The sequence below is a fragment of the Vibrio metschnikovii CIP 69.14 genome (assembly GCF_000176155.1).
Classification (GTDB): Bacteria; Pseudomonadota; Gammaproteobacteria; order Enterobacterales; family Vibrionaceae; genus Vibrio; species Vibrio metschnikovii.
In genome coordinates, this window is record NZ_ACZO01000006.1 from 1,268,775 (window position 1) to 1,384,117 (window position 115,343).

At 44.5% G+C, this 115,343-nt stretch carries 98 protein-coding genes, 5 tRNA genes and 1 pseudogene (1 of these 104 only partly in view); 61 read left to right on the forward strand and 43 right to left on the reverse strand.

The features are described from left to right. The first annotated feature begins 460 nt into the window (after positions 1-460). Positions 461-536 (forward strand) — tRNA-Asn (locus VIB_RS09140). 101 nt (positions 537-637) lie between these two features. Here the strand turns inward: VIB_RS09140 and VIB_RS09145 are convergent. The 5 genes from VIB_RS09145 to VIB_RS09165 all read right to left on the reverse strand — a co-directional run bounded on the left by VIB_RS09145 (position 638) and on the right by VIB_RS09165 (position 6,028). Beyond that, positions 638-1,876: a dicarboxylate/amino acid:cation symporter gene (locus VIB_RS09145; RefSeq protein WP_004395664.1), complete on the reverse strand. Its 1,239-nt coding sequence runs from the start codon at positions 1,874-1,876 to the stop codon at positions 638-640. A 252-nt stretch (positions 1,877-2,128) separates the two neighbouring features. Beyond that, complete coding sequence (locus VIB_RS09150; RefSeq protein WP_004395665.1) at positions 2,129-2,845, reverse strand: DsbA family protein; 717 nt, start codon at positions 2,843-2,845, stop codon at positions 2,129-2,131. Positions 2,846-2,980: 135 nt separating this feature from the next. Continuing rightward, positions 2,981-3,499: a protein disulfide oxidoreductase gene (locus tag VIB_RS09155; protein WP_040904513.1), complete on the reverse strand. Its 519-nt coding sequence runs from the start codon at positions 3,497-3,499 to the stop codon at positions 2,981-2,983. Beyond that, a complete protein-coding gene (locus VIB_RS09160; RefSeq protein WP_004395666.1) occupies positions 3,496-5,607 on the reverse strand; it encodes a protein-disulfide reductase DsbD family protein in 2,112 nt (703 codons plus the stop codon). The genes VIB_RS09155 and VIB_RS09160 overlap by 4 nt, the downstream gene beginning before the upstream one ends. Before the next feature lie 61 nt (positions 5,608-5,668). After that, positions 5,669-6,028 (reverse strand): hypothetical protein, encoded by a 360-nt coding sequence (locus VIB_RS09165; protein WP_040904516.1) that lies wholly within the window; start codon positions 6,026-6,028, stop codon positions 5,669-5,671. A 262-nt stretch (positions 6,029-6,290) separates the two neighbouring features. Between VIB_RS09165 and rsxA the strand changes: the two genes are divergently transcribed. The 8 genes from rsxA to gloA are packed head-to-tail and all read left to right on the forward strand — an operon-like array spanning position 6,291 to position 13,137. Then, a complete protein-coding gene (gene rsxA, locus VIB_RS09170) occupies positions 6,291-6,869 on the forward strand; it encodes an electron transport complex subunit RsxA (protein WP_004395667.1) in 579 nt (192 codons plus the stop codon). Beyond that, positions 6,870-7,457 carry an electron transport complex subunit RsxB gene (gene rsxB, locus VIB_RS09175; RefSeq protein ID WP_004395668.1) on the forward strand — a complete coding sequence of 196 codons (588 nt, stop codon included), beginning with the start codon at positions 6,870-6,872 and terminating at the stop codon, positions 7,455-7,457. It abuts the gene before it with no gap. A gap of 8 nt (positions 7,458-7,465) precedes the next feature. Then, complete coding sequence (gene rsxC, locus VIB_RS09180; protein ID WP_004395669.1) at positions 7,466-9,670, forward strand: electron transport complex subunit RsxC; 2,205 nt, start codon at positions 7,466-7,468, stop codon at positions 9,668-9,670. Further along, positions 9,670-10,716, forward strand: coding sequence for an electron transport complex subunit RsxD (gene rsxD / locus VIB_RS09185; protein ID WP_004395670.1), 1,047 nt, complete (start codon positions 9,670-9,672; stop codon positions 10,714-10,716). Before rsxC ends, rsxD begins: the two co-directional genes overlap by 1 nt. An 8-nt stretch (positions 10,717-10,724) precedes the next feature. Beyond that, positions 10,725-11,354, forward strand: coding sequence for an electron transport complex subunit RsxG (gene rsxG / locus VIB_RS09190; protein WP_004395671.1), 630 nt, complete (start codon positions 10,725-10,727; stop codon positions 11,352-11,354). Beyond that, positions 11,355-12,047 (forward strand): electron transport complex subunit E, encoded by a 693-nt coding sequence (locus tag VIB_RS09195; RefSeq protein WP_004395672.1) that lies wholly within the window; start codon positions 11,355-11,357, stop codon positions 12,045-12,047. A gap of 23 nt (positions 12,048-12,070) precedes the next feature. After that, positions 12,071-12,712, forward strand: coding sequence for an endonuclease III (gene nth, locus VIB_RS09200; protein WP_004395673.1), 642 nt, complete (start codon positions 12,071-12,073; stop codon positions 12,710-12,712). A gap of 8 nt (positions 12,713-12,720) precedes the next feature. Further along, entirely contained in the window at positions 12,721-13,137 is a 417-nt protein-coding gene (gene gloA, locus VIB_RS09205; RefSeq protein ID WP_004395674.1) for a lactoylglutathione lyase, read from the forward strand. Between the two features lie 105 nt (positions 13,138-13,242). On the opposite strand, the gene motY is transcribed toward gloA, so the two are convergent. Beyond that, a complete protein-coding gene (gene motY, locus VIB_RS09210; protein ID WP_040904520.1) occupies positions 13,243-14,127 on the reverse strand; it encodes a flagellar protein MotY in 885 nt (294 codons plus the stop codon). A gap of 205 nt (positions 14,128-14,332) precedes the next feature. Here motY and rnt point away from each other — a divergent pair, with 205 nt between their 5' ends. After that, positions 14,333-14,989 (forward strand): ribonuclease T, encoded by a 657-nt coding sequence (rnt, locus tag VIB_RS09215; protein WP_004395676.1) that lies wholly within the window; start codon positions 14,333-14,335, stop codon positions 14,987-14,989. Positions 14,990-15,000: 11 nt separating this feature from the next. Then, a complete protein-coding gene (locus tag VIB_RS09220) occupies positions 15,001-16,329 on the forward strand; it encodes a Na+/H+ antiporter family protein (protein WP_040904523.1) in 1,329 nt (442 codons plus the stop codon). Between the two features lie 90 nt (positions 16,330-16,419). On the opposite strand, the gene purF is transcribed toward VIB_RS09220, so the two are convergent. The 9 genes from purF to nagE all read right to left on the reverse strand — a co-directional run bounded on the left by purF (position 16,420) and on the right by nagE (position 30,820). Then, entirely contained in the window at positions 16,420-17,934 is a 1,515-nt protein-coding gene (gene purF, locus VIB_RS09225; protein WP_004395678.1) for an amidophosphoribosyltransferase, read from the reverse strand. Positions 17,935-17,968: 34 nt separating this feature from the next. Next, positions 17,969-18,460, reverse strand: a complete 492-nt coding sequence (locus VIB_RS09230) for a CvpA family protein (RefSeq protein WP_004395679.1) — start codon at positions 18,458-18,460, stop codon at positions 17,969-17,971. A gap of 62 nt (positions 18,461-18,522) precedes the next feature. Further along, a complete protein-coding gene (locus VIB_RS09235; RefSeq protein ID WP_004395680.1) occupies positions 18,523-19,068 on the reverse strand; it encodes an SPOR domain-containing protein in 546 nt (181 codons plus the stop codon). Further along, a complete protein-coding gene (gene folC, locus VIB_RS09240; RefSeq protein WP_004395681.1) occupies positions 19,069-20,334 on the reverse strand; it encodes a bifunctional tetrahydrofolate synthase/dihydrofolate synthase in 1,266 nt (421 codons plus the stop codon). A 44-nt stretch (positions 20,335-20,378) separates the two neighbouring features. Continuing rightward, complete coding sequence (gene accD / locus VIB_RS09245) at positions 20,379-21,305, reverse strand: acetyl-CoA carboxylase, carboxyltransferase subunit beta (RefSeq protein WP_040904527.1); 927 nt, start codon at positions 21,303-21,305, stop codon at positions 20,379-20,381. A gap of 169 nt (positions 21,306-21,474) precedes the next feature. Further along, positions 21,475-22,269, reverse strand: coding sequence for a tRNA pseudouridine(38-40) synthase TruA (gene truA / locus VIB_RS09250; protein ID WP_004395683.1), 795 nt, complete (start codon positions 22,267-22,269; stop codon positions 21,475-21,477). 95 nt (positions 22,270-22,364) lie between these two features. Continuing rightward, entirely contained in the window at positions 22,365-26,930 is a 4,566-nt protein-coding gene (locus VIB_RS09255; RefSeq protein ID WP_040904530.1) for a FimV/HubP family polar landmark protein, read from the reverse strand. Positions 26,931-27,355: 425 nt separating this feature from the next. Then, positions 27,356-29,026 (reverse strand): glutamine--tRNA ligase, encoded by a 1,671-nt coding sequence (gene glnS / locus VIB_RS09260; RefSeq protein ID WP_004395685.1) that lies wholly within the window; start codon positions 29,024-29,026, stop codon positions 27,356-27,358. A 321-nt stretch (positions 29,027-29,347) separates the two neighbouring features. Next, a complete protein-coding gene (nagE, locus tag VIB_RS09265) occupies positions 29,348-30,820 on the reverse strand; it encodes an N-acetylglucosamine-specific PTS transporter subunit IIBC (RefSeq protein ID WP_040904532.1) in 1,473 nt (490 codons plus the stop codon). A 568-nt stretch (positions 30,821-31,388) separates the two neighbouring features. On the opposite strand from nagE, the gene nagA reads away from it, so the two are divergent. The 3 genes from nagA (at position 31,389) to asnB (ending at position 35,720) form a co-directional block, all read left to right on the forward strand. Further along, on the forward strand, positions 31,389-32,525 hold the full coding sequence (gene nagA / locus VIB_RS09270) for an N-acetylglucosamine-6-phosphate deacetylase (RefSeq protein ID WP_040904534.1): 1,137 nt from the start codon (positions 31,389-31,391) through the stop codon (positions 32,523-32,525). 2 nt (positions 32,526-32,527) lie between these two features. Further along, positions 32,528-33,742 (forward strand): DNA-binding transcriptional regulator NagC, encoded by a 1,215-nt coding sequence (gene nagC, locus VIB_RS09275; protein ID WP_004395688.1) that lies wholly within the window; start codon positions 32,528-32,530, stop codon positions 33,740-33,742. A 313-nt stretch (positions 33,743-34,055) separates the two neighbouring features. Next, a complete protein-coding gene (asnB, locus tag VIB_RS09280; protein ID WP_004395689.1) occupies positions 34,056-35,720 on the forward strand; it encodes an asparagine synthase B in 1,665 nt (554 codons plus the stop codon). A gap of 85 nt (positions 35,721-35,805) precedes the next feature. Here the strand turns inward: asnB and rfaH are convergent, their stop codons facing one another. Next, a complete protein-coding gene (gene rfaH / locus VIB_RS09285; RefSeq protein WP_040904536.1) occupies positions 35,806-36,315 on the reverse strand; it encodes a transcription/translation regulatory transformer protein RfaH in 510 nt (169 codons plus the stop codon). Between the two features lie 741 nt (positions 36,316-37,056). Between rfaH and dtpA the strand changes: the two genes are divergently transcribed. Beyond that, positions 37,057-38,544, forward strand: a complete 1,488-nt coding sequence (gene dtpA, locus VIB_RS09290; protein WP_004395692.1) for a dipeptide/tripeptide permease DtpA — start codon at positions 37,057-37,059, stop codon at positions 38,542-38,544. A 183-nt stretch (positions 38,545-38,727) separates the two neighbouring features. On the opposite strand, the gene hemH is transcribed toward dtpA, so the two are convergent. The 3 genes from hemH to htpG form a co-directional block, all read right to left on the reverse strand. Continuing rightward, positions 38,728-39,690 carry a ferrochelatase gene (gene hemH, locus VIB_RS09295; protein ID WP_004395693.1) on the reverse strand — a complete coding sequence of 321 codons (963 nt, stop codon included), beginning with the start codon at positions 39,688-39,690 and terminating at the stop codon, positions 38,728-38,730. 134 nt (positions 39,691-39,824) lie between these two features. Further along, positions 39,825-40,469, reverse strand: a complete 645-nt coding sequence (gene adk / locus VIB_RS09300) for an adenylate kinase (RefSeq protein WP_004395694.1) — start codon at positions 40,467-40,469, stop codon at positions 39,825-39,827. A gap of 312 nt (positions 40,470-40,781) precedes the next feature. Next, on the reverse strand, positions 40,782-42,686 hold the full coding sequence (gene htpG / locus VIB_RS09305) for a molecular chaperone HtpG (protein WP_004395695.1): 1,905 nt from the start codon (positions 42,684-42,686) through the stop codon (positions 40,782-40,784). A gap of 401 nt (positions 42,687-43,087) precedes the next feature. Here htpG and VIB_RS09310 point away from each other — a divergent pair, with 401 nt between their 5' ends. Genes VIB_RS09310 through VIB_RS09320 form a run of 3 tightly spaced genes read left to right on the forward strand, consistent with a single transcriptional unit; the run spans position 43,088 to position 44,799 of the window. Continuing rightward, a complete protein-coding gene (locus tag VIB_RS09310; protein WP_004395696.1) occupies positions 43,088-43,945 on the forward strand; it encodes a winged helix-turn-helix domain-containing protein in 858 nt (285 codons plus the stop codon). A gap of 9 nt (positions 43,946-43,954) precedes the next feature. Continuing rightward, the gene (locus tag VIB_RS09315) at positions 43,955-44,485 is read left to right on the forward strand and encodes a regulatory protein ToxS (RefSeq protein ID WP_040904539.1); all 531 of its coding nucleotides are present in this window, start codon (positions 43,955-43,957) and stop codon (positions 44,483-44,485) included. 38 nt (positions 44,486-44,523) lie between these two features. Beyond that, a complete protein-coding gene (locus VIB_RS09320) occupies positions 44,524-44,799 on the forward strand; it encodes an Rdx family protein (protein ID WP_040904541.1) in 276 nt (91 codons plus the stop codon). Between the two features lie 34 nt (positions 44,800-44,833). On the opposite strand, the gene yfcE is transcribed toward VIB_RS09320, so the two are convergent. Further along, complete coding sequence (gene yfcE, locus VIB_RS09325) at positions 44,834-45,385, reverse strand: phosphodiesterase (protein WP_040904544.1); 552 nt, start codon at positions 45,383-45,385, stop codon at positions 44,834-44,836. 277 nt (positions 45,386-45,662) lie between these two features. On the opposite strand from yfcE, the gene VIB_RS09330 reads away from it, so the two are divergent. The 5 genes from VIB_RS09330 (at position 45,663) to VIB_RS09350 (ending at position 50,441) form a co-directional block, all read left to right on the forward strand. Further along, positions 45,663-46,574, forward strand: a complete 912-nt coding sequence (locus tag VIB_RS09330; RefSeq protein ID WP_004395697.1) for a TIGR01777 family oxidoreductase — start codon at positions 45,663-45,665, stop codon at positions 46,572-46,574. A gap of 11 nt (positions 46,575-46,585) precedes the next feature. Next, entirely contained in the window at positions 46,586-47,413 is an 828-nt protein-coding gene (locus VIB_RS09335; RefSeq protein WP_004395698.1) for an SDR family oxidoreductase, read from the forward strand. Positions 47,414-47,934: 521 nt separating this feature from the next. After that, positions 47,935-48,789, forward strand: coding sequence for a co-chaperone YbbN (locus VIB_RS09340; RefSeq protein WP_040904547.1), 855 nt, complete (start codon positions 47,935-47,937; stop codon positions 48,787-48,789). A 257-nt stretch (positions 48,790-49,046) separates the two neighbouring features. Next, positions 49,047-49,970: an SPFH domain-containing protein gene (locus VIB_RS09345; RefSeq protein WP_004395700.1), complete on the forward strand. Its 924-nt coding sequence runs from the start codon at positions 49,047-49,049 to the stop codon at positions 49,968-49,970. A 3-nt stretch (positions 49,971-49,973) separates the two neighbouring features. Then, a complete protein-coding gene (locus tag VIB_RS09350; RefSeq protein ID WP_040904551.1) occupies positions 49,974-50,441 on the forward strand; it encodes an NfeD family protein in 468 nt (155 codons plus the stop codon). A 131-nt stretch (positions 50,442-50,572) separates the two neighbouring features. Here the strand turns inward: VIB_RS09350 and cueR are convergent, their stop codons facing one another. From cueR to zipA, 5 genes are all read right to left on the reverse strand, one after another. Further along, a complete protein-coding gene (cueR, locus tag VIB_RS09355) occupies positions 50,573-50,986 on the reverse strand; it encodes a Cu(I)-responsive transcriptional regulator (protein WP_040904886.1) in 414 nt (137 codons plus the stop codon). Between the two features lie 11 nt (positions 50,987-50,997). After that, the gene (locus VIB_RS09360; protein ID WP_004395703.1) at positions 50,998-51,630 is read right to left on the reverse strand and encodes a DUF2057 family protein; all 633 of its coding nucleotides are present in this window, start codon (positions 51,628-51,630) and stop codon (positions 50,998-51,000) included. A gap of 70 nt (positions 51,631-51,700) precedes the next feature. Next, positions 51,701-52,774 carry a porin gene (locus VIB_RS09365; protein WP_004395704.1) on the reverse strand — a complete coding sequence of 358 codons (1,074 nt, stop codon included), beginning with the start codon at positions 52,772-52,774 and terminating at the stop codon, positions 51,701-51,703. A gap of 470 nt (positions 52,775-53,244) precedes the next feature. Continuing rightward, positions 53,245-55,254 carry an NAD-dependent DNA ligase LigA gene (ligA, locus tag VIB_RS09370; protein ID WP_040904554.1) on the reverse strand — a complete coding sequence of 670 codons (2,010 nt, stop codon included), beginning with the start codon at positions 55,252-55,254 and terminating at the stop codon, positions 53,245-53,247. A gap of 56 nt (positions 55,255-55,310) precedes the next feature. Further along, the gene (gene zipA, locus VIB_RS09375) at positions 55,311-56,186 is read right to left on the reverse strand and encodes a cell division protein ZipA (protein WP_040904556.1); all 876 of its coding nucleotides are present in this window, start codon (positions 56,184-56,186) and stop codon (positions 55,311-55,313) included. Positions 56,187-56,408: 222 nt separating this feature from the next. Between zipA and cysZ the strand changes: the two genes are divergently transcribed. The 5 genes from cysZ (at position 56,409) to crr (ending at position 61,404) form a co-directional block, all read left to right on the forward strand. After that, positions 56,409-57,182 carry a sulfate transporter CysZ gene (gene cysZ, locus VIB_RS09380; RefSeq protein ID WP_004395707.1) on the forward strand — a complete coding sequence of 258 codons (774 nt, stop codon included), beginning with the start codon at positions 56,409-56,411 and terminating at the stop codon, positions 57,180-57,182. 188 nt (positions 57,183-57,370) lie between these two features. Further along, entirely contained in the window at positions 57,371-58,339 is a 969-nt protein-coding gene (cysK, locus tag VIB_RS09385; RefSeq protein ID WP_004395708.1) for a cysteine synthase A, read from the forward strand. A gap of 297 nt (positions 58,340-58,636) precedes the next feature. Further along, on the forward strand, positions 58,637-58,894 hold the full coding sequence (locus VIB_RS09390; RefSeq protein ID WP_004395710.1) for an HPr family phosphocarrier protein: 258 nt from the start codon (positions 58,637-58,639) through the stop codon (positions 58,892-58,894). A gap of 146 nt (positions 58,895-59,040) precedes the next feature. Next, complete coding sequence (gene ptsI, locus VIB_RS09395) at positions 59,041-60,765, forward strand: phosphoenolpyruvate-protein phosphotransferase PtsI (RefSeq protein ID WP_004395711.1); 1,725 nt, start codon at positions 59,041-59,043, stop codon at positions 60,763-60,765. Positions 60,766-60,894: 129 nt separating this feature from the next. Next, positions 60,895-61,404, forward strand: coding sequence for a PTS glucose transporter subunit IIA (gene crr / locus VIB_RS09400; RefSeq protein WP_004395712.1), 510 nt, complete (start codon positions 60,895-60,897; stop codon positions 61,402-61,404). 90 nt (positions 61,405-61,494) lie between these two features. Here crr and VIB_RS09405 read toward each other — a convergent pair whose 3' ends face one another. Next, positions 61,495-62,649 carry a 2-octaprenyl-3-methyl-6-methoxy-1,4-benzoquinol hydroxylase gene (locus VIB_RS09405; protein WP_004395713.1) on the reverse strand — a complete coding sequence of 385 codons (1,155 nt, stop codon included), beginning with the start codon at positions 62,647-62,649 and terminating at the stop codon, positions 61,495-61,497. A 232-nt stretch (positions 62,650-62,881) separates the two neighbouring features. Between VIB_RS09405 and miaB the strand changes: the two genes are divergently transcribed. The 5 genes from miaB (at position 62,882) to lnt (ending at position 68,701) form a co-directional block, all read left to right on the forward strand. Beyond that, complete coding sequence (gene miaB / locus VIB_RS09410; protein ID WP_004395714.1) at positions 62,882-64,306, forward strand: tRNA (N6-isopentenyl adenosine(37)-C2)-methylthiotransferase MiaB; 1,425 nt, start codon at positions 62,882-62,884, stop codon at positions 64,304-64,306. A gap of 117 nt (positions 64,307-64,423) precedes the next feature. Further along, the gene (locus VIB_RS09415; protein WP_004395715.1) at positions 64,424-65,509 is read left to right on the forward strand and encodes a PhoH family protein; all 1,086 of its coding nucleotides are present in this window, start codon (positions 64,424-64,426) and stop codon (positions 65,507-65,509) included. 2 nt (positions 65,510-65,511) lie between these two features. Further along, entirely contained in the window at positions 65,512-65,976 is a 465-nt protein-coding gene (gene ybeY, locus VIB_RS09420) for an rRNA maturation RNase YbeY (protein ID WP_004395716.1), read from the forward strand. A gap of 153 nt (positions 65,977-66,129) precedes the next feature. Further along, on the forward strand, positions 66,130-67,029 hold the full coding sequence (gene corC, locus VIB_RS09425; RefSeq protein ID WP_004395717.1) for a CNNM family magnesium/cobalt transport protein CorC: 900 nt from the start codon (positions 66,130-66,132) through the stop codon (positions 67,027-67,029). Positions 67,030-67,189: 160 nt separating this feature from the next. Next, a complete protein-coding gene (gene lnt / locus VIB_RS09430; RefSeq protein ID WP_004395718.1) occupies positions 67,190-68,701 on the forward strand; it encodes an apolipoprotein N-acyltransferase in 1,512 nt (503 codons plus the stop codon). Positions 68,702-68,770: 69 nt separating this feature from the next. On the opposite strand, the gene VIB_RS09435 is transcribed toward lnt, so the two are convergent. Further along, the gene (locus VIB_RS09435) at positions 68,771-69,241 is read right to left on the reverse strand and encodes a zinc ribbon-containing protein (RefSeq protein WP_004395719.1); all 471 of its coding nucleotides are present in this window, start codon (positions 69,239-69,241) and stop codon (positions 68,771-68,773) included. A 121-nt stretch (positions 69,242-69,362) separates the two neighbouring features. Here VIB_RS09435 and leuS point away from each other — a divergent pair, with 121 nt between their 5' ends. The 12 genes from leuS to lipA all read left to right on the forward strand — a co-directional run bounded on the left by leuS (position 69,363) and on the right by lipA (position 82,060). After that, positions 69,363-71,939 carry a leucine--tRNA ligase gene (gene leuS / locus VIB_RS09440; protein WP_004395720.1) on the forward strand — a complete coding sequence of 859 codons (2,577 nt, stop codon included), beginning with the start codon at positions 69,363-69,365 and terminating at the stop codon, positions 71,937-71,939. A gap of 223 nt (positions 71,940-72,162) precedes the next feature. After that, on the forward strand, positions 72,163-72,756 hold the full coding sequence (locus VIB_RS09445; protein WP_004395721.1) for an LPS-assembly lipoprotein LptE: 594 nt from the start codon (positions 72,163-72,165) through the stop codon (positions 72,754-72,756). Positions 72,757-72,764: 8 nt separating this feature from the next. Beyond that, positions 72,765-73,790, forward strand: a complete 1,026-nt coding sequence (gene holA, locus VIB_RS09450) for a DNA polymerase III subunit delta (RefSeq protein ID WP_004395722.1) — start codon at positions 72,765-72,767, stop codon at positions 73,788-73,790. 46 nt (positions 73,791-73,836) lie between these two features. Beyond that, positions 73,837-74,193 (forward strand): ribosome silencing factor, encoded by a 357-nt coding sequence (rsfS, locus tag VIB_RS09455; protein ID WP_372447417.1) that lies wholly within the window; start codon positions 73,837-73,839, stop codon positions 74,191-74,193. A gap of 2 nt (positions 74,194-74,195) precedes the next feature. Beyond that, complete coding sequence (gene rlmH, locus VIB_RS09460) at positions 74,196-74,666, forward strand: 23S rRNA (pseudouridine(1915)-N(3))-methyltransferase RlmH (protein WP_040904558.1); 471 nt, start codon at positions 74,196-74,198, stop codon at positions 74,664-74,666. A gap of 6 nt (positions 74,667-74,672) precedes the next feature. Beyond that, positions 74,673-76,556, forward strand: coding sequence for a penicillin-binding protein 2 (gene mrdA / locus VIB_RS09465; protein WP_004395724.1), 1,884 nt, complete (start codon positions 74,673-74,675; stop codon positions 76,554-76,556). Beyond that, positions 76,556-77,677 carry a rod shape-determining protein RodA gene (rodA, locus tag VIB_RS09470; protein WP_004395725.1) on the forward strand — a complete coding sequence of 374 codons (1,122 nt, stop codon included), beginning with the start codon at positions 76,556-76,558 and terminating at the stop codon, positions 77,675-77,677. Before mrdA ends, rodA begins: the two co-directional genes overlap by 1 nt. 5 nt (positions 77,678-77,682) lie before the next feature. Next, positions 77,683-78,480, forward strand: coding sequence for a septal ring lytic transglycosylase RlpA family protein (locus VIB_RS09475; RefSeq protein ID WP_004395726.1), 798 nt, complete (start codon positions 77,683-77,685; stop codon positions 78,478-78,480). Between the two features lie 127 nt (positions 78,481-78,607). Beyond that, positions 78,608-79,783, forward strand: coding sequence for a serine hydrolase (locus tag VIB_RS09480; protein ID WP_040904560.1), 1,176 nt, complete (start codon positions 78,608-78,610; stop codon positions 79,781-79,783). A gap of 169 nt (positions 79,784-79,952) precedes the next feature. Continuing rightward, complete coding sequence (gene ybeD / locus VIB_RS09485; protein ID WP_004395728.1) at positions 79,953-80,231, forward strand: DUF493 family protein YbeD; 279 nt, start codon at positions 79,953-79,955, stop codon at positions 80,229-80,231. Positions 80,232-80,435: 204 nt separating this feature from the next. Then, positions 80,436-81,098: a lipoyl(octanoyl) transferase LipB gene (lipB, locus tag VIB_RS09490; protein ID WP_004395729.1), complete on the forward strand. Its 663-nt coding sequence runs from the start codon at positions 80,436-80,438 to the stop codon at positions 81,096-81,098. Beyond that, positions 81,095-82,060 (forward strand): lipoyl synthase, encoded by a 966-nt coding sequence (gene lipA / locus VIB_RS09495; RefSeq protein ID WP_004395730.1) that lies wholly within the window; start codon positions 81,095-81,097, stop codon positions 82,058-82,060. Before lipB ends, lipA begins: the two co-directional genes overlap by 4 nt. Positions 82,061-82,216: 156 nt before the next feature. On the opposite strand, the gene glyA is transcribed toward lipA, so the two are convergent. Continuing rightward, positions 82,217-83,467 carry a serine hydroxymethyltransferase gene (gene glyA, locus VIB_RS09500; protein WP_004395731.1) on the reverse strand — a complete coding sequence of 417 codons (1,251 nt, stop codon included), beginning with the start codon at positions 83,465-83,467 and terminating at the stop codon, positions 82,217-82,219. Positions 83,468-83,844: 377 nt separating this feature from the next. On the opposite strand from glyA, the gene VIB_RS09505 reads away from it, so the two are divergent. Continuing rightward, positions 83,845-84,447: a YitT family protein gene (locus VIB_RS09505; protein WP_040904564.1), complete on the forward strand. Its 603-nt coding sequence runs from the start codon at positions 83,845-83,847 to the stop codon at positions 84,445-84,447. Positions 84,448-84,539: 92 nt separating this feature from the next. Here VIB_RS09505 and vexH read toward each other — a convergent pair whose 3' ends face one another. Both vexH and VIB_RS09515 read right to left on the reverse strand, forming a co-directional pair. Beyond that, a complete protein-coding gene (gene vexH / locus VIB_RS09510) occupies positions 84,540-87,650 on the reverse strand; it encodes a vibriobactin export RND transporter permease subunit VexH (protein WP_004395732.1) in 3,111 nt (1,036 codons plus the stop codon). After that, a complete protein-coding gene (locus VIB_RS09515) occupies positions 87,650-88,696 on the reverse strand; it encodes an efflux RND transporter periplasmic adaptor subunit (RefSeq protein ID WP_040904566.1) in 1,047 nt (348 codons plus the stop codon). The genes vexH and VIB_RS09515 overlap by 1 nt, the downstream gene beginning before the upstream one ends. 540 nt (positions 88,697-89,236) lie before the next feature. Between VIB_RS09515 and VIB_RS09520 the strand changes: the two genes are divergently transcribed. The 4 genes from VIB_RS09520 (at position 89,237) to VIB_RS09535 (ending at position 89,847) form a co-directional block, all read left to right on the forward strand. Beyond that, positions 89,237-89,321, forward strand: a tRNA-Tyr gene (locus VIB_RS09520). 90 nt (positions 89,322-89,411) lie between these two features. After that, positions 89,412-89,496: transfer RNA gene (locus VIB_RS09525), tRNA-Tyr, on the forward strand. A gap of 90 nt (positions 89,497-89,586) precedes the next feature. After that, positions 89,587-89,671, forward strand: a tRNA-Tyr gene (locus tag VIB_RS09530). A gap of 91 nt (positions 89,672-89,762) precedes the next feature. Next, a tRNA-Tyr gene (locus VIB_RS09535) sits at positions 89,763-89,847 on the forward strand. Between the two features lie 150 nt (positions 89,848-89,997). On the opposite strand, the gene treC is transcribed toward VIB_RS09535, so the two are convergent. The 4 genes from treC to gmhB form a co-directional block, all read right to left on the reverse strand. After that, complete coding sequence (gene treC / locus VIB_RS09540; protein WP_004395734.1) at positions 89,998-91,683, reverse strand: alpha,alpha-phosphotrehalase; 1,686 nt, start codon at positions 91,681-91,683, stop codon at positions 89,998-90,000. A 61-nt stretch (positions 91,684-91,744) separates the two neighbouring features. Beyond that, positions 91,745-93,169 carry a PTS trehalose transporter subunit IIBC gene (gene treB, locus VIB_RS09545; RefSeq protein WP_004395735.1) on the reverse strand — a complete coding sequence of 475 codons (1,425 nt, stop codon included), beginning with the start codon at positions 93,167-93,169 and terminating at the stop codon, positions 91,745-91,747. A gap of 343 nt (positions 93,170-93,512) precedes the next feature. Beyond that, positions 93,513-94,466 (reverse strand): trehalose operon repressor TreR, encoded by a 954-nt coding sequence (treR, locus tag VIB_RS09550; protein WP_004395736.1) that lies wholly within the window; start codon positions 94,464-94,466, stop codon positions 93,513-93,515. After that, positions 94,466-95,038: a D-glycero-beta-D-manno-heptose 1,7-bisphosphate 7-phosphatase gene (gmhB, locus tag VIB_RS09555; RefSeq protein WP_004395737.1), complete on the reverse strand. Its 573-nt coding sequence runs from the start codon at positions 95,036-95,038 to the stop codon at positions 94,466-94,468. Before gmhB ends, treR begins: the two co-directional genes overlap by 1 nt. A gap of 265 nt (positions 95,039-95,303) precedes the next feature. Between gmhB and metN the strand changes: the two genes are divergently transcribed. From metN to VIB_RS09570, 3 genes are read left to right on the forward strand one after another with little or no spacing between them, the layout of a single operon-like run. Then, on the forward strand, positions 95,304-96,338 hold the full coding sequence (metN, locus tag VIB_RS09560) for a methionine ABC transporter ATP-binding protein MetN (protein WP_040904568.1): 1,035 nt from the start codon (positions 95,304-95,306) through the stop codon (positions 96,336-96,338). Further along, positions 96,328-97,005: a methionine ABC transporter permease gene (locus VIB_RS09565; RefSeq protein WP_004395739.1), complete on the forward strand. Its 678-nt coding sequence runs from the start codon at positions 96,328-96,330 to the stop codon at positions 97,003-97,005. Before metN ends, VIB_RS09565 begins: the two co-directional genes overlap by 11 nt. 27 nt (positions 97,006-97,032) lie before the next feature. Continuing rightward, positions 97,033-97,836: a MetQ/NlpA family lipoprotein gene (locus tag VIB_RS09570; protein WP_004395740.1), complete on the forward strand. Its 804-nt coding sequence runs from the start codon at positions 97,033-97,035 to the stop codon at positions 97,834-97,836. 96 nt (positions 97,837-97,932) lie between these two features. Here the strand turns inward: VIB_RS09570 and VIB_RS09575 are convergent, their stop codons facing one another. Both VIB_RS09575 and syd read right to left on the reverse strand, forming a co-directional pair. After that, positions 97,933-98,724, reverse strand: coding sequence for a Zn-ribbon-containing protein (locus VIB_RS09575; protein ID WP_004395741.1), 792 nt, complete (start codon positions 98,722-98,724; stop codon positions 97,933-97,935). A 4-nt stretch (positions 98,725-98,728) separates the two neighbouring features. Further along, positions 98,729-99,274: a SecY-interacting protein gene (gene syd, locus VIB_RS09580; RefSeq protein ID WP_040904570.1), complete on the reverse strand. Its 546-nt coding sequence runs from the start codon at positions 99,272-99,274 to the stop codon at positions 98,729-98,731. Positions 99,275-99,370: 96 nt separating this feature from the next. Here syd and queF point away from each other — a divergent pair, with 96 nt between their 5' ends. From queF to xni, 5 genes and pseudogenes are all read left to right on the forward strand, one after another. Next, positions 99,371-100,216, forward strand: a complete 846-nt coding sequence (gene queF, locus VIB_RS09585; RefSeq protein ID WP_004395742.1) for an NADPH-dependent 7-cyano-7-deazaguanine reductase QueF — start codon at positions 99,371-99,373, stop codon at positions 100,214-100,216. Between the two features lie 16 nt (positions 100,217-100,232). Then, positions 100,233-102,500, forward strand: coding sequence for a tetratricopeptide repeat protein (locus VIB_RS09590; protein WP_004395743.1), 2,268 nt, complete (start codon positions 100,233-100,235; stop codon positions 102,498-102,500). A 125-nt stretch (positions 102,501-102,625) separates the two neighbouring features. Continuing rightward, positions 102,626-103,942 (forward strand): annotated as a pseudogene (locus tag VIB_RS09595) (GGDEF domain-containing protein); the annotation flags it as partial. A 282-nt stretch (positions 103,943-104,224) separates the two neighbouring features. Continuing rightward, positions 104,225-105,583: a nucleotide 5'-monophosphate nucleosidase PpnN gene (gene ppnN, locus VIB_RS09600; protein WP_004395745.1), complete on the forward strand. Its 1,359-nt coding sequence runs from the start codon at positions 104,225-104,227 to the stop codon at positions 105,581-105,583. 77 nt (positions 105,584-105,660) lie between these two features. Continuing rightward, on the forward strand, positions 105,661-106,434 hold the full coding sequence (xni, locus tag VIB_RS09605) for a flap endonuclease Xni (RefSeq protein WP_004395746.1): 774 nt from the start codon (positions 105,661-105,663) through the stop codon (positions 106,432-106,434). Between the two features lie 27 nt (positions 106,435-106,461). Here xni and rlmM read toward each other — a convergent pair whose 3' ends face one another. The 7 genes from rlmM to pomA form a co-directional block, all read right to left on the reverse strand. Then, positions 106,462-107,553: a 23S rRNA (cytidine(2498)-2'-O)-methyltransferase RlmM gene (rlmM, locus tag VIB_RS09610; RefSeq protein WP_004395747.1), complete on the reverse strand. Its 1,092-nt coding sequence runs from the start codon at positions 107,551-107,553 to the stop codon at positions 106,462-106,464. Beyond that, positions 107,550-107,954 (reverse strand): DUF423 domain-containing protein, encoded by a 405-nt coding sequence (locus VIB_RS09615; protein WP_040904888.1) that lies wholly within the window; start codon positions 107,952-107,954, stop codon positions 107,550-107,552. Before VIB_RS09615 ends, rlmM begins: the two co-directional genes overlap by 4 nt. Further along, positions 107,944-108,606: an alpha/beta fold hydrolase gene (locus VIB_RS09620; protein WP_004395748.1), complete on the reverse strand. Its 663-nt coding sequence runs from the start codon at positions 108,604-108,606 to the stop codon at positions 107,944-107,946. The genes VIB_RS09615 and VIB_RS09620 overlap by 11 nt, the downstream gene beginning before the upstream one ends. Then, positions 108,581-109,507, reverse strand: coding sequence for a transcriptional regulator GcvA (locus VIB_RS09625; protein ID WP_004395749.1), 927 nt, complete (start codon positions 109,505-109,507; stop codon positions 108,581-108,583). The genes VIB_RS09620 and VIB_RS09625 overlap by 26 nt, the downstream gene beginning before the upstream one ends. Before the next feature lie 421 nt (positions 109,508-109,928). Continuing rightward, a complete protein-coding gene (gene thiI / locus VIB_RS09630; RefSeq protein ID WP_004395750.1) occupies positions 109,929-111,377 on the reverse strand; it encodes a tRNA uracil 4-sulfurtransferase ThiI in 1,449 nt (482 codons plus the stop codon). A gap of 230 nt (positions 111,378-111,607) precedes the next feature. Continuing rightward, on the reverse strand, positions 111,608-112,552 hold the full coding sequence (locus VIB_RS09635; RefSeq protein WP_004395751.1) for a flagellar motor protein MotB: 945 nt from the start codon (positions 112,550-112,552) through the stop codon (positions 111,608-111,610). Between the two features lie 12 nt (positions 112,553-112,564). Then, a complete protein-coding gene (gene pomA / locus VIB_RS09640) occupies positions 112,565-113,329 on the reverse strand; it encodes a flagellar motor protein PomA (RefSeq protein WP_004395752.1) in 765 nt (254 codons plus the stop codon). A 415-nt stretch (positions 113,330-113,744) separates the two neighbouring features. Between pomA and xseB the strand changes: the two genes are divergently transcribed. The 3 genes in view from xseB to dxs are tightly spaced (at most 21 nt apart) and all read left to right on the forward strand, a layout consistent with a single transcriptional unit that may run on beyond the window. Further along, on the forward strand, positions 113,745-113,987 hold the full coding sequence (xseB, locus tag VIB_RS09645) for an exodeoxyribonuclease VII small subunit (RefSeq protein ID WP_004395753.1): 243 nt from the start codon (positions 113,745-113,747) through the stop codon (positions 113,985-113,987). Positions 113,988-114,008: 21 nt separating this feature from the next. Next, positions 114,009-114,893 carry a (2E,6E)-farnesyl diphosphate synthase gene (ispA, locus tag VIB_RS09650; protein WP_040904572.1) on the forward strand — a complete coding sequence of 295 codons (885 nt, stop codon included), beginning with the start codon at positions 114,009-114,011 and terminating at the stop codon, positions 114,891-114,893. A 20-nt stretch (positions 114,894-114,913) separates the two neighbouring features. After that, on the forward strand, positions 114,914-115,343 hold the 5' end (the start) of the coding sequence (gene dxs, locus VIB_RS09655; protein WP_004395755.1) for a 1-deoxy-D-xylulose-5-phosphate synthase. Its footprint extends 1,436 nt past the window's final position; the window shows 430 of its 1,866 coding nt (coding positions 1-430); its start codon is at positions 114,914-114,916; its stop codon lies beyond the right edge, outside the window.

Below are 115,343 nucleotides of genomic sequence, written 5' to 3' on the forward strand. Positions count from 1 at the left end.
ATTGCTTTGAATGACTATTGTCCGGTCAGCGCTGCAAACTCGCAAGTAGTTTAAGGCTTGTCACTAAAAACGTATAACGATTATCCCTTTGGTACAAAAACACCCCATCACTTATCCACAAAAAGACTCTCGACCTCGCATCACTGTAATAATCACGAACCTGACAACCACACCTGAATAATCTGTGGGTAAAACCCAAAAAACCTATAAAGTCAAAACACTAGCCATAATAAGCAATCGATTACACTGGCAAAAGCATGATAATGATTGGAACTGCGGTTAATTTTATAAGCTCCCTTATACACTTATCCACAAAATTGGTGGATAAGTAAATACAACGCATGCCTGATAAGGAGTACAGAAAAGTAAAGTCTCTACTATCAAAAATATCTATGATTTTTTAAGGGGTAGATATTGACAGAAAAGGAGCGGATAAGTAGCATCCTCATCGCAAAACCTTTCCCCCTTAGTTCAGTTGGTAGAACGGCGGACTGTTAATCCGTATGTCGCAGGTTCGAGTCCCGCAGGGGGAGCCAAATTCCAGAAAAAAGACGTCCTAGGACGTCTTTTTTGCTTTTAGTCTATTTATATTTCTCACAACTGAGAAGGCAACAACATAACTCGATTAACCTAGCTGTTAAGCCACATTTTCTTCAAGCGGGGTTTCATTACCCTCTTCACTTTTCGCCACGACACCAGCAGCAATCGCATTACCCAATACATTGGTCGCTGAACGTCCCATATCTAGGAAGTGATCAATGCCGAGCAGTAACAATATGCCCGCATCAGGGATGTGAAATTGATGAAGCGTGGCGGCAATCACCACCAATGACGCGCGGGGCACGCCTGCCATGCCTTTAGACGTGACCATTAAAATAAGTAACATGGTCACCTGTTGTGCCATGGTTAACTCAATCCCATAAGCTTGGGCGATAAACATGACGGCAAAGGTGCAGTACATCATCGAACCATCAAGATTAAATGAGTAGCCCATCGGTAATACAAAACTAGAAATTCGCTTAGGAGTACCAAAAGCACTTAAACTTTCTAGCGTTTTTGGATAGGCAGATTCTGAACTTGCCGTTGAAAATGCCAATAGTATTGGCTCACGTATCATGCGAAACAGAGTAAACACGCGTCGCCCAAGCACCAAGGCTCCCATCAACAATAATGCGCCCCACAATATACTAAGTGAGAGATAAAATTGCCCCATGAACGTACCATAGGTACTCAAAATCCCCATTCCCTCTTTAGCCACCATGGCACTGATTGCCGCAAAGACAGCAAATGGAGCAAAGTTCATCACATAAGCGGTTACCTTCAGCATGATCTCTGACACACTTTTTAGCATATCAATCACTGGATAGGCCGGAGCACCAATGGCCGCGGCAGCTAAGCCAAAGAATAGAGAAAACACCACAATTTGCAGAATTTGATTACTGGCCATGGCTTCAATCACACTTCTTGGTACGGCATGAATGACAAAGTCACGGAAGCTCAGTGCTTGTGCATCAACACCACTGGCTAGGGAACTGGAAGGAATATCTAAATGTAAACCAACACCTGGAGATAGAATGGTCACCATCACCAAGCCAAGAATTAATGACATCATTGACGCCATCATAAACCACATTAAGGTTTTAATTCCTATACGCCCAACCGTTGTCGTATCTCCCATTTTAGCAATGCCGACGGTTAACGTGGTAAACACTAAAGGGGCAATAATCATGTTGATCAGCCGTAAAAACACATCCGTGATTAGGGTTATGTTATTGGCAAACTCTTCTGGCTGAACAGGGGTATACCATCGAATACCTTGTCCGGTAGCAATACCCAGCAACATAGCAATAATAATAGCTCTCGTTAACCTATTCATCTCAATGATCACTCCATGTATACAGCTTCAATTAGCTGCGTGTCGTAGCAGATGTTATTCCTGCGGAAAGCGAGGTGAACAGCAGATTAGCAGAGAGGTATTGAGCTAAAGTCAATTTTTGTTCTGTCAACGTGAGCGCAACGTTAAGGAAATGTCATTTTTACTTACAAATTCTTGCATAATAACAACAAAAAATAGATCAGTACCTATTGCATTTCCTCAACAAATAGAAATCACTTGCTAAGTAAAAGATTATTTCGCGAGTTTTTCACGAATTAATGGCGCTAACTTATCTAGCGGTAGATAACCGGGGATGATTTGCTGACCAATTAACAGCGCTGGCGTACCGTTTAGCCCTAATTCACTAAATAGCTGATAGTTTTTCGCCAATTGTTGTTGGGTTTTTTCCTGTGCATTCAGCGCTTGGCTGGTATCGGTTTTTTGAGCGACTTGCAGTAACGACTGTGGATTATGCGCGCCCGGTTTTTTGACCAACAATTCATCCGCTTGAGTAAATTTTTGTTGATCCGTCTGCCATAGGTTTAATGCATAGCTGGCCGAATTAACTGGACTATCGAGTTCTTTCAGCGGCACCAGCACACTCACCACTTTGATCGTCGGGTAACGTTTGACCAACTCATGCAATACCGGATCGAGTTTTTTACACCACGGGCAGCTGTAATCGGTGAAAAAAACCAGCGTTAATTCAGGGTCTTGAGCACCAAAACTCGGGTGATCAGGGTTGTTGTATAAATAGGCTTGATTATCCTTTAATACCTGCTCAAAACGATTGGCTTGTTGCTCGTACATACGTAACGTGCTGTGCAGATTGTCAATCACTTGCGGATTACGTTGTAAAATTTGTTCAATATCCGCCAACTGTTTGGTTTGCTCTACCGTCAATGCAGCAGCACTACTCAGTGAAAAGGTGGCTAATAAGCCGGTCAACACCATTTTGTAGATTTTCATGTTTTATCCTTTATTTAATAATGACTATACCCAAACAACTTGGAGTTGCAGGTAGGCGGCAAGTGAGTAAGTCCCCATGAGCATAGATAGGCTATGCGATTGGGGTGAACGAACGTGGCCAACACCCCTGCAGCTTCAAGTAGGAAGGGGATAACTTGCTAGCCACAAACGAGCCAATAATCCCCATGGAGTGGTCAAACCGCTGGTAATAAATTCAATTTTCCCTTGATGCACAATCATGATTGTTGGCGTGTAACGTATATGCCAATCCTGTCCTATTTGACTGCGAGGATCGTTAAGCTGAGGAAATTCAATGTCATGATAAGCCAAATAACGTCGTATCTGCTCATCGCTACCAGAAGAGAGCGCAATACCTAACGTTGGGTAGTATTGACTGAGCCAATTGACTGTTGGGGTGACAAAGCGACATATATTGCACCAACTGGCCCAAAAATAGATCACCATGGGTTTCTCTGCACTCATGGCTTGAATATCGATTGACTGACCTTGGAGATCCACCGCCTGTAAACTGAATTGATTACGCTCTGGCATCTGTTGGCTACGCCATTGATCGATAGCCACAGAAACGACGATCAGTAGCAAGCCAATCATCAACCACTCACGTCCTAGGCGTAATAAACGCTTTTTCTTCATCGAGCCTCTCCTTTTGCCTCACGCAGCGCATCCATCACCGCACGATCGCTTAATAACACGGGCAGAGCAATGCCTTGTGGAGCTTGAGGGCCATACACTACATTAAACGGCACGCCAAATCGGCCATGGCTTTGTAAAAATGCAGTGACAGATTCACTGGGCAGCGTCCAATCGCCGCGTATCAAAACCACCTCTTCTTGCTGTAGAGCTTTATGCACCGGATTTTGTAATAACACGTTCATTTTATTGACCTTACAAGTAATGCACCAGTCAGCTGTAACATCAACAAACACCACTTTACCTTGCTCTACATGCTCAGCAATTTGCTCTCCTACCAGTGGCTGCCAGGGTAAATCGTCACTAAGCTGAGTGAGTCCATGAGTGGTACTGAGTTTGGCCAGCCATAGACCCGCGCCAAAAGACAATACGGTAATTAGAACGAAGAGAACGATACGCTGAGCGCCGTAGTGTTTCCATCCTTGCCAAACACACAGTGCTAGAGTAGATAACAGATAAAGCAGTATTGACCACATCGGCCAATGGGGAGCGAGTAGGGTTAATAACCACAATGAGGTGGCCAATAACATCAACCCAAAGAGGATTTTTATACGGTTCATCCACGCGCCCGGTTTCGGTAGCCGAAGAGCAAGCTGAGGAAACAGTGCCACCAGTAACCAAGGTAGCGCCATACCTATACCCAAGCCGGTAAAAATAAACCATAGGGTGAGCGTGTCTGCGCCCAATGCGAAAGCGACCGCCGTGCCTAAAAAAGGCGCCGAACAAGGCGTTGCTAATAAAGTTGCGAACATACCTTGTAAATAATGACCCAAATAACGCTGATCGGAGCCGCGCGTTGCCATCCATGTCGAAGCACTCACTGGCAAACGTAACTCGAATAAGCCGAGCATATTGGCGCCAAACAAGGTGGTGATCAGCAGCATTAGAACAATAAAGCTGGCACTTTGAAATTGAATACCCCAGCCGATTGCCTGACCACTCCATTTCAGTGCCAATAATCCTATGGCTATCAACCAAAAAGCACTGAGTATTCCTGCGGCCGAAGTGAGAAACTGCAAGCGGACACTACGACGCTGCGGTTTATCCAAGGTCAACACTGACGTTAACTTCATGCCTAATACCGGTAACACACACGGCATCACATTTAAAATCAACCCACCCAGTAAGGCACTAGCAAACATCAGTACCAGTCCCCAACCTGAGGTGGTGGATTGAATCAAACCAGATTCAATCGCCACGGTTTGTTCAACTAAGAGCGACTGATCAGCAAAAGTAACTTGCACAGATTCACCACTTAAATCCACTTTACCGAGCCAACTAGAAACGGCAAATGTCGCCGTCAAGTTTTGCCCATCAACCTGAATACGAGGTTGAGTAAAGCTACTTTCTACGACTTTATCACTTTGACCATCAAGTAAGAGATCCGGCTGCTGCCAACCTTGTGGGTTATAAGCGGTGATTTGTAAACGCTGCTGAGCCTCATCCCAGACAGCACCTAATGTCAATAATTGCTGCGTTTTTTGCGGTACTCGGATCATCGCCTGTGCATATTGCGCCACTTCATCGCTACTAGGTATCAACTGATCAGGAACAAAGCTCAGCTCAACAGGATAGTCAGTGATCACACAAACGGTCGAACAGGATGAGAGCCGTAAGCGCGCCTTAAACCGGACTGGCTGTTGCCAGTCTTGTATTTTAAGCGTGATCGGAAAGAGCGTATCACCTTGATAACCGATCGTTTCAATACCAAGCAGCGAAAAGCGGCTAGGAAACGGCCAATGCCACTGAAAGTCACTCACATTTTCAGATGCAGACCAGTCAATTTCTGGGGCAACACCGCCTTCTCCGGGAGAACGCCAATAGGTTTTCCATCCTCTATCTAATTTTACTTCCAGATAACCAGCAGCCTCTCCGCTTTGCGGATCGCTTTGGCCAGTTAACACCAAACGTACCGCAACAGGTGGATGATAAGCATCGGTCAACCAATCGGTAGCAACGACTCCAGCCTGCGCCAAGAACGAGCTAAATAAGCTTAATAACAAACAGACACGCACTAAACGTGTTAAGAAGATTCTAAATACCGGGAACATGGTTTTTCCTTATTAATAAACACCAACAGGTTTGTAGCTTTAATGCCAATACATGCTGGTTTTATTCATGGAAAACACACAGTTGAAGATGGGGTCGCCGCTTGGGAACTCTCGGTTCGCGAAAAATGGTAAAAGGTAAGCGACTCATCAGCCGTTGACTGACAATGATCGCAACCGTTAACCACAATAATGGACTAAATAGCTCCACTAATTGTTGTAAATGATGACTCAGCAGTTTTTCTGTTAAATGGCAGGGCTCACTCAAGGTATCCTTGTCCGCCGACACCAGATCAGCGAACACTGAGGACACCTCAGGGCAAAAACTTAACACGCCGCTATTTTTCGCCAGACAGAGCACCATCACCCAACTGATCAACAGTAAGGCTAATAATCGGTAACGAGGGCGACGTAAATAATCCAATCAACTATCCTGAGTAACGAAAATCGACAAACTAAAACCTATGGCGAATATGACCGAACTCAATCGATAAAGTTCAGCATAACCTTATCTTAATGGTGCAAATTCCTCTTCGCATCAGGTTGCCAATCAAAGGATTTACTCTCTAACCGCAATTATTGCGTATACTTTTTAGTCAACATACTAAAACCTTTGTTTTACTCGGTTGTTATTGACTGCGCAAAGCAGGATAATGCCCAGCTCGGAATTTAAGACAACGATCACTATGACCGACTATTTTTTGCTGTTAATCGGCACTGTTCTGGTTAACAACTTTGTACTGGTAAAATTCTTAGGCTTATGCCCTTTTATGGGCGTGTCGAAAAAGCTTGAAACCGCGATTGGTATGGGGTTAGCGACGACGTTCGTCCTTACCCTCGCCTCTGTATGTGCCTATCTTGTCGAAAGTTACATTCTCGCGCCACTTGGTATTGAGTATTTGCGCACCATGAGTTTCATTCTGGTGATTGCGGTGGTGGTGCAGTTTACGGAGATGGTCGTTCATAAAACCAGCCCCACTTTATACCGTTTATTGGGTATTTTCTTACCCTTGATCACCACCAACTGCGCAGTGCTTGGCGTAGCACTACTCAATATCAATGAAAATCATAATTTTATCCAATCGATTATTTATGGTTTTGGTGCGGCAGTTGGCTTTTCTCTGGTGCTAATTCTTTTTGCGGCGATGCGTGAGCGCATTCAGGTCGCCGATGTTCCCGCTCCGTTTAAAGGTGCTTCCATTGCCATGATCACCGCAGGTTTAATGTCTTTGGCCTTTATGGGCTTTACCGGTTTGGTGAAATAAATGAGTACGTTACTGATCGCCATTCTTGCGCTGGCGGCACTGGCTGCCGTGTTTGGGGCTATTTTGGGGTTTGCTTCTGTTCGCTTCAAAGTCGAAGGCGATCCGATTGTTGATCAAATCGATGCGATTTTACCGCAAACGCAATGTGGTCAGTGTGGCTATCCGGGCTGTCGACCTTATGCTGAAGCGATCGCCAATGGTGATACGATTAATAAATGCCCACCGGGTGGCCAAGCGACGATTGAAAAGTTAGCGGATTTAATGGGTGTTGAAGTCCAAGAATCGGCTCATGATCTCGATAATAAAGTGAAAACTGTCGCTTTTATTCACGAAGATATGTGCATTGGTTGTACCAAATGCATTCAAGCTTGCCCTGTCGATGCTATCGTCGGAGGCACCAAAGCCTTACATACCGTAATAAAAGACGAGTGTACTGGTTGTGATTTGTGTGTTGCCCCTTGCCCAACTGACTGTATCGAGATGATCCCATTAGAGACCACTCCCGAAACGTGGAAATGGCAAATGAATGCTATCCCAGTCGTGAATATCGTTGAACCTGCGTCTAATTCGCAAAAAAGTGCGCATTAAGGATAGGTATGTTGTCATTAATTGAACAAATCCAAGCTGGTCGTCTTTGGGATTTCCCCGGTGGCATTCATCCACCTGAAAATAAACAGCAATCAACACAAACCGCTATCGCTCATGCTCCCATTGCTCATGAACTTGTTCTGCCAATAAAGCAGCACATAGGTAAAGCGGGCGATCTACTGGTTGAGGTCGGGCAGCGGGTGCTCAAAGGTCAAGCGCTCACCAAATATACAACGACATTTATGCTGCCAGTGCATGCGCCGACGTCTGGAGAAATCATCGCAATAGAACCACGCACAACCGCTCATCCTTCTGGATTGCCAGAAATGTGCATTGTGCTACGCCCTGATGGTCAAGAATCGTGGATAGAGCGCCAATCAATCACCGATTTTACTCAGTATTCAGCCGAACAACTGATTGAAATCATCCGCAACGCCGGCATTTCAGGAATGGGCGGTGCGGGATTCCCAACCGCAAAAAAAATTCAAACTGGGCTATCACGTACTGAAATATTGATCATTAACGCGGCTGAATGTGAGCCTTACATTACAGCCGATGATGCACTGATGCGCTTCCATGCCGACGAGATCATCCAAGGGATCAGTATTGTCGAGCATATATTGCGCCCTAAGCTGACGATTATCGGCATTGAAGATAACAAACCAGAAGCCATCCAAGCATTAGAGCAAGCGGCAAAAGAAAAAGATTTGCTGATCCGAGTGATCCCGACTAAATATCCTTCTGGTGGTGAAAAACAGTTGATCAAAATTTTGACCAACCTTGAGGTGCCTAATAATGGCATTCCGGCGGATATTGGTTTGATGATGCAAAATATCGGCTCAATACATGCGATTAAACGTGCAGTCATCGATGGCGAACCCCTGATTCAACGTGTGGTTACCTTAACCGGTAATACCTTTAAACAACCAACCAATGTATGGACGCTGCTCGGCACGCCAGTTGCGCATCTGCTAGAGAAGTTTGCTTACCAAGCCGACAAAAAATTACCGCGTTTGATCATGGGCGGGCCGATGATGGGCTTTACCCTACCTCATGCTCAGGTGCCAATTACCAAAACCAGCAACTGCATCTTAGCGCCGACCAGCAAAGAAATTAGTGCACCGCAAGCAGAAATGGCCTGTATTCGCTGTGGTTTATGTGCCGACGCCTGCCCCGCGTCGCTACTCCCGCAGCAGTTACAATGGCACGCCAAAGCTGAAGAATATGATAAATGCGAAGAGCTGAATCTAAAAGATTGCATTGAGTGTGGCGCTTGCGCTTATGTTTGCCCAAGTGAAATTCCTTTGGTGCAATATTATCGTCAAGCGAAAGCGGAAATTCGCACCCGCAAACGTGAAGCCGAAGCGGCTGAGCGTGCGAAGCAGCGCTTTGAAGAGAAAAAAGCCCGCATGGAGCGTGATAAAGCCGAACGAGAACAGCGCTTTAAACAAGCTGCCGAAGATCGCCGCAAAGAGATGCAAAATAGTGGCAGTGATGATGCGATCGCCGCCGCTATTGCGAGAGTCAAAGCGCAAAAGCAGCAAGAGGATAGTAATGAGAAAGCAGTGAAACCAGCGGTTGCTGCTGCCATTGCCCGCGCGAAAGCCAAACAAGCTGAAGCGAGACAATCCGTAGAGTCGCCAGTCGAAGAAATCTCTTCAGCTACGAGTACAGTGCCTGAGCCTACAGCTGCTGCGCCTAACAATGATAAAAAAGACGCCGTTGCCGCAGCCATTGCTCGTGCTAAAGCGCGTAAAGCCGCCCAGCAAGAGGCTTCTACTGATGACTCGTCTCCAGCAACCAGCCCGGCGCCTAAACCGATAGCCTCTGCGCCCAATGATGACAAAAAAGACGCCGTTGCCGCAGCCATTGCTCGCGCTAAAGCGCGTAAAGCCGCCCTGCAAGAGGCTTCTACTGATGACTCGTCTCCAGCAACCAGCCCAGCGCCTAAATCGATAGCCTCTGCGCCCAATGATGACAAAAAAGACGCCGTCGCCGCGGCCATTGCTCGTGCTAAAGCGCGTAAAGCCGCCCAGCAAGAGGCTTCTACTGATGACTCGTCTCCAGCAACCAGCCCAGCGCCTAAACCGATAGCCTCTGCGCCCAATGATGACAAAAAAGACGCCGTTGCCGCAGCCATTGCTCGTGCTAAAGCACGCAAAGCCGCCCTGCAAACCAATCACCAAGCCAATAACGCTGAGGAGAAAAAATAGTGGCCTTTTTTATTGCTAGTTCGCCACACGCGCATAGCAAGCGCTGCACCGCTGAGTTGATGAAATGGGTCGCGATTTGTGCCCTGCCCGGATTGGTTGCACAAAGCTATTTTTTTGGTTGGGGAACATTAATCCAATTGATACTGGCGATAACCGTTGCCTTAGGTTTAGAAGCCATAGTGATGTTACTGCGCAAACGCTCACCACGTTTAGCTTTACGAGATTATAGTGCCCTTGTCACCGCTTGGTTGCTTGCTATTGCTATTCCCCCACTCTCACCTTGGTGGATAGTGATCATCGGTTTAGTTTTTGCCATTGTGGTCGGTAAACATTTGTATGGCGGACTCGGTCAAAATCCATTTAACCCAGCGATGGTGGCTTATGTTGTCCTGTTAATCTCATTTCCAGTACAAATGACCAGTTGGTTGGCACCACATCAATTAGCCCCAGAATCCGTGTCGTTTGTTGATTCTTTATCATTGATTTTTACTGGCTTTAATCAAGATGGGTTATCGCTACAGCAGATCCGCACAGGGATTGATGGCATGACCATGGCGACCCCATTGGATGCTTTAAAAACGGCGTTGCATGCTGGCAATACACTATCACAAGCGCTTTCCTTACCCCCATTCAGTGGTTTAGCGGGGATTGGTTGGGATTGGGTGAATCTCGCTTATCTAGCAGGCGGCTTATTACTGATTAAGCTACGGGTGATTAATTGGCATATACCGGTCGCTTTTCTCTCTGGGGTGATTGTCTCTAGTTTACTGTTGATGCTGCTGGCTCCGGGCACGACCGCTTCGCCGATTATTCATTTACTTTCTGGGGCGACGATGCTTGGGGCATTTTTTATTGCTACCGATCCCGTTACCGCTTCTACTACCAATAAAGGCCGGATTATCTATGGCCTGTTTATTGGGAGTTTAGTGGTGATGATTCGTAGTTGGGGAGGCTTTCCTGACGGTGTCGCCTTTGCGGTATTACTCGCCAACATGTGTGTACCCTTAATCGACTATTACACCAAACCTCGTACTTACGGGCATTAAGGAGCATTATGTTTACTGCCATCCGTAAAAATGGGTTAATTTTGGCTATCTTTGCTTGCGCTTCCACTGGTGTCGTCGCGTTAACCCAATATTTGACCGCCAGCCAAATCAAAGCTCAAGAAACCGCACAATTATTATCAGTGTTAAATCAGGTGATCCCACCTGAATGGCATGATAATCAACTGTCAGCCGCATGCACACTAGTAAGCGATCCCTTACTCGGTAGCTCAAAAGCCATGCCTGTTTATCTGGCCACTCTGAATGGAGAGCACACCGCATTGGCTATTGAGGCGATTGCACCTGATGGCTATAGCGGAGCGATCAAAATCATTGTTGGTATTGATCAACAAGGAAATATACTCGGCACACGTGTTTTATCTCATCAAGAAACCCCCGGCCTTGGCGATAAAATTGATTTACGGATCAGCGATTGGATACTCAGTTTTACTGGCCGTCAAGTCAATGATGACAATCAAAGACAGTGGCAAGTACGCAAAGATGGTGGGCAATTTGATCAATTTACCGGAGCGACTATCACACCGAGAGCGGTCGTAAAAGCAGTTAAACAAACGGTCGAGTACGTGAATTTACATCGCGAACAGATCGTTAATCAACCCTTGAACTGTGGAGGACAATAGATGAGTGACCATAAAACACTGATCAAAAACGGCTTATGGGATAACAACCCAGCTTTAGTACAGTTGCTAGGTCTGTGTCCGCTATTAGCCGTCTCGTCCACCGTCACTAACGCGCTTGGTTTAGGTCTAGCAACCTTATTGGTATTGGTCGGTTCGAATGTGACCGTCTCCTTAGTGCGCGATTATGTTCCCAAAGAAGTACGGATCCCGATTTTTGTGATGATCATTGCCGCTTTAGTGACTTGCGTGCAGTTACTAATGAAAGCCTATGCTTACGGACTTTACCTCTCTTTAGGAATATTTATTCCCTTGATTGTCACCAATTGCATCATTATTGGTCGCGCCGAAGCATTCGCCTCAAAAAATCAAGTGCTTCCTGCCGCTCAAGATGGCTTCTGGATGGGATTAGGTATGACTGCCGTTCTGGTCGTCTTAGGCGCTCTACGAGAAATTCTGGGTAATGGCACTTTATTCGACGGTGCTGATCTGCTGCTTGGTGATTGGGCATCAATACTGCGTATCGATCTTCTGCATTTAGACAATAGTTTCCTACTCGCACTACTACCACCAGGCGCTTTCATTGGTGTCGGTTTTCTGATTGCCGCCAAAAACGTGATTGATAAGCAGATTGCTCAGCGTCAACCTAAGCCTGAAAAGCAGGCCATCGAGCGCGCACGCGTCACCAATGTATAACTCGATTGACTGGGTATTTGATTATGAATAACGCAAAGCGGTTAGCGATCCTTGAGCGGTTAAGAGCTAACAACCCTAATCCACAAACTGAACTCAACTGGAATACGCCATTTGAGCTGCTGATTGCCGTTTTACTATCGGCTCAAGCTACCGATGTGAGCGTCAATAAAGCCACTGATAAACTTTACGCCGTTGCCAATACTCCGCAAGCCATATGGGATTTAGGTGTCGATGGCGTGAAGCAATACATAAAAACCATTGGACTATTCAATTCTAAAGCCGAAAATGTGATTAAGACCTGCCGAATACTGCTTGATCAGTACGGCGGAGAAATTCCAGAAGATCGAGCCGCTTTAGAGTCACTGCCCGGCGTGGGCCGAAAAACGGCCAACGTGGTTCTTAATACCGCCTTCGGTTGGCCAACGATTGCCGTTGACACGCATATTTTCCGCGTCTCAAATCGAACTAAGTTTGCTATCGGTAAGAATGTCGATGAAGTCGAGCAAAAACTGCTTAAAGTCGTCCCCAAAGCATTCAAAGTCGATGTTCACCATTGGTTAATCCTTCATGGTCGTTATACTTGTATCGCACGCAAACCCCGTTGCGGGAGTTGCATTATTGAAGACTTGTGTGAATACAAAGAGAAAGTCTACCCAGAAAGTTAGGAGTCATTATGTCAAATAGTCGTATTCTTCATACCATGCTACGTGTTGGAGATTTAGACCGTTCAATCGAATTTTATACCCAAGTCATGGGCATGAAACTACTGCGTAAAAATGAAAACACCGAGTACAAATATACCCTTGCCTTTTTAGGTTATGGCGATGAATCTGAAGGTGCCGTCATCGAGCTCACCTATAACTGGGGAGTCGCTGACTACGAGATGGGCAATGCTTATGGACACATTGCGATTGGTGTCGATGATATCTATACCACTTGTGACACCATCAAAGCAGCGGGTGGTAATGTGACTCGTGAACCAGGCCCTGTTAAAGGTGGCAGTACACATATCGCGTTTATTAAAGATCCGGATGGTTATATGGTTGAACTGATTCAAAACAAACAAGCCAGTACTGGGCTTGAAGGCTAATCAGCTTAACGTTTAATGCCGATATACAAAACCGCTCTAGTGAGCGGTTTTGTTGTCTCTGAGGGGATGAGATACGACAGCCAGTGCGTTTTTATCAGTGTTCCATCAAACCTGAGTTCGCCCTAACGAAATCACCACTCGACGGTTTTTATCCCGTCCAATCGGCGATGCATTATCAGCGATAGGACGACGTTGCCCATAACCTTGGACTTGAATACGATCCTCTGGCAGTCCTAAAGTACGGAAATAACGCTGTAACGATTCTGCTCGACGCTCTGATAAACTTTGACTTTCATTGCGACCTTCACTGGTATCGGTATAAGTCGCGACCAACACCAAATCAATATCTTGATTATATCGAATGTAATCAGCAATTTGTGCTAAACGCTTCTGCGATGCTTTATTAAGCTCGACGCTATTTCCTCGATCATAATGCAAAATAGTGAACGCAATATCTTCAAAGCTGTATGGTAAGAGATTAGCAACACAATCACTAAACACGTTGTACTGAGGCTGAAACAGTACCGATGAGAGCATCACTTCAATGCGCTGGTCACGGCTTTGCCAATCTTGATAACTAAAGGTCGGATAACGGCCTTGTTCTAATTCACTCAAGAGCGCCCAAGCCGTTTGGCCACCAATATAACCATCAAATTGTTTAAAAAACTGGATATTAGAGATGCGATCAGCACGCTCGCCCGGACGCCACCTCGGCGGCATAGAGACTAAGCTTACATTGCGCGTCTCGCCCATCGGTCTACGCATTTTTAGTTCAAAATCAAGATTAATCTGTTTGCTGGCATGAGAAGTGAAAACAGCATCACCATAATTAGGAATGGGATGCACTAACTGGCACTCTAATGGTGTATTGACCACCATTTGCCAAGTAGACTGCTGTGGCGAGGCAACGTATTGCTTACCAGAAGCGAATGCATTCACAGTGCCAAGACAACCTGCTACATAAAGACCTGTCATTAGCCATTTATTCATAATCTGTCTCTTACCACAATAATAAGCACTAAGGCGATAACTTGCCGCAACGAAGGCAAATAACGCAATCTGCGTGAAGGGTCCGTAAAACATGCAAAAAACTCGCCACAACAACAAGCTTTTGATGATTTTATTGCTGGGATTTGGTTTTTCTCAAGCAGATAATCTGTAATAATGTTGTTCTTGTCACTTAATTTAGGCTCACATGACTGTTATTAATGAAGCATTTGCGTTAAATAAACGCTTTAGAGGCTATTTCCCAGTAGTTATTGATGTTGAAACCGCTGGATTTAATCCACAAACGGATGCCTTACTTGAGATCTGCGCCATTACCTTATGCATGGATGAACAAGGAGATTTGCATCCTGCTTCAACCCTTCATTTTCATATTGAGCCATTTGAAGGGGCAAATATTGAAAAAGCCGCTTTAGAATTTAATGGGATTCATGATCCCTTCAGTGCATTGCGAGGCGCTGTCACCGAAGAATATGCCCTAAAAGAAATTTATAAACAGGTGCGTAAAGAACAAAAGGCGGCAGACTGTAGCCGAGCGATCATCGTTGCCCATAACGCATCATTTGATCACGGTTTTGTAATGGCAGCGAATGAACGTTGTAAATTAAAACGAGTCCCTTTTCACCCCTTCGCGACTTTCGATACAGCCGCACTCAGTGGGTTAGCTTATGGACAAACGGTGTTAGCTAAGGCTTGCAAAGCCGCAGGGATGGAATTTGATAATCGTGAAGCACACTCAGCACTTTACGATACTCAACAAACCGCAGCACTATTTTGCGGAATTATTAATAAATGGAAAGCACTGGGTGGCTGGCCGTTAGCTGCCCAAACAAACACAACTGATTAATTGAGATATTTATGAACCCTGTTGTTATATCTGTCTGCGTCATGCTGATTTTAGCGTTGATGCGCATAAATGTGGTCGTCGCCCTCACGTTCAGCGCGATGGTCGGTGGCCTTGTTGCCGGCATGAGTTTAAATGAGTCTGTCGCTGCGTTTGAAAGTGGTTTAGGTGGCGGCGCGACGATTGCTCTGAGCTATGCTATGTTAGGCACTTTCGCGGTGGCTATTTCTCGCTCTGGTATCACTGACGTCCTTGCCCAAAGCGTGATTAAACGTCTCCATGGTAAACAAAATCATGCAGCGACAACGGGATTAAAGTATGCCGTGCTCGTGGCTTTACTGCTGATGGCAATGTCGTCGCAAAACGTGATCCCGGTGCATATCGCTTTTATTCCAATCCTGATCCCGCCTTTATTGGCGGTATTTGCTCGTCTCAAGATCGACCGCCGAATGATAGCCTGTGTGCTGACTTTTGGTTTAATCACCCCTTATATGATCCTGCCGGTCGGTTTTGGGGGGATTTTCCTCAATAATATCTTACTCAAAAACCTGCATGATAATGGCCTACAAAACGTTACCGCCAGTCAAGTACCCATGGCAATGTTACTACCTGGCTTTGGTATGCTAGTCGGTTTATTGATTGCGGTCTTTTTTACTTACCGTAAACCACGTGAGTACCAAGCAACCGAACTGACCACCATTCAGCACCAAGAAAGCAGTCATATCAATCGTAAACACTTACTTACTGCAACACTGGGTATTGTGGCGGCATTAGCGGTACAACTCGCTACTGGGTCAATGATCATCGGTGCTTTAGCTGGCTTTATGATTTTTACCTTTGGCGGGGTGATTGCTTGGAAAGAAACCCATGATGTGTTTACCAAAGGAGTGCACATGATGGCGATGATTGGTTTTATCATGATCTCTGCTGCAGGCTTTGCTGCCGTGATGAAAGCCACTGGTGGTGTAGAGTCACTGGTTACCGCGCTGTCAACCAGTATTGGCGATAATAAACCACTCGCAGCTCTATTGATGTTGGTCGTCGGTCTCCTTGTCACCATGGGGATAGGATCGTCTTTCTCTACTATTCCGATTATTGCTACGATTTATGTACCACTCTGCTTGGCTTTTGGTTTTTCCCCCATGGCAACCATCGCTTTAGTCGGCACGGCCGCGGCATTAGGTGATGCAGGCTCTCCAGCCTCCGATGCAACCTTAGGTCCAACCTCTGGTCTTAATGCCGATGGACAACACGAGCATATTTGGGAAACGGTCGTACCGACCTTTATTCACTATAACCTGCCCCTCATTGCCTTCGGTTGGTTAGCGGCGATGGTGCTCTAGAGCAATATCAGGTTTGACCATAAAAAAGAGCGCTCAATTTAGGCGCTCTTTTTGTATTGGTGGTGTCACATCCCTCAATGAGGGTGTTGTTTAAGCACCTTCGTTGTGCAGCTCTAAGTTCGCTAAATCTTGCTGAATTTCCGCTAACGTTTTTGCATCATCTCCGCGCATCGATTCCAGAAAATCAAGGTACTGCTGATCAATATCGCCCGTCACATATTCACCGTTAAATACTGACGTTTCAAATTTAGCAATATCAGGATTACCGAGACGTACCGCTTCAATCAAATCGGGTAACGTTTGGAAAATTAAACCGTCAGCACCAATTTGTTTACAGATAGCTTCGTTATCGCGACCATGGGCAATCAGCTCATTGGCACTTGGCATATCAATGCCGTAAACATTAGGGAAACGAATTTCTGGTGCCGCTGACACTAAATAGACTTTTTTAGCACCAGAGTCACGGGCCATTTCAATGATTTGTTCAGAAGTCGTACCACGAACGATCGAGTCATCGACCAGTAATACATTTTTATCTTTAAACTCGGAGCGAATCGCGTTTAACTTACGACGTACCGATTTCTTACGCTGCTGCTGGCCAGGCATAATAAAAGTTCGACCGACATAACGGTTTTTCACAAATCCTTGTCGATAAGGAATATCAATCGCTTGAGCAATTTGTAGTGCAATATCACAAGACGTTTCAGGGATAGGGATCACTACATCTATTTCCAAATCACTAAAACTTTCTTTGATTCGCTCGCCTAATTTTTTACCCATTTCGACTCGTGCGCTGTAGACGGAGATTTTGTCGATAAAAGAGTCTGGACGGGCAAAGTAAACGTATTCAAAAATACATGGATTAAGTACTGGGTTTTGAGCACACTGCTGAGTAAAAAGCTGACCATCAAAAGTCGCGTAAATCGCTTCACCAGGAGCGATATCACGCATAAAGCTAAAGCCAACGGCATCTAAGGCAACGGATTCAGAAGCAACCATATATTCTGTACGATCAGCCACTTGACGCTTACCTAAACAAAGCGGGCGAATCCCATTCGGATCACGAAAAGCCACCATGCCATGACCAATGATCATTGCCGCGACAGCATAAGCGCCACGTATCGTACGATGTACATTGGCGACAGCACGAAAGACTTCTTCCGGCGTCACTTCACTTTCAACAGAGTCTATTTCATGAGCAAGGACATTCAGTAACACTTCTGAATCTGAGGTTGTGTTGATATGGCGGCGATCTTTTTCAAACAGCTTTTGGCGTACCTCTGTCGCATTGGTCAAATTACCGTTATGGGCCAGCGTGATACCAAAAGGCGAATTGACATAAAAAGGCTGTGCTTCCGATGCACTCGAACTGCCTGCTGTTGGGTAACGCACATGGCCGATCCCAACCGTTCCTTGCAAGCGTTGCATATGTTTAGCTTCAAAGACATCTTTAACTAAACCGTTTGCCTTTCTCAAACGAAAACGATTGCTTTCTATGGTACAAATACCCGCGGCATCTTGGCCACGATGCTGTAATACCGTTAACGCGTCATAAATTGACTGGTTCACCAGCGTTGTACCCACGATTCCAACAATACCACACATGTCTTAACCCTCGACTTTCAACAATAACTGGCGCCTAGTGAGCGCCAGAAAGAAAACTGGATGTTGCTTGTAAGTGTTCAAAGAAAGGAGCAATCAGGCGACTGAATTCTGGCACCAGTTGCGACCCTTTCCACCACTCTGCGTTTGGTGATGCGGTGAACGCATCCATAAAAAATAAAGCTGCTGCGACAATCAAAACACCTCGTAATGCACCAAAAACCACACCGAGGATCCTATCGGTTCCTGATAACCCTGTCTTATCAACTAATTGTGAAATGACGTAGTTAACAATCGCTCCCACAATCAAGGTGGCTATAAATAGCACCGCAATTGCCGAGCCATTACGAAACATCTCATCTTTAATGTTACTAAAGTACACGGCTAACTTTGCGTAGTATTCTGAAGCGATATAAAACGCGGCAAACCAAATAACCAGTGACAACGCTTCTTTCGCAAAGCCACGAACTAAGCTGATCAACGCTGACAGGCCGATCACACTTAAAATGACAATATCTAACCAATTCATGAGTTCTTACATTCTAAGTTGGCGCGCATTTTAACAGAAAAATGCGCAACGCAAACGTTTTCTTAAGGATTTAATGGCTTAAATTTGAGTAACTGACCTTTAGCGCCAGTTATTTTCTCTAATTCCACTAACTGATTTTCTAACTTACTTTTTGAAACATCAGGCCCAATAATGATACGAGTAAAATCGTTCTCTTGTTTTGTGTGTGCCTGATAACCACGTCGTTGTAAGTCAGCGACCACATTTTTAGCATTTTCTGCATTTCTCAGTGCCATTAATTGAATGATCCAAGCGCTATCTTGATAATCATTTTTTTCAATCACAGGACGTGTGGTCGTCGTTACGGTTTGATGAGTTGCCTCTTTCGATATTGCTGTAGACGACTCAGTGACAGTGACTGGAGAGTCGGGCAAAGCCACCTGATCTTCTATGGGATCAAGAATCTCAAACCGTTCAATATCACTATCGAGTTCAGGCCTTAGCGGAATGCTAGCGACGTCTTCTTGATAGTGCATTTTCTTGCCATCCAAGAGATCGGGTAATACGATCACACCAATCGCAACCAAAATGATCGTGCCGACTAAGCGACTTTGAAATTTACTGGCCATTTACTCTCCTTTACCTTGCCAATGCTCAAGGACTTCACCCACGGTATGGAAGGATCCAGCAACCACGATGACATCATTGCTTTGTGCCTTTGTCAGCGCGGCTTCAAAAGCATCCACTGGACACAAATATTCACTTTGCGTTGGGGGCAGATAACGGACTAACTCCTGTGAACTCGCTGCGCGAGGACCAGAAAGAGAGGCGGGATACCAAGCTTTCACGACTGGAGTCAGTGCTTCGATAGTGGATTTAATGTCTTTGTCATGCAACATTCCGAGTACCATATGCACTTTTTGCTGTGGATAACGCTGTTCTAATTGCGAGACAAGATAGTGAGCCGAATGTGGGTTGTGTGCCACATCCAACAAAATCGTCGGTTGAGTCTGTAATACTTGCATACGTCCGGCCAAATTGGCTTTACGTAATCCTTCGCTCACATCAATATCACTAATATCAAGGCCAGAGCAGCCTAATGCCATCAAGGCTGTGGCGGCATTGGCAAGAGGCAATGTCGGAATCGGTAAATCACTGAGTTCAAATGATCCACTGCGCCAACGCCATGATGAACTCGATAACGTCTCATAGTGATATTGAATACCCACCTGATAGAATGTCGCACTAATATCATCAGCATGAGCCGCCACCGTTGCAGGTGGAGAAGGTTGCCCGCAAATCGCTGGTTTCCCTGAACGGAAAATACCCGCTTTTTCAAAACCAATCACGTTGATGTCATCACCGAGCCAATCCACATGATCAATCGCTAAGCTCGTGATCACCGAGACATCATGCTCGACCACATTGGTTGCATCTAATCGTCCACCTAATCCAACCTCAAGCAAAATCACCTCGACCTGCTCAGTTTGAAAAAGACGCAGCGCGGCTAGAGTGCCAAACTCAAATAGGCTCAATGTAGTATTACCACGCTGAGTTTCTATGTAAGCAAAGGCCTCGGTATGTTTTGAATCCGGAAGTTCGTGACCGTTAATCCGTACACGCTCGTTGTAACGAATAAGATGAGGGGAACTGTACACGCCAACCGAGTAGCCAGCTTGGAGAAGAATACTTTCCATTAAGGCGCATGTTGAGCCTTTACCATTCGTGCCCGCTACCGTAATGACAGTAGCAGATGGTCTGGTGAGTTGCGCTTTCTCGGCAACCGTTTGAACACGTTCTAAGCCGAGATCAATGGCCGAGGTATGGATATGAGATAAATAATCAAGCCACACCGTAAGTGGCGATGTGGCTTGAGGAATAGAGTATTGAGTCATCTAACGTAGAACCATAGTTATGCTTGGCTTTGTTAGTGGTTACTTTACCCTTTTTTATCCGCTTCTGGTACAGAATATGTTTCTTCGTTTGGCGCTGCGTTCACAGAAACCACCAGAGGAGAAGCATGATTGGTCATTTTGGCTAACAATCCCGCCACACGTTGACGCATTTCACGACGATCGACGATCATATCTATTGCGCCATGTTCAAGCAAAAACTCACTGCGCTGAAAACCTTCAGGTAAATCTTCACGCACAGTTTGCTCGATCACGCGGCGCCCAGCAAAACCAATCAAGGCTTTCGGTTCACCAATATTAATATCACCTAACATCGCCAAACTCGCAGATACACCACCCATCGTTGGGTCAGTCATCACCGAAATATAAGGTAAGCCTTTTTCTGTTAAACGCTGCAGCGCCGCACTGGTCTTGGCCATTTGCATTAATGACATTAAGGCCTCTTGCATACGCGCTCCACCACTGGCGGAAAAGCAGACTAACCCGCAATTATTTTCAATCGCCGCATCCACTGCACGCACGAAACGTGCACCAACAACGGAACCCATTGATCCGCCCATAAAGGAGAATTCAAACGCACAAGCAACAACCGGAACACCGATCACCTGCCCTTTCATCACGATGAGTGCATCTTTCTCGCCACTGCTTTTTTGCGCAGCCGCTAAACGTTCTTTGTAACGCTTAGTATCTTTAAACTTAAGCTTATCTTGTGGCTCAAGCTCTTGAGCGATTTCCTCGCGGTTATCTTCGTCTAAAAAGGTCTCTAGACGACGACGCCCTTTCATGCGCATATGATGGTTACATTTAGGGCAAACCTCTAAATTGCGTTCCAACTCAGCGTAGTACAGCACTTCTTCACAAGAGGTACATTTAGTCCATACCCCTTCAGGAATAGACGCTCTACGTGAACTGACAATGTTGCTTTTTTCTAAAATCTTTTCAAGCCAACTCATGCAAGACCTTTTTACTTTCTCATCTCCCGCGCTAGTGCGAAAGATATAAATTAGACATAAACGCGTGGGATTAAAGCATACAAAACCGCAACTGTAGACAAAAAACTGGTTGTACCTATTTCTTTGCCCAATCAATATGCATCTGTGTATTGGAAGCTATTTGCTCCAGTTAGTTCAAATTCTCTGCTAAAAATAGCGGCCCCAGTGGCGCTTTGGGTAATTCAAACTGCGCAGGATAATCGACAGCAACGAGATACAAGCCTTCAGCCTTGGCCGTTGCGGCAGCTAATTTGCGATCTTTGGCTGCCAATAACCACTCTATCCATTGTGGTTCTTTCTCTCCACGTCCGACTTCAATCAAACTACCGACAATATTACGCACCATATGATGAACAAAAGCATTCGCTTTTATATCAACGACAACATAACGCTCATGGCGAGAAACATTCAGGTGCATAATATTACGCCAAGGACTACGAGACTGGCAATGTACCGCTCGAAAAGAAGTAAAATCATTTTCACCCAATAAATATTGACCTGCCAGCTGCATTCGCTGAACGTCTAATTCTGGATGATAATGACTTACTCCCGAAGATAGGATCCCCGGGCGATAAGCATGATTATAGATAACGTATCGATAACGACGCGCCGTCGCACTAAAACGAGCATGAAAATCGTCGGCAACCACTTTCGCCCATCGAACAGCGATATCCTTCGGTAAGTTAGCGTTAGCACCCATCGTCCATGCAGCCATGTTACGTTCAGCTGTCGTATCAAAGTGGACAACCTGCCCTGTACCATGCACTCCTGCATCGGTACGTCCAGCACATTGAACCTCTACCGGATGATTCGCGATAATCGACAGAGCTTTTTCAAGCTTTTCCTGTACGCTAATGACGTCTCGTTGCCGTTGCCAGCCAAAGTAATGGGTACCATCGTACTCAATACCCAGAGCAATTCTCATGTTCTGTTTCTCATTGAAAATGGGGCGGGCAGTATATACTGATCGCCAAACAACGTGAAGACACCTACGCCGCGAAAGTCATCCATCTTTACAGGCTATTGTCGACCATTGATCCTATCAATAAGGTATTTTGCCTGGCGACGAATTTCATCATCACCATCAACGATCGCTTCTTCCAGTAACTTGATTGCTCCTTTACTGTCATTCATTTCCAAGTAAATTTTCGCTAAATCAAGCTTACCGGCCGCTTCGGCATTATTGTCAACATCAAAATCAGTGATATCTCCAAGCACATCAGGAAATTCATCTAAACCGACATCCAGCTTAAGCGCTTCATCATCAGGATTTATCGAGCCTTCATCCCTTTCTACTTGAGCCATCAACTCATCAACGGTCATGAACTCACGCTTTTCAGGTGAAAAATCAACTACATCTTCCTGATTTTCCCAATTTTCCACTTCAACTTCAGGTTGCTGATTTTGTATTTCCTCTTGCCAGATCGCTTGATCTTCTTCCGGTATCTCATCAGGGATAACGGCTTTTTGATCCTCGGTTAAACTAAAACCATTCCAGTCTTCTCCACCCATTTGTAACATGGCATCAATATCCATGCCTGCACTGTCAATGGTTTTAGCATCTAACGGCGAATTAAACAGATCCATTGGACGAGCCATTGGGTCATTCAATAAATCCGTAAATTGTTGCTCATTGTACGCTTTACTGGATAACGTAGCGAAATCAATCGGCTCATCATTTTTATCCTCTGGCTCTGGCTCTGGCTCTGGCTCTGGCTCTGGCTCTGGCTCTGGCTCTGGCTCTGGCTCTGGCTCTGGCTCTGGCTCTGGCTCTGGCTCTGGCTCTGGCTCTGGCTCTGGCTCTGGCTCTGGCTCTGGCTCTGGCTCTGGCTCTGGCTCTGGCTCTGCAGGGATTGAAGCGGTGTCTTGCTGATCCGTCAAGTCTGAGTGTTCAGCAACCTGATGTGGTGTCTGTAACTCCTCTTGTTGATCAAAGTTAGCCATGATGTCATTAAGTTCAGCAGCATCTTCATCACCATCAAAAATAACCTCTGATTCGGTTTCAAATTCCGTATCGGCTAAGGCATCTTGCTCGGTATATTCAGCAAGCTCACTCTCATCAAAACTTAATGGACCGTCTTCCTGCTCTGAAGATGGCTCAAGGGCTGAGTCATCAGGTTGGCTATTATCGGGCTCGACAATGGCGTCATCGACATCATTGCCTATCGATTCTAAAGAAACATCACTGGATGGAGCTTTACTGTCCGGCTGAGCAAGTTCAGCCGGTTCGACGGATTCAGTTAACACTTTATCAACGTGGTCACTTTCTACCGCCACATCCGCATCTAACGATGACGCTTGCTCTTGTTGCGTGTCTGGTTGCTGTTCAAGCGTTTCTTGTTCAGCTACCTGATTGACAAGACTGCTTTCAGGCTCTGGTTCAGAGTCTAAATCATCACTCTCAGACTCATCTTCATTGAGGGATAATAATTCTTCTTCGCTTGGCATGGGCTGCTCTACTTGAACAGCCTCGTTACTCTCATCGGCACCTTGGCTATCAGTATCAGTAGCAACCGTCGAGGGCTCTGTCACCGAGTCCGCATCGACTTCCTCAACATCATCGTCTAAATCCGCCAAAGCGTCTTGTTCGGTATACTCGGCAAGCTGACTTTCATCAATATTTAATGGACCATCTTCCGACGGTTCAGCATGCTGACCATTCTCATCAATCGATTCAGGGTCTTGATCCTCAATGGTCTCTAGAGCGGCATCAAAGGCGATATCCTCACTATCAGAATCAGACTGCTGGGGTTCAAGCTGCTCAATATCACTCAGCCGATCATCGTCATCGACACTTTCTAACATCGAATCCAAATCAAATGACGGCGCTTGATCTACTTGCGTTTCTGGTTGCTCTTCAAGCGTATCTTGATCTGCTACCTGATTGACAAGACTGCTTTCCGGCTCTGGATCTGAGTCATCATTCTCTAACTCATCGCTATCAACGGATAATGACTCTTCTTCACTTGGTACGTGCTGTTCCGGTTGAACAGCATCATTCTCATCGGCGTCTTCAGTATCAGTAGTAACGCTCGATGGCTCTGTCACCGAGTCAGTATCGAGTTGCTCAATATCATCGTCTAAATCCGCCAAGGCGTCTTGCTCGGTATACTCGGCAAGCTCACTCTCATCAATGCTTAGCGGCCCTTCTGTTTCTGGTAAAACTGGCGCATCAGGCTCTTCATCGATTAAATGAGCAACATCGCTAACCTCGGTTTGCTCGATTAACGGTTCATTCTCTGACTCAGTAGGGTCACTTTGCGCAGCTTGTGGCTCACCATCGGTGGCAATAGAGGCTTGATCTTCACTTTCAAAGCTCGATTCAACATCTGTTTTCTCCCCTTCTTCAACCTCTAGTATTTCTTCAGGTGTATCTGTTTTGGTAGAAGGTTCGCTGACTTCACCATCAAGCGCAGAGACCTCTTGTTTGGCTTCATCGATACTCGGCGATGGTGCATCTAAAGGTTCTATCGGTTCGGGATCTTCATCATCAACCAACCAATCTTCATCTTGTGGAACACCAAATTCATTCGCTAGCGGTTCTGGATCACTCGCGCTAGCCGCTTCTCCCCCTTCAATCTGAGGATCAAAATCAAATTCCTCCTCCTCAACTGGCTGGTTAAGCGTTGATTCATCCTTATCCTCAAGATGAATATCATCAAGTAACGGATCTTGTGCTGGAGCATTACTGATCAGATCATCGATAAAGTTATTGCTATCGAACTCACTATCTTCAACTTCAGCCTGCTGCTCAATTTCGAGTAGTTCATCGAGAAACTCAGTTCCATCATCCAATGATACATTGATCGCTTCTTGTAGATCAGATTCGACGGACTCATTGCTCTCTACTTTTGGCTCTTGCTCATCAATCCATTCATCTAATAATGTCGGGCTGTCGTGATCAAATGACAGCGCTTCATCAACGTCAGATTCATCGAGTAGTTCATCAAGTAATTTATCAACAGCGGTATCTAAATCTTGTTCCGATAACTCATCACTCACCAATAATTCATCGAGTAATTCGGTACTATCATCGTCCAAGGAAAGATCCAGATCGTCCCCAACCAAACCATCTAATAAGTCGTCTAATACTTCATCTGCTTGATCTGGCTCTGTCGTTTGTGATTGAATGCTGTCTAAAAGCGAGTCCAACTCTTCATCTGAGGTAAGCTCTGGCCCACTATCAATACTGTCTGCTTTAAGCTCATCAAGTTGACTATCTAAGTCAAGCTCCGCATCATCGACCTCAGCTTCCATGAGTAACTCATCAAGTAACGCTTGATCAACTTCATTGCCTGATAAAAGCTCATCCTCGTCACCGGCTAATAAAGCATCCATCGCGTCTTGAGACAGTGGGTCTTCTTCTGCGAGATCAAAGTCTTCTTCATCAAGTTCATCACTTGATGGCTGATTTTCCGCTAAATCGGCAAAATTGGTATCCAAATCACCATCGTCATCAATACCAGCGAAAGGATCATCATCTTCGTCAAGATTTAAATCCATGTCGCCTTCATCAAGAGAAGCAAAGACATCCTCTTCTTCAGCCATATCATCGCCGTACAATATTTCGCTACTGTCAGATTCACCGAAGAGATCATCATCAAGTAAAAGATCATCGTCTCCTAGCTCTTCTCCCTCTTCAGGTAAAACTGGAGCAACTGGTGGCGGAGCGACTTTCTCTTCTGTTGATGATTGAACCGGCTCTGGCTGATCGGCTTTCGAGCGGCGACTCAATAGAAGCATGACTATACCCGCAATCAGTAAACCGGGTATCAGTGCTAATAGCGCGACAAACCAAGTACTGGATAATAATTGCTCCCACGTAGAAGGGCCTTGCTGAACTTGTTGATTATTGCGTCGGTCTTCATTTAATAAGCGTTCAACTTCAGCGCGGATTCGATTGTCATCACCCAATTCATGCTTTAACTCACTCACCTCAGATTGCATTTGTGCTAGTAGAAGTCGTAACTGATGATTTTTTTCTTCTAAAGCGAGAAGTTCGGCTTGCGCAACGTCAGTGAGTGGCGCAGGTGCAGGGATTGGATCAGGAGCAACGCTTGGCGCCGGTTGTTCAACCAGCGGTGATGCTTCCGTAACGGGTGGTGCGACTGGAGGACGTGCAGGCGTTGGGACAGCCGCGACCGCTGGTTCTGGTGCTCCCGTTAAACGCGCTTGATGAGCCGTCATAATCGTGATCGCTTCTTGCGTTGACGCACGATTAATCTGTTCTATCGATGGTATCCGCAGAGTGCTTCCGGGCAATAAACTATGAATATTTTGATTTTCAAACGCTTGAGGGTTTAAACGATAAATGGCTAATAACGTTTGCTGAACTGAAACATTGGCTGATGGCCTTAATTGCGTTGCAATAGACCACAATGTGTCTTGGGCCGATGTGGGGCCGAAAAAGCGTGAAGGCTCAGAATTGTTGGTGGTATTTTGTCCCATATCACGACTAAAACGCGGAGCAGATTGCACTTCACCGTTTGGGCCGATGAGACGAATGACTTCTGCACTAACGATAGAAGTCTGAGTCACGGCGACGATCGTTAATGGCAACAGCCATCGCTTAAAAAATTGACGCATAAAAGGCTCAGCTCTGTGCTTTAAAAATGAATATGACCTAAACAACTTAACAATGCAGGTAGACGGCAAGTGCGTGAATCTCCGTGAACATAAACAAACCAAACTAATACAGCCTAACACCGCTGCAACGTTAAGTAAGATGGGAATACAACGATCTGTTAAATATATCGGATTACCCCAGTAAAACTATAGGGACTAATACAAAAAATGTGCCTTACCTACAATAATCGCAGGAATCTCACACAAATATCTGGCAGACCCGCTCTTTTTCTTACCTTACCCCTGATTCTAAGCTACTTGAAGATTCCGATAGGAGCAAGCAGACATCCCCCTCGAAGCATCACATGAGAAAGAAAACCAATAAAAAAGCCAACCTAAAAGTCGGTTGGCTTGGTGTAAATCATCGTAGATAGACGTAAAGCGGCTTACTCTTGGTCTATTTTTGCCCAAGTATCACGCAAACCAACCGTACGGTTAAAAACTAGTGAATCAGGTCGCGAGTCTTTGATATCTGCGCAGAAATATCCCATACGTTCAAACTGATAACCAAATTCAGGCTGAGCATCCTTCAAGCTTGGTTCGACAAAACCATGCATGGTGATCAATGAGTCAGGGTTAATTGTTGCCGCAAAGTTATCTGCCGCGGCAGGATTTGCCACCGTAAATAAGCGATCGTATAAACGGAATTGAGCAGGCAAGGCTTTATCTGCTGAAACCCAATGAATAACCCCTTTGACTTTACGTCCATCGGCTGGATTTTTGCCCAGCGTGTCTGGATCATAAGTGCAGTAAATGGTTGTTATGTTACCTTGTTGATCTTTCTCAATACGCTCAGCTTTAATGATATAAGCACCACGTAGGCGCACTTCTTTACCTAAGACCAAACGCTTATATTTTTTGTTGCCTTCTTCACGAAAATCTTCACGTTCAATCCAAATTTCACGCGTGAAAGGCACTTCTCGCTCACCCATCTCTGGTTTATTAGGATGATTGGCGACCGTAAGCAGCTCAACACTATTTTCAGCAAAATTTTCAATGACAATTTTCACTGGATCAAGTACAGCCATAGCACGAGGTGCATTCTCATTGAGATCGTCACGGATACAAGACTCAAGAGAGCTAAACTCGATCATATTGTCTTGCTTAGTGACCCCAATACGCTTACAAAACTCACGAATAGAAGCAGGAGTAAAACCACGACGGCGCAGACCAGAGATGGTCGGCATGCGTGGGTCATCCCACCCTTCGACCAGCTTTTCAACCACCAACTGATTGAGCTTACGTTTTGACATCACCGTGTATTCTAGATTTAGACGGCTGAATTCATACTGTCTTGGATGACAATCGATGGTGATGTTGTCTAATACCCAGTCGTACAAACGGCGGTTGTCTTGAAATTCCAGAGTACACAATGAGTGAGTAATGCCTTCGAGCGCATCAGAGATACAGTGCGTAAAATCATACATCGGATAAATGCACCATTTATCGCCGGTTTGGTGATGCTCTGCAAAACGCACGCGGTATAACACCGGATCACGCATCACCATAAATGAAGACGCCATATCAATTTTTGCACGAAGACAAGCTTGGCCCTCTGCAAACTCACCAGCACGCATTTTTTCAAATAAAGCCAGGTTTTCTTCAATCGGACGATCACGATATGGGCTATTTTTACCCGCTTGAGTTAATGTTCCACGGTATTCACGAATTTGCTCAGGAGTCAGCTCTTCAACATAAGCCAACCCTTTATTAATCAGTTCTACTGCGTACAAATACAGTTGGTCGAAGTAATCGGATGAATAACGAACATTACCAGACCACTCAAAGCCTAGCCAATTAACGTCTTTCTTAATTGATTCAACGTATTCAAGATCTTCTTTTTCTGGGTTGGTGTCATCAAAACGCAGATTACACTGGCCTTGATAGTCTTGAGCAATACCAAAATTCAGACAAATCGACTTCGCATGCCCAATGTGTAGATAACCGTTCGGTTCTGGCGGAAAACGAGTCTGTACGCTAGTGTGTTTACCATCCGCTAAATCTTTATCAATAATTTGGCGAATGAAATTCGATGGACGAGCCTCAGCTTCACTCATCTATAGCACCTCAAAATTTATTAGTATTGTCAGAAATGATTTTCTACGTTATGAGTTGGCGATCTCCAACTCAACATAGGTATTACCACCAATCATCCACAATTCCGCCCTATTTCACAATAAAAACTGCGGTTTTCAGACGAATATTTACCAGAACTGGCGGTATAAGTGACCTAATCTATCGTTTTATACCCTAACGATGTCAATCAGGATCTTTTCGCAAGCAAAACAAAAGCCTTCACTAATGTGAAGGCTTCAGAATAATCACCAGCCATTGAGGCCGCTCACCGTAGTGATCAAGCTCGCTCTGCGATTGAGAGATTATTGTTGTGATTTGGAATCTATCGATTTCATTTCACCAGCAATGATTTCCGCTAAAGGACCAAGAATGACTTGTAAATTATTGGTCCCTAGTTTAACCACGCCCATTGCGCCTAATGCTTTTAACTGTTTCTCATCAATGATTGACATATCTTTTACGGTTAAACGTAAACGAGTAATACAAGCATCAATATTCGATAAGTTTTCATGGCCACCAAGTACTTCTAAGTACTGTTTTGCTAATTCAGAAGACTCTTGTGAACCTTTAACCGAGCTCACGGCTTCGTCATCATCTTCACGACCCGGAGTTTTTAAACCAAACTTCAAAATTACGGTACGGAAAACCACATAGTAGATAACAAAGAATACTAAACCTTGAACAATCAGCATGTACCACTGTACGGCTAGCGGGTTACGTGAAGATAATACCATATCGACCAAACCAGCGGAGAAACCAAAGCCAGCGATCCACTGCATTGAAGCAGCAATAAATACCGACAAACCAGTGAGTACCGCGTGCAAGAGGTACAGTAGAGGAGCAAGGAACATGAACGAAAACTCTAGCGGCTCTGTCACCCCAGTAAAGAAAGAGGCAAAACCTGCCGCAATCATAATGCCTGCTACTTTTTCTTTATTCTTAGCCGTAGATGTATGATAAATAGCCAGCGCTGCACCGGGTAAACCAAACATCATGATCGGGAAGAAACCCGCTTGGTACATACCTGTTACGCCAGGAATAGCCACGCCTTCAGCAATCGATTTTGCACCACCAAGGAAGTTCGGAATATCATTAATACCTGCAACATCAAACCAAAACACAGAGTTAAGAGCATGGTGTAAACCCACAGGGATCAATAGACGGTTGAAGAATGCGTAGATACCCGCACCCGTCGCACCTAAACCTTGGATAGATTCGCCAAAAGAAACCAAACCACCATAAACGGCAGGCCAAACGTACATTAGTACGAAGGCGATAAGAATACCGGCAAATGAGGTTAAAATGGGCACTAAACGCTTACCAGAGAAAAAGGCGAGCGCTTTATGTAACTCAACCGTTGAATAGCGATTATAAATTTCTGCCGAAACAATCCCGACCAGAATGCCGACAAATTGGTTATTAATTTTTCCAAAAGCTGCAGGAACAGCGGCTAAATCAATACCTTGAATCTGTGCTACCGATCCAGGCGACAGCAGGGTTGTCACCACCAAAAAGCCAACGAAGCCCGCCAAGGCTGCTGAGCCATCTTTATCTTTTGACATCCCGAATGCGACACCAATAGCAAACAGTACTGACATATTGTCAATAATCGCTGCACCCGCTTTAATTAGGAATGCCGCTAAGGCGGAGTTTGCACCCCAACCCGTTGGGTCAATCCAGTAGCCAACCCCCATCAAAATGGCTGCCGCAGGTAATGTCGCGACAGGCACCATCAGGGCCTTACCTACTTTTTGAAAATATCCAAGAATATTCACCTTAAGTTCCCCCTATAGGATTTTTGTATATGTTGAGCTACTTATTTTGATCGCCCAATTTAGTCACTGTCAGTTTATGCCATTAATTTTGCTCCGCAAATTAAAACCTTATCAATTGTGATCATAATCACCAGAAAGCAGCGAAATTGAGCAATTTTGCTAGCAGGATCATAAAACTTATTTTACCATATAAAAAAACAAACCTTTGCCGCTATCCTTAACCAAGAAGATAGCTTATAAAGCACCAGTCAAAGATAGATTATTGACTAAATCGATAACCTATTCAGCGATGATTTCTTTATATAACAAGGTGTTCAAAAACTTATTTTTGCTTACGATTTTGGTAAGCACACGATTGATAGATATTTCGCGAACTAATTGAAGTTGAGATGCCCGACTTACTGGGAGAAAAAGTAGGCCATACCACTATATTTACTTATTGGCTGGCCTCGATAACCTCCTGCTAAATCACCATGGCTCTCATCGTTTTGAGTAACAGTACGCAGACTTCAAGTCGCAAGGATATCAACACAATGAAGCTCCCCCGATAGATAAGGATTAACTGATTATGTATGCGCTCACAAACTGCAAAATCTACACTGGTAGTGATAAGTTAACTGATCATGCCGTTATCGTGGATAACGACATCATTCAAGCTATCTGTCCGATAAATCAACTTCCATCGGCGATCAATCATTTTGATCTCAATGGTGCCAATCTCTGTCCTGGATTTATTGATTTGCAACTCAATGGCTGTGGTGGCGTGATGTTTAATGATCAAATCTCAGCAGATACCATCCAAGTGATGCATCAGGCGAACTTAAAATCCGGTTGTACTAGTTTTCTCCCGACATTGATTACTTCGTCAGATCACGATATTCAACAAGCCATCAGCGCACAACGTGAGTACCAAAAAAAATACCCACATCAATCTCTCGGTCTGCATTTAGAAGGGCCTTACTTGAATGTAATGAAAAAAGGCATTCATAGTGTTGATTTCATTCGTCAGTCAGATCAAGCGATGATTGACTTCATTTGTCAAAATAACGATGTCGTAACTAAAGTCACCTTAGCACCAGAAAATAATGACTTGCGACATATTGAGCAACTCGTTGACGCGGGCATTATTGTTTCTATCGGCCACAGCAATGCCACTTATGCAGAAGCTCGTAAAAGCTTTGCTGCAGGAATCTCTTTCGCAACCCATCTTTTCAATGCAATGACACCGATGGCTGGTCGTGAACCCGGCGTTGTTGGTGCCATTTATGACACACCCGAAGTCTATACGGGAGTCATCGCTGATGGTTTTCATGTTGATTACGCTAACATCCGTATTGCTCACAAAATAAAAGGCGATAAGCTCGTATTAGTGACCGATGCCACAGCTCCTGCAGGCGCTGAAATGGATTACTTTATTTTTGTCGGTAAGAAAGTATATTACCGAGACGGCAAGTGTGTTGATGAACACGGTACACTTGGCGGCTCAGCCTTAACGATGATTGAAGCAGTCCAAAATACGGTTGAGCATGTCGGAATCGCTTTAGATGAAGCATTGCGGATGGCCAGCTTATATCCAGCGAAAGCCATCGGTGTTGATAAGACGTTAGGTCGCATTAAACCAGGCTATATTGCTAACCTGACCATTTTTGACCGTGACTTCAATGTAAAAGCGACAGTAGTGAATGGACAATACGAGCAAAAGTAATCATGAATGGCGGACAAATAGGTAATGTAGATCTCGTTAAGCAGCTCAATAGCGCAGCTGTTTATCGCTTAATCGACCAACAGGGGCCAATTTCGCGCATCCAAGTTGCCGATGTCAGTCAACTTGCACCAGCAAGTGTGACAAAAATAACCCGCCAACTCCTAGAAAGAGGGTTGATTAAAGAAGTCGCACAGCAAGCCTCGACCGGTGGACGACGTGCGATCTCTTTAACCACGGAAGTCGAACCATTTCATTCTATCGCCGTCAGATTAGGTCGCGATTATATTCAGCTGAGCCTGTATAATTTGGGAGGCCAAGAACTGGCTTGCTCTTCCTATGAGTTTCATTACGCTCATCAACCTCAGCTAATCGAAGGGTTAATTCATCATTTAAAAGCCTTTCTTGCCCAACAACAAAGTAATATTAAACAATTAATTGCGATTGGTATTGCTTTACCCGGTCTCGTTAACCCTGAGCTCGGCGTTGTTGAATATATGCCCAATATTGAAATTGATGCGCTTGGGCTTGGCGATATTATTCGAGACCACTTTCATGTTGAGTGTTTTGTCGGTAATGATGTGCGTGGCATGGCGCTGGCAGAACACTACTTTGGCGCGAGCCAAGACTGCCAAGATTCTATTTTAGTCAGCGTGCATCGTGGTACAGGAGCTGGAATCATTGTCAATGGACACGTTTTTCTAGGAACTAACCGCAACGTTGGCGAAATCGGCCATATCCAAATCGATCCTCTTGGTGAACAGTGTCAATGTGGAAATTTCGGTTGCTTAGAAACCGTCGCCAGCAATCCAGCCATCGTCGCTCGTGTCAAGAAACGGCTTGCTCAAGGTTACAAATCAAGTTTATCTGATCTGCCTAAAGTAACCATTGACGATATCTGTCAACACGCTTTGCAAGATGATGAGCTAGCGAAGCAAGCCCTAGTGCAAGTCGGTAATCAACTTGGTAAAGCAATAGCCATGACGATTAACTTATTTAACCCTCAGAAAGTCATCATCGCGGGTGATATTACTGCGGCTCAAGAGGTTATTTTTCCAGCTATTTTACGTAATGTTGAAAATCAGTCGTTACAGGCTTTTCATCGTCAGTTACCTATTGTGGCATCAACGATTGACAAGCGACCCACGATTGGGGCTTTTGCTATGATAAAACGAGCCATGCTTAATGGCGTTTTACTCCAGAAATTGCTCGAAGACTAAGGTCTATTGAGCCTCGTTGTTGTGCTCAACTCGCCACATTAATCCAGTCAGATCAGCGATTCCCTTTCTCTCCCCATGAACGTTGCCATTAACACGATTGGGGATATCGCCTTTCTAGTTATCCTTTCTCACACCTTCATTGCTGATTTATTAGACGCAAATTAGAACTCATTCACTGAAAAGCAATTTAAATTAGAAAAAATTCACCATAACAAGCAATGATTAATTATTTAAACAAAGAAGTGTTGCCTTTTTTAACCAAAATGGCAAATTAAAGCCATCTGATTAAACATCATCTAATTAAGGAAGCGGTATGTGTTCTATCTTTGGTATCTTAGACATCAAAAGCGACGCCAGTGCATTACGGACAATTGCCTTAGAAATGTCTAAAAAACTACGTCATCGTGGCCCCGACTGGTCTGGTATTTACACCTCTGAGCGCGCTATTCTTGCTCATGAGCGCTTAGCGATTGTCGGTCTAAACAGCGGTGCTCAGCCACTGTATAGCCCTGATAAAAAACTTATTCTTGCCGTTAATGGTGAAATTTATAACCACAAAGAAATTCGTGCCCGCTATCAAGATAAATACGACTTTCAAACCGATTCCGATTGTGAAGTCATTTTAGCCCTCTACCAAGATAAAGGCGCTGAATTACTCGAAGAACTCAATGGTATCTTTGCTTTTGCTCTTTATGACCAGGAAAAAGATCAATTCCTAATTGGCCGCGACCATATTGGCATCATCCCGCTCTATCAAGGTCACGATGAGCATGGCAACTACTATGTCGCCTCAGAAATGAAAGCATTAGTGCCGGTTTGTAAATCGATCAGTGAATTCCCTCCTGGCAGTTACTTTCGTTCAACCGATCCAGAACCTTACCGCTATTACCTACGCGATTGGACTGAATATGATGCTGTAAAAGGGAATATATCGAGTAAAGAAGAACTCACGGAAGCGTTAGAAGCGGCGGTCAAACGCCAGTTAATGACCGATGTACCTTATGGCGTATTATTATCTGGCGGGTTAGATTCTTCTATCACCTCAGCCATTGCCAAACGTTACGCCGCGATGCGTATTGAAGATGATGAACAATCGGCTGCGTGGTGGCCTCAACTGCACTCGTTTGCCATTGGTCTAGAAGGCGCACCTGATTTAAAAGCCGCTCGTGAAGTGGCTGAAAAAATCGGCACAATACATCATGAAATGACCTATACCATTCAAGAAGGGCTGGATGCGATTCGTGATGTGATTTATCACATTGAAACTTATGATGTGACGACCATTCGCGCTTCAACACCGATGTTTTTACTCGGACGAAAAATTAAAGCGATGGGCATAAAAATGGTGCTATCGGGTGAAGGCGCTGACGAAATATTTGGCGGGTATCTTTACTTTCATAAAGCGCCGAATGCGCAAGAGTTTCATGAAGAAACCGTCCGTAAGCTGCTCGCATTAAACCTATTTGATTGTGCTCGAGCGAATAAATCACTCGCGGCGTGGGGCGTTGAAGGACGAGTACCGTTCTTGGACAAAGAGTTTATTGATGTCGCGATGCGTCTCAACCCTGCCGACAAAATGTGTGGTAATGGTAAGATGGAAAAACACATCTTACGCGAATGCTTTCAAGACTATTTACCGGATTCCATTGCTTGGCGTCAAAAAGAGCAATTTTCCGATGGTGTCGGCTATAACTGGATAGACACCTTGAAATCAACCGCAGAAGCGAAAGTTAGCGATCAACAAATGGCAACGGCTAAATTCCGCTTTCCATACAATACGCCAACAACCAAAGAAGGCTATGTGTATCGAGAAATCTTTGAAGAGCTGTTCCCATTAGAGTCTGCAGCACGCTGTGTACCTGGTGGTCCATCCGTCGCCTGCTCCTCTGCCAAGGCCGTAGAATGGGATGAGTCTTTCAAAAACTGTATTGACCCTTCAGGTCGAGCAGTAAAAGCCGTACATAATGAAGCTTATTAATAACCTTCGATATAAATAATCAAGGCGCCTCTATGGCGCCTTGAGCTTTTCTACTTAATCATCAAACGCTCTCAACGACGCAAGCTCAATTGTCTAAGCGATGCTTAAGATCCAAATCTTTATTATCAATACTGATCACCACTGGCTGATTGATCATCTGCACCAACATCATAGAGCGTGCCTCACCGTCCGGCTCTTGATATAAAGCCCGAATACCACAAAACTGACCACCTTTAACTTCAATTTCTTGCCCTACTTCTGGTAATCCAAGTTGCTCGTGATCGGGTAGATATTCCAGTTTTTTTAGCTCGGTGATTAATGCTTCCGATAATTCTTTAGGTTCAGGGCCAAAACGAACAAAATCGACAACGCCACGTGTTGAACGTACAGTCGTAAACGTCGGTCCTTGCTTATAATCAAAACACACGAAAATATAAGACGGGAAAACGGGCTCTTGTACTTTTTTTCTTTTACCACGAAGAATTTTCTCAACTTCCATTTGCGGATAAAAACATTCAACCCCTTGATTTTCAAGATGGCTCTTTGCCCTTGCTTGTTCACCTCGCTTACAATAAAGCAGATACCAACCTTTCATAACCTTAGCCAACCTTCTTATTATGCTTTATTTACGCCACTTATGCATTTGGCAATAGAGAAAGTATACCTAAACTACTTGAAGTGGGAAGAGGATAAACACTCTGATCATCAATAGGGCTCGAAGCTAATATTCATTAGACGCCATCCCGTCACTTTATGCAGATGATCGTTTACTCAGCGCGGCTTAATAACAAACGACAACAATAATTAATCCAACAATCCATCCACGCCAAAAATGTAACCAAATGTGAAAACTTAGTTTTCACACAACATCAAGAGTAAAAAACGTTAGAAATATTTTATTTTTCAAAACACTACATTTTTAGCGATTTCTTTGTTTTCATTTTATGTCTTGCAGCACTATACGCTTAGCGGTATACGTATCGGTCAACGAAACAAATTATTACTAAATTTATAACCCAAACAACTGGATATTTAGCGTCAACAACTGAGGTTCGATAATGGCTTCCGTTGCTATAACCAAACGACTTGGAGTTGCAGGTAGGCGGCAAGTGAGTGACTCCCCATGAACATAGCCAAATGATGTGATTGGGATACACGAACGTAGCCAACACCGCTGCATCTTGAAGTAGGAAGGGTATACACGCTTCCGTTGCTATTCGGGAATAACAATAATTACATTAATAATCTCTGCGCTACCACCATCTCAGATAGGATTAACAATAACGATCTGCAAGAGTGGTAAGACAAACAGAGAGGCACTTACAGGAAGAGCGGTATGTCTGACTTGAATATATTCAAGCAACCTAAATCATTTTATTTGATTTTTTCAATTGAGTTTTGGGAACGATTTGGCTTCTACGGAATGCAAGCGATTTTGACGGTATATATGGTCAAAATCTTAGGTATGAGTGAGTCAACTTCATTTGTTCTATTTGGTGCATTCTCTGCTTTAGTTTATGGATTTGTTGCCGCTGGCGGCTGGATTGGCGATAAGATTATTGGTACAAAACGTGCCATCACGCTTGGTGCAATCATCTTAATGGTCGGTTATCTGTTATTAGGTTTATCCACAACGGATGGCCATTGGGGAGGGCCAACGCTAATTTACATTGCGATGGGATTCATCACTGTCGGTAATGGTTTATTTAAAGCCAATCCATCAAGTTTACTCTCCAAGGTTTATGCCGATAACGATCCTCGACTCGATGGTGCCTTTACGATGTACTATATGGCCATCAACCTTGGCTCCTTCTTTTCTATGATCATCACCCCGATAGTCGCTGAACGTGCGGGATATGGTATGGCATTTGGTGTGAGTGCGATTGGCCTAGCGATCACGGTAGTCAACTTTATGATGTGCTTAAAAATGCTCAAAAAAGTTGGTTCACCTGCCGATCTGAATCCTGTTAATCGTCGCTCATTAATGGTGGTTATCCTAGGCTCTGTACTCGCTAGCTTTATTTCTAGCTATCTATTACAAAACCTCTTCTTAGCCCATATGATTTTGGTCATAGCTGGCTTAACCATTCTGGGTTGCTATTTTAAAGAAACCTTTTCAATGACTGGCTTAGAACGTAGAAAGATGCTCGTCGCCTTTGCTCTTATGCTGCAAGGCGTGGTTTTTTTCGTACTCTACTTCCAGATGCCGACTTCATTAAACTTTTTTGCCATTCATAACGTTAGCCCAAGCCTGTTCGGTTTCCAAGTTGAACCAGAACAGTTCCAGGCACTTAACCCATTCTGGATCATGCTAGCAAGTCCGCTACTGGCGATGTTATACGGTAAGTTAGGTGAGCGTTTAGCGATGCCGTTTAAATTTGCCATTGGCATGGGATTATGCGCGCTTTCTTTCTTGGTACTTTCTTGGTCGACAAGTTTTGCGAACACTCAAGGGATCATCAGTTCAAACTGGTTAGTCATGAGCTATCTATTCCAGTCGATCGGTGAATTATTGGTATCAGGACTTGGCTTGGCGATGGTGGCACAACTAGTCCCACAACGTATGATGGGGTTTGCTATGGGTATGTGGTTTTTAACCTCGGCTGCAGCAGCTGTTGCCGCAGGATGGGTAGCTAGCTTAACCTCTGTCCCTGAACACATTACCACAGCGCAAGAATCACTGGCTATTTACGGTGACGTGTTTGGAAAAATTGGTTATGTCACAGCAGGAATCACTATCTTAACCTTTTTAATCGCGCCAATGCTGAGCAAAATTTGTCAAAGCACTACCGAGATTGAAACGCTAACTCCCGTTGAAGCATAAATCGCTTAATCGATACGGCCTCTCTTTGCTGTAGCGGTCACCTCCATTTAAAAAGCCAAACATCACCGTTTGGCTTTTTTATTATTTGCTGCAGCGTTAACGGTTTTTTGGAGTCAACAGCAGCACGGCTTTGGTTGCATTGCTAACCACCAGCGGAAACATTATCACAGCAAAACAACGGCCCTAATAACGAGCATGGATTAAATCAACCATCATCTCAATGTGCAGATCAGAATCATTAAGACAGGCAATATAGTTAAATGCTTCCCCTCCAGCCTCAAGAAAAAGATGTTTATTCTCTTCGCTAATTTCTTCCAACGTTTCTAAACAATCAACCGAAAATGCTGGGCAAATAATATCGATCTTTTTCATCCCCTGCGAAGGTAAAGCCTGCATAGTTTTATCGGTGTAGGGCTGTAACCACTCTTCTTTACCAAACTGCGATTGGTAAGTCATCATGACTTGTTGATCACTCAAACCTAATTCTTGTGCGAGTAAATGGGTCGTTTTCCGGCAGTGTTGAGGATAAATATCACCATTATCAGCGTAGCGTTTAGGTATGCCATGATAAGAGCAAATCAGTACATCACCTTGCCCTTTTTCACTCCACGAACTGCGAACTTTGTCCGCTAAAGCACGAATGTATAACGGATGGTCATGATAATCGGTAATAAAATCGATTTCCGGTATAACCCTTTGCGTTTTCATTGCTTTGGCTAAACCATCAAACACCGCTGCTGTCGTGGTTGCTGAATATTGTGGATAGAGCGGTAACACTATTATTTTTTCAACGCCTTGATCTCGTAACGCTTGCATACCACTCAGTAAACTTGGGTTTCCATAGGTCATTCCTAGTTCAACCGGATAATCAAGGCGCTGTTGAAGTTTCTCTTGTTGCCGCTTTGAATAAACCAATAACGGCGAGCCTTCATCCATCCAAACCGATTGATACAACTTAGCGACTCGAGGAGAGCGTAACGGTAAAATGACACCATGGAGTAATGGACACCATATCCAACGCGTCAAATCAACCACACGATGATCATGTAAAAACTGACTTAAAAATCGTTTGACGGCTTTAGGCGTCGGTTCATCTGGCGTGCCTAAATTAGCCAGCAATACACCAAGTTTTTTTTTCGTTTGCATAACTTCCATTGATTCAGTCCACAGAGAATAGTAAGTACGTCACAACAACCAAAAAGTTTAAAAAAAGCGACCGTCAAGGTCGCTTTTATGATCAATGCGTTAGTTAACCTAAACAAATTGAAAACTAGGTGACATTATGCCAACGCTTTTTCAATATCAGCACTAACTTCAGCAACCTGCTTGGTACCATCAAATTTTAAATATTGAGTATGTCCAGCCGCCGCTTCTTTGCCGTAGTATTCGATCAAAGGTGCCGTTTGGTCATGATAAACACTAAGACGAGCACGTACTGTCTCTTCTTTATCATCATCACGCACTACTAAATCTTCACCCGTAACATCATCTTTACCAGCGACTTTAGGTGGATTATAGATAGCATGATAAGTACGACCAGAAGGAAGATGTGCTCGACGACCCGCCATACGCTCAACAATCACGTCATCAGCAACATCAAATTCAATCACATAATCCACGTTAATTCCCATCGCCTTAAGGCCATCGGCTTGCGGAATTGTGCGAGGAAAACCATCCAGTAAAAAACCTTTTTCACAATCAGCTTGAGCAATACGCTCTTTAATCAGACCTAAAATAATGTCATCAGAAACAAGCTGACCAGCGTCAATCACTGATTTCGCTTTTTTACCAAGCTCAGTGCCCGCTTTGATAGCGGCACGTAGCATATCACCAGTAGAAATTTGTGGAATACCATATTTTTCCATGATGAATTGAGCCTGTGTGCCTTTACCTGCACCCGGAGCGCCGAGAAGAATGATGCGCATGTTTAATCCTCTTTTGAAAATTGTGTTATACCGAAGCTCACAGCCTAACGGAATTGAGAGACGGTAAGTTTCGGTATAATAAGATAAAAACTGGTCATTAAAGTAGAGATCACTCAAGATGGCCAAATCATTTAAGCGAGTGATTCTAACATAAAATCCACTAAAAAGAGCAGAGTAAGACTAAAGAATCACGCCTCTTCATAGTACGAACAGAATAAATGTATCGCCCTGAGTACTGGCTGAATCAGTCAGCTTCATAAAGACCAAACTCGCACGATGGCGAGTTTGGTCTTATCGTTTAAGACAATAGAGTTATGCGTGAGTTAATAACTCATTGACCGCTTTAACATATTGAGTCGGATCTTCCATTGCTCCGCGCTCAGCCAGCATCGCTTGCCCTAATAAGACTTCCACCCATTGACCAAACGCTTGCTCATCGGCTTCATCAGCCATACGTTTGACCATGCTATGCTCTGGGTTGATCTCAAAAATGTATTTCACTTCCGGTACGGCTTGTCCCGCAGCGGCTAATAGTTTAGCCATTTGCGTGCCCATTTCACCATCATCGGTAACCACAACGGCAGGCGTTGAAGCAAGCTTAAACGTGGTACGAACGTCTTTCACTCTTGAACCTAAATAAGTTTTGATACGCTCAACTACCGTTTGAAACTCTTGTTCCGTTTCTTTGTGCTTCTCTTTCTCAGCTTCATCGTCAAACTTGCTCAAATCCAAACCAGCTTTGGTGATAGATTGGAAAGATTTACCATCAAATTCGGTTAAGTAGTTCATCAACCACTCATCTATTCGATCGTACATCAGAATGACTTCAATACCTTTAGCCTTGAATTGCTCCAAGTGAGGGCTGTTTTTCGCTGCCAGATAGCTATCCGCCGTCAAGTAGTAAATCACCTCTTGACCTTCTTTCATTCGCTCAACATACGCTGCTAAGCTCACGTTCTGTTGTGCTGACTCTTCATGAGTTGAAGCAAAACGCAGTAATCCAGCGATTTTTTCACGATTAGCAAAATCCTCAGCAGGCCCCTCTTTCATCACGAGACCAAACTCTTTCCAAAACGTTTGGTACTTCTCACTGTCGTTCGAGGCAAGACGCTCAAGCATGGTCAACACTCGCTTGGTACAAGCATTACGCAGCGATTGAGTCACTTTATTATCTTGTAAGATTTCTCGCGAGACGTTGAGCGGTAAATCGTTGGAGTCGATTAACCCACGGACAAAACGCAAGTACGACGGCATGAACTGCTCAGCATCATCCATGATAAAGACACGTTGTACGTACAATTTCAAACCATGTTTATGGTCACGGTTGTACATATCCCAAGGAGCTTTAGCCGGAATATACAGTAAGCTGGTGTAGTCGTTTTTCCCTTCAACTTTGTTATGGCTCCAAGTCAACGGGTCGGCAAAATCATGGGAGACATGCTTGTAAAACTCTTGATACTCCTCATCACTGACGTCAGATTTAGAGCGAGTCCATAGGGCTTGAGCCTTGTTAATTTGCTCCCACTTAACCTCTCCCGTCTCTTTCCCTTCCTCATCACGTATCGATGTTTGAATGTAAACTGGAATGCCAATATGATCAGAGTATTTAGAAATAATTTCTCGTAAACGCCACTCAGATAAGAACTCTTTACCCTCGTCACGCATGTGCAAAACAATATCGGTACCACGAGAAGCTTTCTCTATCGTTTCAACCGTATACTCACCTTCTCCTTGTGAGTGCCATTGTACCGCTTGATCAGCCGCCAATCCTGCTGCGCGAGTCCGCACTGTCACTGCATCAGCGACGATAAACGCAGAGTAGAAACCAACACCAAACTGACCGATTAATTGTGAGTCTTTAGACTGCTCTTGAGAAAGTTTAGAGAAAAACTCTGCCGTGCCTGACTTAGCAATGGTTCCCAAATGCTCAATAACGTCGTCGCGACTCATACCGATACCGTTGTCTGAAATGGTCAAGGTATTGGCTTTGGCATCAAACGACAGTTTGACCCCTAATTCTGCATCACCTTGATACCAATCAGGGTTGGATAACGCTTGGAAACGCAGTTTATCGGCCGCATCAGAGGCGTTAGAAATCAACTCGCGTAGGAAGATCTCTTTGTTGGAGTATAAAGAATGAATCATCAAATGAAGCAATTGCTTTACTTCAGATTGAAAACCACGTGTTTCTTTGTTGTTGGTTGTCGTCTCGCTCATTTTAGCTCCGTAACATCATATCAAACCCCATCCATCACACTAAAATGGGTAGGAAGAACATAGATTTGCTATTAACATGTGGCTTGGCAATGTAAATTCAAGGTCAAAAAACATAAAAACACTGTTTTTTGGATTTTTTTTGATTATTCTCTACTGGTTTTAGGTTTCACCCTTAAGAATTTCGATCAGGGTAATGAAAAAAGTCTGTCATTGATACCTCTCAAAACCGTTAACACGATGAGTTCGCAGTGATAAACAACAGTAAAATATTGTTGTTTCATCGATAATGATCGTGTAGCTGACGACAAATATGATCGAATAATACGAAACTAGGGCAGTAAAACCCCAAGCGCGACAGAACTTGGCCATTTTGAGTAACAACCATTAAAAAGAAGAACTCAATGAGCAATTTAGCTAGCAAATTCATTCTTGCCAATCGGTTTATTTTTGACTCGACATCAAACTTATTGGTCGATCAAACCGGAGAAGAAGAGACGCGTCTCGGCAGCAATGAGAGTCGTATTCTCTCTATGTTTGTTCAACATCCTAACCAAATTATTTCTCGTGATGACCTACACAATTATGTGTGGCGAGAACAAGGCTTTGAAGTCGACGATTCTAGCTTGACTCAAGCAATTTCTACGCTAAGAAAAATGCTTAAGGACTCAACAAAACTCCCTCTGTTTATTAAAACGGTGCCTAAACGTGGTTATCAGTTTATTGCTAGCGTTGAGCCCATTGTGCCGCCCGAACCGGTCATTGCTGAGCCAGAGATCGCGTTAGAAAATAGCGCCGCTAACCAAGACGAGAGCGCCTTTTCAGGAGATAGCCATACTGATCTCACTGGCAAATCTAACGATACATTCATGGGCACAAAAGATACGGTTTCCGCGAAACGCTTATCGGATCTTTGCTCATTGGCAATGTTAATGTGTGCCATCTTATTACCGATCATGGTGCTCTTTTTTAGTTCACCGTCTTCCTCACAATTTCGTCAACTGGCCGTGGTCAATGATGTCGTGATCAGTTCGCCCATCAATCACCCAGACCTGAGCACATGGCTACCTCTGATCAAATCGTGCATCAAAAAGCATCACTCGATGCGCTCTGATGATATGATCCTGAAAGAAGTGATCGCGACAGGTGGTGATAATGGTCAACTGATCCTGAACTATATTCATTTACCTCAGTTTTCTGGGGAAAATATTACTTTGCGGATTTTTGCTAACCCAGATGACACCGATAAAGTGTGCCAGTAAGGAACAACGATGACCAAACAAATCTCTGCATTTTTATTGCTTATCTCAACAGTTGTCAGTAGTTGGATCTATTGGACGAATGAAACGAAGCTAGACAATGTGTTGATGTCTCGTGAGTGGCAATCAAAAATGGTGACCTTAATCGAAACCACTCAACCTAATGATGCGGTGGGACCTCTGCATCGCGTTGACGTCTCTTCAAACGTAAAATATCTGCCGAATGGTACTTACTTGCGGGTATCGAGAGTGAAACTGTATTCGATTGAACCGTTATCAGCCGACCGACCTGATAACATTATTAATATCTCTGAGTCTGGAGAATGGAGCATCAGTGATAACTACCTTCTCGTATCACCGACGGAATTTAAAGATATCTCATCTTCTTACAGTAAAGATTTTACGCCCAAGCAACTGCAGTTAATCACTCAACTGTTTAAGATGGACGCTCAACAGAGCCGAAGGATTGATATCATTAACAAGAAAACCTTACTACTCACTAGCTTGAGCCATGGTTCAACGGTACTGTTTGGTAATGGATAGTCACCACTTCTACATCATGAGTTGCCCATTAGTTGCCTATGAACAAAGTAAACATTGATATTTATTATTGCCGGCAATGCCAGTGGATGTTAAGAGCGTCTTGGCTAAGCCAAGAGCTCTTGCAGACATTCAGTGAAGAGATTGACATGGTCTCTTTACATCCAGATACCGGTGGACGTTTTGAGATCTTTTGCAACCAACGCTCAATTTGGGAACGAAAAAGGGATAATGGCTTCCCAGAAGCCAAAATATTGAAACAACGGGTAAGAGATATTATCGATCCACAACGCGATTTAGGTCATATTGACCGCTAACGAATAGCGCTCAATATGACCGAGAAAGAGAGCATTATAGCGAAAGATCAAGCGATGCTAAGATTTCCCCCTCAAAGCCATAGACGGTGAAACAAAATCCGTCTAAGACAGCAAAACTGGCGACGCTCTGAGATCGAGGGAACGTCACTGAACCTGGGTTTAATACAAAATGATTACCGCATCGTTCTGCTCGTGCAAGATGAGTATGACCATGAACAACAATATCACCCATCGATAAAGGCGGCAGATTCTGCTCATCATAGAGATGGCCATGAGTAAGAAACAATCGCTGTCCTGAGGGCAATAATACCCACGCAAAGTCACTCATGATTGGAAAATCCAATAACATTTGATCCACTTCGCTATCGCAATTCCCCCGCACCGCAATAATTTGTTTAGCGTAGTCATTTAATTTTTCGGCTACCGCGGGAGGGTTATACCCTTCAGGAATAGGGTTTCTCGGACCATGATTTAATAAATCACCCAATAAAATCAGCGCATTCGCTCCAGACTGGGTAAATTGCTGTAACATTTTTTCAGCTGCAGGCAAAGCGCCATGTAAGTCTGAAGCAAAGAACAGTTTCATTATCTCTCCCCTCTCTCAAATCCGGTCGTCCGTAACGACAAACATACCGTCCTTTGTCAATGTCGACTCGTAAATGACGACGGCCTATTGATTGTGTAAAAAATTTTATTGTACGTTTTTTCATAACCTACGTCATCTTCGTCAATCTTGGTGTTGAGAGTGACACTTCCTCCAGGGAATGACCACAGACAAGAGAAAAGCTTGAACACCAAGAGAGATACACATAAGCTGATTAAGCGTTTGTTTGCTTAATACATTACCCATGCAAGGAGGCAAAATGAACATTTTTATCACTGGTGCCACTGGTTTAATTGGTCGTGAGCTGATCAAACAATTAATCACTCACGATATCGTCATCCTCACACGAGATATCGCTAAGGCACAGCGGAAACTTGCCCACGCTAACACTAAAATCTCGTTCATTAGTGATATTAATCAATTGCATGATCTTAATCGCTTCGATGCGGTGATTAATTTAGCAGGAGAACCCATCGCCGATAAACGCTGGACTGGCAAACAAAAGCAGCGCATTTGCCAAAGTCGTTGGCAGTTAACCGAGCAGTTGGTTGAATTGATCCATGCGAGTACCACACCGCCAACACTTTTTCTTAGTGGCTCTGCAGTGGGGTATTATGGCGATCAACACGAGCATCCCTTCGACGAAAGTTTGCAAGTGCAAAGCCAACAATTTTCTCATCACATTTGTGCCGTTTGGGAACAAACAGCGATGCGCGCTCAATCATCCAGAACGCGAGTTTGCTTGATGCGAACAGGAATCGTCTTATCGCCTGAAGGCGGTGCATTAAAGAAAATGCTCCCTCCCTATCGCCTAGGATTAGGCGGGCCAATTGGCCGTGGTACCCAGTATATGCCGTGGATCCACATTAGTGATATGGTACGGGCAATCGTTTTTCTGCTGGAAACCGAACATGCTCAAGGCGCTTTCAATATGTGTGCCCCACACCCCGTTACCAATGCTGTCTTTAGTCAAACTCTCGCCGCGAGCCTCCGAAAGCCTCATTTATTAACCACTCCACGATGGGCGATCAAACTGCTGCTTGGTGAGGCGAGTGAATTACTGTTTGATAGCTTGCGTGCGAAACCAAAGAAATTGACAGAGTTAGGCTTTCAATTTAATTTTTCACGACTTGAACCGGCGTTAAAACAGCTATTATCACATCACCATTAATTGGATTCATTATGACTCGCTCGATCCTTATCACAGGTTGCTCAACAGGTATTGGCTATATGGCAGCACTAGCCCTAAAACAACGCGGCTATCATGTCATTGCTTCTTGCCGGCACATCGATGATGTCAAGCGCTTACAGCAAGAAGGGTTGACTTGTATTCAGTTGGATCTCAGCGATGAACGGAGTATTCATCAGGGAGTAAACGAGGCGCTCGAGCTTTCAAATCATCAACTTTACGCTCTATTTAATAATGGCGCTTATGGGCAACCTGGCGCGCTAGAAGACTTATCAACCGCAGCATTACGCGCTCAATTTGAAACTAATTTTTTTGGCTGGCATACATTAACAACCTTATTGCTTCCGCACTTTCGTCAACAAGGGTATGGACGAATCATTCAAAACAGCTCCATTTTAGGCTTTGCTGCGATGAAATATCGTGGTGCTTACAATGCGTCTAAATTTGCGATTGAAGGATGGACAGATACGTTGCGTTTAGAGCTCCAAGCGAGCAATATTCATATTAGTTTGCTTGAACCAGGGCCGATTAACACTGAGTTTCGAGCTAATGCATTAACCGCCTTTAAACGCTGGATCAACATTGAGCATTCTCTTCACCACCAAGCTTATCAAACTCAGTTAGCCCGCTTGAAAAATGCACAATCAAACCATCCTTTTGCTCTGCCTGCTGAAGCGTGTTTAGCGCCGATATTGCATGCTTTAGAAGCCAAACACCCCAAGCTTCGCTACCGAGTGACCGTACCAACGAAAGTGTTTGCACTCTTGAAAAGACTCTTACCTGGACGAGTATTAGATAAATTGCTCAGCAAAGCGGCGTAGCTGTCATTGATTCGTCATATTGGTTTGCCATACTGATCATGCTCAGGTGATATCACGAAATAAGATATCAATCATGGTACAACACCAAACACTGGGTATACCCAAACAACTTGGAGTTGCAGGTAGGTGGCAAGTGAGTGAGTCCCCATGAGCATAGATAGACTCTATGATTGGGGTGAACAAACATAGCCAACACCCCAGCGGCTTCAAGTAGGAAGGGATATATCCTTCTAAATATATCCTAGGTGATAGGCTGGTACTCTCTGCTGCCATCATCCAAGGAAGGCATTGAGTATGACCCAAATGACATTAAATCAATGGAATTGGCTCGGTGTCACGGTTGTTTTGGCACTGCTGATCCTTTTTTAGCACCTTTGCTTGCTTTAACGGAAAAACCACTTCGGTGGTTTTTTTATGCGTGTGTGAGAGACGCTTTCTCTTTCAAGTCATCAATCAGCCTTGAGTTTTGCTTTTTTATCCCCCATTTGTGTAACAATGCCTCAATGCAATAAGGAATGATCATGCACCCAACTCATCATAGTGATGTGTCTCAACACAATTTTCAGGAAATATTGGCCAACTCAGCTCAGCAACCCGTGCTGTTTTACTTTTGGGCCCCCATCAGTGATGAAAGTGCTCAACTACTTCCTGAATTGCAACAACTCGCTCAGCAATACGCTGGTGCCTTTCAATTAGCGACGTTAAATTGTCAACAAGAGCAAGCTCTCGCTGCTCAGTTTGGTATTCAGGCATTACCAACCATTGCATTATTTATTAATGGTCAACCGGTGGATGGATTAGGTGGGCCGCAACCACTCAGTACCATCATCGATATGCTCGATAAACACTTACCTAGCCAAGAAGAGCGTACCGTTCAAACTGCATTACAACTCGTTAAGCAGCAAGACTATACGCAGGCGTTACCGTTACTCCTTGAGCTCAGTGAAACTTGGCAAAGCCAAGGTGAAGTTAAGCTAGCATTAGCGGACTGCTTTATTGCCACTCGTCGTTTTGCCGAAGCCAAAACGCTGTTAGATACCGTACCTATGCAATATCAGCAAAGCGATTACAAACGTTTGTTGGCACAAATTGAATTGTATGAACAAGCCGCAGAAAGCCCAGCGATTAAAGAGCTAGAAGAAGCGTTAGCGCAAGATAGTACCAATGCGACTATTGCTAATGAATTGGCCTCTCAATACCATCAAGTGCAACGTGATGAAGATGCCCTAGAACTACTCTGGCGCTTTCTACAGGATGATCTAACGCTATTAGATGGAGAAATGAAAAAAACGTTTATGGATATTTTAAGCGCATTAGGTCAGGGGAATCCTATCGCCGCGCGTTATCGCCGACAACTTTACTCTCAGCTCTATTAATCTCCAACTGACTCACAACGCTATCTTAGCTAAAAGGTAGCGTTGAATTTGTGATGTGGTTTCTCTCTTTTGTCCTGCGTATTACCCTTCATTTTTTTCCCTGTCATTATTCAACGATAAATTCTCATTAGCCCTCAGTTTTTCATGCTGATGATTGCCTATTCAGGCGTTCTGATACACAATGATTTTTGGATTTTTTATTGGTACCTAAACAACGTAAAGCGTTGTCATAAGGTCTATTACTCAAAGGGAACGTCATGGCTATTGATTCATTGATTACAATCGGCGTGTTTGTCTTCGTCGCCATTGTATTTATTATGTCGGCAGTAAAAACCGTCACTCAAGGTAACAACTGGACGGTAGAACGTTTCGGTCGTTACACCCACACACTCCGCCCCGGCTTAAACATCATTGTTCCATTTGTTGATAAAGTTGGAAGCCGTATCAATATGATGGAACGGGTGCTTGATATTCCCGCGCAAGAAGTGATCAGCAAAGACAATGCCAGCGTCGTCATCGATGCGGTGTGTTTTGTGCAAGTCATTGACGCGGCGAAAGCCGCTTATGAAGTCACGGATTTGGAACACGCCATTCGTAACCTGACATTAACCAATATGCGTACAGTGCTTGGCTCAATGGAGCTGGATGAAATGCTCAGTCAACGGGATATGATCAACACAAAATTACTGACCATCCTTGACCAAGCGACCAATCCTTGGGGCGTAAAAATCACTCGTATTGAAATCAAAGACGTTCAACCCCCTGCCGATCTGACGGCTGCGATGAATGCGCAGATGAAAGCCGAGCGGAATAAACGCGCAGAAGTCTTGGAAGCGGAAGGCGTTCGCCAAGCACAAATTTTACGTGCTGAAGGCCAAAAACAGTCCGAGATCCTTAAAGCCGAAGGTGATAAGCAAGCGGCAATTTTACAAGCAGAGGCTCGTGAACGCGCCGCAGAAGCGGAAGCTAAGGCCACTAGCATGGTTTCTGAAGCCATTGCTAAAGGGGATATGCAAGCCGTTAACTATTTTATTGCTCAAGGCTATACCGACGCTTTAAAATCTATCGGCCAAGCAGAAAACAGCAAAATCATTATGCTGCCACTTGAAGCAACGGGCTTGATGGGTTCTATTGCTGGGGTCGCAGAAATGTTCAAACATTCAGCAGATAAAAAGGGATAACGCTTGATTGAATGGCTCGCTCAATTTAATTACTGGCATTGGTTAGCCTTCGGGCTGGCCTTATTAGCCGTTGAACTGTTAGGAACTGCAGGCTACTTCTTATGGCTTGGCCTATCTGCTCTTTTAGTTGGTCTGATTATGCTGCTCATCCCAATGGGATGGCAGTTGCAGTGGATGGCGTTTGCCAGCTTTGTACTATTAACAACTTGGCTCTGGTGGCGTCGCCAATTTAAATCGGATCGATATGACGATGCTCAACGCTCGCTAAATCAGAAAGAGAAACAGTTAATTGGACGGCGACTATTGCTCACTGAACCCGTAAAAGCGCAAGTCGTCACTCGATTACAACTGGGGGATAGCACGTGGTCAGCGATCAGTGATCAAGATATTGCCGCTGAATCTATGGTAGAGGTTATCGCGCTTGATGGGATTACGCTTAAAATTAAACCTTATCAACCTTTAGAAAAATAAGCACTTGCCTTGAGTGAGAGTGAAGGATAGCTCTCACTCACTCTATGAATGTATGATTAAGGTAAATCTACGTAACTAACGCTGCTGTAGCTTCAGTCAGAAGTAGACAGTAGAAAAACGATGAGAATCTATCAGGCCTTATCGTCTACATCTTTACAACAACCCTTCAATTCTTTAATGATCGGACAATCATGCCCTTCATCACCAGGGCAAGATGCAATCCACTCTTCAAGCTGCTGCTTAATCAAGCTGAGTTCGTTCAGTTTACTCGATACTTCCTGCAACTTTTCTTGTGCTCGCGCACGCACTGCTGCGCGCGTGCGCAGTGGATCATTGGCGAGTGTGAGCATGGCTTTACACTCATCCAGACTAAAACCTACTCGCCGACAGCGAGCAATTAATAACAAATCATCGACATGCTGTGGTGTGTAAGTTCGGTAACCACTTGTAGATCGTAATGGCACAGTGATCAGACCTTTCTCTTCATATAACCGAATCGATTTAGCACTTAGTCCTGTTAATTTAGCAATTTGGCTAATATTCATCATATTTTTAATTATTGGCTTACTGCCCATGATAAGAAAGATTTCTGCTGGTTTTCATCCAGCTCAAGATAAATTTTTTGAATCGCTTTTAATTTATCTTTATTAATTGGCACGTCTTTTACCAACGCTGTAGGATGTGTAGTAAAGCTGCGCATTGATACATCATTTATCGCAGCTTTACTCTCCGTTCGATTAAATTGACGAAGTTGTTTGGTGTAATCTCCCATGAAAGCAAATGAACGACCAGGAATAAAATCTTGGTCAATAACAAGATCACCTTGAGTAACCTCTATATTTAAGCTGGGACGACGATCAAATTCTCTGGCATTACTTTCATCGCGAATAGTCATTGCCGACGTTAAGTTGACAACACCAGAATCACCAGAGACTTTTAATACCATCAGTGGGGATTTATATTTATTTTGCTTACCAGACATCTGAATAATTCGCTCAGTTCGTACAAGTAACTGGTGTTCACCCGGATCTAAAGTCAATTCGGAACGATGTCCAAAATTCACACCTTCCGATTCACCATTCACCGCTAACAATTGAATATCACGGTCAAAGTTAATATTAATAACCGCATATCCGCTAAACGAAATACTCAATAATGAAATAAGTAAACTGATAGGTAAAACTTTCATAGAACGTCCTTAAAATGAAATGGCGAGCCAAAGCTCGCCTTTACTCTACAACTCAATAATCTAACTTCGTTTAGAAATAATATTCTACACCGACAGAGTACTCATCATAATCTGCTGATTTCCAACGACCTTTGTATGAATCACCAAAATCAAGAGTACGAGCACGGGCATAAAGCACCGCTGATGGATCTACAAAATACAGCGCTTGTACAGACAGTACATCATCATCCGAACCTTTTAGCTTACTACCACCAACTTTAAGCTCATCATTTTTAGCATAACCTAACTTAAACTGCCAATCGCCAGTCGTATAAGCCAAGCCTGCTGAATACGCATTTTGTTTCTCTTTATCACCAGCGGCAGGTTTCGCTTCCATCATCTTATATTGTGCATAGAAGGAAAGTCCATTATCAAACCATCCTTGAACACCAAATAGATAGGCGTCGTTATCCCATTCAGTGCTCTCTTTAGCTACGTCACGGTTACCTTCATAAGCTAAATCAAATTGGAAGACAGATACTTTATAATGCGCAGCGGCACCTATCCAATAATCTTTACCATCGCCTTTCTGCGCTCCATCTTTACCAGCCATACCATACGCTAAATTAAAAGATAGGCTATCTGCAAATGTTGGCGTATCCCAACGAATCGTATTTGAAGCACGGTCTTGATGCTTAGTTCCACCGATAGCCCCACCCCAGTCGTATACATCACCTAAACCAGGGTTAGATGCTGGCCAATCCACCAATTCGTAAAGAGGTGACAAGACTCGGCCTAAACGAACAGTACCATAACTATCGTGTTTAAAACCTACAAACGTATCACGAGCACCTAGTTCAGAGCCAGGATCAGAGAAGGATGGGTCAACATATCCAGCTTCAATTTGCCAAATAAAAGTTGATTCAATGTTTTTGAAGTCTTTCTCGCCACGGAAACCAATTCGAGATTCATTATTAAGCTGAGAGCCTCCTAACTTATCATCGGTTTCTTTATTACCAGCATCGTAATCTCGGTAAGCGGCTTGTAATGCGATAACACCATAGACCTCGTAGTTATCTGCTGCAGAAACATTGAATGCAATACCAGATGCAAGCATTGTTGCAACGGCTGCACCGACTAAGGAAGGTTTAAAATATTTGTCCATGGAAAACTCCTAAAAATGGATATAGCTGTTTTTATGTTTTCCCCCAAAAGTTGGCCGCCGAAGGGAGAAAGCTTTTCCTTGTATGAGAATAAGTACTATCTCTCATCACTATCTGCATACACGTTGTGTATCCATGCATTAAGACTATCTGGATAAGGTAAAACATCAATCAGATCTTAATTTTTAACTAAAAAAATATGAGCCATAACAAATTTTAAGCGAGTAAGTGATCAAGATCGAATAATTAACACACTCAACAATAAAGCAATAAAAATCGTTATATAACAATATCTTATTTAAAATTAAAAATTCAATAATTGAAGTGAGTCGCATTGATCAAAAATAGAAAGTGACAAATTAATTACAAGCCATTTCACTCCTTCCCTCTATTTAGCTAAGTTATTTTCTAGCAATAAAAAACCCTTAACCATTGATCACTGGTTAAGGGTTTTGGTTAGCATTTAAAATCGTTAGGAGAGGAGATCCAACAAATCTTGCTCAGAAAATATCTCGATTCCCAGCTCTTGAGCCTTAACTAATTTAGATCCTGCCGCTTCGCCCGCAAACAGCATATCGGTATTTTTTGATACACTACCGGTCACTTTGGCACCTAAGCTTTGTAAAGCCGCCTTGGCTTCAGTACGTGATAATTGAACCAGAGAGCCCGTCAATACCACCGTTTTTCCAGCCAGTGGCTGTGGCTTTGCTACATCTTGAGGCTCAATATCAGGCCAAGTTACGCCTAAATCTCTCAATTCTTGCACAACACGTTGGTTCTTTTCCTGACTAAAGAAAGCATGCACATGACTCGCAACGATCATTCCGACATCTTGAACTCCAATCAACTGCTCAATAGAGGCTTGGCTAATTGCTTCCAAAGTACAAAAATGTTGAGCCAGATTCATTGCTGTTGCTTCGCCAACTTCACGGATACCTAGGGCATATAAGAATCGGGCTAAGGTCGTACGCTTAGCGTTAATTAGTGCCTGAGTGATATTTTGAGCCGACTTAGGGCCCATTCTATCTAATACCGTTAGCTCTCCTGCTCTGAGCTTAAATAAATCGGCTGGTGTTTCGACCATTTCCCGCTCAACGAGCTGCTCAATCACTTTATCGCCTAAACCGTCTACATCCATTGCTTTACGTGATACAAAGTGCTTTAACGCTTCTTTGCGTTGCGCTTGACACACTAAGCCGCCAGTACAGCGAGCAACAGCTTCGCCCTCGACGCGTTCAACATCAGATTGACAAACTGGACAGTGACTAGGGAAAATTATCGGTTGAGCTTCTTGAGGACGACGTTCCAATACCACTGAAACAATTTGTGGGATAACATCACCAGCACGGCGAATAATTACCGTGTCGCCAACCATAACGCCTAATCGCTCGATCTCATCAGCGTTATGTAACGTCGCATTGCTGACCGTCACACCTCCGACAAATATCGGTTCTAGCTTAGCAACAGGCGTGATGGCTCCGGTTCTTCCCACTTGAAATTCAACCTCATTTAAACGAGTCATTTCCTCTTGAGCTGGGAACTTATAAGCAATCGCCCAGCGAGGGGCGCGAGCGACAAATCCTAATTTCTCTTGCAGTGCAATATCATCAACTTTAATCACCACACCATCAATTTCGTAAGGCAAGTCAGCTCGTTTTGCCATAATCGTTTGATAGTAATCTTTAACTTGCTGAGCGTTTTCTACCCGCTGCGTCTCAGGGCTAACCGGAAGCCCCCAGCTTTTTAACTGTAAAAAACGGTCATAATGACTGGTCGATAACTCAGCACCTTCGACCACTCCGACACTATAAGCATAAAACGCTAAAGGGCGCTTAGCCGTAATACGAGAATCAAGTTGACGCAAACTCCCAGCGGCCGCATTACGTGGGTTAACAAACACCTTTTGACCTTTTTTCAGTGCTTGAGCATTCATCCGCTCAAAACCCTCTTTGGGCATAAACACTTCACCTCGAACTTCAATCCTTGAAGGCCATCCAGTTCCCGAGAGTTTAAGCGGGATCGATTTGATGGTACGTACATTTTCAGTGATATTCTCACCTGTCGTGCCATCACCACGGGTCGCAGCTTGAGTCAATCGACCATCGATATACAATAGACTAACTGCTAACCCATCCAATTTAGGCTCACAACAAAAGCGAGCGTGCTGAGTGGCAGCAACTCGCTCACCGATACGACGAAAGAAGCTATCCAACTCACTATCAGCAAAGGCATTATCTAACGATAACATCGGTCGTTCATGAGTGACTGATTCGAAACTCGATAATGGTGCCCCACCAACACGCTGACTAGGCGAATCTTCACTTACCCATTGTGGATATTGCGCTTCAATTTCTAATAACTCCCTCATCAACCGATCGTATTCAGCATCAGGAATGGTCGGGGCGTCTTCCACGTAATAACGTATCGCATGTTCATTCAGGATTTGCCGTAACTCTTGTAATCTTTGCTCTACGTGTTGCATTGGTATTCTCTCGGATCATGAAAAAAGGCTCCGGTCGGAGCCTTATGAGGTGTTAATTACTGCTGTTTAAGTTTGAACTGTTGAATTTGCTTACGATACTCAGCTAGCCGATTGGGTGTCATCAGGTTACGTGCATCATCCAAAACATTAGCGCCCATATCATCGGCAATTTGTTGAGCCGTTTTAAGCATCAACTTGAAATTCTGCTCAGCGTCACCGTAACAAGGCAAGGTCATAAAGAAAGAGATGCCTTTGGTGGTAAATTCAGCGGGATCGTCATGTTTTAATGTCCCCGGCTGTAACATATTAGCCACGCTAAATAACACTTTACCCGTTCCTGATAAATCAGCATGACGATGGTAGATATCCAGTTCACCATACAACAACCCATTTTGCTGAAAGCTGTCAAATAACTTGCTACCAACAAAAGGCTCAGCACCTGCACAGTGTACATTAAGCACAATCACCTGCATTTCAGGCTCTTCTTCAGGTGTTTCAGTTTGAGCCGGAGTAATAGATTCAGGTTGCGGTTCAACCATCGACGTTTCGATACGACTTTCTTCTGAAATAGCGTCAGCCTTTAATTTAACGCTCGGTTCTGGCGCTGCTGTATCGAGATCATGTTTAGGAACGATTTGTTGTGTTGCATCGCCACTGTCTTGCAAATCATAATCAGCAATTAGAGGGTCAATATCATGACCAGTTAAACCAAAATCAGGCTCTCGACGATCAGGGCGAGTCACTTCGTCAGTTGACGTCACCTTCGCCTCTTTTGCGGCCCTCTTATCTTGATGTTCAACATTGATACGCCCGAGCGGCTTATCGCCGAACTTCGACTTACCTTCTTTTTTACTGGTCCAAAGACCATGAAACAATAAAGCGGCTATCGCTAGCCCGCCAACAATAATGAGTACGAATCGCAATTCCTGCATCTTAAACTCTCAGTGTTTCGGTGTTGATGTTCCGAGCTCTAACGCCTATGTTGAACGTCTGCCAAGGTGGGGTGTATCAAACTATAAGGTTACTTTACCAAAAGTTACCCCTGATTTAGAACAACTTAATGTTAGAAGTTACGTCTACAGGCGCATTTTTATTATTGTAAGCTTCAGTTACACTCTAAATTCTGTTTTTTTGCGTTCATTTCGGAAGAGACCATGCCCACACGCTCTGGATTAGATTATTTTTTTGATGGTGTTCATCTGGCTTTTTCACCAGGCATCCGTCGTTTTACTTTACTTCCTTTGATGATCAACGTGCTGCTGATTGGAACGGCTTTGTATTATCTTTTCACCCATCTTAACGATTGGATAACCCAGTGGCTTGACGCTCTACCTAGTTTTTTATCTTGGCTATATTATCTGCTTTGGCCATTGCTCACTATCACTATCCTCGGTACCTTTTCCTATTTTTTCAGCACGCTAGCTAATTTTATTGCTTCGCCTTTTCATGGCCTATTGGCCGAAAAAGTCGAGCAAAAAATAACCGGAAAAATCGAAAGCGATCTCAGCTTATTCTCTGTACTCAAGGATACGCCACGCATTCTTCTTCGTGAGGGACAAAAGCTTTTTTACGTTATTCCCCGAGCACTAGGATTATTTCTACTGTTACTCATCCCCGGCTTGGGGCAAACACTAGGGCCCATCGTCTGGTTTTTATTCACCGCTTGGATACTCGCCATCCAATATTGTGATTATTCCTTTGATAACCATAAAGTTGACTTTAAAGTGATGCGAAACCAGTTAAAACAAAAACCAGGTAAAACTTACGGCTTTGGCATGATAGTCGCGCTGTTAACCACGATTCCTGTCGTTAATCTTTTTATTATGCCAATTGCAGTATGCGGAGCCACCGCCATGTGGGTTGGTGAGTTTAAATATTCCCACACCAATCACTCGGCATCTGCCAGCAAGACGATGTCCGCCAAGTAGCTCAGCTATCTAGGTAATGAATCACATCAGTCTATAAGCGAAGAGAATAAAGCCATCTAATAAATCACTAATAAGTTATAACTTTTTAATCCTTTTACTTTTCTATCGAATCTCTATTCTTGACCAGTATCAACCAATTTGTAGCAACGCATCAACGATTGATCTATGCGTAATAAAGGGACAGCACAATGAGTAAAATTTACGAAGACAACTCTCTGACTATCGGTAACACTCCTCTGGTTCGCCTAAACAAAGTCAGTAACGGCCGTGTATTAGCCAAAATTGAAGCACGTAACCCAAGCTTCAGTGTTAAATGTCGTATTGGCGCTAACATGATTTGGGAAGCAGAAAAGCAAGGCAAGTTAAAAGAAGGAATTGAGCTAGTCGAGCCAACCAGTGGCAATACTGGCGTCGCTTTGGCCTTTGTGGCTGCAGCCCGTGGTTATAAACTGACCTTAACTATGCCAGAGTCGATGAGTCTTGAGCGTCGTAAACTACTCAAAGCGCTTGGTGCTAACCTTGAATTGACTGAAGCAGCAAAAGGCATGAAAGGCGCTATTGCCAAAGCAGAAGAAATCGTCGCCAGCAACCCAAGTAAATACTTACTGCTTCAGCAATTCGATAACCCGGCCAACCCTGCTATTCACGAAAAAACCACAGGCCCTGAGATCTGGGAAGCCACCGATGGTCAAATTGATGTCTTCGTTGCTGGGGTGGGTACTGGTGGTACTCTCACCGGAACAAGCCGTTATATTAAGGGTGAAAAAGGTAAAGCGATCATTTCTGTCGCCGTAGAACCTGCCGAATCACCAGTGATCAGCCAAGCTTTGGCAGGAGAAGAAATTAAACCTGCGCCACACAAAATCCAAGGCATTGGAGCAGGATTTATTCCAGGCAACCTAGATTTAGAACTGATTGACCGTGTAGAAACCGTGACGTCTGATGAAGCCATCGATATGGCTCGCCGCTTAATGGAAGAAGAAGGGATTTTAGCCGGAATATCTTCAGGTGCTGCGGTTGTCGCCGCTAATCGCCTCGCTGAACTTCCTGAATTTGCTGGAAAAACCATTGTCACTGTGCTACCAAGCTCAGGTGAACGTTACCTAAGCACGGCGCTCTTTGCCGGTATTTTTACTGAGAAAGAAAACCAACAGTAATAGGTGATTAAATCAAATTTTCGTTCAAAAAAGCCCCATGCAGGGGCTTTTTTGTTGATCCTTGCCCCACCTTTGGTAATATCGGGATGTTTTATTTCTAGCTTCAAAATAAAGAAGCAGGCAAGATTAAAGTCAAGGCTGATTTTTGGTAAAACTCTACCTCAGCCATTGATTGTTTTAAACTGAAATAAGCGCTACCACGAAAATCCCGTTACTCCGCTAGCAGAAATGGGCAGTTAAGGTTAAGCTTATCTAAGTGAACAACTTACAAAAACTACATTAATTGGGGTATAACACATGTACGAGAAGCAAGTAGAAATCACTGCAGAAAACGGTCTTCATACTCGTCCAGCTGCACAGTTTGTTAAAGAAGCAAAAGCGTTCGATGCAGATATTACTGTCACTTCAAACGGTAAAAGCGCCAGTGCTAAAAGCTTATTTAAACTACAAACCCTTGGCCTAGTTAAAGGCACAGTGGTCTCTATCTCGGCTGAAGGCCCTCAAGCGAAAGAAGCCGTTGACCATCTAGTTGCCCTAATGGACCAACTTCACTAATCGACGCTCTCTATTTTAGATAAAGGTCATTTTGTTTAAACGACAAAGTGGCCTTATTTGAAATATGACCAACAATAAGCTAAATGTTATTGTTGGCACATCGTCCATATTCTCCCGTTTACAGTTGACCAATTTAAGGTAAGGCTATGATTTCAGGCATCCTAGCATCTCCAGGTATTGCTATCGGTAAAGCACTACTACTTCAAGAAGATGAAATAGTCCTAAACACAAACACCATCTCAGACGCAGATGTAGCAGCAGAAATTGAGCGTTTTTACGACGCACGCGCAAAATCATCCGCGCAGCTCACTGTTATTAAACAAAAAGCGCTTGAGACCTTTGGTGAAGAGAAAGAGGCCATCTTCGAAGGCCATATCATGCTACTGGAAGATGAAGAGCTAGAAGACGAAATTTTAGCCCTCATCAAAAATGATAAATTATCAGCAGATAACGCGATTTATACGGTGATTGAAGAGCAAGCCGCTGCCCTTGAATCGCTCGATGATGAATATTTGAAAGAGCGTGCAACGGATATTCGTGATATCGGTACCCGCTTTGTAAAAAATGCATTAGGCATTAATATCGTATCACTCAGTGATATTAATCAAAAAGTTATCTTGGTTGCTTACGATCTAACGCCTTCAGAAACGGCACAAATCAACCTTGATTATGTGCTTGGCTTTGCTTGTGACATTGGTGGCCGCACCTCACATACCTCAATCATGGCACGCTCTCTAGAACTGCCTGCGATTGTTGGTACTAATGACATTACCAAACAAGTAAAAAATGGTGACATGCTGGTCATCGACGCAATTAATAACAAAATTTTTGTCAATCCAACCGAAGCTGAACTTGAGCAAGCCAAACAAGTACAGCGCGACTTCTTTGCTGAAAAAGAAGAACTTGCCAAATTAAAAGATCTCCCAGCACAAACCCTTGATGGGCATAGTGTTGAAGTGTGCGGTAACATTGGTACCGTAAAAGATTGCGATGGCATCATTCGTAACGGCGGAGAAGGTGTTGGTCTGTATCGTACCGAGTTCTTATTTATGGACCGTGACGCCCTACCAACTGAAGAAGAGCAGTATCAAGCTTATAAGCAAGTTGCCGAAGCGATGAAAGGCCAATCGGTCATTATCCGTACTATGGATATTGGTGGTGACAAAGATTTACCTTACATGGATTTACCAAAAGAAATGAACCCATTTTTGGGTTGGCGTGCAATCCGTATTAGCTTAGATCGCCGTGATATTCTGCGCGATCAGTTGCGTGGTATTTTACGTGCATCGGCACACGGCACATTGCGCATCATGTTCCCAATGATCATTTCAGTTGAAGAAATTCGTGAGCTGAAAAATGCCATTGAAGAGTACAAAGCTGAGCTACGCAGCGAAGGGCTAGCATTCGACGAAAACATCGAAATTGGTGTAATGGTGGAGACACCAGCAGCAGCAGCGATCGCTCATCATTTGGCGAAAGAAGTGGCCTTCTTCTCGATTGGCACCAACGACTTGACCCAATATACCCTAGCGGTAGACCGCGGTAACGAAATGATTTCTCACTTGTACAACCCATTATCACCAGCGGTTTTAACGGTGATTAAACAAGTGATTGATGCTTCTCACGCTGCAGGAAAATGGACCGGAATGTGTGGTGAGCTTGCAGGAGATGAGCGCGCGACACTACTATTACTTGGTATGGGATTAGATGAATTCTCGATGAGTGGTATTTCTATCCCTAAAGTAAAAAAAGTGATTCGTAACACCAATTTTGCAGAAGTCAAAGCCATGGCAGAACATGCGTTGTCATTACCGACCGCCGCTGAAATTGAAGCGTGTGTAGAAAAATTCATCGCAGAGAAGTGCCAATAAGCCATCAGCCCCCTACAATAGGTGACGATCAGCAAACTCCTTGAAGGATATAAAAATAGTCGTCTATTGTTTGGGATTGGTATACTATACTGGTATAGAATAAATTTGAAACGTTAGGAGCATGACACAATGGGTCTGTTTGACAAACTTAAAAAGCTAGTCTCTGATGACAGCGCTGACGCAAGTGCAATTGAAATTATTGCACCGCTTTCTGGTGAAATTGTAAACATTGAAGATGTGCCAGATGTCGTGTTTGCCGAGAAAATCGTTGGTGATGGTATTGCAATTAAACCTACGGGTAACAAAATGGTTGCTCCAGTAAACGGGACTATCGGTAAAATCTTCGAAACGAATCACGCATTCTCTATTGAATCTGACGATGGCGTTGAGCTGTTTGTTCACTTCGGTATTGATACCGTTGAATTGAAAGGCGAAGGCTTTAAGCGTATCGCTCAGGAAGGTCAATCAGTAAAAGTGGGCGACACAATTATTGAATTCGATCTTGCTTTGCTAGAAGAAAAAGCCAAATCAACACTGACTCCGGTTGTTATCTCTAACATGGATGAGATTAAAGAACTGAGCAAGTTGTCAGGTTCTGTAACGGTTGGTGAAACTCCCGTTCTTCGTGTAACTAAGTAAGCGACTTATCGCTAACTTACACTCAAGACTTGAAACGAAACGCTGCCATCATGGCAGCGTTTTTATTTTGTGGCTCGCTATCCTATCCACTTACAAACCAAGCGCGTAACGTAATACCTGCTGCTTGATCGGCCCCGTATAATCCGCCCCTTTTAATAAAGCATTACGCATTACTTTTAAAGGTAATTTATCGTTACTGAAGGTTTTATAAAATACATCCATGCCAGTTTGCATCAACAAGTTATCAGGGCGACGCTGACACTGATACTGTGAAAAATGCGTATCAGCAAACACTGAAACGTCTTTTGTTACCGCTAATAATACGGAAACATCTTTAAAACCGAGATTCACCCCCTGCCCTGCAAGAGGATTAATCGTGTGCGCGGCATCGCCGACTAAAATACATCCCTGCTTGACATAACATTGAGCATGACGACGAGTTAATGGAAAATGACCATGCTGCAACACCTCAATATCACCAAGCTCTTGTGGAAAATGGTTAAGGATCTCTTCTCTAAGTTGACTTAATGATAAATTCGCCAGTTGCTTAATTCGCTGTGGTGAGTCATACCATACCAATGAAGCCTGATGACCGGTTAACGGTAAAAACGATCGGGGTCCAGAAGGAAAAAACTGTTGCCAAGTAATGTCTTGTTGTGGTTTTTCCGTCACAACATTGATCAACATACAGTGTTGGCGATAATCCCAAGCCGTGATGCCAATTTGCGCCATTTTTCTCACTTGTGACTGAGCGCCATCCGCACCAATAATCCATTGGCTATGCAAAACCTCACCCGATTGCAAAGTGATCGTTTTGAGTTCAGTACTAAAATTAATATGATTGAGTTGATCGGGGCAAAATAGCGTCAGATTTGGATAAAGTGCAAACTGCTCCCATAACCCCAATTGAAGGATTCGATTTTCAACCATAAAACCCAGTTGCGCTAATCCTAAAGAGTCACTCGAAAAACGAGTGCGACACTCTGGGTGCTCCCAAGTTTCTAAACGACGATAAGGACAGAGACGCATTTCTGCAATTGCCGACCAAGCGCCTAAGGATTGTAATAAATCAACAGAGGTTTGCGAGATGGCCGAAATACGCACATCCATCGGTTGCTCTGGCGAAAATGGCTGCGGAGCATAGCCTTCGACTAGCGCCACTCGTCGCCCTTGTTTTGCAAAGCCTAAAGCAGCGGCGGCACCGACCATTCCACCACCGACCACAACAACATCAAAATTATTCATGCTTGACCCTTTTGGGTTACTCTCTTTCTGGGTCCATTGTACGGAGTGAGTTTTTTTTTGCGAACATATTTGTCCTAAAACCTTGTATAAAACAGGGTGAAAACCCAGTAACAGCAACGGTTATAATTTATTTCTAACCCTAGTCAGTCACAAACGAAAGCAGTACAATACGCCGCTACCGTCGTGATGGCGGATCCTTATTTGAACAAACTATTGAACGAGCGAAAGTGAGATGAGTAAGAAACTGCTAATTAAAACCTGGGGCTGTCAGATGAACGAATACGATTCATCGAAAATGGCCGATTTGCTCAACGCGGCAAATGGTTATGAGCTAACTGAAGAGCCAGAGGAAGCAGACGTACTTCTACTTAATACCTGTTCAATCCGGGAAAAAGCCCAAGAGAAGGTCTTCCATCAACTCGGGCGTTGGAAAAATCTTAAAGACAAAAAACCAGGTGTCGTAATTGGTGTGGGCGGCTGTGTAGCAACCCAAGAAGGCGATCATATTCGTGAGCGTGCCCCGTTTGTTGATGTGATTTTTGGCCCACAAACCTTGCACCGCTTGCCTGAAATGATCAAGCAATCACAATCGACTGATGCACCAGTGATGGATATCTCTTTCCCTGAAATCGAGAAATTCGATCGCTTACCTGAACCTAAAGCAGAAGGCCCTACCGCTTTTGTCTCCATCATGGAAGGCTGCTCAAAATATTGTACTTACTGCGTCGTACCTTATACGCGTGGTGAGGAAGTGAGCCGTCCAATGGATGATGTGTTATATGAAATAGCACAATTGGCCGCTCAAGGCGTGCGTGAAGTCAACCTACTAGGGCAAAACGTCAATGCTTATCGTGGACCAATGCACGATGGGACCATCTGCTCATTTGCTGAACTATTACGTTTAGTGGCTTCAATCGATGGTATTGACCGTATTCGCTTTACGACCAGTCACCCGCTAGAATTTACTGATGACATCATCGCGGTATACGAAGATACGCCGGAGCTAGTGAGCTTCTTGCATCTTCCTGTACAAAGTGGCAGTGATCGCATCTTAACCATGATGAAGCGCCCACACACGGCGATCGAATATAAATCGATCATCCGTAAACTGCGTAAAGCACGTCCGGACATTCAAATCAGCTCTGACTTTATTGTTGGTTTCCCAGGCGAATCGGATAATGATTTCCAAGCCACGATGAAACTGATCAGAGACGTTGATTTTGATATGAGCTTTAGCTTTATTTTCTCACCTCGCCCGGGTACGCCAGCCGCCGATTATCCTTGTGATGTATCGGAAGAGACGAAAAAAGAGCGCCTATATGAACTTCAGCAACAAATTAATAGCCAAGCGATGCGCTATTCTCGTTTGATGCTTGATACTGAACAGCGTATTTTAGTCGAAGGTCCATCAAAGAAAAACTTGATGGAACTGCGCGGACGCACTGAGAATAACCGTGTCGTCAACTTTGAAGGCTCACCCGATCTGATTGGTCAATTCGTTGATGTGAAGATTGTTGATGTCTTCTCCAACTCCCTACGTGGTGAACTGATCCGTACTGAGTCGGAAATGAACCTACGCGTCGTTATTTCGCCTTCACAAATGATGGCAAGAACGCGCCGAGAAGATGCCTTAGGCGTTGCTTCTTTCACGCCATAATATGGGGTAAGTCCCCCTCATAATGACGTGTGAGGAAGATTGACGCTTTTGGTCACAACATTCCATGGCTAGCCGGTCACCATCGGCTACGCCATCATGATTTATTGAGAGGCCAATTTGAGCAATAAAATCGTTACCTTAGAGATCACTCTCGACCCTTCCGACAATCGCCGCTTAGCCAGCCTTTGCGGTCCTTTTGATGACAACATCAAGCATCTTGAGCGCCGTCTCGGTGTAGAAATCAACCATCGTAGCAATTTTTTTACTATTGTCGGTAAACCTCATACCGCCGCTGCCGCCTTAGAAATCATCAAAACGTTATACGTAGACACAGCCCCTCTGCAGGGCAACATTGCTGATATTGAACCTGAGCGTATTCATCTTGCGATCAAAGAAGCAGGCGTACTCGAACAAAATCACGAATCTTCCATCGCTTATGGTAAAGAAGTCTTCATTAAAACCAAAAAAGGCGTGATTAAGCCTCGGACACCAAACCAGGCTCAGTATTTAGTGAATATGGTCACCCACGACATTACCTTTGGGATTGGTCCAGCGGGTACGGGTAAAACCTATTTGGCGGTAGCTGCCGCGGTTGATGCTCTAGAACGACAAGAAGTGCGACGCATCCTTCTCACCCGACCAGCGGTAGAAGCGGGGGAAAAACTGGGCTTTTTACCCGGCGATTTAAGTCAAAAAGTTGATCCCTACTTACGTCCACTCTATGACGCTCTGTTTGAAATGCTCGGTTTTGAACGCGTTGAAAAACTCATTGAGCGTAATGTTATCGAAGTCGCGCCACTGGCGTATATGCGTGGACGCACGCTAAATGATGCATTTATCATCCTTGATGAAAGCCAGAACACCACCGTAGAACAGATGAAAATGTTCCTGACCCGCATCGGTTTTAACTCACGCGCGGTGATCACTGGTGACGTAACACAAATAGATTTACCCCGTGGTGCTCGCTCTGGATTACGCCATGCGATTGAAGTACTCAATGAGGTTGATGAAATTAGCTTTAACTTTTTCTTAGCTGACGATGTAGTTCGTCATCCAGTCGTTGCTCGTATCGTTAATGCTTATGAAAAATGGGAAGCTGAAGACCAAAAACAGCGTAAAATCAATGAGCAACGTCGTCGTGAAGAACGTGAACACACGAATATGACGCCAGCAGCAACATCGAACATTGAGGAATCTCATTAGTCATGTCTATCGAACTAGACTTACAAATTGCAGTTGAAGATGAGCAAGGCCTGCCTAGCTTTGACGATTTCCTGATCTGGTTTAGCGCCGCAGTAACGCCTTTTCAATCTCAAGCCGAAGTCACCATTCGTATTGTTGATCAAGCGGAGAGTCATCAGCTAAATTTAAACTACCGTGGCAAAGATAAACCGACGAATGTGCTATCTTTTCCATTTGAAGCCCCAGCGGAAATTGAGCTGGATCTACTGGGTGATTTAGTCATTTGTCGACAAGTCGTTGAGCAAGAAGCGCTTGAACAAGAGAAGCCTTTGATGGCTCATTGGGCGCATATGGTTGTACATGGCACTCTTCATCTGCTAGGTTATGACCATATTGATGATCAAGAAGCGGACGAGATGGAAGCCCTTGAGACAGAAATCATGCAAAACATGGGCTTTGATGACCCATATTTAGCGGAGAAAAACTAAGCCAATACGCCCCATTAACTCAGCGCTGTAGGTTAACCATTAGCATTAAGGTAACAACCACTGCACCGCTTGGTTAGTCGGGAACCGATTCATCGCGTATAAGCTTACATGTGAGCTATCACACATCTGATAGCGTTACCAATAAGAGAAATAATGAACGACGATAACTCGCCCTATTCGACCGAAGGAAAAAAAGAAAAATCTGAAGGTCCGAGTAGAAAGTCCTTCTTTGAACGCCTAGGTCAACTGTTTCAAACGGATCCTAAAGACCGTCAAGACCTGGTTGATGTGATCAGAGACTCAGAAATCAATGACCTTATCGATCACGACACACGCGACATGCTTGAAGGCGTGATGGAAATTGCGGAGATGAGAGTACGGGATATCATGATCCCCCGCTCACAGATGGTGACCGTTGAACGCACCCATGATATGGATACGCTGATTGCGATCATTACCGATGCTCAACACTCCCGCTATCCTGTTATCAGTGAAGATAAAGACCATGTCGAAGGCATACTTCTTGCGAAGGACTTACTCAAATACTTAGGCTCAAGCAGCGCCCCATTTAATATCGAAGAAGTCATTCGACCTGCCGTGGTGGTCCCTGAGAGTAAACGCGTTGATCGCCTATTAAAAGAGTTCCGTGAGGAACGTTATCATATGGCGATTGTCGTAGATGAGTTTGGCGGTGTATCCGGTCTAGTCACGATTGAAGATATTCTCGAAGAAATTGTCGGAGATATCGAGGATGAATTCGATGATGAAGAGCAACTGGATATTCGTAAATTAAGTAAACATACCTACGCCGTGAAAGCGTTAACGACCATAGAATCGTTTAACGAAACGTTTGGTACTTCGTTTAGCGATGAAGAAGTCGATACGGTTGGCGGTTTGGTGATGACGGCCTTTGGCCATTTACCTTCTCGTGGAGAGGTGATTGATATCGGCGGCTATAACTTTAAAGTCACTGCCGCTGACAGTCGAAGAGTCGTCCAACTGCAAGTCACCATTCCTGATTTACAAGCACTTCCAGAAACCATGGAAGAGTAGCTCGTTATCGAGAACCGCCAGTCACAGTGATTATCGAATCACTACCATTGAACCTTGACGCGAATCATCAACATAACGCTGACGATTCGCGTCAAACTTAAAGGTAACGATGCTGACTCAGGCTATCTCTGCCCGAATCACTTAATGAGAGCATGACTGGATGAAAGATGTTATTTCACGCCGCTTACAGCCTATCTTGGCTGTTTTTTTTGGCGCGCTGACCACATTAGCCTTTGCCCCTTATCAGATCTGGCCGATCGCCATTCTCAGCCCTTTAGCTTTATTGCTGCTTATTGAGAAGAAAACGCCCAAACAAGCTGCACTGCTCGGTTATGGCTGGGGACTTGGCCAATTTGGTGTTGGGATCAGTTGGGTATACGTCAGTATTGATACCTTCGGAGGCATGCCGAAAATTGCTGGCTTGCTACTGATGTTGTTACTTGTTGCCTATCTCGCCCTGTATAACGGCCTATTTGCTTGGGCTCTTAATCGTTTTTTCTCAACCACTCATTGGTCACGTTTTCTCTTCGCCGTTCCCGCCCTGTGGCTGATCAGTGATTGGTTACGCGGCTGGGTAATGACCGGATTCCCCTGGCTATGGCTTGGCTATAGCCAGATCGACGGGCCGTTGGCCTCTTTCGCTCCTTTGGCGGGTGTTGAGCTATTAACATTATTACTGATGATCTGTGCTGGTTCATGCGCTTATGCTTGGCAAAACAAAGCTTGGCGCTACTTACTGCTGCCTATCGGTATTTTCATCATCGGTTTCGCACTTCGTTCGGTTCAATGGGTGATACCGCAACCAGAACGAGCCACTAGCGTAGCGATTATCCAAGGAAATGTTCAACAATCTTTAAAATGGCACCCCAACCAACGCTGGCCCACTATCATGAAATATACCGATCTGAGCCGTGAAAATTGGGATGCCGATATTATTATTTGGCCAGAAGCCGCCATCCCTGCTTTTGAAGTAGAAATTGGGTCATTTCTTAGCAATTTAGATTCAGCCGCACAAATGAACCAGAGCGCGGTCATCACCGGTATCTTAAACCATGATCAACAGGGGCATTATTTTAATAGTATTTTAGCGTTAGGTGAGACGGAACATACAGAATATCGCTACGATGTGACGCAACGCTATCACAAACATCACTTGTTGCCGTTTGGTGAGTTTGTACCCTTTGAAGCGTGGCTAAGACCACTAGCACCCTTGTTTAATCTACCCATGTCTTCGTTTAGTCGGGGAGATTATATTCAACCGAATATCATCGCTAAAGGATTCGCCTTCGCCCCCGCGCTATGTTACGAAATCATCTTTAATGAACAACTTCGTGTCAATGTCACCGAACAAACCGATTTTTTGCTGACCTTATCGAATGACGCTTGGTTTGGTCACTCGATTGGCCCATTACAGCACATGGAAATTGCCCGTATGCGCGCCTTAGAACTTGGTAAGCCTCTGATTCGTTCGACAAATAACGGAGTCACCGCGATCACCGATCATTATGGCCGAATCACGCATCAAATCCCGCAATTCGAAACGGCAGTGTTAAGAGCCGAGATCATTCCGACTCGTGGACAGACGCCCTATCATCGACTAGGGAGCTGGCCACTCTATTTATGGGTTATTGCTAGCCTTACCATAGGGCTGGTCACGATTCGCCGATCTTAAAACCGGCATTAACAATTACTCTATCCTCAAGCGCCATATCGCGCTTGGGGTTCGACCTCTTGATTTTTGCTAAGGCTGCAAAGGCTGACGGCTAAATAATTTATGGCCGCAGCGCAGACAAGGAACAATTTCTGTCGGGTGATTGTACTCAACCTTATGATTGCAACTTTCGCAAACTAAGATCCCCAAGCCAATCATTTCCCCGGCTTGATAAACACCTTGGTGCTCAAGATCTTGAAGTAGCTCCACCCACTCTACTTTAGTTTTATCCGTAATATCCAACAGCCCTTGCCAGATAGAATTCGTAATCATTAAATAAAATGGCCCCGTTTTACTCTGCTCATATTGTTCAGAAAAGGCTTTTAAATCAGCTTTAACATAAGCCGAAATCAGCGCTAATTCATCTTGAGTCAGGTCATTGGCCGCCGCCACGACCTTACCCGACGTGTCTAAAATATGCTCTAACTCTTCTGGACTTTGTTTCAACGTTTCGAGCACTTCTTCTACTAACGCCTCATAACCTGCTTTCTGTTTTCGCATAAGTCACCTCGTTCAGTCGGATTGGCTATTGTTGTGCTGTGCTGCTTTAGGTATTCTATGTTGATCTATTAGTACCTGTTCGAACCGAACTCACAAATTCCAAGATAACCGGATGTCATCGATGCAAGATCAATATAACCCGCAAGATATTGAACAGAAAGTTCAACAGCACTGGGACAACAATAAAACCTTTGTTGTAAGTGAAGACCCAAATAAAGAAAAATTCTACTGTCTTTCGATGTTTCCTTATCCAAGCGGTCGACTGCACATGGGCCACGTACGTAACTACACGATTGGTGACGTCGTTTCTCGCTTCCAACGTTTACAAGGTAAAAACGTCATGCAACCGATTGGTTGGGATGCGTTTGGCTTACCGGCCGAGAATGCTGCAGTTAAAAATAAAACAGCGCCAGCACCATGGACTTACGAAAATATCCAATACATGAAAAACCAGCTCAAATTACTGGGCTTTGGTTATGACTGGAGCCGTGAATTCGCTACTTGCCGTCCTGAATACTACCGTTGGGAACAAGAGTTTTTCACCAAACTGTACGAAAAAGGGTTGGTTTATAAGAAAACCTCCTCAGTAAACTGGTGTCCTAATGACCAAACCGTACTCGCCAACGAACAAGTGGAAGACGGCTGCTGCTGGCGCTGTGATACGCCTGTTGAGCAAAAAGAGATCCCACAGTGGTTTATTAAGATCACCGCTTACGCGCAAGAATTGCTCGATGATTTAGATAACCTGGACGGCTGGCCAGAAATGGTTAAAACCATGCAGCGTAACTGGATCGGCCGCTCTGAAGGGGTAGAACTGAGCTTCCAAGTTAAAGATCAGGCGCAAGACCTTGAAGTCTATACGACTCGCCCAGACACGCTGATGGGGGTTACCTATGTGGGTATTGCCGCCGCTCACCCGCTCGCGGTTCAAGCCGCTGCCAATAATCCGCAACTTGCGGCCTTTATTGAAGAGTGTAAAAACACTAAAGTTGCCGAAGCCGAACTCGCGACGATGGAGAAAAAAGGCATGGCGACGGGCCTGACGGCTATCCATCCTTTAAATGGCCGAGAAATGCCTATCTATGTCGCGAACTTCGTACTAATGCACTATGGTACTGGTGCGGTAATGGCCGTTCCGGCACACGACCAACGCGATTACGAATTTGCCACCAAATACGGCTTAGATATCATCCCGGTGATTAAGCCTGAAGATGGCAGCGAGTTAGATATCAGCCAGCAAGCTTATACAGAAAAAGGCGTACTGTTTGATTCTGGTGAATTCGACGACCTAACTTTCCAAGCGGCTTTTGATGCCATTTCAGCAAAACTCGAAGCGCTAGGTAAAGGTAAAAAGACCGTTAACTTCCGTCTACGTGACTGGGGCGTTTCTCGTCAGCGCTACTGGGGTGCACCCATCCCAATGGTCACCACTGAAGATGGTCAAGTTCATCCCGTTCCTGCCGACCAATTACCAGTGATCCTGCCTGAAGATGTCACAATGGATGGTGTAACCAGTCCGATTAAAGCCGATAAAACGTGGGCTGAAACTACATTTAATGGTCAACCAGCACTGCGTGAAACCGATACTTTTGATACCTTTATGGAATCTTCTTGGTATTACGCACGTTACTGCTCACCACAAGCAGATGATATTTTAGACCCAGCTAAAGCCAACTACTGGCTACCGGTTGATCAATACATTGGTGGTATTGAACACGCTTGTATGCATCTACTCTACTCACGCTTTTTCCATAAGCTATTGCGTGATGCTGGTTATGTCACCTCCGACGAGCCATTCAAACAATTGCTTTGCCAAGGCATGGTATTAGCTGACGCTTTCTATCATAGCAATGAGAAAGGCACTAAAGAGTGGATTTCTCCCACCGACGTTAAAGTGGAACGTGACGGAAAAGGTCGCATTATTTCAGCGGTTGATCATCAAGGTCGTCAAGTTGAACACTCAGGCATGATCAAAATGTCTAAGTCAAAAAATAACGGCATTGACCCGCAAGAGATGGTCGATAAATACGGTGCAGATACAGTACGCTTATTTATGATGTTCGCTTCGCCTGCCGATATGACATTGGAGTGGCAAGAGTCTGGTGTTGAAGGAGCGAACCGCTTCCTAAGACGGGTATGGAAGCTCGTCGCTGAACATACCGCTAAAGGCGCTGCGGTTGCGGTACAAAGCGATACCTTAAATGCCGACCAAAAAGCGCTGCGTCGTGATGTGCATAAAACCATTGCTAAAGTGACCGATGATATTGCTCGTCGTCAAACCTTTAACACGGCGATTGCTGCAATCATGGAGCTAATGAATAAGCTCACTAAAGCGCCACAAGAATCTGAACAAGACCGAGCTATTTTGGATGAAGCGGCAAAAGCCATCACCTTAATGCTTTACCCTATCGCACCACACATCTGTTTTGAAATGTGGCAAGCACTAGGCGAAGCGGATATTGACCAAGCAACGTGGCCGACTTACGACGAAACCGCATTAGTCGAAGATCAAAAACTGGTTGTCTTGCAAGTTAATGGTAAATTACGTGGTAAATTGACCGTTGCTGCAGATGCCAGCAAAGAGCAGGTTGAAGCGCTTGGCCTACAAGATGAAAACGTACAGAAATTTACTGATGGTTTAACCATTCGTAAAGTCATTTATGTACCGGGCAAACTGCTCAATATCGTGGCGAACTAATCGCTAAGCTGACTGTCTGTATAGCCAAGCAACGTTAAGTTATCAGCTCATGGTCTGTGGTGGTCATCGATATGAAAACCGATCGAATGGCCACCTTATTAGACCGAGCCACAACTTTTTCGTTATTAGCACATAAACAGGGCTTGCGCCCTGTTTACTTATCTCAGTTTATCGAATGCGGTAAACTGAGATAAGTAAACTCACTGACGAGAACGAATACCCCATGCGTTTTATATTGCCTGTAACAACTCGACCTTTGTTGATTCTTTTGCTGATCGCTTCAACTTTTCTCGCTGGCTGCGGCTTCCATTTACGTGGAGACTATGACATCCCAGAAGAGTTAAGCATGATGTCTCTGACCAGTAACGATCAATACAGCACCTTAACACGGCTCGTCAAAGGTCAACTGCGCATGAACGAGATCCAACTCGTTGAACCGGCGAGTAATGTAGCTAATTTGCATCTCAATGGTGAAAGTTTGAGTGAGCGAACCTTATCGCTGTATCAAAATACTCGCGCCGCCGAAAAAGAGCTGACCTTTAATACTTCTTATCGCGTCACTATACCGGAGGTTGGTACAAGAACGTTTTCCACCAGTGTGACTCGCAGTTACTTAGATAACCCACTGACTGCGTTAGCGAAATCTGCTGAACGAGAAATGATCGTCGATGAAATGCGTAAGCTAGCCGCCAGTCAAATTATTCGCCAAATGGCTCGCCTAAAGGCCAGCATACCCAATGGTAATTTTGAAGAGACTGACTCTAACGTCCAAACTCAATCTGAGCTTGATAACTCAAATACCATTAATATGTTATAGGGTTAACCATGCGATTGTACGCCGACAAACTCAGCGAAACCCTCAACCGCTCGCTCTCTGCTGTCTATTTAATCTTGGGTAATGAACCCTTATTGATTCAAGAATCACGTTTAGCGATTGAACGCAAAGCGCGAGAGCAAGGATTTACTGAAAAATACCGCTTTAATGCCGATGCGTCCCTCAATTGGAACGAGGTGTATGATTGTTGCCAATCCATGAGCCTCTTTTCTCAACGCCAGATCGTAGAAATAGAAGTCGCAGAGAATGGCTTTAACGCAGCATTAGGTAAAGAGCTCGCCAGCTTAACAGCAACGCTGAGTCCTGATGTTTTACTGGTGATCATCGGTGGAAAACTGGCTAAAGCACAAGAAAATACCGCATGGTTTAAAACATTAAGTGCACAGGCTTGCTGGGTTAACTGCTTAACGCCTGAACTTTCTCGTTTACCTCAGTTCGTGGCGACTCGCTGCCGAGCTCTAGGTTTAAAACCGGATAACGAAGCGATTCAAATGCTCGCTCAATGGCACGAAGGCAATCTACTGGCTTTGGTACAAAGCCTAGAAAAATTAGTGCTCCTTTATCCTGATGGGCAATTAACATTATTACGTTTAGAAGAGTCGCTCAGTCGCCACAACCAGTTTACCGCTTTTCACTGGATCGATGCCTTACTCGAAGGTAAGGCCAACCGAGCGCAACGTATTTTGCGCCAACTGGCTGCCGAGGACACTGAAGTCATTATCTTAATCCGCACCGTACAAAAAGAACTGTTTCAATTGTTGCAGATGCGACAGGCTATAGAGACACAAGCGATAGGTAACGTTTTTAATCAATACCGAATTTGGCAAACCAAACGGCCACTTTACTCTGCCGCTCTACAGCGATTATCCGTGCCGCAACTTCGTCAACTGCTGCAACTACTTGCTCAGTGTGAATTATTGGCTAAGACTCAATATAGCCAACCCATTTGGCCACTGATGCAGCAACTGAGCTTGCAATGCTGCCTACCGCAAGCAAACGTCGCTTTACCGACTTAAAAGCGTGTTATACTACGGCGCTTTTTTAGCAGCAGAATAACCTTTGATGACCATCATCAACGAACCATACTATGAGGATTCACCATTGCAGCAACAACAACTTACCCATTTCCTTGCTGATAAAGCCGATGACATGAAAGCCGTTAATATCGTTACCCTTGATGTCCAAGGTAAATCAAGTGTGACCGACTACATGGTGATTTGTACTGGCACCTCAAAACGCCATGTGGCCTCGATTGCCGATCACATTGCCAACGAGGTAAAGAAAATTGGCTTAGAGCCTCTCGGTATGGATGGCGAGAAAGAAGGTGAATGGGTCGTATTAGATATGGGGTCGACGATGCTTCATGTCATGCAAGAAGAGCATCGCGCTTTATATCAATTAGAAAAACTCTGGGGCTAAGTGTGAAGATTCAACTGATCGCCGTCGGCACCAAAATGCCGAAATGGGTTGAAGAGGGGTTTCAAGAGTACCGTCGACGCTTTCCTCATGATTTACCATTGGAATTAGTCGAAATAGCGGCGGGTAAACGTGGAAAAAATGCTGACATTGCACGTATTTTACAAAAAGAAGGCGAAGCCATGCTCGCCGCCGTACCCAAGGGAAATCGAATTGTTACGCTCGATATCCCCGGAAAACCTTGGAATACTGAGCAATTGGCAGAGCAATTAGAAAGTTGGAAACTCGATGCACGAGATGTGTCCATTCTCATTGGTGGACCAGAAGGGCTGGCACCAAGCTGCAAGGCGGCCGCTGAGCAAAGCTGGTCATTATCACCCTTAACTCTGCCCCATCCACTGGTGCGTGTGGTTATGGCTGAAAGTCTCTATCGAGCATGGAGTATCACGGCCAATCATCCTTACCATCGAGAGTAATGAGCGATGCTGCGTAAGCGAAGTCCAATCAGAGATTACCAAGCGGAAGCCCGACTGTTTCGTCGTCGAGCTATCGTCGCTTTCATGGGAATTGTCGTGGCAATGGGTGTGCTGATCACCAACCTCTATCATATTCAGGTGAAACAGTATCAAGATTACAAAACCCGCTCCAACGATAATCGCATTAAAATTGTCCCGATTGCCCCCAACCGTGGGTTAATTTACGATCGCAATGGTCATTTACTGGCGGAAAATCGTCCTGTGTTTAACTTGGAAATTATTCCTGAACAAGTAAACAATATGGACGATACCATCGCTCGTCTGCAGCAAATTTTAACCATTCCAGAAGAACGAATTGCGGCGTTCGAAAGAGATCGCCGCCAAACTCGACGCTTTAATGCCATTCCTCTACTCACACAACTCAGTCATGAAGACGTGGCGAAGTTTTCCGTACATCAGCATAACTTTCCTGGAGTCTCCGTTAGCGCAAATTTAAAGCGTTTTTATCCTTATGGAGAAGTCTTAACTCATGTGATTGGGTACGTATCACGAATTAACGATCGCGACGTAGAACGACTACAACGTGAAGGTAAGGCCGCCAATTATCAAGCAACACGGGATATTGGTAAATTAGGCATTGAGCGTTACTACGAAGATCTGTTACACGGCACCGCTGGCTATCAAGAAGTTGAAGTCAATAGCCGTGGACGTATTATTCGGACGTTGAAATACGTGCCGCCGTCTCCCGGTAAAGATATTGTTCTCAATTTGGATATTGATCTACAGCTGTATATCCATCAATTACTTGACGGTCGCCGCGGCTCGGCGATTGTCTTAGATCCAGAAGATAACGGCATACTAGCGATGGTCTCAAGCCCAAGTTATGATCCGAATCCTTTTGTGCATGGCATTTCGTCAACCGAATACAATAAGTTACTGAATGACATTAACCGTCCTTTAGTTAACCGAGCGACCTTGGGGATTTATCCACCAGCTTCAACGGTTAAACCATTTATTGCTCCAGCTGCATTGCATGACGGTATCATTACGCCAAGAACGACACGTAACGATCATGGTTCTTGGCAAATCCCTAATTCCGATACACGCCCCTTTCGAGATTGGCTCCGTTGGGGGCATGGCCGGGTTGACATTTTAAAAGCGATTGAAGAATCGGTAGATACCTTTTTCTACCAAATTGCTTACGACATGGGAATTGATAACCTATCGACTTGGATGATGCGTTTTGGGTTTGGGGATTTAACTGGCATCGATATTTTCGAAGAAAGTCGAGCCAATATGCCCACTCGTGAATGGAAAATGGCTCGTCATCGTACCCCTTGGTATAAAGGTGACACCATCCCGGTCGGAATTGGTCAAGGTTATTGGACCGCAACACCAATGCAATTGGCGAAAGCGACCTCAGTGGTTGCGAATAAAGGTAAAGTGATTGCCCCGCATTTGCTGCGCTCTACGATTAAAAATGGTCAGCCCTTTTCGACTCAAAAAGAGACTGAGTACGTGACCTTCCCTCCTATTGATGAAATCGATGACAAGTACTGGGATATTGCGATACAAGGGATGTATCTGGTTAACCACGGTAGTCGAGGCACCGCTCGACGTGCCTTTCAAGGCTTAAAATACAAAAGTGCCGGCAAATCAGGAACCGCACAGGTCTTTGGCCTAGCGGAAGGTCAAGAGTATGACGCCGACGAACTGGCTGAACATTTACGCAATCATGCTCTCTACGTGGGTTTTGCGCCCATCGACCATCCGAAACTGATCGTCAGCTTAGTACTCGAAAACGCAGGTGGTGGTTCCGGTGTCGCCGGGCCGGTAGTGAGACGAATTTTTGATCATGTAATCTTGGGGCCACAAGAGGATAAACCATAATGAAGATGGATCCCGCTACCGGACAAAACCGGGCTTTCTTTGAACGTTTACATATTGATCTTCCCCTATTGCTTGCTCTATTAGTAGTCATGGGATTTGGTCTGGTGGTGATGTACAGTGCTGGTGGACAAAGTTTAGCGATGATGGAGCGCCAAGCCATGCGTATGGTTATGGCACTTTTAGTGATGGTTGGCTTAGCACAACTCTCACCGAGAAGCTACGAACGTTTAGCGCCGCTGCTGTTTTTTTGTGGTGTGATATTGTTGCTGGGGGTACTCTTTTTTGGAGAATCCTCCAAAGGAGCGCAACGTTGGCTCAACCTTGGTTTTATCCGCTTTCAACCGTCAGAACTGCTGAAACTGGCTGTACCATTAATGGTCGCACGATATATTGGTCAACGGCCAATCCCCGCTGATGTAATGACCTTAACCGTCGCATTAATGATGGTCTTTTTCCCTGCAATATTGATCGCCAAACAGCCTGACTTAGGTACCTCCATTTTGATTGCGGCCTCTGGTATTTTTGTTATTTTCTTAGCAGGTATTAGCTGGAAAATCATCTCGGCTGCCGTGATCGCCGTTAGTGCATTTGTCCCTGTCATGTGGTTTTTCTTCATGCGTGAATATCAAAAAACTCGCGTACGCACCCTTTTTGATCCAGAATCCGATCCACTGGGAGCGGGGTACCACATCATTCAAAGTAAAATCGCGATTGGTTCGGGAGGCTTATCAGGTAAAGGTTGGTTACATGGTACCCAGTCTAACTTAGAGTTTTTACCCGAAAGGCATACTGACTTTATCTTCGCCGTCATCGCTGAGGAATGGGGGTTGATTGGCGTACTTGCTCTGCTCGCAGCCTATTTATTTATTATTGGTCGAGGACTGTACCTTGCCGGTAGTGCTCAAACCGCTTTTGGTCGGATGATGGCGGGAAGTATAGTTTTAAGTTTCTTTGTCTATGTCTTTGTTAATATCGGCATGGTGAGTGGTATTTTACCCGTTGTTGGCGTCCCGCTGCCCCTGATCAGCTATGGCGGTACATCGATGGTGACACTCATGGCCGGATTTGGCATTTTGATGTCGATTCACACCCATCGTAAAGCGTTTTCTAAGGCGAATTGAACCGTATGAAATCATCTCACTATCCATTGCTCTTGAGCTTACTTTGTAGCGCTTTACTCATCGGTTGCAGCAGTAAACCAACCGGGCGTTACGCTTTATTTAATGACGTAGCGCCTAATACGCCGATTTCTGTCGCACATATTGAAGATGCCTACCCGCAATACGAACCCTATAGCCTAGGAGGAAATCGCGATTACACATTGCGAGGTGAGAGCTACCAGATCATTCGTAACCCCAAGGGGTTCACTGAGCGTGGCCAAGCGTCGTGGTATGGGAAAAAATTTCATGGCCATCTAACGTCTAATGGCGAAATTTATGACATGTATTCAATGACGGCTGCACATAAAACGCTGCCCCTGCCAAGCTATGTCAAAGTCACCAATTTGGATAATGGCCGAGAAGCCATTGTTAGAGTCAATGATCGTGGTCCATTTCATGAAGGGCGGATTATTGATTTAAGTTACGCTGCCGCGTATAAGTTAGGCGTCATTCAAACGGGGACAGCCAATGTTGACATTGCGGTCATTACCGTAGAAAGAAACAGCAATCGTCCTCTTAAAACACCGTTTGCCCAGTATGTTATTCAAGTTGCTGCCTCCCAGCATCAACAGCGAGTAGAGCAGTTATCCGCCGAGATGAGTGACCAACTGACGGTCCCAAGTTTTGTCGAGAGTAACCATCAACAGCATCGGTTATTTCTAGGGCCGTTTACTGACTATGCCCTGACGCAAGAAATACTTGAGCGTGTAAAATCGCTCGGTTACGACACCGCTTTTGTGAGAAAACACCACGCAAAACCGTAACGTCGATGCAAAGCAGATCGGTCTTCTCCTTTATCCGCTCAACGATACATGGAGGAATGAGCGGTCTGATTTGCAAGGTCGTTTCTGTTAAGCTATTCGATAACTAACCAATAGTTTTAATATTATTATGAAAAAAATCTCTCTATTTTCTGTTTTAGCGACATCTTTTGCGCTATCTGCTACGTTTTCAGCATCCTCTTTTGCTGCACCTACTGTCATTCCAGATGCCCCACAAATTGCCGCCAAAGGCTATGTGCTGATGGACTACCATTCAGGGAAAATCCTCGCTGAGAAAGAGATGAACACAAAGCTCTCTCCAGCCAGTCTAACCAAGATGATGACCAGCTATGTTATCGGCCAAGAGCTTAACCGTGGCAATATTTCTCTCGATGACGATGTGGTGATTAGCGAAAATGCGTGGGCGAAAAACTACCCCGATTCATCAAAAATGTTCATCGAGGTAGGCACTTCGGTTAAAGTCCGAGATCTGAATAAAGGGATTATTATTCAATCAGGTAACGATGCCTGTGTTGCGATGGCAGAACATGTCGCTGGTTCAGAAGATGCTTTTGTCGATCTCATGAATGCTTGGGCCAGTTCACTGAACATGACCAACACACATTTTGCCAATGTGCATGGACTCGATCACCCTGAACTCTACTCTACGCCTTATGATATGGCCTTATTAGGTCAAGCATTAATCCGAGACGTGCCAGATGAATACGCTCTCTACGCCGAGCAAAAATTCACCTACAACGGCATAACCCAATACAATCGTAACGGATTACTTTGGGATAAAAGTATGAACGTCGACGGCATTAAAACTGGCCATACGACTAATGCTGGTTACAGTTTGGTCAGCTCAGCGACCGAAGGCAATATGCGCTTGATTGCCGTCGTGATGGGGACTAAAGATATTAATTCTCGTAAAACGGAAAGTAAAAAGCTGCTCAGTTACGGTTTCCGCTTTTTTGAAACAGTCGCTCCGCACAAAGCAGGCGAAACCTTTGTTAACGAAACGATTTGGATGGGCGACAAACCAACCGTTGCACTGGGTGTAAAACAAGATACTTACGTTACGCTGCCACGCGGTCAAACCAAAGATCTGACGGCTAGCTTTGTCTTAGAAAAAGAGCTCAAAGCACCGATCAATAAAGGGGATGTCGTGGGTACCCTCTATTACCAAGTACAAGGTAATGAAATTGCTCAATATCCTCTGATGGCGTTAGAAGATGTCAAGGAAGGCGGGCTCTTAAGTCGTCTATGGGATTACTTAGTACTACTCTTTAAAAGCTTGTTCTAATTCCGAGTGTTAAAGGGGGGGGCCCCCCCCCTTTAACACTTACTGCGATGTGGGCTACGTTTGCTAGCTCAGCGAAACTCGCCCCCACGTTAAACTATCGCCAACTTGAGATATCTTTAAATTGACGGTACTATCCGCCACCGCTTAAGCAAATCTTGGAGCTTTCACTATGATGACCATTAACTCTGATGCCAAATTAAAAGATCTTTTAGAGTTTCCTTGTTCTTTTACTTACAAAGTTATGGGCCATGCGAAACCTGAGTTACCAGAACTTGTGTTAGAAGTGATCCAGCGCCATGCTCCTGGTGACTATAGTCCGCGAATTAAACCAAGTGGTAAAGGCAACTACCATTCGGTTTCTGTGACCATCACGGCGACGTCTATTGAGCAAGTAGAAACACTGTATAAAGAGCTAGGCGATATCGAGATCGTTCGTATGGTTCTGTAACACTGAGTTGCAGCGAAATATCAAAAAAATTTTAATTGTTATACATTATTTTTAAAGCAGCATTATGCTGCTTTTTTTTATTTTTCATTACCTTAAATTACTCATAAAAAAAATGAGGGTAAAAAAATCCCCGAGATGAGTAGTTCAAAGTGTCTAAGATGTTTATAATCAAAAAACTTTATATATCACTGGTGGACAACGACAATGGATAATCCGCTTGTTATCAGGCGACTGGGTCGACAAGATTATTTGCCTGTTTGGCAAGCCATGCATCAGTTTACCGATCAACGTGATGAACAAACGGCCGATGAAATATGGCTTGTTGAACACCATCCCGTTTTTACCCAAGGTCAAGCAGGTAAAGCTGAGCATCTTCTCAATCCAGGAAATATCCCGGTCGTACAGAGTGATCGTGGTGGTCAAGTCACTTATCATGGCCCAGGTCAATTAGTGGTCTATGTGTTGATTAATTTAAGACGCAAGAAGCTCGGCGTTCGAGAATTGGTCACTGGTATTGAACAACTCGTGATCGACACTTTAAAAACCTATCATATTAATTCTGCCGCTCGCCCAGATGCTCCAGGTGTCTATGTCGATGGAAAGAAAATATGCTCACTAGGTTTACGTATTCGTAAAGGCTGTTCATTTCACGGTCTTGCCCTTAACGTCAATATGGATCTTTCTCCTTTTCTGCGCATTAACCCTTGTGGTTATCAAGGCATGGAAATGGTGCAAGTCTGCGACTTAGGTGGGCCAGATAACTTAGCAGAAATTGAACAGCAAATGATCCAAGAGCTTGTCCGTTTATTCGGTTATCAACAAGTCGAATTCAGCACAGAAGCACCTTTTATAGGTAAAATAGCATGAGCAAACCAATTCAAATGGAAAAAGGCGTTAAATACCGTGACGCCGATAAAATGGCACTGATTCCGGTGAAAAACATGCCGGTTGAGCAAAAAGAAGTGCTACGTAAGCCATCGTGGATGAAAATAAAACTCCCTGCCGATAGCCAGCGTATACAAGAAATTAAAGCCGCGATGCGTAAAAATAATCTTCACTCTGTCTGTGAAGAAGCGTCTTGCCCTAACTTGGCGGAGTGCTTTAATCATGGCACCGCTACGTTTATGATCCTTGGTGCTATCTGTACTCGACGTTGTCCATTTTGTGATGTAGCCCATGGACGCCCGAATGCCGTTGATGCCGCTGAGCCGAAAAAACTCGCTGAAACCATTCGTGATATGAAGCTCAAGTATGTCGTGATCACTTCCGTCGACCGTGATGATTTACGCGATGGTGGCGCTGAACATTTTGCAGACTGCAACCGCGAAATTCGCGCGCTCAATCCGGGGATCCGTATCGAAACCTTAGTCCCTGATTTTCGTGGTCGCATGGACATTGCGCTAGAAAAACTCAAAGACAATCCGCCAGATGTGCTTAACCATAACTTAGAAACGGCTCCACGCCTGTACCGTAAAGCGCGCCCTGGGGCAAACTATAAATGGTCTTTAGAATTGCTGCGTAAGTTTAAAGAGCAACATCCTGATGTACCAACCAAATCAGGTATCATGATGGGCTTAGGTGAAACCAAAGAAGAGATCATCCAAGTCTTAAAAGATTTACGAGAGCATGGCGTAACGATGCTGACATTAGGTCAGTATTTGGCACCAAGTCGTCACCATCTACCGGTTGAGCGCTACGTGCCACCTGAAGAGTTTGATGAGCTAAAAGAGATTGCTCTTGAGCTTGGCTTTACCCATGCTGCGTGTGGACCTTTTGTTCGCTCATCTTATCATGCGGATTTGCAAGCGAAGGGATTAGAAGTCAAATAATCCTATCGAATCTATACGGTTATCAGCCTATAACTAGGCTCAACGCGATGAGTTAATCACTGGCGTGGAACCTATCAATCAATATCGCTGATTGATGGTTATCACATTACAAAAATGGCCCGCTAAGCGGGCCATTTTATCTACTATGACAAAATATTAAGCGTAAACTGGTAAACGTTGGCAAATCGCTAACACTTTCTGTTTGGTCGCTTCGATTACCGCAGGATCATTAACGTTATCTAATACGTCACACATCCAGTTTGCCAAATCTTGTGCATCTTGATCAGTAAATCCACGACGTGTGATCGCTGGCGTTCCAATACGGATACCCGAGGTTACAAATGGGCTACGCGGATCGTTGGGTACCGAGTTTTTGTTCACGGTGATATTCGCAGCCCCCAGTGCGGCATCGGCTTCTTTACCAGTAATGCCTTTATCGATCAGATCAACTAAGAATAGGTGATTTTCGGTGCTGTTAGAAACAATCTTGTAACCGCGCTCTTGGAATTGAGCCACCATCGCTTTGGCATTTTTTACTACGCGAGCTTGGTACTCTTTAAACTCAGGCTCCATTGCTTCTTTAAATGCTACCGCTTTAGCCGCAATAACATGCATTAATGGACCACCCTGCCCACCTGGGAAAACCGCCGAGTTAAGCTTTTTATACATCTCTTCGCCCGCATTGGACAAGATCAAACCGCCACGAGGGCCAGCTAACGTTTTATGGGTCGTCGTCGTCACTACATGTGCATAAGGGAGCGGCGTTGGATAAACCCCAGCAGCAATCAAACCAGCAACGTGCGCCATATCGACAAAAAAGTAAGCGTCAACTTTATCGGCAATTTCACGCATCCGTTTCCAATCAACGATTTGTGAATAAGCCGAGAAACCACCAATGATCATCTTCGGCTTGTGCTCAAGAGCCAGTGCTTCCATCTCTTCGTAATTGATCTTACCGCTTTCATCAATGCCGTATGGAATAATATTGTAGTGCTTGCCAGAAAAGTTAACTGGGGAGCCATGAGTCAAATGACCACCATGAGCGAGACTCATGCCTAATACGGTATCGCCAGGGTTAAGCAACGCCATATAAACGGCACTGTTAGCCTGAGAACCAGAGTGAGGCTGAACGTTAGCGTACTCACAACCAAATAGCTGACAAGCGCGATCAATCGCTAATGCTTCGGCTTTATCAACGTATTCACAACCGCCGTAATAACGTTTGCCTGGGTAACCTTCAGCGTATTTGTTGGTGAGTTGAGAGCCTTGTGCTTCCATAACCCGTGGGCTAGTGTAGTTTTCTGAAGCGATAAGCTCGATGTGTTCTTCTTGACGAAGCGTTTCTTCTTGGATTGCTGCGAATAACTCCGCATCGTAATCAGCGATATTCATATCACGCTTAAGCATCTGTATCTCCTGACTCAGATTTATCTGAAATTAGCTATCCCCAAACGACTTAGTATCTCTTGGGCATAAAAACCACACAATGACCCAACGCAAACGTTTTCGTCACCCTAACGGCGCGCATTCTACCTAATTTAACGTGTCTCATAAAGCGTAAATTACATAAAATATCATGCAGTTTTTTCATCATGACTAACGATAATAGTCCGCTGAACGTGAACCTATCGCTTAAGTGTCAATGTTACGCTTTACAGCCTGTAAAACGCTCATGACATAGATCTACCTTAATTTCAGCCTGTATGCTACCGAAAATCGCCACTTTTCATTACTATAGCGCGCAACTATTCCCTCTAATCCGATTGATCTTTTGAGCTGTAGCAATGGATAAACACACCCACAAAGAAGATATAATCGCCATGCTGACTGGAACGTTCTTAGTCGCGCAAGGCGTCTTTTTTCTCCAAGCTGGAGAACTACTGACTGGCGGAACCGCTGGATTGGCACTGCTGATGACCCACTTTTTGCCTTGGTCATTTGGCTGGCTGTATTTTATAGCTAATAGTCCATTTTATTTATTAGCTTGGCGTCGTTTCGGCGGTCGATTTGCTATCAATAGCGCGTTATGCGGGGCATTAGTCTCGATTTTTACTGATCATTTAGCCATGTTCATTACCCTTAGTGAGATAAATCCATTTTACTGTGCGCTGGCAGGCGGACTATTAATGGGCCTTGGCATGCTGATTCTTTTTCGTCATCGCGCGAGTTTAGGCGGTTTTAATGTCCTCTGTTTAGCGATACAAGATAGGTATGCAATACCTGCGGGTCATGTACAGATGGTGATCGACGGGCTAATACTGAGTGCTTCTTTGTTCTTTATCAGCCCGAGTACGGTGTTGTTATCCATTTTTGGGGCGATTATCTTGAATCTAGTACTGAGTATGAATCATAAACCCACTCGCTATAATGTTACTTATCAGCCTTAAATCTAAGTGCTAGCCATGAAAAACGCCTTAAGCCGATATCGGTTTAAGGCGTTTTTTATTTATACGGTAATCGAAACAGCGCTCATTATTGATTAATGGGTTGCACGTGATTTCACATCATGACTGATCGCTTTGTCCAATTCAGCAGCCACGTGCCCCGGTGAACGCGTCGTTTGTGAAATCAATCGATACATCGCTGGAATAACAAATAATGTCACCAATGACGCAAACGCCATCCCAAAGAAAATCACTGTCCCTACCGAGACTCGACTTTCATAGCCAGCTCCTGTCGATAAAATCAGTGGTATCGCTCCAGCCAGTGTGGTGAACGCCGTCATCAGAATCGGCCGTAAACGTCGCGCAGAAGCATCAATGATGGCTTTCTCGAATTCATAACCTCGATCGCGCAACTGGTTGGCAAATTCAACAATCAGAATACCATTTTTCGTCACCATACCGATCAGCATGATCATCCCAATTTGGCTATAAATGTTCATTCCCTGCCCCATGACAAATAGCCCTACAAATCCACCGAACACGCCCATAGGCACAGTGAACATCACCACTAATGGATTGATGAAGCTTTCAAATTGCGCTGCCAATACCAAATAGGCGACTAGCAAAGCTAATGCAAAGACAATCGCAACGCTGGATTGATTTTCTCGAAAATCTTTTGATTCCCCCGAGTAACTGACGGTGATATCACTCGGTAATATCTCTTGAGCTGTCTTATCCAAAAAGTCGAGCGCTTGGCCTAAGGTATACCCCTCGGCAAGGTTAGCCGTCATAGTGATCGCTTTTTGCTTATTGTAACGCGCTAAACGAATCGATGATGCAACCTCTTCAATATGGGTCAAAGTATCTAAGGTCACTAACTCCCCTGATGCTGTTCGCAAATAGATCTGGCTCAAATCCGAAGCGTTATTGAAGCGATTTTCGTCACCACGTAAATACACATCGTATTCTTCCCCTCGCTCGACAAAGGTTGTGACCTTTTGTCCACCGAGCATCACTTCTAAGGTATTGGAAATCTCTTGCACACTGATACCGAGTTCAGCGGCACGCTGACGATCAACCGAAACAACCAGTTCTGGCGTTTTCTCTGAATAGTTACTGTCAACACCAGTCATCATCTGTGATTCTGTTGCACGCTGTTTAAGCACCTCAGTCCATTGTTGTAGCTCTTCATAATCAGATCCGCCAAGAACAAACTGCACCGGTTCACTAGAGCCGCCTCTGAACCCCGGCATAAATGGGAACACACGCACATCAGGAATACCCGCCAGCGCTTGTCGTACATGATTCAAAGCCTGTTGAGCGGTGATATCGCGCTCATTCCAATCATCGAGGATCATGATCACAAAGCCAGTTTGATCCCCTGCGTTACCACCAAAAGCTGGTGATTGGATACTAAAGGATTTTAAAAAGCCTTGGCCGAGTAATGGCATTAACCGTGATTCGACCAAATCCATATTAGCTGCCATGCGATTATAACTGGTCGCATCAGCACCACGCACAAACGCAAAAATCACGCCGCGATCTTCAGAAGGGGTTAACTGAGCGGGAACCTGTTGATTAAGCGCATAGCTCCCCCCAACACAGGCGATGATCACTAGCGGAGCGGCCCACTTTGCACGTAAAGCGAGTTGTAAAGCACGGCGATAGTTGGCTTCTAATCGAGCAAACAGTTTATCGACCATACGATTAAAACGGTTCGGTTTAACATTGGCGCGTAAGATTTTGCTGCTGAGAACCGGGGTCAAGGTTAACGCGATTAAAGAAGAGAAAATCACGGACATTGCTAGCAGCACCGAAAACTCAGTGAAGAGTAACCCTACCATGCCATCCATAAACGAGATCGGTAAAAAAACCATCACTAAAACCAGTGTCGTGGCAATCACCGCAAACCCCACTTCCTGCGCCCCTTTATAAGCCGCCAGCAAGGGTTTCTCTCCTTGTTCAATATGATGATAGATATTTTCCATCACCACAATCGCGTCATCCACCACCAATCCGATAGCTAAAATTAACGCCATTAACGTGATCAAGTTAATCGAAAAACCAAAATAATAGGCAGCAATCAACGACGATATTAATGAAACCGGTACGGTAACCGCAGGTATTAAGGTCGCACGCGCTTGACCAATAAAAATATACAGCACCAGTACCACCAGCCCACCGGTAATAAAGAGCGTGCTATAGACCTCTTCAATCGAACGCTCAATAAACACCGTTGAGTCGTAATCAATTGCTAATCGAGTCCCTTCTGGCAAAAACGGCTGAACACGATCGACTTCCTGATGAATCCGAGCTGCTACCTCAAGCGGATTAGCGTCAGATTGAGGAATAATCCCCATACTGACATTGACCACTCCATCACTTTTAAAGGTCGAGTTTTCATTTTCCGCCCCGATAAAGACATCCGCCACATCGCGCAAATAGATCGGCGTATTATCACTGGCTTGTTTAATCACTAATGACTGAAAATCCTCTTCACTTTGATAGCTTCTCGCCGTGCGCACTGACATCACCGTAGAATCATTACGAACTTGTCCGCCGGGGCTTTCAATATTTTCTCGTCGTAATGCATTGGTAATATCGGTGGTGGTGATACCGCGCCCTGCCATTTGTTCTGGATTAAGACGAACGTACATGACTTTATATAAGCCGCCCGAAATATCCACTGAGCTAACGCCACTGATCAAGCTAAACCTATCAACCAGTACGCGATCGATATAATCGGTAAGCTGAGTACGATCCATCGTGGATGAGCTTAAGTTAATGTATACCGAGGCCTCACCCGAACCATTACTCTTAAACACCTGCGGATCATCAGCTTGCTCTGGTAGTGATCGTTTCGCCCGCGCAACGGCATCACGAATATCGCTCACCCCTTCATTTAAATCGTAACCAAGCTTAAAGGTGACGGTAATTCGGGACATGCCATTACGGGTGGTTGAGCTAATTTCATCAATCCCACTGATCCCGGCCAATTGGTCTTCAAGTACTGAAGTGATTTGACTTTCAATAATGGTCGCAGAAGCACCGCTGTATCGTGTCGAAATTGATACCACTGGACTTTCAATATCCGGCATTTCACGTACAGAAAGTTTAGAAAAAGAAACCAAACCAAAAACACACAATAGTAAGCTTAACACCACCGCCGCAACGGGGCGTTTTACTGAGATATCCGATAACAACATTATTGTGCGCCTTTCTTAATCGGTTGACCGTCGGCTGTGACTTCTCTCACGCTTAACCCGTCACGCATATTGACAATTCCTTGAACCACAATGCGTTGACCAATCTCTAATCCTCGTTCAATCACCACTTGATTGTCGATTCGAGTGCCCAATAGCACCTCTGTACGAGTCACTCGATGATCATCACCAACTACATAGACATAGCGTTTGGTGCCTGAATATTCTAAAGCTTGTACCGGAATGATCGGAGCGGAAATGGGCGGAAAATCGAGTCGCGCAGAGATAAGCATCCCTGGTTTAAGACGTTGCTGAGGATTCTTAAATTCTATCCGCACGCGTAAATTTAATGTTTCTGGATTAATCCGTGAATCGATCGCAACGACTGTACCGGTGAAGACTTGATCAGGCCAAGCGGTCGTTTGTGCTAATACGGTCATCCCGCGTGATAAACTCGATAAATAACGCTCTGGTACATGTAAGTCTAAGCGCATCACCGATAGGTTATCCAATGTCATGAGTTCGTTCCCGACACTCACTAACTGACCACGATTAAAATCAATAAAGCCAATCGTGCCATCAAACGGCGCTGTAATACGAAAATCAGCCAACTGAGCTTGAGCAGCCGCCAGTCTTGCTTGGGCAATATCAACACTGGAGCGTTGAGCGTCTAACTCAGTTTGAGTAATCGCATTGCGTTGCACCAAACGCTCATATTCCGCGAGTTTACGCTGTTCATCACGTAAATAGGCTTGTGCTTCGCTGACGGCAGCTTGGGCTTTAGCATCGTGTAACGTCATCAGCAATTGATCTTTTTTAACCAACTGATTGCTTTTAACCATGATGCTATCGATTCGTCCAGCCGCCTCGGCCGAAATACTTATCGATTGATCAGCGACTAATTTGCCGATTAACGATAAACGTTGAGAAATTTGATGAACTTGTACCGACTCAATCACCACAGGCGTCGCCATGGGGGCAGAAGCCATAGTCGAAAAAGTCGGCAATGAGATTAATAACAAAGCAACAAGTAGCGATATTTTTTTCATGATCAGGTTCAGGTAATAAGTTACTGATTCTATTGTAACCGTTTCTGTGAACATAAACGTCAAGTAACGTAAAGATACTTTTAAAAACGGTAAGTTTTACCCGTGTGAGTAAAGCTTAGAATAGAGGCGCTAACGTTCGCAACACTTTGATGATGGACGATATACACCCCAACGACTTGGAGTTGCAGGTAGGCGGCAGGTGAGTGAGTCCCCATGAGCATAGGCAAACTTATGTGATTGGAGTGAACCAACGTAGCCAACACCGCTGCAACTTCAAGTAGGAAGGGGATACATCATTAATAAGGGCTTTGAGAGCAAGATGATGGCTTACACCATCACAACATGAAGCAAACCAAGCATAATGAAGATAAACCTTAATATCTGCCATGTTCTGCCCAAAAAGCCAGCATTCAATTCAAAATCATCAAAAAAGGGTTTACAGTAAGGCCGAGTTTGATAATATGCGCTCCGCAGCTGAGCGATGCGTTGGGAAAACGTCGATTCAGCCTCGGATTGAATCTAGTTAATCCGTAAACCCTTGGAGGGGTTCCCGAGTGGCCAAAGGGAGCAGACTGTAAATCTGCCGGCTCCGCCTTCGATGGTTCGAATCCGTCCCCCTCCACCATATTCTCTCGCAAGAGAAATCCTTGATTGATGCGTTGGGAAAACGTCAGTTGAGTGACGTGATAACGAATACGTTATCCGTAAACCCCCTGGAGGGGTTCCCGAGTGGCCAAAGGGAGCAGACTGTAAATCTGCCGGCTCCGCCTTCGATGGTTCGAATCCGTCCCCCTCCACCATATTCTCTCGCAAGAGAAATCCTTGATTGATGCGTTGGGAAAACGTCAGTTGAGTGACGTGATAACGAATACGTTATCCGTAAACCCCCTGGAGGGGTTCCCGAGTGGCCAAAGGGAGCAGACTGTAAATCTGCCGGCTCCGCCTTCGATGGTTCGAATCCGTCCCCCTCCACCATATTCTCTCGCAAGAGAAACCCTTGATTGATGCGTTGGGAAAACGTCAGTTAAGTGACGTGATAACGAATACGTTATCCGTAAACCCCCTTGGAGGGGTTCCCGAGTGGCCAAAGGGAGCAGACTGTAAATCTGCCGGCTCCGCCTTCGATGGTTCGAATCCGTCCCCCTCCACCATATTAAAAAGCCTGCTCAATGAGCAGGCTTTTTTCATCTTCAAATCCATGCTATCCCCTCTAGCAAATAAACCTTCAGATAATAAAAAAGGCTTCACGTTATTATACGTGAAGCCAAAAATCGAATCTTAACTAGAAGACTCAATCAGGATTATCGATCAATCACTATCACTCGCGTCTCGTAGGGACGGAGAACTTGGTGTGCTAACACCGATTGCTGCTCAATACCGGCATAGTTACCTAATAGATAACTAGCCTTATCTAAAGCCAACTCTTCGGGTAACACCCACTCTTGTTCTTGATCATAGTAGTTATTGATACACAACAGGATTTGCTGATCATCTTGACGTTGATAGGCAAAAATTGCCGGATGTGACGGCAAGAGATCTCGATAATCACCACGGGTAATAACCGGTACCGTTTTACGCAATTCAATCAAACGTTGATAAAAGTAAAACACCGAATTTTTATCGGCTAACGCTTGTTCAGCATTGATCTGTGGGTAATTACTCGACACTTCTAACCAAGGCTGACCTTGGCTAAACCCAGCATAAACTTGACTGTTCCACTGCATCGGCGTGCGAGAATTATCACGAGATTTTTGCGCCAAAATCGCCAACATCTCTTGCTCACTAACCCCTTGCTGATTAACCATAATGTCATACATATTGGTGCTTTCCACATCACGATACTGCTCAATGGAAGTGTAACCTGGGTTAGTCATGCCAATCTCTTCCCCTTGATAGACATAAGGAGTCCCTTGCATCATATGAATCGAGGCCGCTAACATTTTCGCCGATTCAACCCGATATTGGCTGTCATTGCCCAAGCGGCTAACGACCCGCGGTTGATCGTGGTTACACCAAAACAGCGCTCCCCATCCTTGACCATTTAACCCCGTCTGCCAATGATTGAAAATTTGCTTCAATTGCAGAAAATCAAACGGCGCTTTGGTCCACTTTTCACCATTGAGATAATCGGCTTTAAGATGATGGAAATTAAATACCATCGACAACTCTTTACCGTCTAACGAAGAATATTGCTGACAATGTTCTAAAGTCGTCGACGACATTTCACCGACCGTTACGCTGCCATAACGCTGGAACACATCGCGGCTGATCTCTTGCAGGTACTCATGAACCCGCGGACCATCAGTATAAAAACGGCGGCCATCCCCTTGCTGATCGTTAGGAAAATCCTGCTGCTTGGAAATCAGATTGATCACATCTAAGCGAAAGCCATCAACGCCTTTTTCAGCCCAAAATGCAATCACATCTTTGACTTCTTGACGAACCTGAGGGTTTTCCCAGTTTAAATCCGCCTGCTGCTCAGCAAATAGATGAAGATAATATTGATTGGTCGCTTTATCGAGCGCCCATGCACTGCCGCCAAACTTTGATTGCCAATTATTGGGGACACCACCCTCGACCGGATCATGCCAAATATAGTAATCACGATAAGGACTATTTTTATCGCCCAGAGCCGATTGAAACCATGCATGATCAGTGGAAGTATGGTTAACCACGATATCCATAATGATACGAATACCACGCTGATGCGCCTGTTCTAATAGCTGATCAAAGTCAGCCATAGTGCCAAAATCGGGGTTAATGGCATAATAATCGGCAATATCATAACCATTATCGATCATCGGGGATTGATAAACCGGCGTTAACCAGATGGCATCGATACCTAATTTCTGCAAATAATCGAGCTTAGAAATAATACCCGGAATATCGCCAGTGCCTTTATTACCGCTATCGCAAAAGCTTTTAGGATAAATTTGATAAATGGTGGCGGTTTTCCACCATAACGGATCTTGATTAACTGCACTCATAACTTACTCACTTACCAAAATAATGAACAGAGTGGCCAATGAGCCACTCTAAAAATGCTAATTACGCTTTACTGACTTCTAATTCGCCTTTGGCTAACGCACGCTTGTACATCACTAAGGTCAAGGCAGCCGGAACGATAATCGCCACGACCATCGCGACTAAGAAAGTCAGCCAATATTGCGGTTGAATGGAGAGAATACCTGGCAAGCCACCAACGCCGATGCCATTAGCCATCACGCCAGCACTACCACAAATTGCCGCGGCCAGTGCACTACCAATCATCGCGCTCAACATTGGGAATTTATACTTGAGGTTGATACCGTACATCGCAGGCTCGGTAACCCCAAGATAAGCGGAAATAGCCGCCGGTACCGAAATATCGCGCTCACCATGTTTTTTACTGATGATGATGATGCCGACTACCGCTGACGCTTGCGCAATATTAGAAAGTGCAATCAGCGGCCAAATCGGTGTACCACCCAGTTGCTGCATGAGTTGCAAATCAACCGCGTTAGTGGTGTGGTGAATACCGGTGATCACCAGTGGCGCGTATAGGAAGCCAAACACCATCGAACCCAATACCGCAAAATCACCCGTCATCGCCGCTTTAGCCGCAAAAGCCACCCCATCACCAATCACGCGTCCAAATGGACCAATAAACGCGTGTGCCAGAATCACTGCTAAAATCAACGAAATGAAAGGCACCACCACTAAATAGAGATAAGCGGGAATAATGCGTTTGAGATTGGTTTCAATAAAGGCCAGCACCACCCCAGCAAGAATGGCGGGAATAACCTGTGCTTGATAGCCAACTTTTTCAATCACAAACCAACCAAAATCCCAGACTTCTGGCACTTGAGTACCAATCAGATAGGCGTTCATCAATTGCGGAGAAACTAAGGTTACCCCCAGAGTAATCCCCAAAATCGGTGTCCCACCGAGTTTCTTCACTGTCGACCAACACACCCCGACCGGTAAGAAGAAGAAAATCGCTTCACCAATTAACCATAAAAAGGCATGGACACTGGCCCAAAACTGGCTAATTTCAGTTAATGTTTGGCCATCAAACATCTTGATGTCGCCAATAACATTACGGAAACCTAAAATCAAACCACCGGTGATGATAGCAGGCAGAAGCGGGACAAAGATTTCAGCTAAATGGGAAATACCACGCTCTAACGCATTCATATTTTTACGCGCGGCAAGTTTGGCATCGTCTTTTGACGCTTCTGATTTACCCGTCAGTTGCAGCAAGATTTTATAAACCTCGTCAACCTCAGTACCAATCACCACTTGAAATTGCCCAGCATTAGTAAAGCAACCTTTGACCATACCAATGGTTTCAATCTGCTTAATGTCGGCTTTTTCAGTATCATTTAATACAAAACGTAAGCGAGTTAAGCAGTGGCTGACACTAGCAATATTTTCATTACCGCCGATCAGCTCAATAAGACGTACCACGTCTTGTTTGACTATCTTACCCATACCCTTATCCACCCTATTTGGTTTTTACTTATAATAGTTGAACTTACCATGGGAACAATCCCAAATCTGATTGAATAATGGCACAATGAATGAAAAACCAAAATGGGAACAATCCCATTAATTGAAAGCGATCACAAACAATCGAATCATCAATAGTAAAAGAGATACGCAACATCCAAAGAATTTGCAGTGGTCGCTAGGTTAACAAAGGTCGTCGCGTTAAAAGAAAGTGGGGATAAAATACGTTAACTCCGACCATACAGAGTTAACGTAAAATGAAGAATAACCCACTGATAATTATGAAGAGTTTTCAGATCACCTAGAAAGCCCAACACTCATGGCGTTATCTAAAATAAGCGGGGGGTTGAGTTAAATGTACCGGTTCGGTTAACTCACCAGATAAGTGTTTAATGAGTAGCTCTGCGGCTTGCTTGCCAGCCTGACGATAACCCGGATCAACGCTATAGATGTTAGGAAATAAAAAAGACAGCAGCTCATTACCACCGACACCCGTTACAACAATGTCATCACGCTGCTGCTCTTGTAAGCGCTTAATGACGCCCAAAGCCAAAGTATCACTGGCACAGACAATGGCCTCAGTATGAGCATTTAAAACGTTATCAACCAACTGATAAGCGCTTTCATGGTGTAGCTCACCGGTTTCAAATCTGGCTTCGATACCCTGCTGTTGGCACCAATTCAGATAAGCTTGTAAGCGCATTAAACCGGTTGTTTTATCTTTTGGATTAACGCCAATAAACGCAATATTGGTTAATCCTTTATGCTTAAGATGGGTTAAGGCTGCTTCAATTAAAGCTTGATGGTCGTAATTAATCGAAGAAATGGAATCATGATCCATGGCAACCAACACCGCTTTATCTTGCCACTCTGCTAATGACGTTAAATCAATATCGGTAAAACCAAAGACAATCACACCATCGACATTACGCTTTTCAAGTACGTTGAGATGCTCACGGGTTTTATCACGATTAAATTGGCTCTCCATGATCACCACATCATAACCGTGCGCATACAGCACCTGTAACATACTGCTGATCGAACGATTTTCTGATGGCGAATCTAAGCGGGAAATAATCACCCCCACCACTTTTTGACTGCCGCCACGCATCGACTGAGCGGACTTCGAAGGTACATAACCGCACTCGGCAATCACCTGCTCGACTCGTTGCCGAGTTTCAGGTTTTACTTTCGGATCATTGGTTAATACCCGAGATACCGTCGATTTACCGACACCTGAAAGGCGAGCTATGTCGGTTATGGTCAGTTTTTTAGCCATTAATCCTTTGCCACCAACGATTGAGCTGCCAAATAAGCAGGCACATCGGCAATACTCTCCAACACAACCTCAGCCAACGCTTCACCTTGTGGAGTAATCGCTTTACCAGTACGCACTAAAATTTTCCGCCCAACGTCTGCCGCTTGAGCAGCCATCATATCTTCCGCTTTATCACCAATCATCACTGAGTTCGCCATGTCTATTTTTAGAAAGTCGCGTGCAGAAAACAACATTCCCGGCTTAGGCTTACGACAATCACACTCTTGACGATACGGCTCAACGCCATGTTCTGGATGATGTGGACAATAATAGATACCATCCAGCTCGACACCATGATCGACAAAGTTCCAATCCATCCATTGCGTTAAAGAGAGAAAACGATCTTCACTAAACAATCCACGAGCTATCCCTGATTGGTTGGTCACCAGTACCAATAAGTAACCCATCTCTTTTAACTGCTTTGCCGCAGTGAAGACCCCTTCGATGAAATGAAAATCGTGCTCATCGTGCACATAACCATGATCGACATTAATCACACCATCACGATCCAAAAACACAGCAGGTTTCGCCAAAATATTGCTCTCTTAGGATGTATTTGCTAAGAATTATACTCAACTATACTCAAGATGCTACACGCAAAAGTATTGCATCACTGCCAGTAACGTCAGCACTTCAACTATTCCTTCCTTAATGAGTCGTTAAGTTGATTACTTTTATTTCACAGCAATTTAGACGTCTAGACGTAAAAATATCTATTGACTTAAAAAGCGAGAACTCATAGCATCAAATCAAAGGACAGTTCAGGTGTATGCGCCTATCTCGATACGGGTTTCGTTTATGATTCAACTTCATCAAGTTAATAAAGTCTTTCATCAGGGTGATAAAGCTATTCACGCTTTGAAAAACATTGATCTAGAGATTAGCCAAGGAACGATTTTTGGTGTCATCGGCGCATCGGGAGCGGGGAAAAGTACTCTCATCCGTTGCGTTAACCTATTAGAAAAACCGACCAGTGGACGTGTGATTGTTGATGGGATTGATTTAACTCAGTTAACGAATCAGCAATTAGGCCAAGCCAGACGCAATATTGGGATGATTTTCCAGCACTTTAATCTGCTTTCTTCCCGTACCGTGTTCGATAATATTGCTCTACCATTAGAGCTGGCTAATCATACCCATGAGCATATTGAGCACAAAGTTAGCGAGCTACTAACACTCGTCGGTTTAGCGGATAAACGTCATACCTATCCTGCCAATTTAAGTGGCGGCCAGAAGCAGCGTGTGGCGATTGCTCGCGCGCTGGCTTGCGAACCCAAAGTGCTGTTATGTGATGAAGCCACCAGTGCGCTTGACCCGGCGACAACTCAATCAATTTTAGAGCTGCTGAAAGAAATTAACCGCAAACTGAATATCACAATTTTACTTATCACCCATGAAATGGATGTCGTGAAAAGCATTTGTCACCAAGTGGCGATCATCGGTGATGGCGAATTGGTGGAAAAAGGCACGGTAGGCGATATTTTCGCACATCCTAAAACCCAATTAGCCCATCAATTTATTCGCTCAACGTTAGATCTGTCTATTCCTGAAGATTATCAGGCTCGCTTACAACCGACTCGTGTGGCTGGAAGCTATCCGTTAGTGCGCTTGGAATTCACAGGAGCCACTGTTGACGCGCCATTAATGTCACAAATCGCCCGTAAATTTAATATTGACGTCAGTATCTTAAGCTCTGATCTTGATTACGCTGGCGGGGTGAAATTTGGCATGATGGTGGCGGAAATTTTCGGTGATGATGATAATGCTGCGGCGGCGATAGACTATCTTCGCGACAATAATGTAAAAGTTGAGGTGCTTGGTTATGTCCTTTAATACGATTATCGACTGGATCGCTTTTAATGGTGATTTACTACTCAGCGCCACTTGGCAAACCATTTATATGGTGGCAGTCGCTGGCATTATTGGCTTCGCAATCGGCATTCCACTCGGGGTTATTTTACATACCACCAAACAAGGCGGGTTATTGGAAAATACCAAACTGAACCGTGTCCTTGGCGCTATCGTCAATATTGGCCGCTCGATTCCGTTTTTGGTGTTGATGGTGGCTATCATTCCGATCACCAAAATGCTGGTCGGTACTTTCATTGGCACCACTGCGGCAATTGTCCCTTTAACCATCGGTGCGATTCCTTTTGTTGCCCGTTTAATTGAAGGAGCATTAATTGAAGTGCCAAGCGGACTGGTTGAAGCGGCGCAAGCCATGGGCGCAACGCCTTTACAAATAATTCGTAAAGTCCTGTTACCTGAAGCTATGCCAACCATTTTAAACTCGGTAACCATCACCTTGGTGACCTTAGTCAGCTACTCAGCCATGGCAGGCACCGTGGGAGGCGGCGGTTTAGGTGATGTGGCGATTCGTTATGGCTTTCATCGCTACGACGTCACCATCATGACCGTCACCGTCATCATGCTAATTATTTTGGTACAAATTATTCAATCGGTTGGTGACCACTTAGTGCGCCGCGTTGATCATAGATAATAATGTTTATATAACAAGGAGATAATAATGAAGTTTTCACTTAAAGGTTTATTGGCGATTGCTGCCGCGGCTATTGTATTAACGGGATGCGGCGAAAAAGCGGTCGACATGAACAAAATCAAAGTTGGCGTGATTGCCGGTGCTGAAGAACAAGTGGCGGAAGTGGCGGCTCGCGTAGCCAAAGAGCGCTACAATCTGGATGTTCAACTGGTGACATTTTCTGACTATGTGACCCCAAACGCTGCGCTTAACGATGGTTCGATTGATGCTAACGCATTTCAACATAAACCTTATTTAGATCGCCAAATTGCCGATCGCGGCTATAAGCTAGCGATTGTTGGTAACACTTTTGTTTATCCTATCGCTGGCTATTCAAAACAAATCACCACTCTTGATGAATTAGCTACCGGTTCACGAGTCGCGGTGCCCAATGACCCAACCAACTTAGGTCGCTCTTTATTGCTGCTACAACAACAAGGTTTAATCACCTTACGTGATGATATTGGCCTACTTGCGACCGTACGTGATATCACTGACAATCCGAAAAACCTGCGCATTATGGAACTGGACGCCGCTCAGCTACCTCGCGCTTTGGATGATGTCGCACTAGCCATCATTAACACCACTTACGCCAGCTCGATTAATCTTACCCCTGAAAAAGACGGTATTTTTGTCGAAGATAAAAACTCACCTTACGTGAACCTACTGGTTGCTCGTCAAGATAATGTTAATGCTGAGAACGTACAAAATTTCCTCAAAGCATATCAAACTGACGACGTGTATAAAGCCGCCTCAGAAATTTTCCATGGTGGCGCAGTCAAAGGCTGGTAATTGACCAACACTACTGAAAATGCACGACAAAAAAGAGACCGCCACTGGCTGGTCTCTTTTTTATTCGCGGTCATCAGTCAATGCTCGCGATTAGGATCAAGCGACGGGCTCATTTTTCAAATGATCCCAAGAGAGATTAGAAACGATTTTGCAGTCATCGCATTTAAAATGGAAAATCTCATGGATAGGCTCATCCAGTAACCACGCGCCGCCACACTTAGGACAAGGACGAGCTTGCTCATCGGCTAAGCTCGTTCCACCCACTCGGTACTGATAGTAATAGGTCGGGATCTTGGTTAAATACTCGATACGTCCCCGTAAATCCCAACCACGACGAAATAGATCGCTATCAATATCACACAGCTCATGCAGCGCGGCGTGTTCAGCTTTGCAGCCTCCTGCCATCTGAATTTCATCACAAGCTTGCCATTCCGTTTGCCATTTGATCACCGCTTTATGGTCACCATTAAAAGTAGGCGAATTACGATACAAAGGGATGGGCAATAGAGTATCGCCGCTACGAAGTGGCGAGCAAGTATGCACATAAGTGGTGTATAGCACCTGCCAACTCGGTGGCTCGCAGTCTGCTGCTTGTTCTGAGTTAATATCACGGCCAAGCAAACGCACTTTAGGCGCCAGTAAACAAGCCTCCGATAAGCGATGCAAGCAAGCTTTGACAAAATCTGAATGGTATTTCGGGTGCAAACTATCTTGCTCTGGGCACACGGCGCGCAAGAAAAACTCGCCATCACCAAGCACCAGCGGAAACTCTCTACCCAATACTTGACCGTTATAGCGCAAGGCATCCATCAAACCGTTGACCGCTTTATCTACCGCACTGATGGTCGTGTTATCAAAACATTCAAACTCAAGCTCTACTACATACATCGTTCTACACCGCTGGCTCAAGTTGGTTTAAAAAATCCGCCACATCGGCGCACAAGACTTCCCGCTCGTCGGTACCTAACGTTTCTCTAATCACATTCCCAGTGAGATTACAAATCGACACCACCGCCATTTCATCGTCTGTGGTCGCAATAAAAATGGTGGGCTTTTGTTTTAAACGCCGTTGCATCACCAAGTGGCCAAGAATATTTTCCTGTAAACGAAGATAATCGTCATCACTCCAGACTTGCAATAACGTCAGCGAGTGACCGCGCCACGTTGCCGGTAAATCGCCACTGTATTGGCTGCCATAAAATGGCGCAATATCACTATGTAAACTCAGCTCAATTCCCTGCTCCACCGCCTGTAAATCAGCACTGTGCTCACGTTCCACCGGCTGCCAATAAACGCTATTGTTACTTTGCTGCTCAATGCAAGGGGAAGGCATATGGCTTAACTCATCGCTACTAGGCAGATGATGATGTCTCTGTTGATAAGCTTGAAGATAACGTTGCGAGAAATCACGCAACGCGGCGGCGACCAAATGAGCCATAGGGTTCTCCATAACGAAACTGACAACAAACGCTAATGACAGCGTGAGCAGTATTGCGTAAAATTCTGATTATTCTAATCGATTTGATGATAAATGATGAGCAAATATTCTGATGCCAAAGAGCTATCTGGCTTAACTCTTGGCAAAGCCACTGCCTATGCCAGCCAATATGACCCAAGTTTGTTGCAGCCAGTGCCACGTAGCCTCAACCGCAACGATCTCGATCTTGGTGAGACACTCCCCTTTCAAGGCTGTGACATTTGGACTTTATATGAGCTCTCTTGGCTAAACAGTAACGGTCTACCACAAGTGGCGATTGGTGAAGTGCGCATTCCAGCCACCAGCGCTAACTTAATTGAGTCTAAATCGTTCAAACTGTATTTAAACAGCTTCAATCAATCTCGTTTTCAAGACTGGCAAACGGTACAAACTCACTTAATTAACGATCTGTCGGCGTGCGCCGGTGAAACCGTTGAAGTACGGTTATTCTCACTGGATCACTATACCAATCAACCGATTGTTTCGATGCAAGGAGAATGTATTGATCAGCAAGATATTGAAATCGAACACTATCAGTTTGATGCGAGCTTATTGGAACAAGCGACGGATGCTGAAATCGTCACCGAAACGCTGCACAGCCACTTACTCAAATCAAACTGCTTGATCACCAATCAACCCGATTGGGGCAGTGTTGAAATCACCTATCACGGGCCAAAAATACAACGCGAAGCATTATTGCGTTATATTGTCTCATTCCGTGAGCATAATGAATTTCACGAGCAATGCGTTGAGCGAATTTTCCACGATTTGTGTCGTTACTGCCAACCTAAACAACTCACTGTATTGGCGCGTTACACACGTCGAGGCGGCTTAGACATCAATCCATTCCGCTCAACCGAACGGCCTTCACCTGAGCACAATTTGCGCATGGCTCGCCAATAAAAGGACGCCCATTATAATGCCCTCTTTCCGCTGGATACCTTACGTTTGCCTACTCCTACTGAGCATTTCTCCTTGGGTAAAAGCCGCCGTCTACGCTTTGCCGCAACTTAACGAAGCACACGGTTTATTGGAGATTTCTCCCATTCAGGCCAAAAATCTCGTCGAAGAGTATTTAGAGCAGCGTAAGCTGGCGGATAAAACCGAAAAAACACCGTCCAATATTAGTCGAGATGAAACCGATAGCCGCATTCGAACGCCAAGCAGTACCATTGATGCGCTAAAAATTTTAGCCACTGCTGAGTTTATCTTGGGTAATACACAAACGGCGTTTGATACGCTCGATGAAGCCAAACAGCTCGCGCAAGAGCATGAGCTTCCTTATTTGGCGTTAGAGCTAGATATTATGACGATTCGTTTACAGTGGCGACACAATCACGATGCCGATGCCGCTCGTCAACAACTGCGCGAGATCACCAATCAGCACCCTCTCTTGCTCGAAGAACATCGCCTCTCTAAACAGATTGATTACCATATCACCATGCTCAGCGCAGAAATTGCATCACAAAATAACGAGCTTACTCTGGCTAATCAACTGTTTGCAGAAGCCAAACCTTACCTTGAATCATTGCAAGCCAAAAAACCCTTGATTGAATATCACGTGATCGTCGGAGAGCACTATTTACACCATAAACTCTACAATTTAGCTTTATCTGAGCTACTCACGGCTTATTGGGGAGCGATAGAAACCAATGCCAGCGCAGAATTAGCAAAAACCAATAACCTATTAGCACAGCTGTTTTATGAACGGCGAGTGCTGGATAAAGCTTTAGTTCATCTCTCTCAAGCCGCCGAGTTTTATGGTAACTATGAAAAATCGCCGATCCTTGTTTCTGTACTTAAACGGATGGGTGACGTTTATTTTCAACAAGGTAAATATAATTTAGCCTTGGTGCATTATTTTAATGTTATCGATCATGAAAGCAGTGAACTCAATCTGGCCAGTGTGATTGATGTTCGGTTAAGTTTATCCGCGACTTATCGGCAGCTCTATAACTATACGTTGGCCGAACAGTATCTAACCGTAGCGAAAGAACTACTGCAATACAGCCACAATCGACATCTACAAGCACGAGCGGCCTTACTTAGTGCTCAGTTAGCCCTCTCTCAGCAAAACAATAAACAAGTGATTGACTACGCTCAAGAGGCACTAAAGTTTAATGAAACGCTACACGACATGGACATTGAAGCGCAAGCCTATCAACTTCTTTCCTTAGGTTATGAGCAAAAAGAGCAGTATTTACCCGCGTTAGAATGGAGTAAAAAAAGTCACCAAATCACTCAACTTCGCCAAGCTCAGCTTAACCAAATTAGTGAAGATGCCTTTCGCCAGCAAAAAGAATTTGTTGAACAAACACTGCATTTAGTTGGCCAAGAAAAAGCCCTACAAGCGACTCAACGTGAATACAGCAAATTTCAAAAAATCGCTTTTACGCTATTTTTAACCAGCATTGTGTTGTTTCTCTACCTGATGCGTCGTGGTTATATTATCCAAAACCAACAAGACGAAATCGATGAACTGAATAGCCATTTATTCACGCATTCTCGCTCTCGTTTACCCAACCTAAGAATGCTCAATGCGAAGTTACTCTCTTCTCTTCAACGCAGTAGCTATAATTACGAGCAGTGGTTAATTGGTGAATTGATTCATGAACCGTTAAATGATCGCTTACGCTTCGCGATGATTGATCTCCCTTTTCTGCGTAGTATGTACTTACAACATGGCTATACGGCAGGCGTAGAGCTCGAACATGCGTTTGGGCGTTTTTTAACTGACCATCTTGAAGAACCAGCCCGGCTCTATCATTTCTCGGATGCAAACTTACTGTACATTGAACCGAATATCGATAGAGATCGGCCACCAGAAGAGCTGTTTAATAAAGTCCAAGACTTAATCAATCAGTTCCAACCAGAGCGGCGTTTAAACCGAACCATTCGCTTGGGAATTGCCGATTATCCTTTTTTACCCAGAGCCTACACCGCCATTAATGATAAAGAATTGTTGGATATTTTATTGATGGCTACAGGGGTCGCCAGAGAGCTGAGCCTAAAAGACAACACCAGCCATTGGGTCTACTTTAAGGCGATTGATAACGCCCCTGCGGCCAGTTTCGCCTCAAGTAACATCCGAAAATCGTGTCAACAAGCGATCAATCAAGGACTGATTAAGGTTCACTCATCTTATCGTGATGAAGAGCAGATTAAAAAGTTCTTAAAAGATGGATAAATGCTATGCGGTTAACAGATTGAGCTAATGACCTTCACCAATTATTTGTTATTATCGACAGATTGATAAATAGCGTCTCATCCTTGAGATACTGTAAATTGGCCGTTAAAGACTAGCTCAATTTTCCTGGTTTAGCCGTACTGGAGCGCATGTTGAAATCACAAACGTCGAACGATGAACATCAAACTCACCCTATGGATGTCCGAGTGAAACAGTGTGCAGAGACCCTGTTGTATCTACCGGGATTACCCATCAAACTGAAACGCGATGTTCAGCAACTGTTAAGCACCAATCACACCATCAATCAGCAAGATCAAGCGTTGCGTCTATTACATTTATACCAACGTGCGATGAAAATTTTTGCTCATAATCCTAATCTCGGGCATCAAGAAGCTCCCCATTGCGGCGATAAAGCACTCCTGACTCAGCTCAGTGATGAACTACAGCACCTGATCACCGAGCTGGATTTTGAAGGTGAGGCTGGAGATTTACTGACGGATATCCGCAGCAAGCTGCTGCTTGGGGTTAATAGCCAAGGGTTACTTGAGCTGGCTTTGCAAGTGCTGAAATTAGTCATCGATGGTACTCAATATGAGCGTAAAAACTCGGAGAAATTCCTCGAACAAATCAATAGTTCATTATCGAAAAATCTGCAAAGCACCCGCGTTAATCTTGAGCAAAGCACCCATTATCAACAGCATCGCCAACATATGCATCAAGATCTCCTTCACCTCGTCAACCGCGGCCAGCATGCTTTATCATCTCAAGCCAACGAATCCAATAAGCCTGTAAGTGCGGTATTTAGTGAAATTGAAGCCTTATCCGAGCGTTTGATTCATGCTGAACAACGAGAACAAGTGCTGATTGAACGTATGCAATATACCCAGCACCAAATGGAAACCTTGCTAGAACTGACTCAAGATTATCGCCGTCGATTAGAAGATCAAGCGCAGCGACTACTGCAAGATCCACTGACCAAATTGTATAACCGCACTGCGTTTAATGATCGATTAGAATTAGAGTATCGGCGCTGGATTCGCACGCAGCATAATTTGCGTTTGGTGATTTTAGATATTGATGCTTTTAAAGCGATTAATGAAAGTTTTGGTTATCTTGCTGGGGATAAAGCGTTAAAAGTGATTGCTCGAACCATTCATAAAGAGCTGGAAAAAACCGATACCGCCGCGCGTTTTTCAGGAGAAGAATTCATCTTACTGTTGCCAGAACGCGCCGATAATGAGTGCCATCAGGTTATACAAAAAATACAGCGTAATGTGGCTAGACTGCCTTTTAAATTTCGCGATAAACAGATCACCATCACTCTTAGTGCCGCTTCAACCCACTTTAAAGAAGCCGATACACCAGAAATTGTTCTTGAACGGTTGCATCGTTCCCTACAGGAGATGAAGCCTTATGGTCCTAATCAACTGGCTTGGAAATAAGCCACCAAACGAACAACATTTAACCATTTGCCGTAAACTTAGTGACTCATTTCACATCTTGCGCCTAGCGATGTTTTCCAAAACCATTGTTACGCACAAGATTAATAAGCCATTTCAGACTGTTGAATCTAAACGAACTAAAATGGCATCCCGATACGACAGAGTGTTCCTCCTAAGTCACTCGTGTAAACTCTATCTCCATCAATAACGACTATGATTGAAAGAGTGCATTGATGACATAGGACCAATAGCACTTCCCCCCCGATTGTTAAGGAGGTCAAGATGATCACTCAAGTTAGCCCAGCCGGCAGTATGGATCTACTGTCGCAACTTGAAGTAGAAAGACTCAAAAAAACCGCATCCAGTGATCTCTATCAGCTGTATCGCAATTGTAGTTTGGCAGTACTCAATTCCGGAAGCCATACCGATAACTCCAAAGAAATGCTCGAACAGTACAAAAACTTCGATATCACCGTACTGCGTCGTGAGCGGGGCATTAAACTCGAGCTCACCAATCCACCAGAGCAAGCGTTTGTCGACGGGCAAATCATCAAAGGGATTCAAGAACACCTGTTTGCTGTGCTGCGTGATATTGTTTACGTCAACATGCACTTATCTGAAAATCAAAGACTGAACCTGACCAATGCCAGCCATATCACTAATTTAGTATTCAGTATCTTACGCAATGCAGGCACTTTGGTGACAGGGGTAGAACCTAACCTTGTCGTCTGTTGGGGTGGGCATTCCATCAATGAGACCGAATATCAATATACCCGTGAAGTTGGCCATGAATTAGGGCTAAGAGAACTCAATATCTGTACCGGATGTGGGCCCGGAGCCATGGAAGGGCCAATGAAAGGCGCGGCTATTGGCCATGCCAAACAACGCTATCAGCAACAGCGCTACTTGGGCTTAACTGAACCGTCAATCATTGCTGCCGAGCCACCAAACCCGATCGTCAATCAATTGGTGATTATGCCTGATATCGAAAAGCGTCTTGAAGCCTTTGCCCGAATGGCACACGGAATCATCATTTTCCCTGGAGGCCCAGGAACCGCAGAAGAGCTGCTGTATATTCTCGGGATCATGATGCACCCGGATAATGCAGACCAACCAATGCCGATTGTATTGACGGGTCCAAAAGAGAGCGAAGCGTATTTCCGCTCAATCGATCAATTTATTGGTAGTACGCTGGGTGAAGAAGCCCGCAAACACTACACGATTGTGATTGATGATCCGGTTCAAGCGGCAAGAATTATGAAAGATGCCATGCCACTGGTTCGTCAGCATCGAAAAGATCACGACGATGCGTACAGTTATAACTGGTCATTAAAAATTGAACCAGAATTCCAACTGCCCTTTGATCCGACTCATGACAGCATGGCGAGCTTGGATTTACATCTTAATCAACGCCCAGAAGTTCTCGCTTCCAACTTACGCAAAGCTTTTTCTGGGATTGTTGCTGGTAATGTCAAAGCGGAAGGGATCCGCGAGATTGAGCGGAAAGGTCCGTTTACTCTGCATGGCGAACCGGCATTAATGAAAAAAATGGACCGATTACTCAATGACTTTGTCAATCAACATCGGATGAAGCTTCCTGGCTCAACCGCTTATGTGCCTTGCTATCGAATTAGCTCCTAGTGGACACTCAGCAAGGATAGCAATCTGCTTTAATTTCATTACAATAAGGGCCTAACAGCCCTTATTTTTTGGTGATTATGTCTATTCATCTTGTGATTATCGATGCGTTAAACCTGATCCGCAGAGTGCATTCCGCTCAACCCGATGAAAGCGATATCGCCCGCACCGCCAACACCACCTGTCGCACCTTACAACGTATTATTAATGAATCCGCTCCGACTCACATGATTGCGGTGTTTGATCATACGCTACAAGATCGTGGCTGGCGTGCCGAACTGCTGCCAAGCTATAAACAAGGACGTAAGCCAATGCCCATCAGCTTGCAAAACGGCTTGGAGCAAATTCAACAAGCATGGTGGGAACTGGGTATCGATTCACTACTTTCAGAAGGTGATGAAGCGGATGATTTAGTCGCAACCCTTGCCTGCAAAGTCGCGAGTTATGGTGAAAAAGTAACGATCATTTCCACTGATAAAGGCTATTGTCAGCTGTTGTCTCCAACCTTACAAATTCGTGATTATTTTCAACATCGCTGGCTAGATGCGCCATTTATTGAACAAGAATTTGGCGTCAAACCAAGCCAATTGACCGACTATTGGGGTCTAACGGGCATGAGTTCGAGCCAAGTACCAGGTGTCGCTGGTCTCGGCCCTAAAGCAGCTCAAGCGATCCTCACTCAATTTACTGACATTGAACACGCTTATGCCAGTGAAGCCTTAGCCAGTAAATATCGCAAAAAACTCGATCAAGAGATTGAAATGGCACGAATTTGCAAGCAAGTTGCGACCCTGAAAACTGACATTGAACTCGGTTTTAATTTGCAAGATATCCGTTTTGAACCGAAAAGCTAGGCTCAAAACGGACCAGATCACTCCGCTTTAATAAGGAGAAATCGACGATAAAGATTGGACATGAACGGTGATCTCTTCTCGATCATGATAGAGATGCTTAGCTTGTAAACGAAACTTAACTTTATTCTGTTTCAGAAAATCTTTCAGATTCTCAATATCTTGTAACACCTCATCATAACGCCCCTTCATCGGTAATTTGAGATTAAAGATCGCCTCTTTAGCCCAACCACTGATGATCCACTCCCCCATCAACTGAGCAACGCGCGCTGGCTTCTCAATCATATCGCAGACAATCCAAGTAACGTTCTTACGCGGCGGTTCAAACTTAAAACCATCTTCCATATGATGTTTAACCTGACCGGTGTCCATTAAGCTTTGCGCCATCATGCCATTATCCACGGCATGAACAAACATCGAACGCTTAACTAATTGATAAGTCCAGCCACCAGGGCAAGCACCGAGATCCACCGCCCACATACCGGATGCCAAACGCGTATCCCATTCCGCACGAGGGATAAAGACATGAAAGGCTTCTTCTAATTTTAAGGTCGAGCGGCTTGGCGCATCTGCTGGGAATTTTAAACGAGGAATCCCCATAAAAAATGGCGAGTTATTATGGCTATACGAATAGCCTAAATAACAGTGTCCAGGAGCGGTAAAACAAACATGCAACACCGGTTTTTTAGTACTCTCTTTAGCCAATAGTACTCCATGGCTACGCAGCGCTTGACGCAGCGGCACGGTAAATTTACGACAAAACTTAAGCAGTTCTTTTGCTTCATTAGTGTCTGGCGTTTCAATACGTAAATCACCACACTGTGGAAATGCTTGTTCCTGTTTAAAATAACTCAAAATCGGTGAGATTCGGTCATCTTTCGGTAACTCAGTAAACTCAGCGGTCACTGCAAACATTTGTCGAGCAAAAATAAGCGTTTGAAAATCAATGTTTTTAATGAGTTTGTCGGCATCTTCCGCTTGATAACACTCAAACAGTACATAACCGGTATTATTTTTAAGGCGAGGAAAACCATACACTTCAAGCTTTGTCGCTTTATCCTGAATTTCACCGGCGCACTCTTTTTCAAAGCCCGCACGACAGTACAGCATGACTTGTTTCACACTCTTACCTCTTTGATATTAATCGCGGCTAGAACGAACATGCACCAGCCTAATAAAAACAGCAGTCCACCAATAGGCGTTACGAAGCCGATCCACGACACTCCGGTCAACGCTAATAGGTAAAGACTACCGCTGAAACAAAAGATGCCGATGATAAAGCAAATCGCCGCACGACCAAAATAATTTCGCGACTTTTCCATTAACGGTAAACCAAGAGCTAAACCGCAAGCAATGATCGCCAGACCATGCATAAATTGATAATGAGCAGCGGTTTGAAAAATCGTTAAGGCATATTCCGTCAGTTGAGCTTTTAAACCATGAGCGGCAAACGCCCCTAAAGAGACCGAGATACCACAGACGAGCCCACCCACAATCAGTGTCAGTGATTGACTACTTTTCATCATAAACCTCACCAATAAACTGCGCCAAAGATTCAATTGCCCAAGCAAGGTTATCTTCTAAGCGGTAACCCGATGATTTTCTTGGTGCAAAACTATGATCGCCATCCGGAAGATACTGCACTGAAACCGAACGACTCAGTGGAAACTGTTCGACTTCCGCCTGTGAGCCGAAAGTATCACGCTGCCCTTGTAAGATCAGGCATGGCTTGCTCAGTGAGGCTAAATGCTCCCCTTTGTATCGTTCCGGCTTGCCCGGTGGATGGAATGGAAAGCCAAGACAAGCGACCGCTTGTACTTGTGGGTGTTCTGTCAGATGTGATGCTATGCGGCCCCCCATGGATTTACCACCAATCACCAGTGGTTGATTTGCGAACTGTTCAATCACTTTTGTGTAAGCTTCGAGTAACTTAGGCGCGCGATCGGGTGGACGACGTTTGCCATCTTGCTGACGTTTAACCATATAAGGAAAATCAAAACGCACCACGCGAATCCCTTTAGCGGCCAAACCCTTGGCAATCGTCTGCATAAATGGATGGGTTTTATCCGCTCCTGCCCCATGGGCAAAAATAAATGTCGCCGCTAAAGCAGATGATTCATCGCAGCTCGGCTCATCGATAATCACTGATTCATAAGGGGTTATGGCTTGCGTCATCTAATATTACCTCTTGTTCTTTACGCGCTTTTTTCAACATCCAATCTCGAAAAGTCGCAATTCGTCCCATGTCCGCTTGCTTCTCATGACAAACAACATAAAACGCATTTTTGGTCATCAACACTTCATCAAATGGGGCCACCAAGCGTCCAGCATCTAATTCCGGTTGTGCTAACACGTTATTGCCTAACGCGACGCCTTGTCCATGAGCGGCAGCCTGCAACACCATAGTTGAATGACTAAAAATAGGCCCTTGATTAACATTCAGCGAATCTAAACCATTTTCTTTAGCAAACTGCTTCCAATCCTTGCGTGACGTATCATGCAATAATGTATGTCGTGCTAAATCACTTAAGGTGACTAAAGGCTTCGGACCGACTAACAGCGCAGGTGAGCAAAGCGGGATCAAAAACTCTTGGTACAATTTATCCGCCCGCAGGCCAGGCCAATTACCTCGACCATAGTAAATCGCTACATCGACATCATCGGTGAGTGATCCTTCTTCCATATCCACCGCTTTGATACGCACATCAATGTCAGGTTGTTGATGATTAAAATCCGCCAGGCGAGGCACCAACCACTGAATAGCAAAACTGGGCGGCAGACTGATGGTCAATGCGCCTTTTTCACTTCGCTCAAGTAATTTGTCAGTAGCTTCCGCCAACGCACTAAAAATATCCTTAATATCGAGAAAATAGCCTTGCCCTTCTTCCGTTAGTAGTAAAGAACGATTACGGCGACGAAATAGCTTAAGGCCAAGGAATTCTTCTAACGCCTTGATTTGGTGGCTAACCGCCGCTTGAGTCACAAATAACTCTTCCGCCGCTCGGGTAAAACTTAAATGACGTGCAGCCGCTTCAAAGACTTTTAATGAATTGAGCGGTGGTAATCTTCTGGACATAGGGACACTCTAAAACCGATTAGTTTTTTTTATGTGAAACATTATAAATTGTCCGTTGCTAACCAGCCAGAGAAAATCTATATTGCACCCCGTAACGCAAGCCTGAACGGCTTGATTCTTTTTGAATCAATTGGTTTGCTGTTGCGATGTTGTGTTTGCAAACTCGTTTTTCGAGTTCGGTAGTTTCTACCACCCTGTTTTGTACAGTTATCCCCTGTAACAAAACAAATACTTCCTGTATTTATTTTTTGACCTGTCTGTCAAATATTTAGCACCGCCTTTTGGCGGTGTTTTTTTATCTATTCGCCACCCACTTCCTACTTGAAGCCGCCGCAGTGTTGACTCCAACTTGTTTGGCTATAATAAAAAGCCCAGCAGCATCAACTGGGCAAAACGTAGTTTAACAACGGATTAAAGTTAACTAAGGACGGTAGACTTTAACATTGTCAAAACCTTGCTCTTTTAAGTATAAGGCTTGTAAACGACTCATCACGCCTCGTTGACAATAAAGCAAATAGGTTTTGGACTGATCAAGATCGCCGAACTTGGTGGCTAACTTGTAGAATGGAATGGTCATCACTTCAATACCGTCAAGCTCTAATGGTGCGTCATCTTCCTCTTCTGGGCTACGAATATCGAGCACAATAGCGTCCTCTTGCACCGCATCGACCTGTTCCACTTCCGGCGCTTGCTGCTGACTCTCTTTTTCGATATCACGAATATCCATCAAACGAGCGTCATAAATCACTTTATCTAAGATAGTAAAATCGAATTTCGCTTCTTGTTCTTCTAATAGAGCTTTTACCGCTTTTACGGTTGGGTTTTTAGAAATCACACCACAATATTCTGGCATGGTTTTCGCGAAATCTTCTGTGCCAATATCACGGGCAAGATCCATGATATCGCCTTTATCCCAGTTGATCAGTGGACGAAGAATAAGACGATCGGTCACACCATCAATATGACGCAAATTGGTCAAGGTCTGACTGGAGACTTGGCCAATCGCCTCGCCAGTCACCAACGCCTGAATACCAAACTTCTCTGCAATACGGCCAGCAACCCGCATAAACATACGTTTGAGCACTACGCCCATCTGACCATCGTCAATTTTCTCTAAAATCTCAGCAACAACCGGCTCAAAATCAACAGAGATAAAGCGTACCTTGGCTGACGAGCCGTACTTGTTCCATAAATAGTGCGCGACTTGCTTAACACCGATTTCATGCGCAGGCCCGCCCAGATTGAAAAAGCAATAATGGACTTTAGAACCGCGTTTAATGTGTAAATAACTCGATACGCCAGAATCGTAACCTCCTGAAATAAGGCTGAGTACGTCCTCTTGTGTGCCGAGTGGAAAACCACCTAACCCTTTGTAACGAGCAATCACCTGATTGAGTAATTCATCCGCCACTTCAATATGAACAATAATATCAGGACGAGTTAATTTCACTTTTGCTGAAGCAACCGCTTGATTCAGTCCACCACCAATATAACGCTCTAATTCAAGCGATGAAAAATCATGCTTACCACGACGTTTGGCACGTACAGCAAAGGTTTTATTTTCAATCAGTTCACGACTGTTTTCTAACACTTGCAGATAAATGTCATGCATATCGGTAAACGTCGATTGCTTGACTTGTAGTATCTGTTGAATACCTGGCGTGGTGGTTAAAATCTCTAATGTTTGTTGAAAAAACTGATCGCTATTGGCACTGACTTCAATATGATCGCGGCGGTTAAAAACCGCAACGCCAGTGGTCCGCTTTTTAATAATATTGCGAATATTCGATTCAAGAATCTTGGTAAAACGCTTACGTACTGATTCACTTTTAACAAAAATTTCTGGATGGGGTTTAACAATAAATTTCATGGGGCTATTCGCAAATTAGGTTCAAAACAAGCATTGAGCTTCATGCTAAGCAGTGACGCTCAGGATAGAGATCAGCAAAGGGGCAGGATTATACACGATCTACTCAATTAGGAAAATCATCATAAAAGGCAAGGTTTATGACGACTCTTCGCTTAAAAGCGAATGGCATGATAAGTGGGGAGATTTGGGTTCTAGGTTCTGGGATCGAGAACCTAGAACAACGATTGATGCTATTGTAGTGAAGGGATCTCCTCACTTAACAGCGGTTTTCCTTGCATGATACCGATCTCGACTCGTCGATTACGAGAGCGTTGCGCTTCGGTATCGTTCGGGCCAACCGGCGCGGTATCAGCCAATCCTCTGACTTCTAAACGTCGGTGGTCAAAACCGGTCACTCTTTCCATTTCTTGCGCAACCGACACTGCTCGCTGCGCTGAAAGATCCCAATTTGAGCGATAAAGCTCAGAATCTAATCGTTGATTATCAGTATGCCCAGTCACCTGAACAATACCGGGAACGTCTTTGACTAATTCGGCAATCTGCCGAACCAAGGGTCGAAATTGAGGTTGTAAAAAGGCGGAACCTTCAGGAAAAGCCCCCCGCTCACGAATACGGATCAGAATTTGCTGGCCTAAGTTTTCCACCTCAACAGCCCCTTGCTCAATTTCTCGATCTAAGGCTTTTTTGATGTTCTCTAAAACAATTTCCATCTCTTCAGAGAGGGCTTCAGATTGCTCTTGCTCCTGCTCAGCGTCTTCATTATCTTGACTATCTTCAGTCGAGGTTTCAGGAGATTCTCCGCCCGTTAGCTGACCATCATCGCGCTGATTACCGCCGGCTCTATCAGAATCACCTTCATGAAATTCTAACGTTTGCTGAGTAATATCAATTGTTTGCTGCATGATCACGTCAATAGGAGTCGGCTCAGGACGACCTGGACGAAACTCTTGAGCAATCACACTGGTCCCTTTAGGTATATCTTTGACTTCTAAACGGTTTTGTACCCCAAACGCAAACTTCATCGAACCCGCGATCTGTTTGAATTTAAGAACGTCCATCTCTGAAAAAGACAGCAGCAGTACAAAAAAGCACATCAACAATGCCATCAAATCGGCAAAGGTTCCCATATAGGCAGGCAGGCCCGGCGGTGGGCATTTGCGTTTTAGATCCTCCATGATGGCCCCCCGCTATTCATTATCGACATCAAGTACTCGCTTACCTTCATTAAGATAATTTTTCAAATAGCCATCGATCACTCGCGGGTTTTGTCCATCTTGAATCGCTAAGACACCATCCATAATTAAACGACGATTTAAGGTTTCTTGTCCTCGGCGTAACGCCAATTTATCGGCAATCGGGAAGAAGATCATGTTTGCCATGATCGCCCCATACAACGTCGTCAATAACGCCACCGCCATTGCTGGGCCGATAGCTTTCGGGTCATCCATATTTGATAACATGGCCACTAAGCCTATCAACGTACCGATCATCCCCATCGCAGGGGCTACATCACCAAAGGCACGAAAAACACCCGTCCCTAATTCATGGCGCTCATCGGTTAAAACGATGTCTTTTTGTAATGCGGTGCGAACGACATCAGCATCGTGCCCATCAACCAATAAATCGATGCCTTTTTGCATAAATGAATTAGAGATTTCCATCTCTTCTAACGCTAAGAAACCACCTTTACGCGCTGCATCGGCCATCTCAACGATTTTGGCAATTAAGTCTTCAGGCTCTTCCGCTTTAAACATAAACGCTTTAGCGGCAATTTTGGCCGCACCAAAAAACTGCCCCATGGTAAATTTGACTAACACAACGAAGGTTGAACCACCGACGACGATCAGAACCGATGTGACATCGACAAACATCACAAGGCTACCACCAACGACCATTGCCATCAAAACGAAAGCCAGACCACCAATTAGGCCTACTAGCGTTGCTAAATCCACGAAGCGCTCCTCATGCTTGTCATCTGCATTATTGAGATTACTCTTCTTATCGGCACAAGAGCAAAATCTTTAACTTATATTATGGTTAAGTTTATACGCAAAACCCACTATCCCCAAGTGCCGCTCTTTGACTCGTTATCGCAAAAAAACATTTTGCTTTCAATAAACTTCAGATTATTAGCACAGCATAAGTGACCTTATCACTGAGTCAAACAACGCTACAGCAGCAACACGTTCCCCTGAAGTCTTGACCATCATCGCCCTCCTAAAATTAATGGTTATGTTTGACTATTTTTAGATAAGCTTAGCGGTCTGATAAAAAAGCGCCTTATTTATAACAAATTTGCTTGGTTAAATTTGACCATCTGTACGCCCTAAGGTAACTTTCGTGCATCTTTTTTGAGGCAAAATGATTATGGCGAGCAAAAAACCGGAGAATATGTCCTTCGAAGCGACAATCGAAGAGCTAGATAACTTAGTTGAACAATTAGAAAGCGGCGATATTGCACTCGATGAAGCATTAAAAAAATTTGAACGGGGTATCGCCTTAGCTCGCAGCGGGCAAGCCAAACTCGATGAAGCAGAACAACGAGTGCGCATTCTTCTTGATAACTCGGACGATGCACCGTTAGCTGAATTCACCGCTGTTCCCGAATAACCAGAGAGTAATACATATCCTATGATCGAGGCGCTTTCCTCTTTTCAACAGAGAAATAATCAGCAACTAGACGAGTGGTTACATCGTTTACCTTATCCGCATCTTCCTTTGATTGAAGCTATGCGTTACGGTTTATTGCTTGGTGGTAAACGAGCTCGCCCTTACTTGGTCTACATCACCGGACAAATGCTCGGCTGCCAACTGACTGATCTCGATACTCCAGCTTGCGCTGTCGAGTGTGTCCACGCTTATTCATTGATTCATGATGATTTGCCCGCCATGGACGACGACGACTTACGTCGTGGAAAACCAACCTGTCATATTAAATTTGATGAAGCAACGGCGATTTTAACCGGGGATGCTCTGCAAACTCTCGCGTTTACTATTTTGGCGGAAGGTCAACTCTCCACTCATGGTGAAACGAATCGGATCAAAATGGTTCAAGCTTTAGCCGAAGCGTCTGGCGCTCAGGGAATGTGTTTAGGCCAAGCGTTAGATCTGGCCGCGGAAAATCGCCGTATAACGTTAGATGAATTAGAAACCATTCATCACAATAAAACGGGCGCACTGATGCGTTGTGCCATCCGAATGGGTGCCATGGCTGCAGGCCAAAAGGGCTTGGCTATTTTACCGCAACTGGATCGCTATGCGGCAGCGGTAGGCCTCGCCTTTCAAGTACAAGATGATATTTTAGACATCATCAGCGATACTGAAACATTAGGTAAACCGCAAGGTTCAGACCAACAACTGCATAAAAGCACTTATCCAGCCCTACTGGGCTTAGAAGGTGCCATGAATAAAGCTCAAGTTCTGCTTGCAGAAGCGCTCGAAGCATTACAAGCGATTCCGTATAATACTGAGCATCTCGAAGAGTTCGCCCGATACGTCATCGAGCGCAAAAACTAACACGATAAGCGCGCATAACTATGACTCTTGATATTTCGAAATATCCAACACTGGCCCTAGCAAATACCCCTGACGAACTGCGTAGCATGCCCAAAGAAATGCTACCTAAGCTTTGTGATGAGTTACGTACCTATTTACTGAATTCCGTCAGTCGCTCTAGCGGTCACTTGGCCTCTGGATTAGGCACGGTAGAACTAACCGTCGCTTTGCATTACGTCTACCAAACCCCTTTTGATAAACTGATTTGGGATGTCGGCCATCAAGCTTACCCTCACAAAATCCTCACTGGCCGCCGCGAGCAGATGTCGACCATTCGTCAAAAAGATGGACTGCATCCTTTTCCTTGGCGAGAAGAGAGCGAATATGACACCCTCTCTGTTGGCCACTCATCAACCTCAATCAGTGCTGCGCTCGGCGTCGCTATTTGCGCCGCGAAAGAAGCCAAAGGAC

Excerpts from the sequence above, each read along its gene's own strand:
- VIB_RS09160 (WP_004395666.1), bottom strand. The coding sequence starts at position 5,607 with ATGTTCCCGGTATTTAGAATCTTCTTAACACGTTTAGTGCGTGTCTGT.
- glnS (WP_004395685.1), bottom strand. The coding sequence starts at position 29,026 with ATGAGTGAAGCTGAGGCTCGTCCATCGAATTTCATTCGCCAAATTATT.
- VIB_RS09230 (WP_004395679.1), bottom strand. The coding sequence starts at position 18,460 with ATGAATTGGTTAGATATTGTCATTTTAAGTGTGATCGGCCTGTCAGCG.
- ybeY (WP_004395716.1), top strand. The coding sequence starts at position 65,512 with ATGTCTATCGAACTAGACTTACAAATTGCAGTTGAAGATGAGCAAGGC.
- VIB_RS09445 (WP_004395721.1), top strand. The coding sequence starts at position 72,163 with ATGCGTTTTATATTGCCTGTAACAACTCGACCTTTGTTGATTCTTTTG.
- rsfS (WP_372447417.1), top strand. The coding sequence starts at position 73,837 with ATGACCATCATCAACGAACCATACTATGAGGATTCACCATTGCAGCAA.
- rfaH (WP_040904536.1), bottom strand. The coding sequence starts at position 36,315 with ATGAAAGGTTGGTATCTGCTTTATTGTAAGCGAGGTGAACAAGCAAGG.
- rodA (WP_004395725.1), top strand. The coding sequence starts at position 76,556 with ATGAAGATGGATCCCGCTACCGGACAAAACCGGGCTTTCTTTGAACGT.
- lipA (WP_004395730.1), top strand. The coding sequence starts at position 81,095 with ATGAGCAAACCAATTCAAATGGAAAAAGGCGTTAAATACCGTGACGCC.
- nagA (WP_040904534.1), top strand. The coding sequence starts at position 31,389 with ATGTATGCGCTCACAAACTGCAAAATCTACACTGGTAGTGATAAGTTA.
- xni (WP_004395746.1), top strand. The coding sequence starts at position 105,661 with ATGTCTATTCATCTTGTGATTATCGATGCGTTAAACCTGATCCGCAGA.
- glyA (WP_004395731.1), bottom strand. The coding sequence starts at position 83,467 with ATGCTTAAGCGTGATATGAATATCGCTGATTACGATGCGGAGTTATTC.
- lnt (WP_004395718.1), top strand. The coding sequence starts at position 67,190 with ATGAAAGATGTTATTTCACGCCGCTTACAGCCTATCTTGGCTGTTTTT.
- VIB_RS09505 (WP_040904564.1), top strand. The coding sequence starts at position 83,845 with ATGGATAAACACACCCACAAAGAAGATATAATCGCCATGCTGACTGGA.
- queF (WP_004395742.1), top strand. The coding sequence starts at position 99,371 with ATGAGCAAATATTCTGATGCCAAAGAGCTATCTGGCTTAACTCTTGGC.
- metN (WP_040904568.1), top strand. The coding sequence starts at position 95,304 with ATGATTCAACTTCATCAAGTTAATAAAGTCTTTCATCAGGGTGATAAA.
- VIB_RS09195 (WP_004395672.1), top strand. The coding sequence starts at position 11,355 with ATGAGTGACCATAAAACACTGATCAAAAACGGCTTATGGGATAACAAC.
- yfcE (WP_040904544.1), bottom strand. The coding sequence starts at position 45,385 with ATGAAACTGTTCTTTGCTTCAGACTTACATGGCGCTTTGCCTGCAGCT.
- VIB_RS09155 (WP_040904513.1), bottom strand. The coding sequence starts at position 3,499 with ATGAAGAAAAAGCGTTTATTACGCCTAGGACGTGAGTGGTTGATGATT.
- cueR (WP_040904886.1), bottom strand. The coding sequence starts at position 50,986 with ATGAATATTAGCCAAATTGCTAAATTAACAGGACTAAGTGCTAAATCG.
- VIB_RS09315 (WP_040904539.1), top strand. The coding sequence starts at position 43,955 with ATGACCAAACAAATCTCTGCATTTTTATTGCTTATCTCAACAGTTGTC.
- ybeD (WP_004395728.1), top strand. The coding sequence starts at position 79,953 with ATGATGACCATTAACTCTGATGCCAAATTAAAAGATCTTTTAGAGTTT.
- miaB (WP_004395714.1), top strand. The coding sequence starts at position 62,882 with ATGAGTAAGAAACTGCTAATTAAAACCTGGGGCTGTCAGATGAACGAA.
- zipA (WP_040904556.1), bottom strand. The coding sequence starts at position 56,186 with ATGCAGGAATTGCGATTCGTACTCATTATTGTTGGCGGGCTAGCGATA.
- VIB_RS09480 (WP_040904560.1), top strand. The coding sequence starts at position 78,608 with ATGAAAAAAATCTCTCTATTTTCTGTTTTAGCGACATCTTTTGCGCTA.
- VIB_RS09235 (WP_004395680.1), bottom strand. The coding sequence starts at position 19,068 with ATGGCCAGTAAATTTCAAAGTCGCTTAGTCGGCACGATCATTTTGGTT.
- mrdA (WP_004395724.1), top strand. The coding sequence starts at position 74,673 with ATGCTGCGTAAGCGAAGTCCAATCAGAGATTACCAAGCGGAAGCCCGA.
- VIB_RS09360 (WP_004395703.1), bottom strand. The coding sequence starts at position 51,630 with ATGAAAGTTTTACCTATCAGTTTACTTATTTCATTATTGAGTATTTCG.
- ligA (WP_040904554.1), bottom strand. The coding sequence starts at position 55,254 with ATGCAACACGTAGAGCAAAGATTACAAGAGTTACGGCAAATCCTGAAT.
- VIB_RS09310 (WP_004395696.1), top strand. The coding sequence starts at position 43,088 with ATGAGCAATTTAGCTAGCAAATTCATTCTTGCCAATCGGTTTATTTTT.
- thiI (WP_004395750.1), bottom strand. The coding sequence starts at position 111,377 with ATGAAATTTATTGTTAAACCCCATCCAGAAATTTTTGTTAAAAGTGAA.
- cysZ (WP_004395707.1), top strand. The coding sequence starts at position 56,409 with ATGCCCACACGCTCTGGATTAGATTATTTTTTTGATGGTGTTCATCTG.
- VIB_RS09620 (WP_004395748.1), bottom strand. The coding sequence starts at position 108,606 with ATGACGCAAGCCATAACCCCTTATGAATCAGTGATTATCGATGAGCCG.
- purF (WP_004395678.1), bottom strand. The coding sequence starts at position 17,934 with ATGTGTGGTATTGTTGGAATCGTGGGTACAACGCTGGTGAACCAGTCA.
- motY (WP_040904520.1), bottom strand. The coding sequence starts at position 14,127 with ATGAATAAATGGCTAATGACAGGTCTTTATGTAGCAGGTTGTCTTGGC.
- VIB_RS09405 (WP_004395713.1), bottom strand. The coding sequence starts at position 62,649 with ATGAATAATTTTGATGTTGTTGTGGTCGGTGGTGGAATGGTCGGTGCC.
- truA (WP_004395683.1), bottom strand. The coding sequence starts at position 22,269 with ATGAGAATTGCTCTGGGTATTGAGTACGATGGTACCCATTACTTTGGC.
- treB (WP_004395735.1), bottom strand. The coding sequence starts at position 93,169 with ATGGGTAAGATAGTCAAACAAGACGTGGTACGTCTTATTGAGCTGATC.
- VIB_RS09515 (WP_040904566.1), bottom strand. The coding sequence starts at position 88,696 with ATGAAAAAAATATCGCTACTTGTTGCTTTGTTATTAATCTCATTGCCG.
- leuS (WP_004395720.1), top strand. The coding sequence starts at position 69,363 with ATGCAAGATCAATATAACCCGCAAGATATTGAACAGAAAGTTCAACAG.
- cysK (WP_004395708.1), top strand. The coding sequence starts at position 57,371 with ATGAGTAAAATTTACGAAGACAACTCTCTGACTATCGGTAACACTCCT.
- hemH (WP_004395693.1), bottom strand. The coding sequence starts at position 39,690 with ATGCAAACGAAAAAAAAACTTGGTGTATTGCTGGCTAATTTAGGCACG.
- VIB_RS09435 (WP_004395719.1), bottom strand. The coding sequence starts at position 69,241 with ATGCGAAAACAGAAAGCAGGTTATGAGGCGTTAGTAGAAGAAGTGCTC.
- accD (WP_040904527.1), bottom strand. The coding sequence starts at position 21,305 with ATGAGTTGGCTTGAAAAGATTTTAGAAAAAAGCAACATTGTCAGTTCA.
- vexH (WP_004395732.1), bottom strand. The coding sequence starts at position 87,650 with ATGTTGTTATCGGATATCTCAGTAAAACGCCCCGTTGCGGCGGTGGTG.
- VIB_RS09330 (WP_004395697.1), top strand. The coding sequence starts at position 45,663 with ATGAACATTTTTATCACTGGTGCCACTGGTTTAATTGGTCGTGAGCTG.
- VIB_RS09635 (WP_004395751.1), bottom strand. The coding sequence starts at position 112,552 with ATGGAGGATCTAAAACGCAAATGCCCACCGCCGGGCCTGCCTGCCTAT.
- lipB (WP_004395729.1), top strand. The coding sequence starts at position 80,436 with ATGGATAATCCGCTTGTTATCAGGCGACTGGGTCGACAAGATTATTTG.
- dtpA (WP_004395692.1), top strand. The coding sequence starts at position 37,057 with ATGTCTGACTTGAATATATTCAAGCAACCTAAATCATTTTATTTGATT.
- ppnN (WP_004395745.1), top strand. The coding sequence starts at position 104,225 with ATGATCACTCAAGTTAGCCCAGCCGGCAGTATGGATCTACTGTCGCAA.
- VIB_RS09255 (WP_040904530.1), bottom strand. The coding sequence starts at position 26,930 with ATGCGTCAATTTTTTAAGCGATGGCTGTTGCCATTAACGATCGTCGCC.
- htpG (WP_004395695.1), bottom strand. The coding sequence starts at position 42,686 with ATGAGCGAGACGACAACCAACAACAAAGAAACACGTGGTTTTCAATCT.
- VIB_RS09390 (WP_004395710.1), top strand. The coding sequence starts at position 58,637 with ATGTACGAGAAGCAAGTAGAAATCACTGCAGAAAACGGTCTTCATACT.
- VIB_RS09615 (WP_040904888.1), bottom strand. The coding sequence starts at position 107,954 with ATGAAAAGTAGTCAATCACTGACACTGATTGTGGGTGGGCTCGTCTGT.
- VIB_RS09145 (WP_004395664.1), bottom strand. The coding sequence starts at position 1,876 with ATGAATAGGTTAACGAGAGCTATTATTATTGCTATGTTGCTGGGTATT.
- nth (WP_004395673.1), top strand. The coding sequence starts at position 12,071 with ATGAATAACGCAAAGCGGTTAGCGATCCTTGAGCGGTTAAGAGCTAAC.
- VIB_RS09340 (WP_040904547.1), top strand. The coding sequence starts at position 47,935 with ATGCACCCAACTCATCATAGTGATGTGTCTCAACACAATTTTCAGGAA.
- VIB_RS09320 (WP_040904541.1), top strand. The coding sequence starts at position 44,524 with ATGAACAAAGTAAACATTGATATTTATTATTGCCGGCAATGCCAGTGG.
- VIB_RS09150 (WP_004395665.1), bottom strand. The coding sequence starts at position 2,845 with ATGAAAATCTACAAAATGGTGTTGACCGGCTTATTAGCCACCTTTTCA.
- VIB_RS09335 (WP_004395698.1), top strand. The coding sequence starts at position 46,586 with ATGACTCGCTCGATCCTTATCACAGGTTGCTCAACAGGTATTGGCTAT.
- VIB_RS09345 (WP_004395700.1), top strand. The coding sequence starts at position 49,047 with ATGGCTATTGATTCATTGATTACAATCGGCGTGTTTGTCTTCGTCGCC.
- rsxG (WP_004395671.1), top strand. The coding sequence starts at position 10,725 with ATGTTTACTGCCATCCGTAAAAATGGGTTAATTTTGGCTATCTTTGCT.
- xseB (WP_004395753.1), top strand. The coding sequence starts at position 113,745 with ATGGCGAGCAAAAAACCGGAGAATATGTCCTTCGAAGCGACAATCGAA.
- treR (WP_004395736.1), bottom strand. The coding sequence starts at position 94,466 with ATGGCTAAAAAACTGACCATAACCGACATAGCTCGCCTTTCAGGTGTC.
- treC (WP_004395734.1), bottom strand. The coding sequence starts at position 91,683 with ATGAGTGCAGTTAATCAAGATCCGTTATGGTGGAAAACCGCCACCATT.
- nagC (WP_004395688.1), top strand. The coding sequence starts at position 32,528 with ATGAATGGCGGACAAATAGGTAATGTAGATCTCGTTAAGCAGCTCAAT.
- rnt (WP_004395676.1), top strand. The coding sequence starts at position 14,333 with ATGACTGTTATTAATGAAGCATTTGCGTTAAATAAACGCTTTAGAGGC.
- VIB_RS09220 (WP_040904523.1), top strand. The coding sequence starts at position 15,001 with ATGAACCCTGTTGTTATATCTGTCTGCGTCATGCTGATTTTAGCGTTG.
- VIB_RS09575 (WP_004395741.1), bottom strand. The coding sequence starts at position 98,724 with ATGTATGTAGTAGAGCTTGAGTTTGAATGTTTTGATAACACGACCATC.
- adk (WP_004395694.1), bottom strand. The coding sequence starts at position 40,469 with ATGCGCATCATTCTTCTCGGCGCTCCGGGTGCAGGTAAAGGCACACAG.
- VIB_RS09365 (WP_004395704.1), bottom strand. The coding sequence starts at position 52,774 with ATGGACAAATATTTTAAACCTTCCTTAGTCGGTGCAGCCGTTGCAACA.
- gloA (WP_004395674.1), top strand. The coding sequence starts at position 12,721 with ATGTCAAATAGTCGTATTCTTCATACCATGCTACGTGTTGGAGATTTA.
- holA (WP_004395722.1), top strand. The coding sequence starts at position 72,765 with ATGCGATTGTACGCCGACAAACTCAGCGAAACCCTCAACCGCTCGCTC.
- rsxA (WP_004395667.1), top strand. The coding sequence starts at position 6,291 with ATGACCGACTATTTTTTGCTGTTAATCGGCACTGTTCTGGTTAACAAC.
- asnB (WP_004395689.1), top strand. The coding sequence starts at position 34,056 with ATGTGTTCTATCTTTGGTATCTTAGACATCAAAAGCGACGCCAGTGCA.
- syd (WP_040904570.1), bottom strand. The coding sequence starts at position 99,274 with ATGGCTCATTTGGTCGCCGCCGCGTTGCGTGATTTCTCGCAACGTTAT.
- ptsI (WP_004395711.1), top strand. The coding sequence starts at position 59,041 with ATGATTTCAGGCATCCTAGCATCTCCAGGTATTGCTATCGGTAAAGCA.
- VIB_RS09590 (WP_004395743.1), top strand. The coding sequence starts at position 100,233 with ATGCCCTCTTTCCGCTGGATACCTTACGTTTGCCTACTCCTACTGAGC.
- VIB_RS09570 (WP_004395740.1), top strand. The coding sequence starts at position 97,033 with ATGAAGTTTTCACTTAAAGGTTTATTGGCGATTGCTGCCGCGGCTATT.
- VIB_RS09625 (WP_004395749.1), bottom strand. The coding sequence starts at position 109,507 with ATGTCCAGAAGATTACCACCGCTCAATTCATTAAAAGTCTTTGAAGCG.
- corC (WP_004395717.1), top strand. The coding sequence starts at position 66,130 with ATGAACGACGATAACTCGCCCTATTCGACCGAAGGAAAAAAAGAAAAA.
- crr (WP_004395712.1), top strand. The coding sequence starts at position 60,895 with ATGGGTCTGTTTGACAAACTTAAAAAGCTAGTCTCTGATGACAGCGCT.
- rsxC (WP_004395669.1), top strand. The coding sequence starts at position 7,466 with ATGTTGTCATTAATTGAACAAATCCAAGCTGGTCGTCTTTGGGATTTC.
- ispA (WP_040904572.1), top strand. The coding sequence starts at position 114,009 with ATGATCGAGGCGCTTTCCTCTTTTCAACAGAGAAATAATCAGCAACTA.
- folC (WP_004395681.1), bottom strand. The coding sequence starts at position 20,334 with ATGACTCAATACTCTATTCCTCAAGCCACATCGCCACTTACGGTGTGG.
- VIB_RS09475 (WP_004395726.1), top strand. The coding sequence starts at position 77,683 with ATGAAATCATCTCACTATCCATTGCTCTTGAGCTTACTTTGTAGCGCT.
- VIB_RS09565 (WP_004395739.1), top strand. The coding sequence starts at position 96,328 with ATGTCCTTTAATACGATTATCGACTGGATCGCTTTTAATGGTGATTTA.
- rsxB (WP_004395668.1), top strand. The coding sequence starts at position 6,870 with ATGAGTACGTTACTGATCGCCATTCTTGCGCTGGCGGCACTGGCTGCC.